General features: G+C 34.6%; 108 protein-coding genes, 2 tRNA genes, 2 other RNA genes and 7 pseudogenes (2 of these 119 running past the window's edge). 67 read left to right on the top strand and 52 right to left on the bottom strand.

Annotated features, from left to right (window positions below; all coding sequences use genetic code 11):
- Positions 1–616 carry the 5' portion of a complex I NDUFA9 subunit family protein gene (locus R0F62_RS01780; protein ID WP_010082395.1) on the bottom strand. 335 nt of this gene lie to the left of the window's left edge, so 616 of the gene's 951 nt are visible here — the first part of the coding sequence; it begins with the start codon at positions 614–616; its stop codon lies beyond the left edge, outside the window.
- A 50-nt stretch (positions 617–666) separates the two neighbouring features.
- Positions 667–2,196 (bottom strand): UDP-N-acetylmuramoyl-tripeptide--D-alanyl-D-alanine ligase, encoded by a 1,530-nt coding sequence (locus R0F62_RS01785; RefSeq protein WP_022626416.1) that lies wholly within the window; start codon positions 2,194–2,196, stop codon positions 667–669.
- Between the two features lie 183 nt (positions 2,197–2,379).
- On the opposite strand from R0F62_RS01785, the gene R0F62_RS01790 reads away from it, so the two are divergent.
- Genes R0F62_RS01790 through mdh form a run of 7 tightly spaced genes read left to right on the top strand, consistent with a single transcriptional unit; the run spans position 2,380 to position 6,194 of the window.
- On the top strand, positions 2,380–3,147 hold the full coding sequence (locus R0F62_RS01790; protein ID WP_274979138.1) for a hypothetical protein: 768 nt from the start codon (positions 2,380–2,382) through the stop codon (positions 3,145–3,147).
- 16 nt (positions 3,148–3,163) lie between these two features.
- Positions 3,164–3,421, top strand: a complete 258-nt coding sequence (locus tag R0F62_RS01795) for a hypothetical protein (protein ID WP_010082357.1) — start codon at positions 3,164–3,166, stop codon at positions 3,419–3,421.
- A gap of 3 nt (positions 3,422–3,424) precedes the next feature.
- Positions 3,425–3,793: an HIT domain-containing protein gene (locus R0F62_RS01800; RefSeq protein ID WP_274979137.1), complete on the top strand. Its 369-nt coding sequence runs from the start codon at positions 3,425–3,427 to the stop codon at positions 3,791–3,793.
- 18 nt (positions 3,794–3,811) lie between these two features.
- Entirely contained in the window at positions 3,812–4,165 is a 354-nt protein-coding gene (locus R0F62_RS01805; RefSeq protein ID WP_006279576.1) for an NADH-quinone oxidoreductase subunit A, read from the top strand.
- 3 nt (positions 4,166–4,168) lie between these two features.
- Entirely contained in the window at positions 4,169–4,675 is a 507-nt protein-coding gene (locus R0F62_RS01810; protein WP_006279574.1) for a NuoB/complex I 20 kDa subunit family protein, read from the top strand.
- A complete protein-coding gene (locus tag R0F62_RS01815; protein WP_006279573.1) occupies positions 4,668–5,240 on the top strand; it encodes an NADH-quinone oxidoreductase subunit C in 573 nt (190 codons plus the stop codon). Before R0F62_RS01810 ends, R0F62_RS01815 begins: the two co-directional genes overlap by 8 nt.
- A gap of 3 nt (positions 5,241–5,243) precedes the next feature.
- Positions 5,244–6,194 carry a malate dehydrogenase gene (mdh, locus tag R0F62_RS01820; protein ID WP_007548577.1) on the top strand — a complete coding sequence of 317 codons (951 nt, stop codon included), beginning with the start codon at positions 5,244–5,246 and terminating at the stop codon, positions 6,192–6,194.
- A gap of 27 nt (positions 6,195–6,221) precedes the next feature.
- On the opposite strand, the gene R0F62_RS01825 is transcribed toward mdh, so the two are convergent.
- Genes R0F62_RS01825 through R0F62_RS01835 form a run of 3 tightly spaced genes read right to left on the bottom strand, consistent with a single transcriptional unit; the run spans position 6,222 to position 8,084 of the window.
- Positions 6,222–6,989 carry a TatD family hydrolase gene (locus tag R0F62_RS01825; RefSeq protein WP_010082353.1) on the bottom strand — a complete coding sequence of 256 codons (768 nt, stop codon included), beginning with the start codon at positions 6,987–6,989 and terminating at the stop codon, positions 6,222–6,224.
- On the bottom strand, positions 6,986–7,432 hold the full coding sequence (locus tag R0F62_RS01830) for an RNA pyrophosphohydrolase (protein ID WP_007548581.1): 447 nt from the start codon (positions 7,430–7,432) through the stop codon (positions 6,986–6,988). The genes R0F62_RS01825 and R0F62_RS01830 overlap by 4 nt, the downstream gene beginning before the upstream one ends.
- A 34-nt stretch (positions 7,433–7,466) precedes the next feature.
- A complete protein-coding gene (locus R0F62_RS01835) occupies positions 7,467–8,084 on the bottom strand; it encodes an AAA family ATPase (protein ID WP_022626414.1) in 618 nt (205 codons plus the stop codon).
- 179 nt (positions 8,085–8,263) lie between these two features.
- On the opposite strand from R0F62_RS01835, the gene rsfS reads away from it, so the two are divergent.
- The 3 genes from rsfS to tyrS are packed head-to-tail and all read left to right on the top strand — an operon-like array spanning position 8,264 to position 10,063.
- Complete coding sequence (gene rsfS, locus R0F62_RS01840; protein WP_006279567.1) at positions 8,264–8,581, top strand: ribosome silencing factor; 318 nt, start codon at positions 8,264–8,266, stop codon at positions 8,579–8,581.
- The gene (locus R0F62_RS01845) at positions 8,572–8,811 is read left to right on the top strand and encodes a hypothetical protein (protein ID WP_274979136.1); all 240 of its coding nucleotides are present in this window, start codon (positions 8,572–8,574) and stop codon (positions 8,809–8,811) included. The genes rsfS and R0F62_RS01845 overlap by 10 nt, the downstream gene beginning before the upstream one ends.
- A gap of 1 nt (position 8,812) precedes the next feature.
- Positions 8,813–10,063 (top strand): tyrosine--tRNA ligase, encoded by a 1,251-nt coding sequence (gene tyrS, locus R0F62_RS01850; RefSeq protein WP_007548582.1) that lies wholly within the window; start codon positions 8,813–8,815, stop codon positions 10,061–10,063.
- Positions 10,064–10,243: 180 nt separating this feature from the next.
- Here the strand turns inward: tyrS and R0F62_RS01855 are convergent, their stop codons facing one another.
- Positions 10,244–10,420: a hypothetical protein gene (locus tag R0F62_RS01855; protein WP_215409487.1), complete on the bottom strand. Its 177-nt coding sequence runs from the start codon at positions 10,418–10,420 to the stop codon at positions 10,244–10,246.
- Between the two features lie 41 nt (positions 10,421–10,461).
- On the opposite strand from R0F62_RS01855, the pseudogene R0F62_RS06740 reads away from it, so the two are divergent.
- The 5 genes and pseudogenes from R0F62_RS06740 to R0F62_RS01890 all read left to right on the top strand — a co-directional run bounded on the left by R0F62_RS06740 (position 10,462) and on the right by R0F62_RS01890 (position 15,438).
- Positions 10,462–11,402 (top strand): annotated as a pseudogene (locus R0F62_RS06740) (IS5 family transposase).
- Positions 11,403–12,294: 892 nt separating this feature from the next.
- Positions 12,295–12,867 (top strand): Holliday junction branch migration protein RuvA, encoded by a 573-nt coding sequence (gene ruvA / locus R0F62_RS01875; protein WP_010082382.1) that lies wholly within the window; start codon positions 12,295–12,297, stop codon positions 12,865–12,867.
- The gene (gene ruvB, locus R0F62_RS01880; protein WP_274978992.1) at positions 12,864–13,844 is read left to right on the top strand and encodes a Holliday junction branch migration DNA helicase RuvB; all 981 of its coding nucleotides are present in this window, start codon (positions 12,864–12,866) and stop codon (positions 13,842–13,844) included. The genes ruvA and ruvB overlap by 4 nt, the downstream gene beginning before the upstream one ends.
- Positions 13,845–13,921: 77 nt before the next feature.
- The gene (locus R0F62_RS01885; protein WP_274978991.1) at positions 13,922–14,755 is read left to right on the top strand and encodes a hypothetical protein; all 834 of its coding nucleotides are present in this window, start codon (positions 13,922–13,924) and stop codon (positions 14,753–14,755) included.
- A gap of 143 nt (positions 14,756–14,898) precedes the next feature.
- Positions 14,899–15,438, top strand: coding sequence for a DNA-3-methyladenine glycosylase (locus tag R0F62_RS01890; protein WP_038199418.1), 540 nt, complete (start codon positions 14,899–14,901; stop codon positions 15,436–15,438).
- Here the strand turns inward: R0F62_RS01890 and purF are convergent.
- Genes purF through R0F62_RS01905 form a run of 3 tightly spaced genes read right to left on the bottom strand, consistent with a single transcriptional unit; the run spans position 15,420 to position 19,454 of the window.
- Complete coding sequence (purF, locus tag R0F62_RS01895; protein WP_010082377.1) at positions 15,420–16,805, bottom strand: amidophosphoribosyltransferase; 1,386 nt, start codon at positions 16,803–16,805, stop codon at positions 15,420–15,422. The two genes, R0F62_RS01890 and purF, sit on opposite strands and share 19 nt — an antisense overlap.
- A gap of 25 nt (positions 16,806–16,830) precedes the next feature.
- Positions 16,831–17,934, bottom strand: a complete 1,104-nt coding sequence (gene rodA / locus R0F62_RS01900; RefSeq protein ID WP_274978990.1) for a rod shape-determining protein RodA — start codon at positions 17,932–17,934, stop codon at positions 16,831–16,833.
- A gap of 53 nt (positions 17,935–17,987) precedes the next feature.
- Positions 17,988–19,454 (bottom strand): proton-conducting transporter transmembrane domain-containing protein, encoded by a 1,467-nt coding sequence (locus R0F62_RS01905; RefSeq protein ID WP_274978989.1) that lies wholly within the window; start codon positions 19,452–19,454, stop codon positions 17,988–17,990.
- 64 nt (positions 19,455–19,518) lie between these two features.
- Here R0F62_RS01905 and R0F62_RS01910 point away from each other — a divergent pair, with 64 nt between their 5' ends.
- The 3 genes from R0F62_RS01910 (at position 19,519) to virB9 (ending at position 21,259) form a co-directional block, all read left to right on the top strand.
- Positions 19,519–19,833, top strand: coding sequence for an NADH-ubiquinone oxidoreductase subunit NDUFA12 family protein (locus R0F62_RS01910; RefSeq protein WP_007548590.1), 315 nt, complete (start codon positions 19,519–19,521; stop codon positions 19,831–19,833).
- Between the two features lie 2 nt (positions 19,834–19,835).
- Positions 19,836–20,291, top strand: a complete 456-nt coding sequence (mlaD, locus tag R0F62_RS01915; protein WP_010082331.1) for an outer membrane lipid asymmetry maintenance protein MlaD — start codon at positions 19,836–19,838, stop codon at positions 20,289–20,291.
- Positions 20,292–20,476: 185 nt separating this feature from the next.
- A complete protein-coding gene (virB9, locus tag R0F62_RS01920; RefSeq protein WP_010082330.1) occupies positions 20,477–21,259 on the top strand; it encodes a P-type conjugative transfer protein VirB9 in 783 nt (260 codons plus the stop codon).
- A gap of 3 nt (positions 21,260–21,262) precedes the next feature.
- Here the strand turns inward: virB9 and R0F62_RS01925 are convergent, their stop codons facing one another.
- From R0F62_RS01925 to der, 5 genes are all read right to left on the bottom strand, one after another.
- On the bottom strand, positions 21,263–21,859 hold the full coding sequence (locus tag R0F62_RS01925; RefSeq protein ID WP_010082329.1) for a ribonuclease HII: 597 nt from the start codon (positions 21,857–21,859) through the stop codon (positions 21,263–21,265).
- Positions 21,860–21,865: 6 nt separating this feature from the next.
- Positions 21,866–22,846 carry a phospho-N-acetylmuramoyl-pentapeptide-transferase gene (gene mraY / locus R0F62_RS01930; protein ID WP_274978988.1) on the bottom strand — a complete coding sequence of 327 codons (981 nt, stop codon included), beginning with the start codon at positions 22,844–22,846 and terminating at the stop codon, positions 21,866–21,868.
- A gap of 580 nt (positions 22,847–23,426) precedes the next feature.
- On the bottom strand, positions 23,427–23,969 hold the full coding sequence (locus tag R0F62_RS01935) for a demethoxyubiquinone hydroxylase family protein (protein ID WP_006279362.1): 543 nt from the start codon (positions 23,967–23,969) through the stop codon (positions 23,427–23,429).
- Positions 23,944–24,465, bottom strand: a complete 522-nt coding sequence (locus R0F62_RS01940; protein ID WP_010963042.1) for a disulfide bond formation protein B — start codon at positions 24,463–24,465, stop codon at positions 23,944–23,946. The genes R0F62_RS01935 and R0F62_RS01940 overlap by 26 nt, the downstream gene beginning before the upstream one ends.
- Positions 24,462–25,787 (bottom strand): ribosome biogenesis GTPase Der, encoded by a 1,326-nt coding sequence (gene der, locus R0F62_RS01945; RefSeq protein WP_274978987.1) that lies wholly within the window; start codon positions 25,785–25,787, stop codon positions 24,462–24,464. Before der ends, R0F62_RS01940 begins: the two co-directional genes overlap by 4 nt.
- A gap of 131 nt (positions 25,788–25,918) precedes the next feature.
- On the opposite strand from der, the gene R0F62_RS01950 reads away from it, so the two are divergent.
- Positions 25,919–26,128, top strand: coding sequence for a hypothetical protein (locus tag R0F62_RS01950; RefSeq protein WP_010081834.1), 210 nt, complete (start codon positions 25,919–25,921; stop codon positions 26,126–26,128).
- A 9-nt stretch (positions 26,129–26,137) separates the two neighbouring features.
- On the opposite strand, the pseudogene R0F62_RS01955 reads toward R0F62_RS01950, so the two are convergent.
- Together R0F62_RS01955 and R0F62_RS01960 are read right to left on the bottom strand one after the other, a co-directional pair.
- Positions 26,138–27,290: pseudogene (locus tag R0F62_RS01955) on the bottom strand (transposase).
- Positions 27,291–27,586: 296 nt separating this feature from the next.
- Positions 27,587–27,979: a TraR/DksA family transcriptional regulator gene (locus R0F62_RS01960; RefSeq protein WP_010963040.1), complete on the bottom strand. Its 393-nt coding sequence runs from the start codon at positions 27,977–27,979 to the stop codon at positions 27,587–27,589.
- Positions 27,980–28,085: 106 nt separating this feature from the next.
- Between R0F62_RS01960 and R0F62_RS01965 the strand changes: the two genes are divergently transcribed.
- The gene (locus tag R0F62_RS01965; RefSeq protein WP_010963039.1) at positions 28,086–28,733 is read left to right on the top strand and encodes a heme exporter protein CcmB; all 648 of its coding nucleotides are present in this window, start codon (positions 28,086–28,088) and stop codon (positions 28,731–28,733) included.
- Positions 28,734–29,209: 476 nt separating this feature from the next.
- Here the strand turns inward: R0F62_RS01965 and trmB are convergent, their stop codons facing one another.
- Positions 29,210–29,875, bottom strand: a complete 666-nt coding sequence (gene trmB, locus R0F62_RS01970; protein ID WP_274979322.1) for a tRNA (guanosine(46)-N7)-methyltransferase TrmB — start codon at positions 29,873–29,875, stop codon at positions 29,210–29,212.
- 139 nt (positions 29,876–30,014) lie between these two features.
- Between trmB and R0F62_RS01975 the strand changes: the two genes are divergently transcribed.
- From R0F62_RS01975 to R0F62_RS01985, 3 genes are all read left to right on the top strand, one after another.
- Positions 30,015–31,667: a 30S ribosomal protein S1 gene (locus R0F62_RS01975; protein WP_274979323.1), complete on the top strand. Its 1,653-nt coding sequence runs from the start codon at positions 30,015–30,017 to the stop codon at positions 31,665–31,667.
- 29 nt (positions 31,668–31,696) lie between these two features.
- Positions 31,697–31,975, top strand: coding sequence for an HU family DNA-binding protein (locus R0F62_RS01980; RefSeq protein ID WP_010963035.1), 279 nt, complete (start codon positions 31,697–31,699; stop codon positions 31,973–31,975).
- A 72-nt stretch (positions 31,976–32,047) separates the two neighbouring features.
- Complete coding sequence (locus R0F62_RS01985) at positions 32,048–32,374, top strand: cell division protein ZapA (protein ID WP_010082086.1); 327 nt, start codon at positions 32,048–32,050, stop codon at positions 32,372–32,374.
- On the opposite strand, the gene R0F62_RS01990 is transcribed toward R0F62_RS01985, so the two are convergent.
- A complete protein-coding gene (locus R0F62_RS01990) occupies positions 32,349–32,627 on the bottom strand; it encodes an FAD assembly factor SdhE (protein ID WP_006279484.1) in 279 nt (92 codons plus the stop codon). The two genes, R0F62_RS01985 and R0F62_RS01990, sit on opposite strands and share 26 nt — an antisense overlap.
- A 99-nt stretch (positions 32,628–32,726) precedes the next feature.
- Here R0F62_RS01990 and rseP point away from each other — a divergent pair, with 99 nt between their 5' ends.
- From rseP to surE, 8 genes are all read left to right on the top strand, one after another.
- Complete coding sequence (rseP, locus tag R0F62_RS01995) at positions 32,727–33,845, top strand: RIP metalloprotease RseP (RefSeq protein WP_010082085.1); 1,119 nt, start codon at positions 32,727–32,729, stop codon at positions 33,843–33,845.
- Positions 33,846–33,853: 8 nt separating this feature from the next.
- Positions 33,854–36,190, top strand: a complete 2,337-nt coding sequence (bamA, locus tag R0F62_RS02000; protein ID WP_274979324.1) for an outer membrane protein assembly factor BamA — start codon at positions 33,854–33,856, stop codon at positions 36,188–36,190.
- Positions 36,191–36,742, top strand: a complete 552-nt coding sequence (locus R0F62_RS02005) for an OmpH family outer membrane protein (RefSeq protein WP_274979325.1) — start codon at positions 36,191–36,193, stop codon at positions 36,740–36,742.
- 4 nt (positions 36,743–36,746) lie between these two features.
- Positions 36,747–37,178 carry a 3-hydroxyacyl-ACP dehydratase FabZ gene (gene fabZ, locus R0F62_RS02010; RefSeq protein WP_010082082.1) on the top strand — a complete coding sequence of 144 codons (432 nt, stop codon included), beginning with the start codon at positions 36,747–36,749 and terminating at the stop codon, positions 37,176–37,178.
- A 45-nt stretch (positions 37,179–37,223) separates the two neighbouring features.
- The gene (locus tag R0F62_RS02015) at positions 37,224–40,106 is read left to right on the top strand and encodes an FAD-dependent oxidoreductase (RefSeq protein WP_317051397.1); all 2,883 of its coding nucleotides are present in this window, start codon (positions 37,224–37,226) and stop codon (positions 40,104–40,106) included.
- A 303-nt stretch (positions 40,107–40,409) separates the two neighbouring features.
- Complete coding sequence (locus tag R0F62_RS02020; RefSeq protein WP_038228212.1) at positions 40,410–41,969, top strand: proton-conducting transporter transmembrane domain-containing protein; 1,560 nt, start codon at positions 40,410–40,412, stop codon at positions 41,967–41,969.
- On the top strand, positions 41,954–43,297 hold the full coding sequence (gene ffh, locus R0F62_RS02025; protein WP_274979326.1) for a signal recognition particle protein: 1,344 nt from the start codon (positions 41,954–41,956) through the stop codon (positions 43,295–43,297). Before R0F62_RS02020 ends, ffh begins: the two co-directional genes overlap by 16 nt.
- A 1,622-nt stretch (positions 43,298–44,919) precedes the next feature.
- On the top strand, positions 44,920–45,672 hold the full coding sequence (gene surE, locus R0F62_RS02030) for a 5'/3'-nucleotidase SurE (RefSeq protein WP_010081939.1): 753 nt from the start codon (positions 44,920–44,922) through the stop codon (positions 45,670–45,672).
- 20 nt (positions 45,673–45,692) lie between these two features.
- Here the strand turns inward: surE and hisS are convergent, their stop codons facing one another.
- Entirely contained in the window at positions 45,693–46,919 is a 1,227-nt protein-coding gene (gene hisS / locus R0F62_RS02035) for a histidine--tRNA ligase (protein WP_010963026.1), read from the bottom strand.
- Positions 46,916–47,479: a NifU family protein gene (locus R0F62_RS02040; protein WP_022626407.1), complete on the bottom strand. Its 564-nt coding sequence runs from the start codon at positions 47,477–47,479 to the stop codon at positions 46,916–46,918. Before R0F62_RS02040 ends, hisS begins: the two co-directional genes overlap by 4 nt.
- A gap of 160 nt (positions 47,480–47,639) precedes the next feature.
- Between R0F62_RS02040 and R0F62_RS02045 the strand changes: the two genes are divergently transcribed.
- On the top strand, positions 47,640–47,900 hold the full coding sequence (locus R0F62_RS02045; RefSeq protein ID WP_227738613.1) for a J domain-containing protein: 261 nt from the start codon (positions 47,640–47,642) through the stop codon (positions 47,898–47,900).
- A 19-nt stretch (positions 47,901–47,919) separates the two neighbouring features.
- Here the strand turns inward: R0F62_RS02045 and R0F62_RS02050 are convergent, their stop codons facing one another.
- Entirely contained in the window at positions 47,920–49,449 is a 1,530-nt protein-coding gene (locus R0F62_RS02050) for an N-acetylmuramoyl-L-alanine amidase (RefSeq protein WP_317051398.1), read from the bottom strand.
- A 68-nt stretch (positions 49,450–49,517) separates the two neighbouring features.
- Between R0F62_RS02050 and R0F62_RS02055 the strand changes: the two genes are divergently transcribed.
- The 3 genes from R0F62_RS02055 (at position 49,518) to R0F62_RS02065 (ending at position 52,149) form a co-directional block, all read left to right on the top strand.
- On the top strand, positions 49,518–49,634 hold the full coding sequence (locus R0F62_RS02055; protein WP_274978961.1) for a J domain-containing protein: 117 nt from the start codon (positions 49,518–49,520) through the stop codon (positions 49,632–49,634).
- A gap of 158 nt (positions 49,635–49,792) precedes the next feature.
- On the top strand, positions 49,793–51,022 hold the full coding sequence (locus R0F62_RS02060; RefSeq protein WP_274978960.1) for a cytochrome b: 1,230 nt from the start codon (positions 49,793–49,795) through the stop codon (positions 51,020–51,022).
- A gap of 368 nt (positions 51,023–51,390) precedes the next feature.
- Positions 51,391–52,149, top strand: a complete 759-nt coding sequence (locus R0F62_RS02065; protein WP_010963022.1) for a cytochrome c1 — start codon at positions 51,391–51,393, stop codon at positions 52,147–52,149.
- Positions 52,150–52,400: 251 nt separating this feature from the next.
- On the opposite strand, the gene R0F62_RS02070 is transcribed toward R0F62_RS02065, so the two are convergent.
- A protein-coding gene (locus R0F62_RS02070; protein ID WP_394356546.1) for an IS5 family transposase occupies positions 52,401–53,232 on the bottom strand; the annotation gives its coding sequence in 2 pieces (ribosomal slippage) (positions 52,401–52,890 and positions 52,889–53,232; 834 coding nt in all).
- 119 nt (positions 53,233–53,351) lie between these two features.
- Between R0F62_RS02070 and R0F62_RS02075 the strand changes: the two are divergent.
- Both R0F62_RS02075 and truA read left to right on the top strand, forming a co-directional pair.
- Positions 53,352–53,474, top strand: a pseudogene (locus R0F62_RS02075) (IS630 transposase-related protein); the annotation flags it as partial.
- Positions 53,475–53,545: 71 nt separating this feature from the next.
- Entirely contained in the window at positions 53,546–54,283 is a 738-nt protein-coding gene (gene truA / locus R0F62_RS02080) for a tRNA pseudouridine(38-40) synthase TruA (protein WP_274979061.1), read from the top strand.
- A 79-nt stretch (positions 54,284–54,362) separates the two neighbouring features.
- Here the strand turns inward: truA and dnaN are convergent, their stop codons facing one another.
- The 7 genes from dnaN to ffs form a co-directional block, all read right to left on the bottom strand.
- Entirely contained in the window at positions 54,363–55,520 is a 1,158-nt protein-coding gene (gene dnaN, locus R0F62_RS02085) for a DNA polymerase III subunit beta (RefSeq protein ID WP_317051399.1), read from the bottom strand.
- 123 nt (positions 55,521–55,643) lie between these two features.
- Entirely contained in the window at positions 55,644–56,141 is a 498-nt protein-coding gene (locus tag R0F62_RS02090) for an invasion associated locus B family protein (RefSeq protein ID WP_006279310.1), read from the bottom strand.
- Positions 56,134–57,027, bottom strand: coding sequence for an RNA polymerase factor sigma-32 (locus tag R0F62_RS02095; RefSeq protein WP_038199346.1), 894 nt, complete (start codon positions 57,025–57,027; stop codon positions 56,134–56,136). Before R0F62_RS02095 ends, R0F62_RS02090 begins: the two co-directional genes overlap by 8 nt.
- A 318-nt stretch (positions 57,028–57,345) precedes the next feature.
- Complete coding sequence (locus R0F62_RS02100) at positions 57,346–58,053, bottom strand: P44/Msp2 family outer membrane protein (RefSeq protein WP_274979062.1); 708 nt, start codon at positions 58,051–58,053, stop codon at positions 57,346–57,348.
- Positions 58,054–58,642: 589 nt separating this feature from the next.
- Entirely contained in the window at positions 58,643–58,975 is a 333-nt protein-coding gene (locus R0F62_RS02105) for a YbaB/EbfC family nucleoid-associated protein (RefSeq protein WP_010963017.1), read from the bottom strand.
- A gap of 3 nt (positions 58,976–58,978) precedes the next feature.
- Complete coding sequence (dnaX, locus tag R0F62_RS02110; protein ID WP_274979063.1) at positions 58,979–60,580, bottom strand: DNA polymerase III subunit gamma/tau; 1,602 nt, start codon at positions 60,578–60,580, stop codon at positions 58,979–58,981.
- Positions 60,581–60,595: 15 nt separating this feature from the next.
- Positions 60,596–60,695: signal recognition particle sRNA small type (gene ffs, locus R0F62_RS02115), an RNA gene on the bottom strand.
- A 232-nt stretch (positions 60,696–60,927) separates the two neighbouring features.
- Between ffs and R0F62_RS06565 the strand changes: the two are divergent.
- Positions 60,928–61,044, top strand: a pseudogene (locus tag R0F62_RS06565) (WPE palindromic element domain-containing protein); the annotation flags it as partial.
- A gap of 107 nt (positions 61,045–61,151) precedes the next feature.
- Positions 61,152–61,805 carry a glutathione S-transferase family protein gene (locus tag R0F62_RS02125; RefSeq protein ID WP_010081992.1) on the top strand — a complete coding sequence of 218 codons (654 nt, stop codon included), beginning with the start codon at positions 61,152–61,154 and terminating at the stop codon, positions 61,803–61,805.
- A gap of 1 nt (position 61,806) precedes the next feature.
- Here the strand turns inward: R0F62_RS02125 and R0F62_RS02130 are convergent, their stop codons facing one another.
- The gene (locus tag R0F62_RS02130) at positions 61,807–62,454 is read right to left on the bottom strand and encodes an O-methyltransferase (protein WP_274979064.1); all 648 of its coding nucleotides are present in this window, start codon (positions 62,452–62,454) and stop codon (positions 61,807–61,809) included.
- 250 nt (positions 62,455–62,704) lie between these two features.
- On the opposite strand from R0F62_RS02130, the gene R0F62_RS02135 reads away from it, so the two are divergent.
- Positions 62,705–62,983 (top strand): DUF2671 domain-containing protein, encoded by a 279-nt coding sequence (locus R0F62_RS02135; protein ID WP_274979065.1) that lies wholly within the window; start codon positions 62,705–62,707, stop codon positions 62,981–62,983.
- A 29-nt stretch (positions 62,984–63,012) separates the two neighbouring features.
- On the opposite strand, the gene R0F62_RS02140 is transcribed toward R0F62_RS02135, so the two are convergent.
- The 3 genes from R0F62_RS02140 to ssrS form a co-directional block, all read right to left on the bottom strand.
- Complete coding sequence (locus R0F62_RS02140) at positions 63,013–63,717, bottom strand: DsbA family protein (RefSeq protein WP_274979066.1); 705 nt, start codon at positions 63,715–63,717, stop codon at positions 63,013–63,015.
- 54 nt (positions 63,718–63,771) lie between these two features.
- Entirely contained in the window at positions 63,772–64,233 is a 462-nt protein-coding gene (locus R0F62_RS02145; RefSeq protein WP_274979067.1) for a type II toxin-antitoxin system RatA family toxin, read from the bottom strand.
- A 19-nt stretch (positions 64,234–64,252) separates the two neighbouring features.
- Positions 64,253–64,413, bottom strand: a non-coding RNA gene (gene ssrS, locus R0F62_RS02150) — 6S RNA.
- A 116-nt stretch (positions 64,414–64,529) separates the two neighbouring features.
- On the opposite strand from ssrS, the gene R0F62_RS02155 reads away from it, so the two are divergent.
- Positions 64,530–65,120 (top strand): MlaC/ttg2D family ABC transporter substrate-binding protein, encoded by a 591-nt coding sequence (locus R0F62_RS02155; protein WP_010963011.1) that lies wholly within the window; start codon positions 64,530–64,532, stop codon positions 65,118–65,120.
- Positions 65,117–66,406 carry a bifunctional folylpolyglutamate synthase/dihydrofolate synthase gene (locus R0F62_RS02160; protein ID WP_274979068.1) on the top strand — a complete coding sequence of 430 codons (1,290 nt, stop codon included), beginning with the start codon at positions 65,117–65,119 and terminating at the stop codon, positions 66,404–66,406. Before R0F62_RS02155 ends, R0F62_RS02160 begins: the two co-directional genes overlap by 4 nt.
- On the opposite strand, the gene R0F62_RS02165 is transcribed toward R0F62_RS02160, so the two are convergent.
- Positions 66,374–67,417, bottom strand: coding sequence for a DnaJ domain-containing protein (locus R0F62_RS02165; RefSeq protein WP_274979069.1), 1,044 nt, complete (start codon positions 67,415–67,417; stop codon positions 66,374–66,376). The two genes, R0F62_RS02160 and R0F62_RS02165, sit on opposite strands and share 33 nt — an antisense overlap.
- Positions 67,418–67,960: 543 nt before the next feature.
- Here R0F62_RS02165 and recA point away from each other — a divergent pair.
- The 6 genes from recA (at position 67,961) to plsY (ending at position 74,100) form a co-directional block, all read left to right on the top strand.
- Positions 67,961–69,028 carry a recombinase RecA gene (gene recA, locus R0F62_RS02170; protein ID WP_010963008.1) on the top strand — a complete coding sequence of 356 codons (1,068 nt, stop codon included), beginning with the start codon at positions 67,961–67,963 and terminating at the stop codon, positions 69,026–69,028.
- A 187-nt stretch (positions 69,029–69,215) separates the two neighbouring features.
- Positions 69,216–69,908, top strand: a complete 693-nt coding sequence (locus tag R0F62_RS02175) for a phosphatidylserine decarboxylase (protein ID WP_007548750.1) — start codon at positions 69,216–69,218, stop codon at positions 69,906–69,908.
- On the top strand, positions 69,905–70,675 hold the full coding sequence (locus tag R0F62_RS02180; protein WP_010963007.1) for a CDP-alcohol phosphatidyltransferase family protein: 771 nt from the start codon (positions 69,905–69,907) through the stop codon (positions 70,673–70,675). The genes R0F62_RS02175 and R0F62_RS02180 overlap by 4 nt, the downstream gene beginning before the upstream one ends.
- Before the next feature lie 22 nt (positions 70,676–70,697).
- Positions 70,698–72,041, top strand: coding sequence for an alanine/glycine:cation symporter family protein (locus R0F62_RS02185; RefSeq protein WP_038199325.1), 1,344 nt, complete (start codon positions 70,698–70,700; stop codon positions 72,039–72,041).
- 1 nt (position 72,042) lies between these two features.
- Positions 72,043–73,509, top strand: a complete 1,467-nt coding sequence (locus R0F62_RS02190) for an alanine/glycine:cation symporter family protein (RefSeq protein WP_070356966.1) — start codon at positions 72,043–72,045, stop codon at positions 73,507–73,509.
- Between the two features lie 12 nt (positions 73,510–73,521).
- Positions 73,522–74,100 carry a glycerol-3-phosphate 1-O-acyltransferase PlsY gene (gene plsY / locus R0F62_RS02195; protein ID WP_010963004.1) on the top strand — a complete coding sequence of 193 codons (579 nt, stop codon included), beginning with the start codon at positions 73,522–73,524 and terminating at the stop codon, positions 74,098–74,100.
- On the opposite strand, the pseudogene R0F62_RS02205 reads toward plsY, so the two are convergent.
- From R0F62_RS02205 to R0F62_RS02215, 3 genes and pseudogenes are all read right to left on the bottom strand, one after another.
- Positions 74,091–75,945: pseudogene (locus tag R0F62_RS02205) on the bottom strand (hypothetical protein). The gene plsY and the pseudogene R0F62_RS02205 sit on opposite strands and share 10 nt — an antisense overlap.
- A gap of 52 nt (positions 75,946–75,997) precedes the next feature.
- Entirely contained in the window at positions 75,998–76,894 is an 897-nt protein-coding gene (locus tag R0F62_RS02210; RefSeq protein ID WP_317051402.1) for a cation diffusion facilitator family transporter, read from the bottom strand.
- 26 nt (positions 76,895–76,920) lie between these two features.
- A tRNA-Val gene (locus R0F62_RS02215) sits at positions 76,921–76,993 on the bottom strand.
- A gap of 249 nt (positions 76,994–77,242) precedes the next feature.
- Between R0F62_RS02215 and R0F62_RS02220 the strand changes: the two genes are divergently transcribed.
- The 4 genes and pseudogenes from R0F62_RS02220 to R0F62_RS02235 all read left to right on the top strand — a co-directional run bounded on the left by R0F62_RS02220 (position 77,243) and on the right by R0F62_RS02235 (position 83,794).
- Positions 77,243–80,464 carry a peptidase M2 gene (locus tag R0F62_RS02220; protein ID WP_246484122.1) on the top strand — a complete coding sequence of 1,074 codons (3,222 nt, stop codon included), beginning with the start codon at positions 77,243–77,245 and terminating at the stop codon, positions 80,462–80,464.
- 27 nt (positions 80,465–80,491) lie between these two features.
- Positions 80,492–81,324, top strand: a pseudogene (locus R0F62_RS02225) (IS5 family transposase).
- Between the two features lie 241 nt (positions 81,325–81,565).
- On the top strand, positions 81,566–81,721 hold the full coding sequence (locus R0F62_RS02230) for a hypothetical protein (RefSeq protein ID WP_155975178.1): 156 nt from the start codon (positions 81,566–81,568) through the stop codon (positions 81,719–81,721).
- A gap of 513 nt (positions 81,722–82,234) precedes the next feature.
- Positions 82,235–83,794, top strand: a complete 1,560-nt coding sequence (locus R0F62_RS02235) for a collagen-like triple helix repeat-containing protein (RefSeq protein ID WP_317051403.1) — start codon at positions 82,235–82,237, stop codon at positions 83,792–83,794.
- Positions 83,795–84,311: 517 nt separating this feature from the next.
- Here the strand turns inward: R0F62_RS02235 and R0F62_RS02240 are convergent.
- The 5 genes and pseudogenes from R0F62_RS02240 to R0F62_RS02260 form a co-directional block, all read right to left on the bottom strand.
- Positions 84,312–84,437 (bottom strand): hypothetical protein, encoded by a 126-nt coding sequence (locus tag R0F62_RS02240; protein ID WP_010962996.1) that lies wholly within the window; start codon positions 84,435–84,437, stop codon positions 84,312–84,314.
- Positions 84,438–84,873: 436 nt separating this feature from the next.
- Positions 84,874–86,151: a serine hydroxymethyltransferase gene (gene glyA, locus R0F62_RS02245; protein ID WP_010962995.1), complete on the bottom strand. Its 1,278-nt coding sequence runs from the start codon at positions 86,149–86,151 to the stop codon at positions 84,874–84,876.
- A 40-nt stretch (positions 86,152–86,191) separates the two neighbouring features.
- The gene (locus R0F62_RS02250) at positions 86,192–87,412 is read right to left on the bottom strand and encodes an MFS transporter (RefSeq protein ID WP_010081954.1); all 1,221 of its coding nucleotides are present in this window, start codon (positions 87,410–87,412) and stop codon (positions 86,192–86,194) included.
- Positions 87,413–87,547: 135 nt separating this feature from the next.
- Positions 87,548–88,777, bottom strand: a complete 1,230-nt coding sequence (locus R0F62_RS02255; RefSeq protein WP_274979237.1) for an MFS transporter — start codon at positions 88,775–88,777, stop codon at positions 87,548–87,550.
- Positions 88,778–88,852: 75 nt separating this feature from the next.
- A pseudogene (locus R0F62_RS02260) lies at positions 88,853–90,066 on the bottom strand (MFS transporter).
- 488 nt (positions 90,067–90,554) lie between these two features.
- Between R0F62_RS02260 and R0F62_RS02265 the strand changes: the two are divergent.
- Complete coding sequence (locus R0F62_RS02265) at positions 90,555–91,043, top strand: hypothetical protein (RefSeq protein WP_006280043.1); 489 nt, start codon at positions 90,555–90,557, stop codon at positions 91,041–91,043.
- 45 nt (positions 91,044–91,088) lie between these two features.
- Here the strand turns inward: R0F62_RS02265 and R0F62_RS02270 are convergent, their stop codons facing one another.
- Together R0F62_RS02270 and hemE are read right to left on the bottom strand one after the other, a co-directional pair.
- Positions 91,089–92,282, bottom strand: a complete 1,194-nt coding sequence (locus tag R0F62_RS02270; protein ID WP_274979238.1) for a pyridoxal phosphate-dependent aminotransferase — start codon at positions 92,280–92,282, stop codon at positions 91,089–91,091.
- Positions 92,283–92,350: 68 nt separating this feature from the next.
- A complete protein-coding gene (hemE, locus tag R0F62_RS02275; RefSeq protein ID WP_010082013.1) occupies positions 92,351–93,367 on the bottom strand; it encodes a uroporphyrinogen decarboxylase in 1,017 nt (338 codons plus the stop codon).
- A gap of 402 nt (positions 93,368–93,769) precedes the next feature.
- On the opposite strand from hemE, the gene R0F62_RS02280 reads away from it, so the two are divergent.
- On the top strand, positions 93,770–94,588 hold the full coding sequence (locus R0F62_RS02280) for a transporter associated domain-containing protein (RefSeq protein WP_007549273.1): 819 nt from the start codon (positions 93,770–93,772) through the stop codon (positions 94,586–94,588).
- Positions 94,589–94,654: 66 nt separating this feature from the next.
- Here the strand turns inward: R0F62_RS02280 and R0F62_RS02285 are convergent, their stop codons facing one another.
- On the bottom strand, positions 94,655–95,029 hold the full coding sequence (locus tag R0F62_RS02285; RefSeq protein ID WP_158246746.1) for a histidine phosphotransferase family protein: 375 nt from the start codon (positions 95,027–95,029) through the stop codon (positions 94,655–94,657).
- Positions 95,014–95,307, bottom strand: a complete 294-nt coding sequence (locus tag R0F62_RS02290) for a hypothetical protein (RefSeq protein ID WP_006280049.1) — start codon at positions 95,305–95,307, stop codon at positions 95,014–95,016. The genes R0F62_RS02285 and R0F62_RS02290 overlap by 16 nt, the downstream gene beginning before the upstream one ends.
- A 133-nt stretch (positions 95,308–95,440) precedes the next feature.
- Between R0F62_RS02290 and purM the strand changes: the two genes are divergently transcribed.
- Positions 95,441–96,478 carry a phosphoribosylformylglycinamidine cyclo-ligase gene (gene purM, locus R0F62_RS02295; RefSeq protein WP_274979239.1) on the top strand — a complete coding sequence of 346 codons (1,038 nt, stop codon included), beginning with the start codon at positions 95,441–95,443 and terminating at the stop codon, positions 96,476–96,478.
- Here purM and purC read toward each other — a convergent pair.
- Positions 96,475–97,197, bottom strand: coding sequence for a phosphoribosylaminoimidazolesuccinocarboxamide synthase (purC, locus tag R0F62_RS02300; RefSeq protein WP_010081959.1), 723 nt, complete (start codon positions 97,195–97,197; stop codon positions 96,475–96,477). The two genes, purM and purC, sit on opposite strands and share 4 nt — an antisense overlap.
- Before the next feature lie 74 nt (positions 97,198–97,271).
- Here purC and trmD point away from each other — a divergent pair, with 74 nt between their 5' ends.
- Positions 97,272–97,982, top strand: a complete 711-nt coding sequence (gene trmD, locus R0F62_RS02305) for a tRNA (guanosine(37)-N1)-methyltransferase TrmD (protein WP_274979240.1) — start codon at positions 97,272–97,274, stop codon at positions 97,980–97,982.
- Positions 97,966–98,343: a 50S ribosomal protein L19 gene (rplS, locus tag R0F62_RS02310; RefSeq protein WP_006279489.1), complete on the top strand. Its 378-nt coding sequence runs from the start codon at positions 97,966–97,968 to the stop codon at positions 98,341–98,343. Before trmD ends, rplS begins: the two co-directional genes overlap by 17 nt.
- 48 nt (positions 98,344–98,391) lie before the next feature.
- Here the strand turns inward: rplS and R0F62_RS02315 are convergent, their stop codons facing one another.
- Complete coding sequence (locus tag R0F62_RS02315) at positions 98,392–98,574, bottom strand: hypothetical protein (RefSeq protein WP_010962989.1); 183 nt, start codon at positions 98,572–98,574, stop codon at positions 98,392–98,394.
- 48 nt (positions 98,575–98,622) lie between these two features.
- Here R0F62_RS02315 and pstA point away from each other — a divergent pair, with 48 nt between their 5' ends.
- The 3 genes from pstA to terL all read left to right on the top strand — a co-directional run bounded on the left by pstA (position 98,623) and on the right by terL (position 102,943).
- Entirely contained in the window at positions 98,623–99,873 is a 1,251-nt protein-coding gene (gene pstA, locus R0F62_RS02320) for a phosphate ABC transporter permease PstA (protein ID WP_316660040.1), read from the top strand.
- A gap of 6 nt (positions 99,874–99,879) precedes the next feature.
- Positions 99,880–100,677 carry a phosphoribosylformylglycinamidine synthase subunit PurQ gene (locus tag R0F62_RS02325; protein ID WP_274979242.1) on the top strand — a complete coding sequence of 266 codons (798 nt, stop codon included), beginning with the start codon at positions 99,880–99,882 and terminating at the stop codon, positions 100,675–100,677.
- Positions 100,678–101,479: 802 nt separating this feature from the next.
- Entirely contained in the window at positions 101,480–102,943 is a 1,464-nt protein-coding gene (gene terL / locus R0F62_RS02330; RefSeq protein WP_274979243.1) for a phage terminase large subunit, read from the top strand.
- 353 nt (positions 102,944–103,296) lie between these two features.
- On the opposite strand, the gene R0F62_RS02335 is transcribed toward terL, so the two are convergent.
- On the bottom strand, positions 103,297–104,274 hold the full coding sequence (locus R0F62_RS02335; RefSeq protein ID WP_010081984.1) for an LD-carboxypeptidase: 978 nt from the start codon (positions 104,272–104,274) through the stop codon (positions 103,297–103,299).
- The gene (lipB, locus tag R0F62_RS02340; protein WP_010081985.1) at positions 104,274–104,891 is read right to left on the bottom strand and encodes a lipoyl(octanoyl) transferase LipB; all 618 of its coding nucleotides are present in this window, start codon (positions 104,889–104,891) and stop codon (positions 104,274–104,276) included. The genes R0F62_RS02335 and lipB overlap by 1 nt, the downstream gene beginning before the upstream one ends.
- A gap of 251 nt (positions 104,892–105,142) precedes the next feature.
- On the opposite strand from lipB, the gene R0F62_RS02345 reads away from it, so the two are divergent.
- The 3 genes from R0F62_RS02345 (at position 105,143) to R0F62_RS02355 (ending at position 107,044) form a co-directional block, all read left to right on the top strand.
- Complete coding sequence (locus R0F62_RS02345) at positions 105,143–105,376, top strand: DUF6290 family protein (protein ID WP_010081986.1); 234 nt, start codon at positions 105,143–105,145, stop codon at positions 105,374–105,376.
- Positions 105,377–105,441: 65 nt separating this feature from the next.
- Entirely contained in the window at positions 105,442–105,615 is a 174-nt protein-coding gene (locus tag R0F62_RS02350; protein ID WP_231115917.1) for a type II toxin-antitoxin system RelE family toxin, read from the top strand.
- Positions 105,616–105,850: 235 nt separating this feature from the next.
- Positions 105,851–107,044, top strand: coding sequence for a phage portal protein (locus R0F62_RS02355; RefSeq protein ID WP_010962986.1), 1,194 nt, complete (start codon positions 105,851–105,853; stop codon positions 107,042–107,044).
- Between the two features lie 54 nt (positions 107,045–107,098).
- Here the strand turns inward: R0F62_RS02355 and R0F62_RS02360 are convergent, their stop codons facing one another.
- Together R0F62_RS02360 and murJ are read right to left on the bottom strand one after the other, a co-directional pair.
- Positions 107,099–109,642: an AsmA family protein gene (locus R0F62_RS02360; RefSeq protein WP_274979244.1), complete on the bottom strand. Its 2,544-nt coding sequence runs from the start codon at positions 109,640–109,642 to the stop codon at positions 107,099–107,101.
- 3 nt (positions 109,643–109,645) lie between these two features.
- On the bottom strand, positions 109,646–111,133 hold the full coding sequence (gene murJ, locus R0F62_RS02365) for a murein biosynthesis integral membrane protein MurJ (protein WP_010962984.1): 1,488 nt from the start codon (positions 111,131–111,133) through the stop codon (positions 109,646–109,648).
- A 150-nt stretch (positions 111,134–111,283) separates the two neighbouring features.
- On the opposite strand from murJ, the gene R0F62_RS02370 reads away from it, so the two are divergent.
- The 4 genes from R0F62_RS02370 to R0F62_RS02385 form a co-directional block, all read left to right on the top strand.
- Positions 111,284–111,359 (top strand) — tRNA-His (locus tag R0F62_RS02370).
- Positions 111,360–111,546: 187 nt separating this feature from the next.
- Positions 111,547–113,481, top strand: coding sequence for a tRNA uridine-5-carboxymethylaminomethyl(34) synthesis enzyme MnmG (mnmG, locus tag R0F62_RS02375; RefSeq protein WP_010962983.1), 1,935 nt, complete (start codon positions 111,547–111,549; stop codon positions 113,479–113,481).
- Positions 113,482–113,489: 8 nt separating this feature from the next.
- Positions 113,490–115,157: an aminopeptidase P family protein gene (locus R0F62_RS02380; protein ID WP_274979246.1), complete on the top strand. Its 1,668-nt coding sequence runs from the start codon at positions 113,490–113,492 to the stop codon at positions 115,155–115,157.
- Positions 115,158–115,277: 120 nt separating this feature from the next.
- Positions 115,278–115,343 carry the start of a hypothetical protein gene (locus R0F62_RS02385; RefSeq protein WP_274979247.1) on the top strand. Its footprint extends 300 nt past the window's final position, so the window shows 66 of its 366 coding nt (coding positions 1–66); the start codon lies at positions 115,278–115,280; its stop codon lies off the right edge, out of view.

Raw genomic sequence — 115,343 nt, forward strand, 5'->3', positions numbered from 1 at the left:
GCTTATTAAAACTGATAATACGATATACCACTTCAGCTAAGTCTGTTACACATATTGGCTGAAATTTAGTTGTTCCATTGCCAATTAGTGGTAAGAAAGGAAGAATAGTTGCTAATCTTGCAAATTTATTAAAGAAGTTGTCTTCTTTACCAAATACAAGGCTTGGCCTAATTATTATTGCTTTTTGAAATGCTGAAGTTACAGCTTTTTCACCTTCCAATTTACTTTTGGCATATTTTGACAACTTGCTATTTTCTATTCCCATAGCAGAAAAATGTATCATCATAGGTACATTTTTCATTTTTGCAGCTTTTGCTATCCTTTCAGCTATTTTAACGTGAACAGCGTAAAAATCGTGCTTTTTTGCTTCATATAATATTCCCACTAAGTTTATAGCTACATCACATTCTTCCATACCATCCAGAACTGATTTTTCATCAAAAAAATCGCCTTTAAATATTGATATTTGTCCTAAATTGCCACACAATTTTAAACAAGCAGCTTTTTCCTGATTACGAGTGAATATCTTTATTAAATATCCTTCTGCTGCCAAGCGTCTTACGATGTGTTTCCCTATAAACCCCGTTCCACCAAAAATAATTACACGTTTTGTCACAATTAAAGTTCCTAATAATTTGTTACTGTAAATTAATACAATGATTTCGCTTAATATTTTATTACGAATTCCCGTACAATAAGATCCATTTTCATTCCTCGTGAGCCTTTAACTAGAATTGCGTCATTATTCTGAATAATGTTAGCTAAATCACTTTTCAATTGATTAGAATCATTAAAATGCGTGCCTCTTATATTATCTGGCAAAAGCTCATGCAATTCTAACATAAATTTACCAACTGTATAAACTTTATCTATATTATTTTCTGTGATAATCTTAACCAAATCTGTATGAAACTCTATGCTTTCATCACCAAGTTCCAACATATCACCAAGCAAAGCTACTTTTCTCTGATTAGAATATGTACTCAAAGTTTTTATTGCAGTTTTCATCGAAGCAGGGCTGGCGTTATAGGAGTCATCAATTAAATGTATATATTTTTTATTGCATTTGACCTTATGAATATTGCCTCTACCTTTCGCTACACTAAAATTCTTAAGTGCAAGTGGTAATTTTGATAAATCAAGTCCGAGGCTTTGCACAACTGCTGCAACAGCAAGTAGCGAATAAGCAAAATGCTCACCTTGTACACGTAAATTACAGTTTATAATTTGATTATCACTCAGCCTGATTTTTAAACTTAATCTATTAGCAACTCGGTTTGATGTCATTCCAGCGCGTGACGCTGGAATCCAGTCTTTATTATACAACCGTCTGATATGCTCATTTGCAATTGAACTTCCTGGATCCAAGTAGTCAAGCACTGGAATGACAGAAGATAGTGCTGAAATGACAGAAGATTCATCGTTTCTTATTAAGTTTAGTAAACAAACTTCAGCATTTTTATCTTTACCGAAGCTTATTACATTTCTATTGGCGTGTGATGAGAGATAATCATAATATTTATTATCTCTGCTTAAAACCAAAGTACCGTTATTTTTCATACCATACAGAATTTCTAACTTCGCTTGTGCAACGTCAAATAGTGATGAAAAATTTTCAGTATGTGCAGGTTCGATGTTGGTAATAACTGCAATATTCGGATTACTAATTTTTGATAATTCTTTTATTTCACCAGCTTTATTCATTCCCATTTCAAGAATTAAGTACTGGCAGTTTTTTGGAGCTTTCAGAATTGTCAAAGGCAATCCTATATTATTATTTAAGTTACCTTCGTTTGCATGGGACACTCCATATTGCGATAAAACAGTGTGTAGCATATCCTTTGTAGTGGTTTTTCCGACACTGCCTGTAACTGCAATAACTTTAGCATCAATAAGAACATTTCTAATGTAATATGATGCCATATCGTGCAAAGCTTTCAGGGTATCTTGTACAATAATGAGAGGGAAACTTTTATATTTACCCTCACTCACTATTGCAGCGATAGCCCCTTTTAAAAACGCTTCATGCAAAAAATTATGGCCATCAAAATTCTTTCCCTTGAGGGCAATAAATAAATCACCTTTTTTTATGCTTCTTGTGTCCGTTGAAATATTTGAGCTATGTATCCAATTACAACCATTTACGTCTCTTCCGCCAGTTGCATCAATGATATTATTTGTGTTCCATTTAAACATAATTTAGAGTATTCTTTATAATAAATTGAACAATAAAAGTAGCGAAAATACTACATGTTTTAGACAATGTGCAAATAATGGTTGCAATCCCTATAATTCTATCTTATAATGGATATAGAAGTTTAAATTTTTTCGTCTATAATTAAAATGTATTTAGTTGTAGAAAGTACCTTGGAGGTATGTATGTTCACAGGAAAAAATGAAAAATCTACTTCTATACTAGCTAAAGTTGGTAATGCAGCTTCGGGAGTAGGAAGTTTTCTGGGTAGAGGTGTAAAAGTTCTAGTCAAGGGTGCAGTGTACCCTATATGGCCAAAGAATTGGTTTAAGTCCTGGGATGAAATGCGGCACGACATAAAAAATGGCGGACGTTCTATTATTGGCAACCCACTTGAAGAATATGATCCACCTATAGAAACCACACAAGCTAGTGAGGATCTTGGTGTCCAAATAATGGAGCAAAAGAAAGGAACAGGAAAGGTAACTTTTTTAGCATCAAGGACTCTGACAGGGGATATACCCTATTTGACGCCAGAACGATTAGGTAAAATAAAGCAAAACCTGCCAAATGTAACTATCTTTAAAGAAGAAAATAAAATTGTAATTGAAGTTGATGTTAAAAAAATAATTGAAGACATTAAATATAAAGGAAAGAGTCCAGAGGAGATAAAAAAGCTTGCTATTGAAGAAATTAAACAAAAAGTTGACGGTAACCTTAAAGATCTAGCAAAAATTACTGGTGGAGAATTTAAAGTTCACACAGACTTAAAATTGCTGTATGGTATTGCAGAAAAATTGTATAAGGAATATGATAATCAAAAGCAGTCATCAGACAAAGTTGTGAAGTCTGATGTTGGTCAGCCTTCAGAAACTATAGCTTCAGGTGAGAAAAAATGGGCGCAAGAAGCTATAAAAGCAGGTAAGTCGCAAAGTTGTGGAATGCAAAAATAAGTTATAGGGGAGTATTATGAGTGAAGCTAAAAAAATAGAGGAAAGACATCATAGTCTAACTGTTCCTGGGGATATGTATCACTTACAACCAGGAGTTATTACTGGAAAAAGGGTAAGTGGAATAGAACCCTTTTTGAAAGAACAGCAGGACATGGTAAAAGTAAGGGAACTTGTAAGCTCTTTAAATCTTGAAGATGCTTCTGGTGATGCGATAAAACCACTATCTACACCTAATGTAGAGAAAAACGAAGAAAGAGGGAAAGGTCGCTCTTAAAATATGAGCAATGAAGTTTATGATAGCGGTAACATCTTTGCTCAAATATTAAGAGGTGAGTTACCTTGTGAGAAGGTACATAAAAATGAAAATGTACTAGCTTTTCATGATAAGTACCCTGACGCACCAGTTCATATTTTAGTTATATCAAAAAATCAATATATTTCATATGATGATTTCATTCTAAAAGCTCCTGAAGAGGAAATAGTGGATTTCTTCAAAACTGTAAGAGAGATAGCACACAAATATAATCTAGAAAAAACAGGATATAGATTAGTCACTAACTACGGTGAAAATGGAGAGCAGGTTGTACCACACTTTCACGTGCATATTTTAGGTGGTAAAAAGTTAGGAAAGCATGTAAACTCATAGTGTTATATGTTTTGTTAAATGAGCGAATATTTAACCATAGTAATCTTTATCTGCGTATCAATTGTAGTATCTTTTGCTTTAGGTATATTGCCTATGTTTCTTGCAGTGAGTAAGCCAGATGGTGAAAAGCTTTCCACATATGAGTGTGGCTTCAATCCACTATCCAGTGCAAGGAAAAATTTTGACATTAAATTTTACCTAGTTTCAATATTATTTATAATATTTGACTTAGAAATTGCTTTTCTTTTTCCTTGGGCTGTTTCTTTATCTAAGATAAGCTATGGTGGATTTTGGTCTATGATGGTATTTCTTGCAATACTCACTATAGGTTTTATCTATGAATGGTGTAAAGGTGCATTAGAGTGGGAGTAGTTTATGACAAATCAAATTCTATCTAATGATGACTGGGGTCGTTATAAAAAAGAAGGGTTTCTTGTCACTAAATTTGGTGATTTAACAGATTATGTAATGAATTGGGCAAGGTCTGGTTCATTGTGGCCAATGACATTTGGTCTTGCATGTTGCGCAGTTGAGATGATGCATACTGCATCCAGCCGTTATGATCTTGATAGATATGGTATAATGTTTCGTGCAAGCCCACGTCAATCAGATGTGATGATTGTTGCTGGCACACTAACTAATAAAATGGCAGCAGCATTGCGCAAGGTTTATGATCAAATGGCAGACCCGAAGTATGTTATTTCCATGGGAAGTTGTGCAAATGGTGGTGGTTATTACCATTACTCTTATTCAGTAGTCCGAGGCTGTGATAGAATTGTGCCAGTTGACGTGTATGTCCCTGGATGCCCACCAACCGCTGAGGCGTTGCTATATGGAATGCTATGCCTACAAAACAAAATAAAACGGACTCGGAATGGATAAAACTGCAAAGTATATACAAAAAAAGACCAAATGCGAGTGCATTCAAAAAGATGATGGCATTATTGTAATATATTCAACTTTAGATGAAATTGAAAAGTACCTATTCTTTCTACGTGATGATGAAAAGTGTAGGTTTGAACTATTAGTTGATATTTTTGGGGTTGACTATCCAAATAGAGAGAAGCGTTTCGAGCTAATATACAATCTACTCAGCATTGTGCATAATATTAGAGTACACATAAAGCTTCAGTTATGTGAAAGCGACATGCCTCCAAGTGTAGCGAAGATATTTAGTACGGCTTTGTGGTTTGAGCGTGAAGTGTTTGATATGTATGGAATAGAGTTTTCTGATCACCCTGATTTGCGTAGGATTCTAACAGACTATGGATTCAAAGGTCATCCAATGTTAAAAGATTTCCCTCTCACTGGTTATGAGGAAGTAAGATATGATATAGAGACAAAAAAGGTTGTGTATAATCCTATAGATTTACCGCAAGATTTTCGTATGTTTGATAGCTTATCGCCTTGGGAAGGTAAAACCATAAAAGTAAATACAAAGGAGTAGAAAATGACAGTACAAAGAAAAAAAATATCTTTAATCGGTGCAGGAAATATCGGTGGAACTCTCACCCATATGATTGCACTAAGGGAACTCGGTGATGTTGTTTTACTTGATATTAGTGATGGAATACCACAAGGTAAAGCACTCGACATAGCAGAATCATCCCCTATTGATGGATTTAATGTCAATATTACTGGCACAAATAGGTATGAAGATATAAAAAACTCCGATGCAATTATAATAACCGCTGGCATCGCTAGAAAACCTGGAATGAGCAGGGATGACCTCCTGCAAACCAATGCTAAAGTAATGAAGGAGGTTGGCGAAAATATTAAAAAATATTCTCCAAACGCGTTTGTAATAGTGGTTACCAACCCTTTGGATGCCATGGTTTCAGTGGTGCATAAATTTTCAAACCTTCCAACTAATATGATTGTTGGCATGGCAGGAGTGCTTGATTCTTCCCGTTTTCGTTACTTTCTTGCAAGTGAGTTAAATATCTCAGTTGAAGATATATCTGCTTTTGTGCTTGGAGGACATGGCGACACTATGGTACCACTAATCAATTGTGCTTCAGTTGCTGGAGTTCCACTTACTCAAATTATCGATATGGGTCTTATCACACAGAAAAAAGTCGATGAAATAGTTGAACGCACTCGCAATGGCGGTAAAGAAATAGTTGATCTGCTTAAGTCTGGATCTGCATACTACGCTCCTGCATCTTCAGCTATATGCATGTTAGAATCATATTTAAAAGATAAGAGGCGCATATTACCATGTGCTGCTTACCTTAATGGTGAATATGGTGTAGAAGAGTTGTTTATTGGTGTTCCTGTAATTATTGGAAAAAACGGAATTGAAAAGATCCTAGAAGTTAAAATGAATGATAGTGAACAAGAAATGTTTAATAAGTCTGTAAACTCGGTGAGAGAGCTGGTGAAATCTTTAGGTTCATAAGCAAATTAATGGTTTTATAGAGCTTCTTTATAGCTCAAACAGCCTAAAAAAGTTGCTTGTGGTTACCTTCGCTACTTGTTCTGGTGACTCATTCCACAACTCTGCCAAACAATCAACAACGTATTTCACCATTGCTGGTTCATTCTTTTTTCCCCTATAAGGCTCAGGTGATAGATATGGTGCATCAGTTTCGACTAAAACACGCTCGCGTGGTACATTTTGTGCAATTTCTCTGAGTAAGCTCGCATTTTTAAAAGTAATAATTCCAGAAAATGAAATATATAACCCTAAATCTATAGATTGATAAGCAAGTTCTTTAGAGGAAGCAAAGCAGTGCATTACTCCACTAAAAGCACCGGCTTTCATTTCTGACCTTAACATATCGATCATCTCATTATCAGCGCTTCTTGTGTGAATAACTAAAGGTAGTCCAGTTATTCTTGACGCTTCTATATGTAATGCAAAACTTTTTTTCTGATTGTCTTTGTTGTCAGATTTATAAAAATCTAACCCGGTTTCACCGATACTAATTACCTTTTGGTTCTTGGTAAATTCAACTAATTCATCAACATGTATACACTCACCGTTTTCTATAGCAGCATCAAGCGGATGTATACCAACAGAGGAGTAGACCTGATCATAGGATGAAGAAATTTTTAATAACTTAGGAACATCGTCAATGCTTACGCATATGTTATGCAAAACCTTTACACCATTTTGCTCTGCCCTTGAAATTACTTTTGGTATTTCATCGTCAGAAAAATAAATCAAGTGGCAATGAGAATCTACTATCATGAGCTTATTGTTGAGGCTTTTATTATAGAAGAAAACTCTTCTATCACTGTTTTATAAACTTCTTTTTTAAATGATATAGCACTGGCTACTAAACTATCTATACCTTGCCAACGCCACTCTTTGAACTCTGGATGACCAGTATAATTAATATCAATGTCCTCATCCTCTCCGCAAAACTTCATTAAGAACCACCTTTGCTTTTGACCAGAATATTTTCCATTCCAGCATATTGGTATAACTTCTTCAGGCAAGTTGTAGTATATCCAATCCTTGCTTTTAGTTATAACCTTTACTTTATTAGTACCAACCTCCTCTAGCAACTCACGTAACGCTGCTTGTTCCAGTTCCTCACCATCATCAACACCTCCTTGTGGCATCTGCCAGTAAGAATCGCTATCAAAGCGTTTTCCAATAAAGGCATGTCCTTGTCTGTTAAATAGCATTATGCCAACACAAGGACGGTACTTATCTTTCTGCTCAACCACGAGTACGCTCTGTTTTTAAATGATTTGTTACAGAAGTTTTAATTAATTTTCCATTTTTTTCTTTCTTCATCTCTTCAACAATTTTCTTTGCAACTTCCTTTGCACTCAAGTTCGAGTTATCAATTTCAAGCGAACCCTCAGGTATAAATAGCCTTTTCCCTTCAATTTTCTTTATAGCAAAATCCGGATCAGTAATTTTATTTTCCTGATATCTCTCTTCTGATTGGACACGTCTTACTAGTTTTTCATTATTACAATGTAATACTACAGAAAAAATTTCCATGTCCATTTTTTTACTTAAATTTACCACTGAGTTATATAATCTTTGGTCATAGGGATCACCCTCTATCAATTCATTTGTAAATATATAATGTTTTGATTTTACGTAGTGTTTTTCCAGTATTGCTAATACATTTTCCCTAACTGCAAAAATTTTTTCCCATAGGTCATCTGGAACTTCAGCGTTTTGTAATTTAACAATATCAAATATAATATTATTGAATAGATTATTGCTTACTATTACTGCACCAATGATTTTACACAGTTCCTTTGCAGTAGTAAACTTACCACTGCCTGGAAAGCCGATTAAGTAGATGAGAGTCTTGCCCATAATGAATACTAGTAAAAAGCTATTTTCAATTATATAAAAAGTATATACATTGTACATGCTAAAAACATGATGATAAAATAGATGCAGGTAATACCTTTAACAAGTAGTTGCGTTGAAAATAGTTCATATTTAGAAATTTTGAGTATATAATTATAAATGAATCATATAACCTGTAAACAATGCTTAGCGATATGGAATCGATAAGAAGTACAATTGAAGAGATAATAGATCAAAATAAAGGTCATGATATAGTAACTTTTGATGTGCAGAATAAAACCGTTATTGCAAAATATATGATTATTGCATCTGGTGATTCAAGCCGTCACGTTAAAGCTTTAGCTGAGCACGTAATAAAAAGCCTCAAGCCACATGATAAAATAGATGTAGAAGGTATGGATGAAGGCAATTGGGTAGTTTTGAATTTTCAAGGCATAATGGTTCACATATTCAGGCCGGAAGTAAGGGAGTATTATAAAATAGAAGAGTTATGGAACTGATTGCCTGGATAGCTGGTGCACAACTGCACAAACGTTGTAATTTTGAAGGCAACTCCTGCACAGGTAGTGGTGTCATGAAAGTAGCTGACACTGGAATCCAGTTTTTCATGCAATTTCATCGGAAACGTTGTATAGTGTGCTTGTTTATAATTAAGTTCCAGTGTCTGAGCACTGGCTTCTCTATTAGGGTTACCTTCGGCATTAATGACAGGATAGACTGGGGTTTATAAAATGAAACACGCATCTGAATTTTTAAATTTCATCCAAGAAAGAGGGTACCTATACCAATGCACAAACATTGAAGGACTAGATCAATTATTATTGCAGAGCAATTATATAGTTGCATACATTGGGTTTGATTGCACAGCACCAAGTCTTCATGCTGGTCACCTAATTCAGATTATGATGCTCTGTCACCTACAAAAATTTGGTTATAAGCCGATAGTCTTACTTGGAGGTGGCACAACAAAAATTGGTGACCCATCCTTCAAAGATAAAGCAAGAAGCATCTTGCCTGTAGAGAACATCAATCAAAATACATCCAGTATAAGGAGAATATTAGAGAAAATGGTGTCTTTTAATGACAGCAAGACTGGTGCAATGATAGTAAATAACGCAGATTGGTTGGATAACATAAAATACATAGATTTTTTGCGTGATATAGGAGCTTATTTTTCTGTAAATCGTATGCTAAGTTTTGATAGTGTGAAAACCAGGCTGGATAGAGAGCAAACCTTAAGCTTTCTAGAATTTAATTACATGCTATTGCAAGCTTACGACTTTATTGAATTAAACAAAAAATATGATTGTCGTCTGCAGATTGGAGGGTCAGACCAGTGGGGAAATATAGTAAACGGAATTGAACTTGGAAAAAAGTTGAATTTACCTGAGCTATTTGGCCTTACCATGCCTCTTTTATTAAATGCACAAGGAAAAAAAATGGGCAAAACTGAAAGTGGAGCAGTGTGGCTTGATGATAATATGCTAAAGCCTTACGACTACTGGCAATATTTTCGCAACGTTGATGATCAAGATGTTGGACGTTTTTTAAGATTGCTCACTGATGTGCCAATTGATGAGATTAGAAAATTAGAGTCTTTAAAGGATCAAGAAATAAATGAAGCAAAAAAGGTCTTGGCAACAGAAGTGACAAAAATATGTCATGGTGACAAAGAAGCGGAACTTGCACAATTTGCTGCAATTTCTGCTTTTGAGAATGAAGATAGCTCACTACTTCCTGATTACATCATAAAAAAAGAACAAGTTGCAAGCGGCATATCCTTAGTAGACCTACTACATGACACCGGTTTTGAACCTTCAAAAGGCGCTGCAAAGCGTTTAATACAGGGCAACGGATGCAAGATTAATGATAATGTTGTAAACAATATTGATCATGTAATAAATTTCGAAAGCTTTAAAGATCAGCCATTTATAAAATTATCTGCAGGAAAGAAACGCCATATAAAAGTTGTGGTAGATTAGGTCTCGAAGTAAGAAAACAAATTTTATACAAGTGAGAAATTAGATATGGAGCAAATTTTCAAAATTCGAGAATTATGTATAAAACAACTGGAAAGATAGTAGAAAGCGAAATTCTATTATATATAGCTAAAGTGGCTTAGGTTTACCTACAATTTGAAAAACAACAAATTCGTCATTCCGCTACTCATTAGCGGAATCTATACCGCGAATGAATCCATAACTGTACGGACATTGCAATTTGGGCCTACCAGGAGGGCAATGCCTCTTATCCAAGTACCCTCTTCTTGTCATCCAAGTAGCCGACACTGGGATGGCTTTGTTGCATAGCAACTGAAAAAATCTGGTGGCTACTGACAAAATTCATTATAAAATAGCCATTTAACCTTGAAAGAAAAAATATGCCACAAAAAATGAGGGTCAGTAACCATAGCGAATATAACAAATTTCTAGAAAAAAGAGGAAATATTTTTCATTATATCAACGAAGCCATAGAAAAGTGGTACGAGAATGGTCCAAAAATACCAGGTGGCAACAATATTTATAGCGATAAAGTTGTAATTTTGGTGCACATAATAACTTGTTTATTTAGAATAGGCCTGAGGCAAACAGTTGGGTTTATAGCAGGATACCTTGAGCAAATTGGGAAAAATTTGCAAGTTATCAGCTATTCACAATCATCAAGAAGGTTTAAGAAACTCAATATTAAGATCAATGATTGCAGAAAATAATATGGAAGATATCGAAATTGCTATAGACAGTACAGGAATTAGTATATACAACAACACTCCTGGTCATAGCAAAGAAAATAGCGAAGATAGAAAGTATCGCAGCTATGAACAGACAAGAAAATTGCATGTAATGTTGAATACAAACAGCAAAAAAGCCATAGCTGTAAAATACAGTAACGGCTGATCACTATGGAGCTTGTGATTTGCTAAAAGAAGTCGATTTTCAGTATGTCATAAAAGTACTATATGCAGATAGGGCATATGACAGAGAAAAGCTCTATAAGCTGTGTAATCAATATGGTATAAAAACGAAAATTCCTCCGAAAAACAACGCAGCAGAGCATCCAAAGTTAGACTATATGGCTGAGAGAAATTCTGCAGTCAAGCTCATAAAGTCATATGATGAAGATGGTATAAAGAAGTGGAAAAAAGAGATGAGTTATGGAAAAAGATCTTATATAGAAAGTTTTTTCTCGCGACTGAAACAAACATTCGGGTTTAGTTTTAGGAATAAATCTGAGACAAATAGAGAGAAGGAACTACTTGTTAAATGCTATTTGCTCAATAAGTTCACTGATATTGGTATGGCTAAATTTGAGATAGCTTCATAAATTTATTGTGCGTTACCTACTATCCGAAGAGCGATGCAACAAAGCCCACGCACTGGGATGACAGCAGTCCTACGTCATACCGCGATTCATTCGCGGTATCTCGGCCGCTAACAAGAGATCCCGCTAACACGTAGCGGGATGACGAGCTTATCGTCACGCTGCCACGAACCGTCATACCGCCGCGGCGCTAACAAGAGATCCCGCTAACACGTAGCGGGATGACGAATTACTATCTACACCGTCATACCGCGATTCATTCGCGGTATCTCTTAACATAGATCCCTTACTTAACCGTCATACCTTAACATAGATCCCGCTAACAAGCAGCGGGATGACGGTTGTCGTTTAGCTACAAACATTAAGAAATTTACCAAATAAAAAAAAGGCAAAAGAAGCCCCGTGGTTGGCTAATTATTTACATTATACTTTCAAGTATGGCGTTTTTTTATTCTAAACGCTTAATAACCACGACTCAGCTGCTTTTAAGCTGCAACTAATCTAAATTATAAACATTAAGAAATTTACTAAACAGAAAAAAAGGCAAAAGAAACCCTAGGGTAGCTAATTATTCACTATCCATTTTTTAAGTTGGCGTTTTTTAATGTTTTAAATGCTTTATAAGCGTATTTCAGCTTGTGTAGGTAAAAACCCAGAAATTTGATAAAGACATAGAGTGCACATAGTGCAAAAAATTAAACATGAGACGCCAGATACGTGAGTTTTTTGTCATTTAATCTGTACAGAGAAGATAAATAAATAGCTTCAGTGTTTATGATAAGGGGGCTGGCGGAGTTTGTCAAGTGGTTTTTTAGCCACGTTTCCCTGTTATAATGTTCGTTTGCTTGACCTCAGATCCAGGAGTATTTAAACTGAACTCTATATAGTGTTAAAAATGATAGGAAATCTAAGCGGAATAGTTGATGAAGTGCGCAGTGATCACATAATCCTGAATGTGAATGATGTTGGCTATATGGTGTATCTTTCAGCCAAAACTTTAAATGCATGTTCCATCGGAAGTAGAGTTAAATTACTTATCGAAACCTATGCAAATAACAGAGAAAATGTCGCTCAGCTATATGGTTTTATAAGCAAAGAAGAACAGCAGTGCTTGAGGTTGCTTGTCAAAGTAAGCGGCGTTAGCTATAAAACTGCAATGTCAATTTTGGGCAAATTAACTCCAGAACAGCTATTTTTGGCAATTATGAATGAAGATAAAGTAGCACTCAAGATGAGCGGACTTGGCCTGAAACTCATAAATCGAATCATCACTGAATTGAGTGGCAAAGTGAGTAAACTAGAAATAAATAACAATAATTTTCATCCAATTAATGAAGATGCCCTTTCAGCATTGATCAATCTTGGGTATGAAAAAATGAAAGCTTATGATACGATAAAAAAATACAGGCCAAATCTGGACACTAAGGATATTATTCGCATGGCGCTTAAGGAGCTTTCAATACTATGAAATCAATATCGTGCGGTAAAGAATATACTGAAGATGTGCGCAATATCCACATCAGGCCTGAACAACTTGATGATTTTGTCGGGCAAAAAGACTTAATACAAAATTTAAAAGTGTTTATAAACGCTGCACAGACGAGAACTGAAGCTTTAGATCACGTTTTATTATATGGTCCTCCAGGGCTTGGCAAAACAACTTTAGCACAAATTGTTTCTAAAGAATTAAGAGTTAGCTTTCGCGCAACTTCTGGTCCTTTACTTAGTAAAGCTGGAGATTTGGCCGCAGTGCTTACCACTTTAAATGCAAAAGATGTTCTATTTATCGACGAAATTCATAGATTAAATCGCAGCATCGAAGAAGTTTTATATACTGCTATGGAAGATTTTTGCCTGGACATATTAGTAGGTGAAGGTCCATCTACTCGCACTTTAAGGATAGATCTACCACCATTTACGCTAATTGGAGCAACAACACGGCTTGGATTACTTTCTGCGCCACTCAGAGATCGTTTTGGCATTCCTTTGCATCTTGAGTTTTATTCCTTTGAGGAGCTGGTTAATATTATAAAAAGAGGCGCAAGAGTTCTTTCTGCTGAAATTGAAGAGGATGCAGCACGGGAAATTGCCTGCCGTGCGCGCGGCACTCCAAGAATTGCTTTGAGGTTACTCAGAAGAATAAGGGATTTTGTTGAAGTGAAAGATGATAAAAAAATTACTTATGAAGTCGCTGATTCTGTATTACTAAAATTGGGTGTAGATAAAATGGGACTCAATAAACTTGATATGAATTATCTAAGATTTTTATTCAACACTTCAGGCCCTGTTGGAATTGACACCATATCTATTGCGCTATCCGAAGATGTTGGCAATATTGAAGAAACAGTAGAACCTTATTTAATCAAAATTAGTTTTGTAAAGCGCACACCAAGAGGGCGCGTTCTAACCGATCAAGCAAAGGAGTATTTGAGCTTTCAACATTAAACATCATAATTTATATTGACTAATTGGCATGGTATCTATATGCTAACATTTATATATTAAAAATAATGGAGGCATATATGTTAACTAATAGCACTGAAACTGTATCTTTAATTGAAACTTCTTCTAATCTAAATATCAGTCCTTCTGATAATAATTCGATTTCGGATACTAAAAATGTACCTAAATCAACACTAGATGAGAACGTACCTAAATACGTCACTCTTAATAATGCAGAAGAATGGAATGAGTTCTTTATAATGCAGAACAACACTTCTACTAATACCACTAATAAAAAGAAACCAAAACCTTATATTCATAAGGATAGTAATGGTATATGTACATATACTGCTCGGGATGAGAATAAATATGGTGGTAAGAACATTATAGGCAAAATTGCTGAACAAATTAAAGAAGAGATATCTAAAAATATAGAAAATAATGATATAGAATTTATAAAACTTAAAGAAAGCAAAAATGAAGATAATATTATTGAGCCTGCCGTAAGAATTGCGATAGGTAGTAATACAAAAGAAATAAGCATGAGTGACATTCTAAATAACGATTTGTGTAAACAATATGGCGTGAAAGCAATTACATTATTGCTACCTCAAAGTAAAGCAAGGGGGCTACTTTGCCGGGTTGATGAACATGGAACAAGAATTTATGAAGTAGCTAATGGGTCATATCAAATGACTTTAAAGTGGAATGCTCAAGGAAAAGAATGTAATATTAAAATTAATATTCATGATAATGGCTCCGTAGAACTTATTGAGGGTAATGGTGTTACTATGGAGCAATTAGCTGCACATAAAGAAGTAAAAGTAGGAAGGCAATATGAAGCAAAGCCTTTACATGAAGTGTTAGCATCACAATTGCCACAAACACAATTACAAAAAGCTCTGAAGAAGTAAAATTTTTGGAGCAGCATTCAACAAATGTAGAAGACTTGAGCGGCGCATCACAAAAGCATCAAGCTCCTGCTGCTTCAAAATAGGTAAAGTAGTAAAAATTCAGTATAAGTTGCTTGCATCTGCAAGTAACTTATACTTTTATGATGAGCAACACAATACTACCAAGAAATTTCTACGAGCGGCCAACTTTGGTTGTAGCCGGGGAGTTACTAGGAAAGATGCTGAAATTTTCTAACTTTAGTGGAATAATAACCGAAGTTGAAGCCTATATAGGAATGAGTGACCCAGCTTGTCATGCAGCTAAGGGTTATACTAACCGAACCTCAGTAATGTTTGGTATGCCGGGGTTTTCATATGTGTACTTTATATATGGAATGTATTACTGTTTAAATATTGTAACAGAAGCAGAAGGGTTCCCAGCAGCAGTGTTAATACGGGGATTAAAGCTCATTGAACCGCTTGAGGCAAATTTAGGTGGGCCAGGAATATTGTGTAAAAGATTAAATATTACAAAAGAACATAACAAACAGGACCTTACTATAAGCCACGAATTTTGTGTTTATGAATCTCACCTCAAACCAGATTATGTGTGCACTCCGAGAATCGGAATTAGTAAAGGCCAAGAGAAATTTTGGCGGTTTAAAAACTTAAGATCTTGCGTAGACTATTTGCCAATTGGATAATCACCAGTGAAACAAGCATCACAATATTGTGGTGTAGCATTGTTACGCACTTCTCCTTTAACAGCCTGATATAATCCATCAATACTCAAGAAGGCTAGGCTATCTACTCCTATAACTTCCTTAATTTCCTCTACAGATTTATTTGCAGCAATTAAATCTTTGCACTCTGGCGTATCTATTCCATAAAAACAAGAATGCTTAATTGGTGGGCTTGAAATTTTGAGGTGAATCTCTTTTACTCCTGCATCCTTTAGCATAACTATTATATTTGTTAACGTACTACCACGCACTATACTATCATCTATTAAAATTATGTTTTTACCTTTCAAAGTGTGCTTATTAGCATTGAATTTTAATTTTATTCTAACTTTACGTACTTCAGCGGTTGGTTGTATAAAAGTTCTTCCTATGTAATGATTACGAATTATTCCCAGTTCCATAGGTAATCCTGAATGCTTTGCATATCCAATAGCTGCAGGTATTCCAGAATCAGGTATTGGTACAACCATATCTACATTGTTTTTTGGTGGGCTCTCTTCTGCAAGTATTCTTCCTATTTCTTTTCTTGTATCGTATATAGACCTATTCTCCATTATGCTGTCTGGTCTTGAAAAATAAACGTATTCAAAAATACAAAAACTTGATTTTTGCTGTGGGAAAGGAAACATTGAGGCTAGCTTACTACCCGAACTGATGGTAACTAATTCGCCTGGTTCTATTTCTCTAACAAACTCTGCATTTATTATATCAAGAGCACAAGTTTCAGATGCAAGAACGTAAGAACCGTTTAACTTTCCTAAAACAAGAGGCCTGATTCCAGATGAATCACGTACTCCAATAACTACTTCTTGATTGATTGCAACAAAAGAATAAGCACCTTGTATTTGCTTTAATGCATATATAAAACTCTCTAAAAAGCTATCTTTTTCACCGCTTGCTGTCAGATGCACTACTACTTCTGTATCAATATCTGACTGAAAAACGCACTCTTGTTTAATCAATTGTTCGCGTATCGGAGAAATATTAATTAAATTACCATTATGTGCTATGGCGAAATCCCCAAATTTGCCACTTTTGCTAAACATGGGCTGCACTCCAAACTTATTACCACTTGTTGAGTATCGAACATGACCTATTGCACAATCTCCAGGTAAGGATTTCTTTATTTCATCTATATCATCAAATACGCTGCTCACTTGACCTTGAAAGTGATAAGAGTGCAGCTTATCGTTGTTACTGGTTACTACGCCAAAAGACTCTTGACCTCTATGCTGCAAAGCGTGGAGAGCAAGTATAGAGTTAAAAGCAGCACTTTGGTTGCAACTTATGCCAAATACCCCACATTCCTCACGCATTTCATCTAGCATAAAAACTATTAAGTAAAATTTAATTTTACTTTAGCATAGGTAAAATACAAGCATTTTGTTGTTCATCTGCTTTTATTGCCAGCAATAATCCTATGCATATTAAGCTTGCAGCAGTTGTACTTCCTCCATAGGACAGAAATGGCAATGGGTCGCCTATCACAGGTAAGAGGCCCATTGTCATTCCGATGTTTATAAAGAAATGAGCACTAAAAAAGGCGAAAATGCCGATAGATATCGACTTAGAAAAATAATTTTTCGACCTATAAGCGATAGAGAAAATTATGCCAAGTAATGAGGTATAAAGCAAAATTAAAGCCATGCTACCTAAAAATCCCCATTCCTCACTCAGCACTGCAAAAGCAAAATCTGTACGTTTCTCCGGCAAAAATCCAAGTTGAGTTTGACTTCCGTTAACAAAGCCCTTACCAAGCAAACCTCCTAAACCAATAGCTATCTGAGATTGCTGCGCATTATAACCTATTCCAAGTGGATCCACTGATGAATCCAAAAACGACAATATCCTTTGCTTGTGATAAGGACGTAAAAAAGGCCAAATAGCCGGTACTGCAAAAATGCCAAGCGTTCCACATATTACCGAATGAGATCTTTTTATTATTGCTGTGAATATAATTGATATCCCTATAAATAACATTATCACAGCTGTGCCTAAATTAGGTTGCTTTAACACCAAGAACACGGGTAAGAAAATAATTATAAGTGCCTTAAGCAATCTTTTAAATTCCATCATTTTATATACACTCTGCTTATCAAAATAGCGAGCAAGCGCAAGTATTAAGCCTACTTTTGCAAATTCTGATGGTTGCAAACTAATTGATCCAATTCTTATCCACCTTGTTGCACCCATTATGTGTGAGCCAAAAAAATTCACTACTAATAGCGAAATCACTGCTGCTACATAAAAAAAGTAGGCGTGCTTCAAATAAAAATCTAGCTCTATGAATGACATAGCTATAGCAAGTAGGAAAAAGAAGGAGAATATGACCAGTTGGTGAATCGCAAATGGCACCCACTTTCCTCCAGCAGAAGAGTATTGAACAACAATGCCAACGCAAAACAGCGCTATCACGTTAATGACTAACAACCAATGAATCTTCTTCAGTCTATCCACAATAAAGACCTTATAACCTTAAAGTATAGTAAAATATGAAACAAAGATAAAAATCAAAAAACCAACTTCTCAACTACTAACCGAATTGGAGTGCTATATATTCCAGTTACTACTGTTAAAACTGCCATAAACAATAGACAGAAAAGCATAGGAAATGGCACATCATTAATTTTGTCCGGTGTCATTCCAGTGCGTGACGTTGCATCATTTTCAAAATACATTTTCTCTACCATCTTCCACATATATATCAATGCAAGGAAAGAGCCAGCAGCAAATGTTACAAGGGAAATCCACGCATGAGATTCGATAATTGCTTTCATTATATACCACTTGCTTACAAAGCCATTTGTTAAAGGCACACCGATTAATGCTAAACTGAGTAGAGTGAACGCAAGTGCTGTATAAGGCATTGATTTCTTGAGTCCCGATAAATTCTCTATTTTTGTTGTATCAAATTTGTAAGAAATACATCCTGCAGCCATAAATAAAGATGTTTTTATTATGCTGTGGTTTACTATGTGAAGAATTGCTGCAAATACACCTGTTTTTGAGTTAAAACTCAGTGCTAAAATTATATAACCAATTTGGCTAATACTAGAGTGAGCAAGCAGTCTTTTTATGTCTTTTGCGGTTATTGCAAATATCGACCCAAATATAACAGCGCAAAGTGCGAGGATAATTATCACTTTGCTTAGTGATGGTTTAAATAAGAAGAAATTTTGATGAAAAACAGTATAAAAGATTCTGATGAAAACATATATCATCACTTTTGTCACTGTGCCTGAAAAGAATATGCTAATGAAACTTGGCGCCTCACTATATGCATTAACCAGCCACCTGCTTAATGGAAACAGTGCCATTTTGATTGAGAGACCAATAAAAATGAACAACGTGCCAAGTTTTATGATGTTGTTATCGTGTAATGGAACTATTCTTTCAGCCATGTCAGACATATTGAGCGTTCCAGTCATTGAATACAAGAGCCCGATGCCAAATAAATAAAATGTTGCGCCTATTGTTCCACTAATTAGATATTCAAATGCTGCAACCAAGGCTTTTTTATCCCTTCCCATTGAAACTAATACATAAGAAGAAAGAGATGAAATTTCCAAGAAAACGTAAAGGTTAAATATGTCGTTTGTTACTAGAATCCCGAGCAGTCCGCTTAAGCACAGTAGAAATAGAGAGTAAAAACCAGTGATTTTGTTTTTGCTAATTTCTTTTTCGTTAATATAAAAGCTATAAAGCACGCTAATCAGCGCTATAAAATTCACCAAAGTTAGAATCAAGGAGTTTAACACGTCGATTCTTAACTCTATTCCATACGGAGGAGCCCAATTTCCAAGGTGATAAGTTATAATTTCACCTTTATATGTTTTAATGAGTAGTATTGATGAAATGATAAGAGTGATTGTTGTTGCAATAAAAGAAATAAACCAAGATACCTTGTGTTTCTTGGCAAGAAAGCAAAACATTGATGCAATTATTGGTATAATAACTTGTAAGATTGGTAATTGCATTAAATTGTTGTTAATATATCGTTAAAGTATTAGTATATATAATACTTTTTGTTTTAATACCCTTATGTTATCTAAAATTTGTAACGCAATAAAACGCCTATTACGAAGAGAAGATAAATTTGTAGGAAGAGATGAAAATGGAAATTCTTACTATGAATCAAGTAAAGGAAAAAGGTGGGTTATGTATAGCAGTGTCTCTGAGCCTACAACAGTGCCTCCGGAATGGCATATATGGCTTCACTATACTGATAATGTAGTACCAGTTAATAATAAAAAAAGAAAAGTAAAACATACTCCTAATTTAACGGGTACAAAAGATGCATACTATCCAAACCAAAAAGTGAAAAATTACTATAAAAGCTGGAGTCCTGATAACTAAAGATGCGAAGGTCAAATATACTTGAAATAACCGCTGGATTATTTGTATTAATTTTCACTATTTTTCTGATTTTCTTTGCTATTGATAAGCTATCTTACATAAAGAAAAACTATAAGGATTGCAATAAAATATATGGTCTTTTTGCTAACGCTAACGGTATAGGAGTTGGTGATAGTGTCAAGATCTCTGGTGTAGATGTTGGAAGCATAACTGGTGTATCACTTGACAAAGCTACCTACGTAGCACGAATCGATATGTGTATAAGCAAAGACATAAAATTGCCAATTGATAGTTCAGCTCTGATCACTAGCAGTGGAGTTGTTGGCAGTAAATTTGTTAATATATCACCTGGATCAGATATTAAACTAATCTTGCATGGTGGTAAAATAGAGTATACTCAAGCTGAAGCAAATATGGGTGGAATAATGGACAGAATTCTTGGTATGTTTACAAAGTGAAAATGGCAGGATTCCAAGTATATCCGTTCAGGTAAAGCCTCCTGTAGTTCTAAAGTATTTAAGGAGTTTGCCTTATTTCTTGCCTTTTCTACCGCTTGCTTTGGGGTTTATAGTATAGAAAGTGCCTTAATAGTTGCAGTGCATGTCTATCAATGATAAAATGAAAATTAATTTATTTTGATATTATGATTGGTTTACTGTTTGCCGTACTGTTGTTCCTCTGTGGTAGTGATGCACTTGCAAAACAGGAGCCACGTTCAATAGCTGGAGATAATCACATAAAGGTGATAAATTATAACCCACAAGCTATACATAAGTATACGGGTTTTTATGGTTATCAGTCCAGTATATTGTTTGAACCAGGGGAGGTAATACAAAACCTTTCAATGGGTGATTCAACTGGTTGGCAACTCCTTCCTCAAGGTAATAGATTGTTTATTAAGCCTATAGATGATATTGCCGATACTAATGCAACTATAATTACCAATAAAAGAGTTTATTACTTTGAACTTCATGCTGAAGAAGCAACTGGACTAGATGATCCAAGATTAGCATATGAAGTAAGGTTTCTTTATCCACTATTTAGCAGTGATGAGATTTACACAACAAATAACGGTGATATCTTCGAACAAGCTAGTCATACCATTATTCCTGATATCAATGATATTGAAGTTGTAAAGAAGGGATTAAATTTTAATTATTCCATCTCGCACGTCAAAGGTAGTCAGTCAATAATACCAATTAAGGTTTTTGATGACGGAAAATTTACATATCTACAATTCAATAAAATAAACTCTGATTTTCCGGCAGTTTTTATGGTTGATTCTGCAGGATATGAGTCTTTAGTAAATTTCCGTACAGTTGATAACTACCTGATAATCGAAAGGGTAAGTTCAGTGTTTACCTTAAGGAATGGATCGAGTACAGTTTGCCTATTTAATGAAACCATACCTTTCAAAAAAGGGTAAAGGCTATAATGCCCGAGATATGGGTGCAAAATTTTTTCTATGATGTTCTGTAATTCCATAAAGGCCAATAGCGTTAAGGTGCTCTTTTGTCCCATATCCTTTATTTTTATACCAATTATATTCAGGATGCTTATTATGCAATTCTTGCATAAGCCGATCTCTCGTAACTTTTGCAACGATTGAAGCTGCTGCAATTGATGTACTCAAATTATCACCATTTACTATGGATTTCACTTGCCATTTCACTTCAGGTGGTTGATTACCATCAACTAGTACATAATCTAATTCTAGGTCCAAGTCTATCAACGCACGTTTCATTGAAAGCTTTGTTGCTTGCAAGATATTGTATGAATTTATTTCTTCTACGCTTGCCATTCCTATACCAAATTTTGCAACGGATGTTATTTTTTCATATAGGACTTGCCTACATTGAGGAGTCAACTTTTTCGAGTCGTTGATTCCATCAATAATTGTATTTCTATCAATAAACACTACGGCTGCGGATATTACTGGACCAGCTAGCGGACCTCTTCCAACTTCATCCACTCCTGCTATCACTCCTGATAATTTATTTTCTAATGTAAAGTCTGGGTATTTCATAGGTTTTTATAATAAGAAAGTTATAGTAAAAACTGAACAGACAATAGAAATTATCCAAAATTTCATAACGATTACATTTTCTGACCATCTCTTCTTCTCAAAGTGATGATGTATTGGTGCCATAAGAAAAACTCTTTTTCCTTCTCCATATTTAAACTTTGTATATTTAAAATATGATATCTGAATAATAACAGATAGAGTCTCTATTACAAAGATTATTCCAATAATGGCAAAAAGCATTTCTCTTTTAATTAGGACACTAGTTAACCCTAAAGCCGCACCTACCGACAAGCTACCAACATCACCCATAAATATTTTTGCTGGATGTGTGTTAAACCACAAGAAACTTAGAATAGCTCCTATAAATGCAATGCAGAATAAAGTAATATTCATATCTGCCTGAGTTATATATGCAATTAGCCCCAAAAAAGCAAAGGAAGTGATAACTTGAGTTGCAGCAAGGCCATCCAAACCATCTGTGAGATTCACAGCATTAGAAGAGCCGACAATTACAAACGCAGCAAACGGAACATATAGATAGCCAAAATCTATTATTACTCCTTTAAATAGGGACGTTTTTGTAAAACATTCAGCAGAGTATAGCTTAAGTATAAACACACCAACCAGAGCAACAATAAACTGAATAAGTATTTTGGTTTTTGCACTTAAACCTCGATAGTGATTTGTCTTCAATTTTAAATAATCATCAATAAATCCAAGTAGAGCAAAAAATAGAGTTATCAATATCAGCAGCAAAATTTCTGGTGTTAACTGAGCCCAGAGTAAAATTGGTAATAAAGAAGAAATCAGTATTATTATTCCGCCCATAGGTGGTACATTCTTTTTTGTTATTAAATGACTTTCTGGTCCACATGATCTAATTGGTTGCCCATCTTTGCTTATTTTTTTTAGAAGCTTTATAAAATAGGGAAAAAGAATAAACCCAAAAACAAATGAGGTAAAAAATACTTTTGTAGCTAAGATCATCTGCTTACTTAAATTGACTAAGTGTCATACCACCTATAGCTAATAAAGTCAACTTCTGTCATCCTATAGCCTGACCCACAACTGTACGAACATTGTGATTTGGGCCCATCAGTAGGGTGTCATCCCAGTCTGGAATCCACAACTGTACGAACGTTGTAGTTTGGACCACCAGTGGGGTGTCATCCCAGTGCCCAGACACTGGTTCTATGCAACTTAATTAAAAACGTTTGTTTTAGTGTAAGACAATTACCTTTAGCTTATCAGCTCAGTTATAAGCAAAATTTCTGGATTCCAGACTGGAATGACACCATTTGCTGTGCAATTTACCTTCAAAAATGAATGTTCGTACAGTTGTGAACCTGTGGCAGGTATTACATAAGAGCATTTCCCTCTTCTAAATTAAAACGCACTTTTGCCTCCTTTGCAGTCTATACTTTAGATGTATTTAATTTACAAATACTAATTATTTATTAATAATGGTGATATGTAAATATAGTTATAAAATAATTGTTACACTTGAATTCCTTCCTGGTTTCTGTTGTTATCAGAACATTTAAAACACTTTAAGAAAGCTGCTTAGTTAAATTAACTTAGACAAGTAAATAGCAGTTTTGCAGCCTGTTTTTATGAATGATGATAAAATGTTGTAGCCAAATGCGCTTTCAGCATTGTGCTGAATTGCAATATCTTTGTGCTCTAACTCCTCGTCGCGAAATTTACTTATAGTTTCTCTTAATTCCCCATCTTCTAAATGTGAAACTTGCTCTTTGTAGTGCTCCCCGATAACTTCTTCAACTGCAGCAGTGCAAGCCATAGCAGCTTTTTTGCCCATAATGGCAGTTGCAACGCCAAGCGACACTCCTAAAACACGCCAAACAGGCAACAAAACAGTAGGACGAACTTTTTGCTCTTTGATTTTCTCATTAAAATAGTGAAAATGCTTTTTTTCCTGCTCTTCCATTTCAATTATTTCATTGATTATAGAAGATTTCTTAAGAATAAATTTTTGACCAGAATAAATGCAAATAGCTCCATATTCTCCAGCGTGATCTACTCTAATTGCCTGTTGCAAGAACTGATTGTTGCTGTACCTTAAATTATTTAGATTTCTTTCTTTCTCCACAATACACCTTACCTGATACGAACAGAGCTACTATGAGATAAATTAGATTCCATGTTGCTAAGGAAACACCTAGAACGTAATGAGGTCTGTCACAAGATGGAGAGTAATTAGGATTTAGTAGATTATTTCTGAGCTCTTCTATACTAACGTTACTACTTGCTTGCTCTGTACAACCTAAAACATCATGAAATAAGTGAAGTTCAAGACCTATATGATAAAAAGATATTACTGCACCTATGAGGTAGCTGCAAAACATTGCATAGATTAGAATTTTGTTGTCTTTAAGCATGCACGCTACTGCAAGTAATCCAGCGATATAGTAAACTATTCGCTCGTATGTACATAACTTGCATGGCAGCATGTTGAAAAAATATTCTAGCACATATGCAAAAATTAGAGCAGCGGCACTCGACAGCAGAAAGATTGCAGGAATTCTGGAATTATTACACATAACTTTAAGTAAATTATCCCTGAAAGTATAAAGCAGAGTATTCATTTTACATAGGGATTTTTATTTTTTTTCAAAAGCAATCTAACTGGCACACCGTCTGCAAAGAAATTTTTTCTGAGATCGTTAATTAAATAGCGTTTGTAACTTTCATCAACACTTTCAGGTATGTTACATATCAAAGAAAAAGCTGGAGGTTTAGTACCAATTTGAGCGATATACTTCATTTTAACTGCTTTGCCTTTTACAAGAGGGTGAGAATGTTTTCCTACAGCATCTATGAGCCACTTATTCAGTTTTGCAGTGCTGATCTTCTTGTTCAAGGATTCACTCACTTCAAGACACTTATCTATCACATCACCGCAGCGCATGCCTTTTAACGCAGAAATTGTTATAGTTGGCACTTCCAAGAATAACCTGGTTACTTCCTGTTGTTTGACAAATTTTATTAACCTGCTTCTGTCATCCTTACCTATTAAATCCCACTTATTTAAAACAACAATAATCCCTTTCCCTCCCTTAATTGCAGCTTCACCAATTGATAAATCCTGCTGCTCAATACCAACTAGGGAGTCTAGCATTAAAACTACCACATGAGAGCGCTTGATTGATTCCATGCTTTTCTCAACAAATCTTGATTCTAAGCCATCTACAACATTCGCCTTTCTGCGGATTCCGGCAGTGTCAATTAGAGTAATTAACTCTCCATCATGATCATATGTAATATCCACAGAATCACGTGTGGTACCTGGCTCTGAACTTGTTATTAGTCTGTTTTCTGCAAGTAAACCATTTAAAAAAGTTGATTTTCCAACATTCGGACGGCCGATGATCGCGATCCTCAGCCTACTCAGTTCATTGTTAGGTAACTCAGTGTTCTCGTTAAAATTTTCAATAACACCAGCTAATGCATCATAAAGATCAACCATGCCAAGATTATGCTCGGCAGAGATATACACCGGGCCAAGAAAATCAAAAAACTGCAAATAATCAACATTGTCGGATTTATGACTCTCGCATTTATTTGCTACTAGTATTACAGGTTTATTTATTTTTCTCTTCAGCCACTTTGCAAACTCTTCATTTCGCTCATTTTGCACTTTTGCATCAACAAGAAAGAAAATTATGTTTGAATTGGATAAAGAAAATTCGATTTGTTCAATAACTTGTAGTGAAAAATTAGTTTGGTCGTTCCATCCTCCTGTATCTATAACTTTAAACTCCAAATCGCTAATTCTCCCCATTCCCTCTCGCCTATCCCTTGTCACTCCTGGAATGTTACTCACTACTGCTGCTTTTCTTCCTACTAATCTGTTGAATAGGGTCGATTTTCCAGCATTTGGTAGGCCTACTATGGCGATTTTTAGCATAATTCAAGGGCATGTTCTATATGAAGTAAATTATAACCGAAACTTTTCAATTTAACTATTGACTTCGTAGATTATATAAGCATACTACAGTTAGAATTTTTTTATTTCGTTATGTAAAATATGGGGTAGTTATGCTAGTGTCAGAGCAAATAGAGAGTGTAGATAGAGAAGAATTAAAGCAACAAAATCATATACATAAAGATACAGAGTATTCGGAAGAGACGACAATATATGGGCATATTAATCAACATATGGAAAAAAACATCTCAAATACATTGCATGAAATATATGATGCTCTTATGTCATATAACGAATCGGAACAGCCAATGGCGTCAACTTAAGAACTTTCATTAGCAAACTCTCCTAAAGACATGATGGCGTTTAGGCTTATCTACTTTATTGCGGCTGTCCCGGTCGGATTTTAACTTTAGCGCGTATACTTAAAAAGGGCTTGAAAGTTTTTTGGCGCAATAAGTACCTGATAGAGTTTCTGTCTCATTACACTAAATAAAACTGAAAAATTTAAACGATACTCAGTAATTTGATCTGGGTTCCAAGGCCCTTGTGCATCACATATATGAAGCGATAATATATTGCACATGACCAAGTTTGCCCAAAATTCTTGTAATACAGCCTCTCCAGAAAAATTCTCTAACTCTGCTCCTACTTTGAGTCGTTTATAGCACTCCTCTATGTGCCACCTTAACACATAAGCTTTGCTCCAAAGTCTCGGTCAAAAACTCTGTTTCTCAGTTGGCTAATGTCAGCACTATAACTCTTACTTTCTGTCCTTTCATTTTATTTTTTAGCTTTTCATTTTCTAATATAAAATCAAAATCTAATTCGCCAGCGTTCCCATAGCTTACTATAATTTCTTTAATTTCTTTTTTGCAAGCGAAAAATAAAATCTACTTCCAAATTATAATGCTGCTGAATGAATTTTACTGAAGACGATCATAGATAAATAATAATTTCTCTTGATTTAATAAACGCATTTGAGTGATAACTTCGGGTAATTGCTCTGCCGCCAACGTTTGTTCACCTATATTCCAAGCTGCAAGACGAGCACTGCAAATCAGCGAAGTACACAAATCAACAAACAAATTGCCAATGGTGCCTGTTGTTCCATTTGGTTCAAACTCGGATACAATTTCCCCAGAGCTGGGTAATCTCATACCAGAACCATCTGCTGCAATAAGTCTATAGCCTCTCCAACTCAGGTTCATCCTGATAGGCTCTTTGGATGCTTAAATTCTTGAAAGCCTGTATGGCAAATCTTATATCTTGCTTTAGAAAAAGCTTGCTTTGAGGGTACATGTCAATGGCTCCATAAGTTCACATTCTATTCCCAAACTTTTTTTAACTAACTTTAAAATCATAGAAAATACTGTCGAAAAAGGAAGTTTTCTTGTTCGTGTAAAACTCAACACAATGGATTTTCTGAAAAGTTTTCGAGTATATTATATTTTTAATTTGTAGAATAAGGTTTTTTCCTTTTTGCATATTTCACCTAAAAAGGACACATTTTAGACTTCTTTGTTGAAATAAAACAGAAACAAAAGTGCTGTCCCTTGCACTCTTTGGATAATTTAATGATAAAAAATTTGGAGAGAAATTTTATACACTATCGCTGATATTTTTCCTTAAGTTGACGCCATTGCCTGAACGGATACAACTTAATTTTTAATCTGCAGGAGTCAAGTTGAGAATGTCCAATTTTCCACTTTCTTTATAGCATAACATACTTCAGCGCCTCTTGCTCCTCTTGAAGTCCAATGGGCTCACCACTTATGTGTAAATTAATCGTTAATGTTGTACACGTTCTTTTCTTTTTCTACTCTCTCTTGCTCTTCAATACAATATATAGCAAGCGGATTAGCTTTAAGTCTTTCGACTCCTATTTCTTCTCCTGTTCCATCGCAGTAACCATAAGTGCCTAATTTTATTTTTTCTAACGCCTCCTTAATTTTTTCTTTTCTATCTTTTCGACGCTTGATTAATTCCTCGTTTCCACTATCTTCATCAGAATAGTATGTATCAATACTATTATCTTCTAGTTCTTGTTTCTCTAACTCAGCGAGTATTGATTGTAACTTTAAGCTGAAGTATTCCAGTTGTTTTACGCTCATATATTCTTCATCTTCTGAAGGAGTGTAATCTTCTGGTGACTTTATTTTTGGTAACTTTTCCATAATTGCATTATCAAAAAAATAATAAAACCTATATAATTTATGAACAAAAAATTATACTACCTCAAAGTAAACACTATAATTTATAATAAACATTTAAAAGCCTAGTATGATCGACTCAGTAAAAAAATTAGTAATAGATGATAAGAACTTTACCTATATAGTATGTATTTTTATCATAATGTTAAGTTTATCTTCATTTACACTTAAAAACAACAATAAACAAGAAGTTATGTTAACATTAACATGGATATGTGCTACATTTGTTTTGCAGATTTCTACAAATAATTTGTTTACATCTGATTATCATGATGGAATATTAGAGCAAATCTTTGTACAGCCACTCTCTTCTAGGCTTATAGTTGCTTATAAAATTTTCGCTCACTGGTTATTATTTGGGTTACCGATTTCAGTAATTTCTTCCATATTCAGCTTTGCAATTCTAGGCAATAGTATTGAACACTCAATAGCAGTTGGAGTGTCTTTATTATTTAATACGCTGATAATCACTAATATTTCAGCTACTGGAAATGCATTGATGATTGGTCAAAACAACTTAGCATCAGGAGTATCGCAAATTCTTGTTTTGCCAATGATAATGCCAACCTTTGTGTATTTTAAAATGCTAACTCAATTTGAAAATTTATCCTTGAATATTTATACACTACTAATCACCATCTTAGTTTTTGTTATTTTGATTGTTAACAGCACCATAACTACTCACATGGCACTAAAATTTGCTGTGGAACAGGATTGAAAAATCTTACTGTTATTCAGTAGACTTCTTGCATAACCTAGAAAAAAGGCAAATAGTTATTATAGATTTAGGTTTATCGACAATTTGAAAAACCTTCATTCCAGCATCCTTCCCTGTCATCCAAGTAGCCCTTCGTTGTCATCCCAGTGTCAAAAACTGGGATAACAGCTAACCTGACAACCGTCATCCCGCTACTTGTTAGCGGCTAAGAGATACCGTGACGGTATGACGGTTCGCGGTGGCATGACGATAAGCCTCATCATCCCGCTACGTGTTAGCGCCGCGGCGGTATGACGATTCGCAGCGGCATGACGAGAAAGGGGCTACTTGGATGATACCTTTTTTCTACTTAGTTTGGGTTATGCAAGAAGTCTATTCCTTCATAAGGAGAAGTAGTTAAAGGAATTTACTCTATTTCTCCCTCTTTTTTTATTATTTTTAATCTATAGTTAACGTAAAAGAGATATGCAAAAACTCTATTGATCCATAGTCTGCAAATTATTAATAACACTTACTTTAAAGAACCTCACTTTACGCTGATCTTTGAGCGCTCTTCTGTGGTATTTTGTAAGAGTATAACTTGCGAAATCGTCTTCCCTATAGATTAAAGAGTTACACTGCTTTATATGTGATGCTATCCACTCTGCATAGTCCTGATGATCGGTTGCAATGAATATTTCCCCTGTTATAAGTATTTTTTTTGCTAATAAATTTAAAAATTCCGTATTAATTAATCGTCTTTTATTGTGACTTCTTTTTGGCCATGGATCTGGAAAGAGAATAAAGAATCTTTCAACACTGTTATCAGGAAAATTTGCAATCAATTCTCTTGCATCTTCTGTCCACATTAAAATATTTTTTATGTTCTGTATTTCTATGTTTGTTAGCAAGCGAGAAACCCCCTTTAAGTAGGGCTCACATCCTATAAATAATAGATCAGGTTCATTGAGCACCTGGTAAAGCATATTTTCACCGTTGCCAAAGCCTATTTCTACCCATATTCTTTTTTGTGAATTTACAATTTTCTCTATAGATTCCTTGCTGTTTTGAATAGAATATTTTTCCAATATTTCATCAACATCAGGTTTTAGCCTGGACCTTCTGGAGAACGATCTAATCCACTTGCTATTCTTAAATAGCATATTCTTGATACATATATAATTTTCTCACTATATTTTATATAGCTTAAACAATTCTCGAAATGAGTTAATGAAAAATTACTTGTCAATAATTGTTAATATTATATAATATATGAGTTCTAATAAAGTTTAAGTTAAAGGTATGAATAATAATAATCCAGTCGTAAATCTACCGGTTACTATCAGAAAGCTATCATCAAACAAATTTATAGAAGAGATATGTCAAGGCCAATTTGAGGATCAAGATAATACCTTGTTTGAAGATTCTTTTGTTAACAAAATTAAAGAAGGAGATGTGGTAGAAGGTGTAATTACAAGAATAAACCCTAACGACGTTGTGGTTGATATTGGTTTAAAATCTGACGGGAGAGTTCTGATCAAGGAACTCGGTTGTAATGATGAGGTCATTATTGGCTCGAAAATCAGAGTTTATGTGGAAAGAATTGAAGATTATCATGGTAATGTTGTTCTTAGTCGTGAAAAAGCAATTAGGGACGAAAAATGGAATAAGTTGGAAGAAGATACAGTTACAAGGGCTGAAGTAAGCGGAGTTATTAAACGCTCAATTAAATGTGGCTTTATTGTTGATCTTGGTGACGGAATAAGCGCTTTTTTACCGCTGAGTCATGTGGATTTGAAGCAAGTAAAAGATGCGAAGCACCTTATTGAAACTGAACAAAAGTTCATCGTGCTTAAAATGGATAAGAAGCAGGGCAATATTGTAGTATCAAGAAAGCTGGTGTTAGAAAAATTGCACGCTGGTGAAAAAATTAAATTTTTAGAATCTTTAAATGAAGGCGATATAATAGAAGGGAAAATAAAAAGTATCACTCATTACGGTGTATTTGTCGGTATTCATGAATCAGATGTAGTGGGAGTTATAGATGGATTGTTACATATTACAGATATCTCTTGGAGTAGGGTAAGTCATCCGTCTGCAGTTTTTACTTGTGGTCAGACTATAAAAGTTAAAATTATAAAAATAGATAAGGAAAATGCTAAAATTTCCTTGGGTGTGAAGCAGCTAGAAGATAGCCCTTGGCAAGATGCAGAGTCAAAATATCCAGTTGATAGTGTGCATAAGGGTTATGTAACAAGCATAGAAGATTATGGATTATTTGTTGAGCTTAGACCTGGAATTGAAGGTTTAGTGCACTCGTCAGAAATAACTTGGGTTAAGAGTAATTTACCAGTTAGTAGTCTCGTAACAAGGGGACAAGAAGTATATGTAAAAATTCTCAGTATTGACATTGCTAAGAGTAGGATGAGTTTAAGCATGAAAAGGTGTGTAGACAACCCTTGGCAAGTATTTATCAATAAATATCCTCCTGGTTCTATTGTTTCTGGTGAAGTGAAGAATAATACCGGCTCATATGTATCTGTTGCTTTCGGTGATTCTGAAATAGATGAGAACGTAGAAGGGACAATATATGTGAAAGATTTTAGTTGGTCTAAAAATGGTTCAGATGAGATAAAGAAGTATAATGTAGGTGATAAAATAGAAGCAAAAGTAATAAGGGCTAACGTGAATCGGGCAAGAATTTATCTTGGAATAAAACAAATAGAGTATGATCCTCTTGAAGAACTGATAAAGAAAGTTAAGGTAGGTGATAAAATACAGGTTATTGTAGATAAGAGAGAAGATAATGGACTAGTCGTTGAAGTTGAGAACGATGTAACCCTTCTAATAGATCAAGAGCATTTACCAGAGAATAAAAAATTCTCTATATCAGAAAAAATAGAAGTTGAAGTATTGGGTGTTGAAGAATATAACATAGCATTATCTGCTAAGTGATAAGGTTTACTTATTTTGGCTTCATATAAATGGCAACAAAGTCTGATATAATAGCGAGGGTAGCAAAAAGACATCCTTTTTTAGATAAGATTGTTATAGCAGCTATAGTTGATAGATTTTTTGGGATACTTTCAAGCACATTGAAACATCATAATAGAGTTGAAATTAGGGGGTTTGGTTCTTTTTCAGTTAGAAGTTATAACTTGAAAGAAACAAGCCATTTAATGTTACAGAAGTTTACAAAGAATCAATACTTTAAAACATATTTTCGTAGCAGTAAAAAATTATCTGATTTGATAAATGAATAAAAATTTATACCATAAATAAGATGAAAGTAGGGGTTTGAGTTTATACTGTACGATAGAAATTTTTAGCACCATATGCAAGTAGTAGAAATAGTTATACGTAATAACACATATAAAATATCTTGCGAAAGTGGGAAGGGGAATCATTTATTACGCCTTGCTAATAGTTTTGACAAGTTAGTTAGTTCTGTATCTCAAAAAACTGGAGGTAAGGGTTCGGATGCATTAAATTTCTTACTTGCAGCACTAATTCTTGAGGATAAAATTTTAGAATTAACAAAGCGATTAGATGAAGTAAATCAAGAGCGCGAAAAGTATAGAAACGAGAAAAGAATAGAATATACTGAGGTACTAGATAAGGTAAATAAGATTATCACTAATCTTGAGTGCATAAAGGATTAGCTTCAATAAAGCAAGCAATTAAATTGACTATCTGACTATTCAAGCCAGGAGGGAGGTTTGTCTTACGAGTTATGTAACAATATAATTCGTAATCATCAAGATCAACTATTTTTTCGTATTCGATTAGTTCGCTTAAGGAAAATTTATCAAGATATTTCAATGCGAAATGCCCTAAAAGTATATCGGTTTCTTTGCAACCCCTATGCCAGCTTCTATATATTAATTTTCTTCTGAGTAGTGAGGTATCTGTCATTACAATTAAACTTTTTTTAATTTAAAAGTTAAACTAAATACTTGTCAAGCGAGGCGCATTTTAATATACTTAACATTTTGTTAAGATCTAAATATACAGGTGGAATTAATTTCTAATCTTATCCATCAATTTAGCGATGGAATATATTATTTTTTATCATTTTCTTTAATAATTTCTGTCATAGTATTCGTGCATGAATATGGGCATTATGTTGTTGCCAAAGCATGCAAAGTTAAAGTTGAATCTTTTTCCATAGGTTTTGGTCCTGAAATTTTTGGTTTTAACGATAAGTCTGGAACTAGATGGAAATTAAGCGTTGTTCCATTGGGTGGTTATGTTAAAATGCTAGGAGATACTAATGCAGCGAGTGTCCCAGCTGATCAACAAGAATTAACGGAAGAAGAAAAATTGTATTCATTTCATACAAAACCGCGTCATAAAAAAGCAGCAGTAGTTTTTGCAGGGCCTTTTGCAAACATGGTATTTGCTGTTATAGCTTTTACAATATTTTTTAGCATAGCAGGTTATTATCGCACTCCACCGGTGATTGAAAATGTAATCGAAGGTAGTGCAGCTAAGCAAGCTGGTTTGTTGCCAGGTGACACTATTACACAAATCAATGAGCATAAAATAAAATACTTTGAAGATATTTCACGTGTGATAATGTCGAATCCTAAAACAAGAATGGAGATTGAGTATAGCAGAAATAATGAGAAGCACAGGACCAGTTTAACTCCATTAATAATCAAGGACAAAGACGTTTTTGGCAACACAATAGAAAGAGAAACTATAGGGATTATTTCAGTCAATACATTAAAGCAGTCGTCTTTTCTTGGGGCTGTGAGCTTATCAGTAAGTGAAACTTACCACACTATGTGCTTAACGATTAAAGCTATCTTTCAAATTATTGTTGGTAAGAGGAGTGCAAGTGAAATAGGTGGACCAATAAAAATCGCAAAATATTCAGGACAATCAGCTAAAAAGGGATTTATTATGGTTCTATATTTTATGGCAATCATTTCAGCTAATTTAGCTGCAATTAACTTGCTGCCAATACCACTGCTAGATGGTGGGCATTTATTTCATTATATCATAGAAGCGGTTATACGTAGGGATTTAAGCTTGAAATGTCAAAAATATGCAGCTATTTTTGGTGCTTTAGTGTTGTTTTTGCTTATGGCAACTGGAATGTCAAATGATATTAGGGATCTTTTTTGAAATAAAATATGAAAAAGCTATTTTATATACTGGTAGTGGTTTTTATTTCTTTTCCTGCCCTGCTTGTTGCTTTAGGAACTGCGGAAAAAGTGCAGGTGAAAGATGTCAAATGTATTGGTAATGAGAGGGTAAGCAACCAGACAATAGGGTTCTATATAAAACTAAAATCTGGTGATTATATAAACGACGATGATATAGACTCAATTATAAAAGATCTATATAAAACAAAGTTATTTGCTAGTGTTAATGCTTACATAGATGATAAAAAAAATTTAGTAATAAAAATTCAAGAAAATCCACTGATTAACAAGGTAGTGTTAAAAGGCAATAAGTTATTTAACAGCAAAGAGCTGCTAAGTAATGTGATTCAATCAAAGTCGCTAACTATTTTAACTGAAACAAAATTGCAAAACGATTTAGTGAATTTAGTCACTACTTATAGAAATAACGGTAAGATTGGTGTTAAAATTGAATATGACCTGAATAAGCTTGATGGCAATAGAGTCAATCTAATTTTTAAAATAAAAGAAGGCAAAACCTCTAAAATTAAGGATATAAGATTTATAGGCAACAAAAACTTTTCTGAAAATGAGCTAGAGCAAGTTATCAAAAGACATAGTAATGACATATTTAGTAAGTTATTTAGAGCTATTTTTAAAGGCGGAAATCATTATTCACCGCAATATCTATTGATTAACACAGAATTGCTCGATCATTTTTATTCATCTAAAGGATATATTCAAAATAATATTCAACCAATTGTTGAGGTTGATAATAACAATCAAACAGAGTTAACTTTTTTGATTGACGAAGGACAGCAGTATTTATTTGGAAATAATGAGGTTAATATTGAAACTGAAATTCAGGATTTGAGCCTAAAAGAAGAAATATTGGATTTTATAACAGAGGAAAACGATAAGATATTTAATAGAGTTAAAATTAATAATGCAGTAGAAAAAATAAACAAATATTTAAATGAGAAAGGATATATATTTGCAAAAGTTAATCCAGAGTATGCACAACGTGACAATGTTGTAGATGTAACCTACAGAGTGCTGCCGGGTAAAAAGATTTATATAAATCAAATTACAATTGATGGTAACGATCGCACTTTAGATAAAGTGATCAGAAGTAAGCTAAGTGTAGCAGAAGGTGATGCGTACAATATATCTGAGATTCAAAAGTCACGTAAAAAACTAATGAGTAGTGATTTTTTTGAAACAGTGAAAGTAAATAGTTATGCAGTTAATGATAATGCAGTAAATCTTGACTTAAGTGTTAAAGAAAAAAACACTACTTCGTTGTATTTGGGAGGAGGTGTGTCTCTTCCTGGTGGAGCATTGATTAAAATTGACCTCAAAGACCGTAATTTATTTGGTACTGGAAAAGAGCTCTCTTTTGCTCTTGAAAAAAGTCAATACGTATTTTCTACTGATTCAGAGTTTGTTGAAAATAATTTTAACGATTCTGATACGTCACTAGGCATGGGTGTATTTTATGAAAAACAAGATAAACCAAACACTACTTTTGATAGTTGCGATATGGGATTTTTTACAAAGTTATCATATAAAGTCACAGAGAACTTAACTAATTCCCTTCGCTATTCTTATAAGTATAATCATATACACATGGATAATAAGGGTGGACAAGACACCGATATCTCTGAAATAATACTGGACCGAAAAGGTAAACATCAGATTTCATCAGTGGGATACACGTTGGCATATAATAAACTGGATAACCTCTATACTCCAAAAGAAGGGTATTTACTGCGCTTAAGTCAGGATATTTCAGGATTGGGAGGAAACGTGAATTTCCTGAAATCTGAATTCTTATCTTTTTATACGCACCCTATATTAAGCAAAATTGACGATGATATAACGCTACGCTTTAAGATGGCGGCAGGTCATATTTTTTCTTATACTGATGAAAATCTAAACATTGGCCAGCACTTTTTTCAAGGGGGTAATGAGATTAGAGGGTTTGACCTTTCCGGTATTGGACCAAGAGCAGAAGACAAAAATAAAAGCTCATTAGGAGGCAAAACTTATTTTAATCTAACACAGCAAGTGGATTTTCCTCTACCAAAACTATATGACTATGCTGGTATCAAAGGCTCACTATTTGTTGACTATGCAACACTTTTTGGCTTAGATGATAAAAATAAGAAGTATGAAGGGAAATACTATGATAGCAAGCTTGTGAGAGTGTCACCAGGTTTTGGCTTTTCAATGCTTTCTCCTTTTGGTAGACTTAGATTGGATTTCGGGTTTCCTTTAGTAAAGGAATCTTATGATATAATACCATCACCAAATGTTAAATTTTCTATTGAAGCGGGGATTTGAATGAAATATATACAGTTATTTATATCAGTTATTGCCTTAATTATTTCCTTATTTGTGGGGTATAAGTTTGTAGGATATCAACCTCAGAACACAAAGGCTGCAATTATCGATAGTGAAAAAGTCATCAATGAATCTCTTGCTCTGCAAAATATACAACAACAAATAAAGGAGCAGAATTCTAGATTACAACAAGAATTTGAAAATGAGTTAGAAAAACTTAAGCCATCAAAAGAAGAATTTGACCTTTTGTCAGAAGAAGCAAAAAAGGAAAAGACAGGACAATTTAATAAGCACACTGTAAATGTTAGAGATAATTATGCTAAAAAAATGTTACATTTAGAAGAAAGCTATAGAGAAGCAGTAGAGAGTGTTTTTAACAAGATAAAAGAAGTCGCTAAAAAAACGGCAGAAAAAAACAACATAGATTTGGTACTATTTATTTCAAAAAAGAACCAAGTTTTATACTCCATGGATGAAATTGATTTATCAGATGTGGTATTAAACAATATAAACAAGGAAATACCTGAATTTGCTTTAAAAGGCATTGAATAGACTTATGCAATTTAATATCAGTGATATTATAAAAACACTACCACATTCTTATCCGTTTCTCTTAGTAGATAGAGTTATAGAGTGTGATCCTGGTAAAAGTATAAAAGCAATCAAAAATGTGACTTTCAATGAGCCATTTTTTATTGGCCACTTCCCTGGTCATCCGATAATGCCAGGAGTCTTGATAATTGAATCTCTAGCTCAGGCATCTGCTATATGTGTTCTAGGTAAAGAAACAATAGAAAATAAAGTTGTTTACTTGAGATCCATTGAAAATGCAAAATTCAGAAAGCTAGTTACTCCAGGGGACACATTGATTCTTCAAGCTAACATTCAAAGTGTGTGTTTAGGTGTATACAAATTTAGGTGTATTGCATCTGTTAGCGAAGAAAAAGTTGCAGAAGCAACAATCTCAGCAGTATTGCAAAATAAATAAAATCTTCATCTGTAAGAAACAGCATGTACACTTTATAGTATAGCAATGAAGCTGAATTTCAAAATCTCATTTTCGAATCTATATACTCGCAATGGATTAACAAAATTAGATGAGACATTTTTGAATTATATTAAATCATGTGATGAGAGCTTGTTTTGTTCATTAATTGAAGCAAGAGAAAAAGCAGCTTCTTCTTCGATGTCATCCCAGTGTCACCTCCCATCATCCCAGTGTCACCCCCCGTCATCCCAGTGCTTGACACTGGGATCTAGAAAACAAGAAGAACGGTCAGCTACTTGGATGACAGATAGCCAGCTCATTATAGACCTCTCATATTTACTTGATGAATTTATTGCAAAACTTTTTAATGTTGAAAAAGAAATAGAGGAGCTAAAGAAAAAGCACAACGACTTTGCTGTAATATATAAGTGCAAAAGATTATTTGTCCAACGCTATGCATTGAAGAAATACACTAATGTGGCGAATATAGATATTACTAACAAACTAAGTCATTTTCTCACTTTGCCAACAACAGAAAAAAATTTTGCTGAGCAGGTGATGCATTGGTTTGAAGATAAAGAAAATCACAAAGAGGAAATAGAACTTGCGGCACAATATGCAGTGTGGAGAGTAAAAAATAAACAGAGTATATTATTTAGCATACATAAAAAAATTGACCACGAAAACCTCATACCATTTTCTAAAAAAGAAGTAGACAAAGTTGAAGTGCTGTATTCAAATGAAGTAAAAAGACGATACGGTTTTGACCTAACAAGTGAAAAGGCTAGTTTAGATAAAGCATTGGATAATGCTCACTACTGCATATTTTGTCATAAGCAAAGTAAGGATAGCTGCTCAAAGGGGCTAATTAATGATGACAATACTTTCAAAAAGTCTCCACTTAGAGTTGAACTGCACGGCTGCCCACTAGAGCAGAAAATATCAGAAATGAATCTGGTGAAAAGCGAAGGGTACAGCATAGCAAGTCTTGCAATTGTGATGATAGATAACCCATTATGCGCGGCTACTGGACACAGAATATGCAATGACTGCATGAATTCGTGCATATATCAAAAACAAGAACCCGTAAATGTGCCAGCAATTGAAACAAGGATTCTGGATGATGTGCTCAGTTTACCGTACGGATTTGAAATATATTCTCTGCTCAGCCGTTGGAATCCTTTAAATTTTCAGCGTTCATTGCCAAGAGAAAACACCGGAAAAAACGTTCTAGTTGTAGGCCTTGGTCCTGCTGGTTTTAATTTAGCTCATCATTTGTTGAATGATGGGCATAACGTTATCACCATTGATGGACTAAAGATTGAACCTTTGATCGATAATTTCCAGCTAATTAAAGATTTCAAACACGAAAAATTGAGTGAACGCACGGCAGGAGGGTTTGGTGGGGTGGCAGAATATGGCATTACTTCTCGGTGGGATAAGAATTACTTAAAGATTATTAGATTACTGCTGGAAAGACGTGAGAATTTCGTACTTTATGGAGGCATTCGTTTTGGTGGCACGATTAATGCTGATGACGCGTTCAACTTGGGTTTTGATCACATCGCCCTAGCACTTGGCTCTGGTAAGCCACGAATGATCAAAATAAAAAACATACTAGCTCGTGGAGTACGCATGGCATCTGATTTTCTGATGTCGTTACAACTGACTGGCGCTCTTAAATTTGATTCTATAGCAAATCTGCAAGTTCGTATGCCGATAGTTGTCATAGGGGCGGGGCTTACTGCGATTGACACTGCCACTGAAGCTTTAGCGTATTATCCAATTCAAGTAGAAAAATTTCTTCTTCGTTATGAGATATTAGTTGATAAGTATGGAAAGGACTGTGTTGAAAAAGATTGGACAGAAGAAGAGCGCAAAATTGCGAATGAGTTTATATCGCACGCACAATTGATCCGAGAAAAGCAAAAGTTAGCAAAAAAAGAGAATAGAGAAATAAAAATATTAGAGTTAATGCAGAGCCTCGGGGGAGTGAAAGTTATATATAGAAAAGAGCTAAAAGATTCACCAAGTTATCGATTAAATAGCGAAGAGGTGCAAAATGCACTGTCAGAAGGAATTTACTTTATTGAAAACTTAGAGCCAGTTGAAGTTGTGACGGATAAATATAACCATGCTGAATTAATAAAACTGATAGACACAAAATCCGGCGAAATCAAACGTATAAAAGCACGTTCTATTTTTATAGCAGCAGGTACTGAGCCAAATACAGTTATTGCAACAGAAGATAAAAAGCATTTTAAATTAAGTAATGGGTATTTTACTCATTTGAATTCATCAGGAAAAGAAATAGACCCAATATTTTCTCCTAAAATGCAAAATAAAGATAGAATATTAGTGTATAAGCAAGGCAATAAAACAATCAGCTTTTTTGGTGATCTTCACCCTTCGTATAGTGGCAGCGTCGTGAAAGCTATGGCAAGTGCTAAAAACGGCTACCCTATTATTTCTCAGCTTTTGAGTGGAGTTAATAGCTTCGTTTCTGTCATTCCAGTGTGTGATGTTGTGGGCCAGAAAAAAAATGCGTGGTCAAGTGTTGAAGACCTGGCTAATAAAGAATTATTTAATAGAATCAAAGAGCAATTCACTGCAAAGGTTATAAAAGTTCAATATTTAACAGACAAAGTTGTGGAAATAGTGATCAAAGCACCACTTGCGGCAAAGAATTTTAAGCCTGGGCAATTCTTTAGATTGCAAAATTTTGAAACCAATGGCAGAAAAGCCAATAATACAAACCTTGCTATGGAAGGTATAGCTGTAACCGGCACTGAAGTAGACAAAAAAAAAGGAATTATTTCCACTATTGTGCTGGAAATCGGCGGCTCCACTAATTTATGCAGACACTTAAGAGAAGGCGAGCAAATAATTCTTATGGGCCCAACTGGCAGACCTACTGAGGTTTACTAAGTCTCAATATTAAAGTGATGCCAAATTTTATTTCAAAAAGTAAATAATTTACTAACGCTCGTGCACAAATTAAAAATAAATTATGCACGAGTGTAGCGTTATGAATTAGGAGTGCTATATTAAAGCTTACCTCACTATTAAAGCTATCGGTCAGATTAGATTAAAAACCTAATCTGACCGGTTTCTCTATAACCCTCTAAACTCTGATATAATTATATGATAATTAGTTTAATTAGTGGTTAATATGCAAATTGATTTTATTCATATATTGAGATAGCATAAACCATATTGGTTTCAATTATTGTGCAACTTTATAAATCGTCACTGTTACTTCTACTGACTGTATTAATAGTTATAGTCCTAAAATTACCTGAAAATTTGAGCATTGCAGTAAATTGGTCTCTCCCAATTCTAGATTTTGATTTATCTTTTCGTACCATACTAATATCTTTTTTATCAGTTGCATTTTTAGCTGTTCTACCAGCACAAAATTTGACTTTTTCAGAGATGCTATCTTTTGCTGCTTACACTATTAGTTCACTTTATGCAGTTTTATCTGAACATATGATATTGGTTATAATATTCTGTGAATTAATGACCATCAGTGCATTTTTTATTATCGCAGCTAGCTGTAGAGATAGTGGACCTGCAATAAGGTACGCTTGTGTACACTTTTTCGTTGGAGTTATATTAATAGCAGGATTGGCACTTCAAAGCACTAACCTGATAATTTTGGGTTTATTGATAAACTGCGCTTGTTTTCCTTTTTCATTTTGGGTTGTTGATGCATATCCTGCTGCATCGCTACATGGCACCACATATCTCTCTTTATTTACCACTAAAGTCTCTTTTTTAGTGATGCTTTTACACACTTATAACCTATGGCAAGATTGTACTGAAATATTAGCGCTTGTAGGCGCCATCACTGCAATTTACAGCATTATATTTGCTTCTCTTGAGCAAAATATTCGCAGATTTTTATGCTATAACGTTGTAGGACAAATGGGCTTGCTGATTATTGCAGGAAGTTTGCTCAGTCCTTCGGAAAAAGCAATACCAATTTTGATACTGCATATAATCTTCTCTCTTGTTTATCAATCATTATTGTTTGTGGTCAGTAATTCGATTATTTCACAAACAAAAACAATTAGTTTTAATGGAGTGGGTAAACTGATGTCAGTGGAAGGCATGTGTGCTATAATCGCAATACTTACAATGGCTGCATTTCCTGGAACCGTTGGATTTATCAGTAAATCATATATCACAGCTGAAATTGAAATGAACACTGTTGCCTTAAAAGGGTATAAAAATTTATATAAGCTTCTAAATTTGCTGCTTCATTTAAGCGTGGGGCTAAAGTTTCTTTATTACTTATTTATTGCAAAAAGTAAGTCAAAACCTTTAGCAGAGAGAGGAAGCAAAATGACTATGATTATTTTAGCATTTATATGCGTAATCGCTGGCAATCCTTACTTACCTATTTACAATAAACCTTCGATTTTCGATTTTGTGTACAACACAAAAAATATTTGGTCGCAATTTAATTTATTACTATGTACCACTTTATTGTTTATTCCTTTACGCAAGTTATTTTACCCGAGAGTAAATTTTAAAATGGATGTTGATTGGATTTTTAGAGCTTTCATACCCTATATTATCTTGCTGTTCAATCAGTTAGTCTCTAAAACTAGAGAAATGTTTGCCAGCGTAGTGCAAAACTTGACTAATCCACTTGTTGGTTTATACTTTAATAATATTACTAAACTTAAAGAAGTGCTGAGTTATAACTCAGTGAGTTTTGTTTCAGCTTCTTCTCTCTTTTTAATGAGTATTCTACTAATGCTATTATGTTTAAATCGTTAACTGAAAGTTTAAATTCTGTATTTAGTAAACTGAGAGGAAAATCAATCATTTCTGAAGATGATTTTAATCTTGCCATGCGTGAAATACGCATAGCCTTAATTGAAGCTGACGTTTCACTTGAAGTTGCAAAAAAATTCATCAACGACATTAAAGATAAAGTGATTGGGGAAAAAGTCATAAAAAGTGTTTCTCCAGCACAAATGATAATTAAAATTGTACAGGATAATTTAGTTGCAGTTCTCGGATCAGAGAAAAGTGACTTAAATCTAGCAGTTCAACCCCCTGCTGTGATTATGATGGTGGGCTTACAAGGTGCAGGTAAAACAACTACCTCAGGAAAGCTTGCTTTAAAACTAAAAAAGCAAAAGAAAAAAGTGATGCTTGCCTCTTTAGACATTTATAGGCCTGCTGCCCAGAAACAACTTGAAGTGCTAGGTAAACAAATAGATGTGCAAACTTTACCTGTAGTAATAGATGAGAAGCCCATTACAATTACAAAAAGGGCAATAGCAATAGCAAAGAACGATAATTATGATGTATTAATACTAGACACTGCAGGCAGGCTTCATATTGACAATAATATGATGAATGAGTTGAAAGCCGTAAAGGAAATAGCTTCACCTGCAGAAGTTATTTTAGTAGCCGACGCAATGATAGGCCAGGATGCGGTCAACATTGCCAAATCATTCAATGAGGTAATAGGTGTAACCGGCATTATTCTCACCCGTGTTGATGGTGATGCACGTGGTGGTGCTGCTCTTTCTATGAAAATGATCGCCGATTGTCCAATTAAATTTATTGCTTGTGGTGAAAAATTAAGTGACCTCGATGATTTTTATCCCGATAGAATTGCAAAAAGGATACTTAGCATGGGTGATGTTGTCTCATTGGTTGAAAAAGCTGCTGAGATTGTTGGTCAGGAAGAAATTGATAAGTTACAAAAGAAAGTGAAAAAAGGTAAATTCGACCTAAACGACCTAGTGGGAATGTTAAAAACTCTGAGTAAAATGGATGGCATTAGCAACATAATGAAATTCATTCCTAGTGCATTTACAAAAAAGCTAAGTAGCAGTCTGCCAGATGACAATAAAGTGAAAAAATATATAGCCATCATAAACTCAATGACTGAAAAAGAAAGGCAAAATCCAGATATTTTAAATGGCAAAAGAAGACTTAGAATTTCTAAGGGGTCCGGAACAACTGTCACTGACATTAATCTTCTAATTAAGCAGTATAATCAAATGAGCTCTATGGTAAATAAGTTCAGTAAAGTTGACCATAGTAAACTCAAAGAATCTGATTTGATGGATATGCTAAGCAGAAAGTAAGTCAGCAGGTAGTGGAATGAGACAAATCATCAGTAAACCTTTAGCTATATCAAAAGCGGCTTAGGTCTCGCAAAAAAATTTACAGCTTCTTGCTAGCCAAGAAATTTATTATTAATTTTAAGAAATACTATAGCTGACCCAAGCAACACGTCATACCGCCGCGGTATCTCTAGATCCCGCTAACACGTAGCGGGATGACGAGGCTTACCTTATCGGATTGTTTCAACACGTCATACCGCGATTCATTCGCGGTATCTCATCCGCTAACAAGCAGCGGGATACTATCTACACCGTCATACCGCGATTCATTCGCGGTATCTCATCCGCTAACAAGAGATCCCGCTAACAAGCAGCGGGATGACGAGTTACTATACCGCTGCGAACCGTCATACCGCCGTGGTATCTCTAGATCCCGCTAACACGTAGCGGGATGACGAGGCTTACCTTATCGGATTGTTTCAACACGTCATACCGCGATTCATTCGCGGTATCTCATCCGCTAACAAGAGATCCCGCTAACAAGCAGCGGGATGACGAGTTACTATACCGCTGCGAACCGTCATACCGCCGTGGTATCTCTAGATCCCGCTAACACGTAGTGGGATGACGATTGTCAGGGTAGCTGTCATCCCAGTAGCCTCTTTCTCTTGTCATCCTAGTGCCCTGACTACTTGGATCCAGGAAAAAGAATGGTGTCATGAAAGTAGCTGACACTGGTCTCCATCCAAAAGGGTGTCATCCGAGTAGCTTGACTACTTGGATCCAGGAAACTTAATTGCAAGTAATGCATTGGGTTTGGTGAGTATGGGTTTTGCGTTATAGAATGAAGCACTTTTTGTGAATTTGTAAAGAAAACTGGATCCAAGTAGTCAGGGCACTGGGATGACATCATCCTTTTTTTTGGATTCCAGACTGGAATGACAGCAGTCCTACGTCATACCGCGATTCATTCGCGGTATCTCTAGATCCCGCTAACAAGCAGCGGGATGACGGTTGTCGTTTAGCTATAAATATTTAAGAAATTTACTAAACAGAAAAAAAGGCAAAAGAAGCCCCGTAGTTGGCTAATTACTTACATTATACTTTCAAGTATGGCGTTTTTTTATTCTAAACGCTTAATAACCGCGACTCAGCTGCTTTTAAATGCAACTAACCTTAGCTATAAATGTTTAAGAAATTTACTAAACAGAAAAAAAGGCAAAAGAAACCCTAGGGTAGCTAGTTATTCACTATCCATTTTTTAAGTTGGCGTTTTTTTATGTTTTAAACGCTTTATAAGCGCGTTTCAGCTTATGTAGGTAGAAGTTTGATAAAGACATAAGGTGCACATAGTGCAAAAAATTAAACATGAGACGCCAGATACGTGAGTTTTTTTGTCATTTAATCTGTACAGAGAAGATAAATAAATAGCTTCAGTTTCATGATAAGGGGGCTGGCGGAGTTTGTCAAGTAAGTTTTTTCGTTTCTATTGTAATGACAGTTATGGCCTGTGCAAGAAATCTATTGATTTACAGCAGGTTCTTTGTTACAGTCCACAGTTATGCAAAGAAACTTAAAGCCTCATGAGTTTATTTACAGCCAGTGGTTTACATAATTTGGAGCTGTATAGCTGAGTATTGTATATGATAATATTGATAACAAACGATGATGGCTTTGGAAGTGAAGGAATAAAATTACTCAAAGAGGTTGCACGGAATTTTGCGTCAGAAATATGGATAGTGGCACCAGATACTGATAGAAGCGGAGCTGCAAGATCTCTTGATTATCCAGTGAAACAATCTATTGGAATAAAACAACATAGTGAAAGGGAATTTAGTGTGTCTGGTACTCCTGCAGATTGTGTCATTATTGCGCTAAATAAAGTTATGAATAAAAAACCAGACTTAATATTGTCCGGAGTAAATATTGGATCAAATGTCGGGGACGATATTTGTTATTCAGGAACAATTGGTGCTGTAATGGAAGGTGCTGCAAGGTCTATACCTTCTATTGCGCTGAGCCAAGTTTATCATGATAAAATAGACTGGCACAATACAAAGGTTTTTGCACCAAAGGTTATTGCCAAGCTAGTTAAGGTTGGTTGGCCTAAAAACATAGTGATGAGTGTAAATTTTCCTGCTACGGAAAAAGTAAAAGGAGTAGAATTTGCTGAACAAGGTGAATATAACATTGATGGGGATTTAACTTTTACTGAAAATTCGAATGGCTCTTTTAGCTTAAATTGGTCTCGAGAGCACTCAGGCAGTGGTAGTATAAATAAAATAAAAGAAGGATTTATTACTATTACACCGGTAAAATTAGATTTTACAGATTATGATACTTTGAATACTATGAAAAATTCTTGTGCAGACGAATTTTCTTCTATAGCTGACTGAGAAAAACATTTGCATTGCTCCTAATAGATATTTTCTATTGTGTTATCGCGAGCAATTATTTTTTCTTCACCTGTATCCATGTTTTTAATCTTTAAAGTTTTACTACTCAATTCTTCATCGCCAAAGATTAAAGCAGCTTTAGCATTTGCTTGATTTGCTTTTTTCATTCGGGTTCTGAGCGTTCCGCTATATTCATAGATTACATATAAACCATTTCTGCGCAATTCATTTGCAAGTGTTAAAGCATGTTTTTCAGCCTCTCTACCGATTGGAATTAGGTAAATAGGTCGCTCTTCTTTCGGAGAATAATTGATTAACTCCATTATGCGCTCAATACCCCCTGCAAATCCTATTGCTGGAGTGTGTTTTCCACCTACTGAAGATACTAAATTATCGTATCTTCCACCGGCAAAAACTGCCCCTTGTGCACCTAAATCCTCTGTAACAAACTCAAACACTGTGTGGCAATAATAATCCAAACCTCGAACTAGTTTATTGTTTACGGTATAAGGTATATCAAGAATTGTTAATCCATTTAGTATTTGTTCAAAGAAATCTGAGGACTCTTTCGTATAATAATTGCTGATTTTAGGCGCATCAGAAATTATTGATTTATCTTTCTCATCCTTGGAATCCAGTATTCTGAGTGGATTTTTGATCAACCTATTTTTGCTATCTTCTGATAGATCATTTTGATACTTTGTAAAGTATAAGATCAAAGCTTCTCTATATTTAGTTATTGTTTCACCATCACCTAAAGAGTTGATTTCCAGCTTTACATTTTTATTGATGCCAAATTCAGTTAGTAAGTGCTGAGCGAGTGATATCAATTCAATATCAGCTTTTGGATCTTCTATGCCAAAAACCTCAAAATTTATCTGATGAAATTGCCTTTGTCTTCCCTTTTGCGGTCTTTCATAGCGAAATGCAGGTCCTGTTGAGAATAATTTTATCGGTGTTTGCAGTTTTTTTTCAATGAGTAGCCTGACAATCGCTGCAGTGAACTCAGGACGTAAAGTTATGCTCTTTCCCCCTTTATCATTGAAGCTATACATCTCTTTAGTGATGATGTCTGAGCTATCACCTAAGGTTTTTGTAAAAACCTCCGTGCACTCAAATATTGGAGTTTGGGCGGGCAAAAAGCCGTATAAACTTGAGATTCTGTTTGCTGTTTGCTCTATGTATTTAAACTTGTACCATTCATCAAACAGGAGATCTTTTGTTCCTCTAACCGTTTGATTAGTCATAGTGTGGTCTCTATACCTGCAATCTCTGGTATGTGGTAGCTCAGCATATTTTGCACTCCTTGCTTTAAAGTAATTGCAGCACTTGGGCATCCAGAGCAAGCTCCTTGCAACTCAACATAAACTATTCCATCTTTATAGCCACGAAATTTGATATCGCCACCATCTTGAGCAACTGCAGGTTTGATATGACTTTCCATCAATTCTTTTATTCTATTTACAATTTCTATATCATTTTTATCAAAAAATTCTTCATCTGGATCATTCACTTCTTCTTTATCTAGTGCTTTTCCACCAGAAGTAAAGTGATTCATGATTGTAGTTAAAACTTCTACTTTTAATATATCCCAATTAATTCCATCCAATTTTGTTACTGAAATAAAATCATGACCGAAAAATACTCTTACCACATGCTCTATTTGAAAAAGATTTGCTGCTAGTTTAGAATTTTTTATCTCATTCGCATTTGAAAAATCAGCAGTTTCTCCTTCGTTTAAAATTTCAAATCCAGGAAGGAATTTTAGCGTATTTGGGTTTGGTGTTTCTTCAATCTGGATGAACATGTTATTTACCATGACAATTATAATTGTTACTATTTAATCATAAAATGATAAAAAAATATACATGTCATTCATCTTTTTTCTTTTTTTAGTATTCATAGTAATTACATTTGTCTTGCCTAGCGTTGTTATATTTTTTCTTTTCCTGACAAAAAAAAATAATATGAGTTTCATGATGAACTCTATATTGAGTAAGTTTTTGAACGAATTTAGTAGCAGTAGAAGTTATACTGAAAATTACACTGGTGATAACATGTCCAAGGATGAAGCATTAAAGATACTGGGGCTGAATCCTGAGGCAAGTCAAAATGAAATCAATAAAGCATATCAAAATTTAATGAAATTAGTTCACCCAGATAAGGGAGGCTCGGAATATTTTGCGCAAAAGCTAAATGCGGCACGTGATAAATTGTTAAAAAAGTGATCTTAAAAAAAGTTTTCGTTTAACGAATTTCTTCCTTTGCTTTTTCTAAATACTCCAATATTGCTTCATGTAGTGCAGTCCATGTTATCTGTTCTTCCAGGGAAGGTATAAATTCTTGTCTCCAAGCATTCTTAAACTCCTGAAACCACTGTTTTTCAAAACCCTGAAATTCTAAAGAAATATCTACTTTAAAGCTATCAATTAAACTGGAAACTTCTGCAGCTTTAGAGCTATCTAGTGATTTTAAAGATAACACTCCACTCTTTAAAATCTCTAACTCTTCCAATACATTAAGCTTAAATGGTTTATAGAGTGAAGACCATATGCGATATCTTAAATAAGAATCATAGTATAACTTAATTTTGTACATTAAAGTGGTAGATGCATCAGGAGAAATGTTATTCTCATATTGTGCAAGAGAAGATAATAAATTCTCATAATCTACTTTGCTTAAACATGGTTGTAGAATCGATTTAATTTTTTCACTAAAGGTTAGATAACTAGAAGAAATGCCATGACTATATTCACTAAAGAATTCAGGAAATATATCTGCTTGTTCTAGTTTAAGAGGTAGATCTTTTCTAATTTCTCTTGGTAAATTATGTATTGAAAACTGATAAATAACCCATACAAAATTCTCATCAAACTCATCTGAGTAATCAGCATTATTATCAGGAAAAATTACATTACCTTTCTTATCATTCCAAGGTTCTATCTTATAGAAAAATCTGTTCAGCCTTTGTTTTAATTTCAAAATACCTTCATTTCTATCACCTGCTTTATACAATGTTTTGCCCATTTTGTGTTTAGCATCTTTAGGGTTTATTCTGTCACTTATGTGCAATCCAATTTCATTTTTCTCTAATAACTCCCAATCAAACAATTTGTGTGGATCTGGTTTATGCATTGTATAGCCAAGCTCTGGATCATACACTATAGTTCCTATTTCAGAATGACTAAATATCATATCCCTTTTAATTTTAAAACGCTCCATAAGGTATAAAATCAGCTCTTTAACAGATCTCATTTGCTCTTCCGGAAAAGGCTCAAGTCCTGTGTTTACAATTTCAATACCTACAGAATAGTTGTTAAGCTTCCGTAACTCTTCAAGCTTACTATCTACCTTAACTCTTGCATAACTAATACCAGCATGCCATGCTTCTTTCTCTAATGGAACCATTAAGGTGATGCTGCCATCCCTATCGACAATAAAATGAACTGACAATCCTCTAGCATTCAGCGTATCTTTTGTACCTTTTAGTGTTGATGTTTCAGTATGGTGAACTATAACCATTAACACTTTTTTACCTGCCCTATCACCATAATTTAAAGCTGAAGCTGGATCTAAAAATAACAAATCCTGATCTTTCAATAATGGTAATTTTTCTTGTAAATCTTGAAAATCATTCTCGATATTGCTTGAACTGGATACTTGCCCAGATATGAGAAATGCTGAGACAGTAATCAGTAAAACTAATAAATATTTGTTGACTTTAGATAGTTGGATTTTCATACCATCTTCATAAACACTTTGTAGATAATTTTTCATTATATAGTTAGAATAGGGTTGTTGAATAAATTTACAAGACAAAATCATACTAGTCTGGTAGTAGTAACATGTTCAGAGATGGAGCATTTAAAGTGCTAGGAATAGATTCTGGAGCGAACCACAATGAAATCAATAAAGCATATCAAAATTTAATGAAATTAGTTCACCCAGATAAAGGAGGCTAGGAATATTTTGCACAAAAATTAAACGCAGCACGTGACAGGTTGCTGAAGAGGTAATTAATATTGCTTTAAAGTTTTTATTTGTGCGTAAAGGATAAGTTGCTACAATAAAAAAATAAGATAAAAGTAGCAATGGACATGTGTTCAGAAAGGTTTAAGTTATGCAGGAAGATAACAAAAAAGAAACAATAAAAGAAGAAAAAGGCATATTAGGATGGATAGAATATAGATTGCCTATATTTTCTTTTCTAAGACACACTGCTTCTTACCAAGTGCCAAAAAACTTAAATTATGCTTGGAACTTTGGCTCTTTGGCTGGTATAGCGCTGATTTTACAAATAATAACAGGTATATTTCTTGCTATGCACTACACTCTGCATGTTGATTATGCGTTTAATAGTGTAGAGCGCATAATGCGAGATGTGAATTACGGGTGGTTAATACGCTACACTCACGCTGTTGGAGCATCGCTCTTCTTTATGGTAGTCTATGTTCATATAATGCGTGGATTATATTACGGATCTTATAAAAGACCGAGAGAGATGGTGTGGTTTATTGGAATATTTATATTTTTTGCAATGATGGCAACTGCCTTTATGGGATATGTATTGCCTTGGGGACAAATGAGTTTCTGGGGTGCAACAGTTATAACCAACTTATTTTCTGCTATACCTTTAATTGGCAATAAAATAGTTATATGGTTATGGGGTGGTTTTTCAGTGGATAACCCAACACTTAACCGTTTTTTCGCCCTGCATTATCTTCTGCCTTTTGTTATTATTGCTTTAGCTATGCTTCATGTGATAGCTCTGCATAGGTTTGGCTCTGGTAACCCAAGTGGAGTGGAGGTAAAATCAGATAAGGATACCATCCCTCTCTATCCTTATTATGTAGTCAAGGATTGCATAACTTTTGGTCTGTTTTTTGTAGTTTTGTTCGCATTTGTTTTCTATGCTCCCAATTATCTTGGGCATCCAGACAATTATATAGAAGCTGATTCTATGGTCACTCCGGTACATATAGTGCCAGAGTGGTATTTTTTACCTTTTTATGCAATGCTACGTTCAATTCCAGATAAACTTACTGGTGTGCTTACCATGTTTGCGTCTATTTTAGTGTGGTTTTTGTTACCTTGGCTTGATAAATCAAAAGTTAAAAGTGGTGCTTATCGCCCGGTGTTTAAGAAATTTTTTTGGGTTTTTGCAATAAATTTTGTACTTCTTGCCTGGCTTGGAGGACAAGAGGTAAAAGAGCCTTACATCACTATGAGTAGGCTATCTACTCTTTATTACTTTGCATACTTTGTGATAGTTTTACCACTGCTTAGTAAGTATGAAAAGCCAAAAGAACCACCAAAAACCTTAAGTGATTCTGTGCCGGAGATGAGGTGATGTCAATTCAAAGCAGATCTCTTACAAAATTCTCTTTCATCCCAGAGCTCTCTTCTGTCATCCCAGAGCCCTCTTTTGTCATCCCAGTGCTTGACACTGGGATCCAGAAAAAAAATAAATGGATTCCAGCATCATGTACACAATTGTATGAACGTTGTATACAACACACAGTGTCATTCCACTATCTTCCGTTGTCATCCCAGTGCTTGACACTGGGATCCAGGTATAAAAATACTTACAAATCATGCAATGGACAACAGATTCTAGGAGTGCATGATAACCATAATGTCAGTGATGAAATAAGCTGGATTCCAGTATCAGCTACTTGCATGACATCAATTCGAAATTTACTAAAACAGTGGTTATGCATGGGATCTAATGTATTTGCAATCTTCTGCATGTTATTTCTATCTAGTCTTATATCTGCAGAAGAATTTAAATCATCACCAAATAAGAAAATAGACTGGAAATTTGATGGAATTGTCGGATCTTTCGATAGAGAGTCAATTCAGCGTGGCTATAAAGTGTATAAAGAAGTCTGTGCTGCTTGTCATTCAATGAATAGGGTAGCATTTCGTAATTTGCAAGATGTCGGTTTTTCTGAAGAAGATGTAAAACAAATAGCAGCTTCTTATCAAGTTAAAGATGGTCCGAATGATTTGGGTGAAATGTTTGACAGACCTGGAGTACCTTCGGATTATTTTATTGCGCCTTTTGATACAAAAGAAGCAGCTGCAGCAAGCAACAATGGTGCAGTCCCACCAGACTTATCATTAATTATTAAAGCAAGGCATGATGGTGCAAATTATGTCTATTCATTGTTAACAGGCTATCAAAACGGCGAACACGATGAAAATGATTTATATTTTAATTCGTATTTTCCAACAGGCAGATTAGCTATGGCGCCACCACTTTCTGAAGGAATGGTGGAATATGATGGTGCAAGGCAAGCCACAGTTGAAAATATGGCGTATGATGTGATAAATTTTTTACAATGGGCAGCAGAGCCAGAATTAGAGCGCCGGCATAAACTTGGATTAAAAGTAGTGGCGTATTTTATAATTTTAACAGTGTTTTTTGTATTAACTAACAACAAAGTTTGGAGCAAGCTCTATAAAAAGAAGTGATAGTCAATTTTGCCTCAAGCACAATGGTTGTCATCCAAGTAGCTAACACTGATTCCTTTATGACGGTGTCATCCGAGTAGCTGACACTGGGATGGCTTTGTCGCATCGTACCTTATACGGTAATAATTTACGATAAATTCATGTAGCCATTTCGAATTTAGCCATACCAATGTCAGTAAATTTATTAAGCAAACAGCACTTAATGAGCAGTTCTTTTTCACGATTTAGAGGTTGTCCGGAAACTAGTAAATTCAAGCATATTCCCTCTTTAACATAACCCTACTCATAGCTAGGTATATGAAATTCTCAGTGGATGTTGTGAGTAAATCATACTCCTTCGATAGCCTTCTATTCCTATTAACCCAAGCAAAAGTCCTTTCTACAACCCATCTTCTTGGCTGTACTTTAAACCCTTGTTCTCTTGTTGGTAGTAGCTCAGGTGGCGTATCTTTGTGCACCCAAAATCTACATGGAGGCCTTTTAACAATTTCAATATCTATGTCATATTCTTCCTTTATGTGATTCTTTAAATTTCTTCCTTGGTATCCCATGTCAGCCCACATTTTTTTAACTTTAGTATATTTTGTTCTCATATTGTTTAATGCTATTTTCATACCATCTCTATCATTTTCGTTAGCAGCGCCTACGTAACAACCTAGTATAAAACCCTGAGTGTCTGTAATTATATGCCTTTTTCTACCCTTTACTTTTTTACTTCCATCATAGCCTTTGATCCCCCTTTTCTGTAGTCTTTACAGATTGACTATCTACTATACAGGCACTCGGCTGCTCATTCCTTCCTATTTTTCTTCTACTATATTTTGTAATTTCATAATTCATTTTCTCAAAAATTCCCTGCTTCTTCCATTGCCTGAACTGCTCATACACAGTCTTCCATAGCGGAAAATCATTTGGTAAATACCGCCATTGACACCCTGTACGCAATACATAGAAAATTGCTTCTAATATTTCTCTTTTGCTATACTTTGGCGGCCTTCCTCCTTTCTTGTATGATACTCTGAAGTGTTTTTCTATTCTTGCCCATTCCCTTTCGCTTAGATCTGTTGGATACTTTTTTCTCATCTTTACCCCGTACTAAAATTTCAGATATTATAGCCTTTTACTTGTTTCCGGACAACCTCTTATAGCTCTTTTCATAGAAGTCCGGATGTGATAAGGATAGATAATGATAAGGAGGTTGAATGCCAGCAGCATATAGTTATGATTTAAGAAAAAAAGCAATGGAGGCGCTAGACGAAGGAGAAAGCAGAGAAGCAGTGGCAGCAAGATTTAAGATTGGACGAACTACTTTATGGGAGTGGCAGCACTGTAGGCTTGACCATAAATTATGTTAAGATAGAAAATGACTATTTTAGATAGAGCTTGATGTAATGCAGTGCGATACAAAATAACGGTAGAATATAATGGTAGTAATTTCTCTGGTTGGCAAAAACAGCAACACTCTGCTAACTCAATCCAGGAGAAGATAGAAAATGCTATATTTAATTTTAGTGGTGAGAAAGTTACTTTGTACTGTGGTGGCAGGACTGATGCAGGAGTTCATGCTTTAGGACAAGTTGCTCATTTTGATATGGAAAAGGAATTTGAGCTTTATAGAATAAGGAATGCAATAAACTATCATTTAAAATCAATTCCTATAGTCGTGCTTAATGCAGAAGTTGTAGATGATGCTTTTCACGCACGGTTTTCAGCAAAAAAAAGATATTACGAATATAGAATAGTTAATCGCTATGCTCCTGCCGCTCTGGAGACGGGTTATGTATGGCAAGTGTTTAGCCCACTTGATGTAAATATTATGCGTGAAGCTGCTAAACATCTACTTGGAAAACATGACCTTTCAAGTTTCCGTTCAAAAGATTGTCAAGCCGCAAATCCGATAAGAACAATTGATGATATCGATATAATACAAAATGAGAATCATATACACATCAAAATATCTGCTATTTCCTTTTTACATAACCAAGTGAGGATTATTGTGGGTACTTTAGTTGAATTTGGAAAAAATAGAACCAATCCGCAAGAAATGCTAAATATATTAAACCAATGCAAAAGAAGTGCCGCTGGAGTTACTGCACCACCTTTTGGCTTATATTTGGTAAAGATAGATTACTAATTTAATAAAAGCTAGTGAAATAAGTGCCATACCGCCACGGTATCTCCAGATTCCGCTAACAAGCAGCGAGATGACGAGTTTAAGTTCTCATTGGCATTACTACATATAATGCACTTGAATCGTCTTCATCAGTGATAATTGTAGCACTATTACCATCGGCTAAGCTAAACTTACATTTATTTTTTATGCAGGATAGAACATCAAGTAAATAACGCGAGTTGAACCCTATTTCTATAGGGGCTTCATTGTAGTCCACTTCTATGGATTCAGTTGCATCACTGCACTCTTGGGAGTTTGAATGCAGAGTTAGCAGCTTTTCTTGTAGTGAGAATTTAATAGATTTTACTTTATCAGATACAACAACGGAAACTCGATCTATAACGTCTGAAAGTTTTTTACTTTCAATAATCATATGCTTATCTTGAGATGCTGGAATAACTGCTTTATAATTTGGAAAAGTTCCATCTATTAATTTTGATATTAGAATATATTCACCGCATGTAAACTTGATTTTTCTGTCTGAGAGTTTTACTTTAATTTCATTACAATCGTCCAATATTTTTAACAGCTCCATAACAGTTTTACGTGGAATGATCACACCAAATTCGCCATTGATGTTCCCAGGCTTTGGCCTCTTTATACATGATAAACGATGGCCATCAGTTGCAACGCAGTACAGAAATTGCTCATCTGTATGTAGATATATTCCATTTAAATTATACCTTGTATCATCTAGTGATACAGCAAATTTTGTTTTAGTTAATAAGTCTATCAGGTCTGTATTTAGTAGAGTAAAATCATGTTTATAATTGTCTTCTTCAAGAGCAGGAAAGCTGCTTGAAACTACATTCGGTAAAAAAAAGTTTGCATTTCCGCAAGACATCAATAATTTTCCTTGGTTGTTTACTTCAAAATTGACATCCAAATCAGCGGGTAACTTCTTCACTATGTCATGTAAAGTATGCGCTGAAATTTTTACTTCTCCTTCTGTTAATACGGTTGCAGCAAGTGAGGCAAACATTGAAATGTCAAGATCAGTTGCCATTAATTTTATGCTGCCGTGTTGTGCTTTGATATTTATACACGCCAAAACATCTATTGCATTACGCCTTTCAACCACTCCACTTACTCTGGATAATGTATTTAAAAGACTTGTGCGGCTCACGCTAAAACGCATCTGCTCGCACACAGAATTTTGCTTTTTGATTTCTGTATCTACACCTGCAACCTCTGACATTGCTAACTCTCAAAAATATATTTTAAATGATATCCACATCCCATATAAAGTAAAGTGCTATTTATATTTCCATTGAAAGAGTAGTCTAGTTTATACTATAGCTGGGTATTCTGTTACAATAATTTACTTTGTATGGCATAAATCATGCATTTTTTGATACGCTTTTTGAAAACCAAGTAGGGAATAAGTATCATCAATGGTCACTGTTTTTGTTTTTCCATTAACTACCATTGATAATCCCTGCTTCATTTTTAGAATGAGATCTTGATCTATTTTTGTATGCTCTGCCCACGCAAAACTTCCCTGTATTATGGGCAGTGTATATTTAATTTTTTTGTCGATATTGAGAGCTACAGGCTCCTTATCATACTGAAAACCAGAGGTAACGCTTACCTCATCTGCTTTTTTATCAACATAACTAACCATTACATACGGCTTGCGATTGGTTGTATAATATTCGCTTTTTTTTTTAGGATAGGATACAATATAACATACTTTCTCTCCATCTTCCAATGCAGTATACACGAGCCAATCTTTATATTTTTCCTTCAATTGTACATCACTAACCGATGCAAAAGCGCCTATCGAAAAAAATATTAGAAATATAAAAAAACTACGCATGCAAACCAAATTTCAAACTTTCAGATTGTATATATTGTTTTACCTTAGCCATCGCCTGCTCAGCCAACTGCCTTATTCTTTCTCTTGAAACACAATATTTTTTACTAAGTTCATCCAGAGTTTGAATGTTTTCAGACAAATATCTACTGATAAAAATGTCTTTTGCCCTTTCGTTGAGACTCGCTAGTGCATTGTTTAAAATTGTTTCTTTTAATTCTTTTTCTTCATGATTCTGATAGGTTACTTCTTGACTGACCAAGTTACATGGGATCATATCTTGCAACTCCCTTTTAGAGTCATCACCTATTTTTATGCAATCGTTTAGCGACTGATCCTTACAAGCCATACGGTAATTCATCTGCAGAACATCTCCTTCGGATACAGAAAGCTCATTAGATATTGCTTTTATTTCTTCATTATTTAAAGTTTCCCTGTTTGTATACTGTAAAATTCTTTTTTTTATTTTACGTAAACTAAAAAACAATCTTCTTTGTGCTTGCGTTGTGCCTATTTTCACAAACGACCAAGATTTCAATATAAAGTCTTTTATTGAAGCTTCAATCCACCACACTGCATAAGTTGAAAAACGAAACCCTAAATCAGGATTAAACTTTTTCACTGCGTGCATTAAACCCATATTTCCTTCCATAACCAGGTCCATCAACAATAGCCCATAATTTTTGAATTTCATTGCAATTTTCACTACCAAATTCAAATGGCTGGTAATCAATTTATGAGCAGAAGAAACATCCTTATATTGGTTCCAATTTTTTGCTAATCGTACCTCTTCCTCTTGAGACAGCATAGGAAATTTTTGCACCCTAGCAATATATTGCATGAGATTGGTTCTGCTATCGACACATAAGTTTGCCATTGAGGTCAACATAACAACTTAAATCAAAACTTCATGCATATAATATATTGATTTTCCAGCAAAAATTCAAGCTTTGATTTGAAAAAAGTACAAATTTTCCATCTAATTTCTTGGAGACAGTAGGCCGCAGTGTTAGCTAATTGGATAACATTATGTAACCTTAGATGATATTCTACCAGTACAATGGTAAACGTTATAGCTTAAACACATAGCAAATAGTGTTATTCCAGTGCCTTGACACTGGAATCCACATTTCTTTTTTCTAGATCCCAGTGTCATGCCACTTAGATGGCAAGAAAAAACTCACTGGGATAACAAGACTGAGATAGACTAGAAATTAAACGCTACTCCAGCTTCTGCACCAACAGTGCTGTAAAGAACTTTGTATGCGCCTGCATCAGTAACCTGTCTGTTCTGAGAATCTACTTTTTTTCCATCAAAATTAGCACCATAAGAACCGAAATAACGAGCTCCAGCATAAAGTTTGACTTCTGGAGTTACATCATAACTAACACCAGCTTTTACTTGACCAGCAAAACCAAATTTACTTTTTTGATCATTCACAGCGGGTTCCAAAGGAGTGCTAATATACGCTGCACCAACACCAACACCAATGTATGGAGTGATAGGCATATCTTCAATTGCTATATCGTAATACACGTTCACTAATCCTGAAATTGCTGTTACACTGTCTGCAATAGTATTTGCTGGGTCAAATGTTACATCTTTAACATCATTTTTGTTTAGGTATGAATAAACTCCTTCAACATCAACCCTGATGTCGTCCATTTTGTAACCAAATGCACCACCACCAGCTATAAAAGATGGTTTTAATGGACTGTAATCACTCTTGTCTTTCTTATAGGTAATACCATCAATTTTTGTGAAAAGAGGTAAAAATTCACCGTTGTATTGCAAACGAACGTAGTAGCTAGTTTCTTCATCACTTATTGGACCAACAGGATCTGAAAAAGCAGAGTTTGATAAACTTAGCAACGTTGCTAAAGCGGCTGCTGAAAAAAACTTTTTATAATGCATAATTGTCCTCGTAAAAAAATTAAAATTCCACTTTAGCAGTCTAAGTAACAACTAAAGTTAAGTCAAGTGCTAACTTAATAACACAAAATATTCTACATTTTAACTAATTTTTAGGAGAAGACAAAGATTTTATTAATGAATAAATACGACTTTTGATTTTTTGGTATAGCTAACACAGGTAAGATTTACTATCGAAAGACCTCGTCATTCCGCTGCTTGTTAGCGGATGAGAAATCCACAACTGTACGAACATTGCAATTTGGGCCTACCAGGAGGGCAATGCCTCTTATCCAAGTACCATCTTCTTGTCATCCCAGTCTGGGATCCAGGAATTTTATTAAGTTGGTAAGCATAAAAGTAGCCGTTTTATGTTAAAACACAATGTTCTTGATGAGATTACGGCAAGGCTGGATTCCAGACTGGAATGACATCGTTTACTATGTGCCATATTGCAATGTTTGTACAGTTGTGGAATGAATCACGGTATGACGTAGGGCTATGCTAGTATAGGTACATTATATGAAGAAGTACTAGCGTTGGGAATATTAGAAAAAAAATACTTACACTAAAAGAAACTTCAGTAGTAAATTCAAAAAGGAAGTTTAAACCCAGATGGTAAACCCATCATACCTGCAAGATCAGAAGTTGCATTCGCCATATCTTCTTCTGCTTTTTTAACGGCATCATTAAACGCTGCTGTTACTAAATCCTCTACTATATCTTTTTCCTCATTTCTCATAAGTTCTAAGTCTATGTTCACCTTTTTAGCTTTATAGCTACCTATTTTTATGACTTCCACTAATACAGAAACTTTGCCACCACCAGAAATACCTTGAAACTCTTTTCCAACATATTTTTCTTGAGCTTCTGCAAGCTTTTTTTGCATCTCTTGCGCTTGTTTCATTATTTGACTAAAATCCACAACTTACTCCTTATTTTCTATATTAACTACTTTTGCACCTTTAAACGTGTCAAGGATATCCTTAACTGCAGGTGCATAATTTAAATTACTCACTTCCCTGTTTATATAACCTGTATCAACTGCAACAACCCACTCTTGCTGAGTCACCTGGTTTAAGTAATTTTTTAAATCATTGCAAAAATTACTATCCAACTTAGATACAGCTTTTAATTTTAAATATCCAGGTTTACAATCTATTAATTGTAGATTATTACACAGTTGTTTGTAAAGATAAATTTGGTTACTTCGCCTTAATAGTTGCAAAATCTTATCAAAATCGTAATTTTGTTGTTTATTTTCCACATGGATCCCAGTGTCACGCACTGGGATGACAGAGTGGGGTTGTTGTTTACTTTCCACATATTTTTTTGGATCCGAGTAGTCAGCTACTTGGATGACAGAGGGGGAAGGTGCAACAGGTCTGCCCTGTCTATTTCCTTGCTCTACATTCTGCGAAAGAACTTTTTTGATCACCTGTTCCGGAGAAGGCAGATCAGAAAGATAACAGAGGCTAATTAACATCATTTCAGCAGCAACATCGTTGCATGTTGAAGTTTTTATATCTTGAATACCTTTAAGCAACATCTTCCACAATCTCGAAAAAAATATTAAAGATCTCTTTATACTTAAATCTTTTATCCTATTCTTTTCATGCTCTGTAACTGCATTATCAATCTCTTTTGTAATCAAAAAACGGCATACTAACTGAATTGTTTGCAATAGACCTTCAAAAATACTAAGTGGGTTTGCTGTTTTTACCGCCTTGTCAAACACTGATAGAGCTTTCTGTAAATCACCTTCTAATATTGCCCCTAATAGATCGAATATAATATCTTTATCCACTAGGCCAAGTATGTCTGTCACATTTTTAGTGGATATTGCACCATCTTTGCTATATAGCACTGCTTGATTCATCAAAAACAAGGCGTTACGCATTGAATTTCCAGAGTGTCGTGCAATTAATTCTAATGCTCCCTTTTCAATGGAATAACTCTCTTTTTGTGCAACATCATTTAAACGTTCCACTATTTTAGCTACAGGAATGTTGTGTAAATCAAATCTTTGACAACGTGCAATAATAGTTATTGGTATCTTTTTTATTTCCGTAGTTGCTAAAATGAACTTTACACTAGATGGTGGCTCTTCTAGGGTTTTAAGTAATGCGTTAAATGCACTGCTAGATAGCATGTGTACTTCATCTATAATGTAGACTTTGAATTTAGAGCTTATAGGTGAATAGCAAATATCTCCCAGGATTACTTTAATATCGTCAATGCTAGTGTGACTTGCTGCATCGATTTCAATTACATCTGGATGGCTTGAATTTTTTATTGCTAGACAATTTTCACATGATCCGCAAGGTTTAAAAATTGGCCCCAGGGAACAATTCAAACATAAAGCTATTATCCTTGCAGTGGTGGTTTTACCAACTCCACTACTACCAGAGAGCAGTATAGATTGTGGGATTTTGTTTAAAATAAAAGCATTTTCTAATACACGCACTAATATATCTTGACCTACTAGATCTTTGAAGCTACTAGGACGATGTTTTAATGCTATATTCATAGCCTCGGATAAAACAAATAATGAAATAGGTATGCAACCCAAAAAGGTTCTGATATGGCTGCTTCATTTCTGATCTGACCAAATTACAGAGTTTTTGCCTGCATACCTTATAAAATATTATACTTTTTTTTTTATTTAGCAAGGTATATCCTATATTAGCTCTATAATTTGATATGTTAAATTTTTTACAGTGCTATTTTGAAGTAAACAAAAAGTTAGTTGTCATGCAAGTCACTACAAGATTGTCACTCCAATGTTTATTTATGTCATTTCAGCGCTTATTTATGTCATCCCAGTGCCTAGGCATACAGCTGTATGAATGTTGTGATATAAGAGCAATTTTTACCGAAAAGGATGTCATCCCAGTGCTTGACTACTTGGATCCAGAAAACTTAACTGTAAATGAGCGCACTAGGCAATTGTATAACAAGAACTGGATTCCAGTGTCAGCTACTTGCATGACACTACCTGCTACGCAAACTTCTGTGGACTACAAAGAAAGTTCGTACAGTTGTAGGTCAAGCCATAGAGTAACAAAAAAAGGATATTGGTATAACAAAAGAGGAACATTATGATTTTATATCATTTTCCTCTTTGTCCATTTTCACGAAAAGTTAGAGCTTTTCTAAAAGAAAAAAAATTAGGCTGTGATCTAGTGTATGAAAATCCGTGGGAAAAGCGGAATGAATTTATGGAGATCAATCCAACCGGGCAAGTACCAGTGTTAATAGATAATAACTTTGTAATAGCGGATAGTAATGCCATTTGTGAATATATAGAAGAGACTTACAATAGCGACGTCAAATTACTTGGTTCATCCACTATTATTAAGTCTAAAATACGCGCTCTAATCAATTGGTTCGATAACAAATTTTACAATGAAGTTACTAAGTATATTATGAATGAAAAAGTAATTACTAACCGCAGCCCTGACTCTAGATTTCTTCATGCAGCTCAGCATAACCTGCCTTGCCATATGGAATACACCGAACACTTAATTAACAAGAACGTTTGGCTTGCAACTGATAAGTTCACTTTAGCTGATATTACTTTAGCATCGCATATTTCCGTAATGGATTATGTAAGTAGTTTTCCATGGGAAAAAAGTAAAATTTTAAAAGAATGGTACTCCATTGTTAAATCAAAGCCTTGTTTTCGTGAGATATTATTAGAGAGGATTTCTGGTTTAATCCCTCCTAAACATTATGCTGACCTTGATTTTTAACTTATGTTAGCTTTAAAGCTACAGTCATTCCTTCATCAGTGGGAATCAATATAGAGAAATATTTTTTTTCATCTGATAATCTATTATTAAACTCCCTCATGGCATGCCATGATTTTTCTGATACTCCTTTTGGAGGCGATTCTAAAAATACTGTGTTAAACAGTAGAGTGTTATCTGCAACGATTAGCCCATCTTGTTTAATGTATGACTCTGCCCAATCTAAATACTTAGGATAACTACTTTTGTCAGCATCAATAAATATCATGTCAAATGGTGCTTTTGCTGATAATTCATTAATTTTTTCCAGTGCATCGCCTTCTATTAGAGTAATTTTATCACTTAGATTAAAAGCACTAAAATTTTTTTTTGCTATTCTTGAGTGTTGAGGATTATTTTCTATTGTATATATATGACCGTCTTTTAGTAGAGCTTTTGCCATGCAAATCGACGAGTAACCGTATAACGTGCCAATCTCAACAATACTTTTGATTTTTTGGATTTTTATAAATAAACTTAATAGCTTTCCTTCTTCAGGGCCAATTTGAATATGTTGCTTTTTTTCAAGAATACAATATTCTTCTATTTTTTTATATTCTTTTGCAAATAGATTTCTTATGTATGACAATTTTATACTAAAATTATTACGCATATATTATAAATTAGGGAGACTTAATTCATACACAATTTATAAATATAATAATATAGTTTAAAATAATAAAAACATTTATTTTAAGTTATTATTTCATAGTATAAAATTTTAAGTGACAAAAATTATTATATATCGTACTATAGTTAACTAGTATAATAAACAGTCGATTATTATGCTAGAATTAAAGGGATTGTTTATGCGCATTTCTTTTTTTAAAATATAATTTTTATAATCAATTAGAGGGGGTTATATGTCTTATACTATTGCTGGTGAAATTGAAACGTTAAACAAAAAATCTAACAAGAATGAAGGGGCTATGTTACTACATAATCCAGCTTATCGTGAAAAGTATAAAGAACGTTTTGATGAAGCTCAGAGAAAAGTTATGGATATGGTTCAGTTTTATGATGGGACAATAGTATTAATAGAGAATAAAATCGCTATGTATTACTACACTTGGCACAGTAAAAAAAGAGAGTTTGAGCGTAAAAAACAACAAACAGTAGTGAAAAACAATGACTCAGCATAGAGTCTTTTATATGGTAAGCTACAGTGGTATTACTTCACTATAGCTTTTCCATATAATTTATCTATCACATTAGTGAAATATTTCAGCTCTTTATACCCTCCATGTTTAACTTTATTATGCTCTATATATGATTTATCATCGTTAAGCTTGATGAAAAATATTGGAGTGGCTGTGATACCAAGTTTATTAATTGCCAGTGATTTATCATTTACGATTTTATTCATTATTTTCTTATCATTAATGCATTGGTTAAATGCATCTTGCTTTAAGTTGCTTAGTGCAGCAATTCTTTGTAGTAAAGTCAAATCACTTAAATTGTAGTAATTCCACGAATCTATTGAGTTAAAAACAGCTTTGTTAAAATTAAAGTAGTCTTCTTGTTTTTCGTAGCAATGACTTAGCATTGCAGCCTTTAGCCCTCTGTAATCCAAAGGAAAATGACGAAATATATATAACATCTTACCTGTGTCTATATATTTCTCTTTAATTTTAGGAAAAACATTCCTATGAAAAAGAGAGCAGTGATAACAAGTTAATGAAGCATATTCTATCATTAGAATTGGTGCTTTTGGATCTCCTAATAATTTATCATTAGGTAATGGCGATAATAGCTCATTTGATGTTATTTCATTGGGTTTTTTTTGAATGTATTGGTTATCGGATAAATCTTGCTTAACAACTGCATAAGAATTAACACTTATGAAAATTAATAAAAACAATAGTCTAAAAATCATTACAATATAAACACTTCACTTACTAAAAAAAATTATACATTTATATTAATAATGTCAAGATAACTTTTGTTTAGCAAGGCTTTCAGCCCTATCTTTAAATGCAGCAATTATTTTACTTTGTGTATACTTATATACTGAGTTTAATAAAGTGGAAAATGAGTTGGACTTAAACTTAAACTCTATATAAAACTTTACCATAGTTTTATTTTCATCTATGGGAATGAATTGCCATTCATTGTATAGATGTTTAAATATTCCATTTGATGATACAGCTTTTATCCAACCTTCATTTGTTCCACTTGGAGAAAGAGAAGTAACTTCTGATGTATATCTACCTTTAACTCCATGAAAAGCTGCGAGGAGATCCACAACCATTTGGTTGTTAATTTTTTCTTTTATATAAACGGCTTTGCACCAAGGAACAAAATCAGGATACCTTTCAACATCAATTACAATTTGGAATACTTCATTAGGCAAACATAGGAAAACACCCTGTTCTTTGTATTGATGAAGCATAAATGTTAAACCAATCAAAATAGGATCCGTATCTACCGTCAGCCTTAGTAGATTCCTGAGACTAAAGTTAAGGTGGGCATCGCGTATCAATTTCAACGAAATTAACAGAGGCAATTCCCTTGACTAGAAATTATCGCTCGGGAAATTTAACTTAACTCATAACGCATAGAACAGACCCTTAATTAATTGTAGATGATTTATACAAGGTGTGTCTATAGATATATTAAAGCTAGCGATTATTATTTAATCTTTATTAAACTTTGCATTCTAAGTATCATAGCTAATAAATATATCTTATGAACATTACTAAAGTTTTAACTATCATTGTTTTTATTGTAATTTCTTCAAGTGCTTACACTAATTGTACAGATCACAAAATTTTTGTGCATACTATGAAGCAACAAGTGGATGGTATATCTACAAAGGAGAATAAAAAAAACCGGGAATGTGTGCAAAAAAAGCTTCAGGAGGTCATTCAAAACAATGTTAACCTCAAAGGAATATCGCAATTCGTCATAGGAAAACATTGGGCTTTAGTTAAACAAAAAGAAAAAGAAGATTTTTTAAGAGAGTATGAAGTGTATCTTACGCGTTTGTGCGTTAAAATTTTATATAAATACATGCATGATAGTGAAATGATCATAATGAGTACAAAAGCAGTTGACGATGAAACTTGCTTAATTGGTACAAGATTTTCTTACGGTGATGAAGAATTTACAAATATTGATTTTAAAGTTACTAAAAATAACAGTTCTTTCTTGATAAGTGATGTTGTAATGAGTGGAATAAGTATTGCTATTAATCAACGTTATCAATTTAGTGAAAAAATCGACACGCATGGCATAGCAAGCGTTATAGCTGAATTAAAATGCAATAACAATCCATGATATATATGCCTCATTGGCCTAAGCCACTTGGTAGCAGGCCGAATGATTTTTCTCTTGATCGCATAAAAGGCTTTCTTAGCAAACTAGATAACCCCGAGAAAAAAGTGCCTCCCGTAATTCATATAGCTGGAACTAATGGGAAAGGCTCAACACTAGCATTTATAAGATATATAATGCAAGCAGCAGGGTATAGGGTACACGCATACACTTCTCCACATTTAGTGAGTTTTAATGAGAGGATAGTGATAGCCGGCAGCTATATCGACGATAATGAATTATATAGCTTATTAGAAGAATGTCGTGCAGTAATTGCAGAACAACCTATCACTCTGTTTGAAGCTGCAACTATTGCAGCTTTTTTAGCTTTTTCTCGTCATAAAGCCGATATAACTTTAGTTGAAGTGGGTATGGGTGGAAGGCTTGATGCAACAAATGTTATAGATAATCCGATTTTAACAATAATTACTTCCATTGCACTTGATCATACGGAATATCTTGGCCCTACTGTAGAAATTATAGCAGGTGAAAAGGCTGGAATAATGAAACCTAATGTTCCTTGCGTAATAGCACCGCAAGAAAAATCTATAGTGAACACGCTAGAACACCACGCAATAAATAAGAAATCTCCCTTGTATAGAGGAGGTCTTGAATGGAATTGCAAAAAAAAGAACAACAAAATGGTTTTTCAATCAGCTATTCAATCAATAGAATTTCCTTTGCCATCTTTAAAGGGTGATCATCAGGTGATTAATGCAGGCAATGCTATTGCAGCATGTAGTATTTTAAGTGGAAAGTATGAATTTGATATTGGAGAAGAGGATATCACTTCAGGTTTACAGTGCACTTATTGGCCTGCACGGCTAGAGTCTATAAAAGAAGGTAATTTAATTTTCCTACTACCGAAAGATTGGCAATTATTTTTAGATGGTGCACACAATAATGATGGTGCTAGAGTACTATCTCAGTGGGTAAAAGATAATTTTGCTGAAGGTATTTATATGGTTTTTGGTGTTACTAGTAACAGAAATGTGGAAGAGTTCTTAGAGCACTTAAAGCCATATATCAAGCTACTATGTGCGGTTTGTGTTAAGTCTGAACCTAAAGCAACAAATACAAATTTGATTAGGGAAAAAGCCAATAACATAGGAATAAAAGCAGTTGAATGTGAATCAATTGGCGATGCAATATCAAATCACATATTAAAAGCCTCTACCCAAAACGTCAAAACCATACTAATCTGTGGCTCATTGTTCCTAGCTAGAGACTTCGCTATGGAGAATAGCTAACTTTGATGATATTAACTGATCGATGGGGAAATAACTTTGATTGCTCATAGTACTGCTTGGCTTTTCGTTATCGACTTCTATAAACTGATCATCACCTTTAAATTGCTCCTCAATTGAATTTATAGCTGTCTTTTTGAGAATATAATTACTTGCAGCATTTAAAATAGGTGAAGTAACAATTAAAAGCGTGAATGGTAATGAAAGTAATAAGCCGGATAACATCATAGAGTTAGTTATACCAAAGCCGTTGGCAACTAAATCTAATCCCATACCGAAAAACATTAAAGATGTACAGATTGTGTTGCTCAAAATAACTGAATTTTTTAGCCACTTTAATTTAGTCCTATCACTCTTTGAAAAATTTTCGCATTCTTGGTCAAAGTTAAACAATAATAAAATATTAGTCTGATGATTAAACTCTTTCCCATTTCTAGTATAAATGCTCTTAACAGCTAGATTTAAAATAGATCCTGCTAACAAGGGAGCAAGAAAATCTACTGCTATTGGTACATTAGAAGAAATACCATTAATTATTAAAAATGCAATTGATGTGAAGGATACTAAAAGAACTCCTAAGAGATTTGAATAAGAAGAATATTTTACATAAGCAGTTACATTATTGTTAATTGACTGCTGCTTATTATAGAGTTTATTTCTGCACTTATCATCTAAGTATTTTTGCAATTCTTCATAACTGCGACTCCACAACTTACCGCGTAATTCTTTTATTAAATTATTTCTTTTATTGAGACCTTTCTCCAATGGCTCTATTATAAATTCTTCAAAAAATGGCTTATTTAATGCAATAACCTTAAATTTCTCCTCCGCTTCTTTATTGTTTGGGTTTTGATCTGAGTGATATTTTAACGATAATTTACGGTATTGTTGACTAAGCTTTTTCTTAATATTCTTAATGTCAGAATTTACCACATCCTCCTTTTGAATATTAAATGTTAAAAACAACTGCTTTAAAGCGTGGTACTCATTTTCATTCAAAACATTTCTAGCCACATTACACCTACAAATTAACTAACTATTAATGTTCTATAATATACATATTTCCAAACTATGTCAATTATTTCATAAATATCTTTGGTAAAAATTATTTCTGTTATGACTAGCATGATAAGTGTATGAAGCGACTAAAATTGTCATTACAGCGCTTAGTGTACGACAGTGCTCCAACATTTAGGGTTGCAGTTTTCATGGCAGATCTGAGTAGCTGACCCATCTAAGAGGTGTCATTCAAGTAGCTGACACTGGAATGGCTTTGTTGCATCGCACCTTATACGGTAGTAATTTACAATAAATTCATGTAGCCATTTCGAATTTAGTCATTTCAGTGTTGGCTACTTGGATGACACCACCTGCTATGCTGCAAATTGCAACGTTCGTACACTAAAGTATAGTGTGTTACTAACGAAGGCAAACAAATATCTGCTTTATGAAAACGTTAATATTTTTTATTGAAATAATACATAAATACTAGAAAAACCTTGGCAGGTTATTCGCGTTTGATTATCATAGAGAATTATATAAATTAATAAATGATCTATGGCAAGTAACCCAGAAGAAAGAAATAGTGATAAACAAAAAGCGCTAGATAACGCAATAAGCCAGATTGAAAAAGCATTCGGTAAAGGTGCAATAATGAAGTTGAAGCAAAACCCTGTAGAAAAAATAGACACAATATCCACAGGATCAATTGCGCTTGATTCGGCTCTAGGTGTTGGAGGTCTGCCAAAAGGGCGTATAATTGAAATATTTGGCCCCGAGAGTTCTGGTAAAACCACTCTTGCCTTGCACGTGATTGCTGAAGCACAAAAAAAAGGAGGATCATGCGCATTTATCGATGCAGAACATGCATTGGATGTCTTATATGCTCGTAAACTTGGGGTAAGCACTGATGATTTAGTGATTTCACAACCAGACACTGGAGAGCAGGCGTTGCATATTGTTGAGTATTTAGTGTGTTCTGGTGCGGTTGATGTGATAGTTATTGACTCTGTCGCAGCATTAACTCCAAGAGCTGAAATTGAAGGTGATATGGGTGATCAACATATGGGGCTGCAAGCAAGGCTTCTAAGTCATGGGCTACGGAAACTAACCTCTGCCGTTTCAAAAGCGAACTGTATATTGATATTTATTAATCAAATTCGTATGAAAATAGGAGTAGTGTATGGAAATCCTGAAACTACCACGGGTGGAAATGCATTAAAATTCTATACTTCTGTAAGGCTTGATATAAGAAAAGTTGGTGTAATAAAAGACAAAGAAAATATTACAGGTAATGAAACAAGAGTTAAAGTTGTAAAAAATAAAGTTGCTCCTCCATTTAGAGAAGCGAAATTTGATATAATGTACAATGAAGGTATATCAAAACTCGGAGAAATAATAGATATGGGAGCAAAGCTTGGTGTGCTTGAAAAAGCAGGCGCTTACTATTCATATAACAACACACGTCTTGGACAAGGAAGAGAGAATGTAAAAACTTACCTAAAAACAAACAAAGAAGTCGCAAATGAAATAGAAACGAAAATCAGAGATTTACTCAGAAATCATGATAATTCTATCATAATAGACGAGGATAGTGAGCAACTTTTAGAAGAATCAGTTTTCTGATCTAAACTTAGGCATTAGATTTTGTGTTGGACGGGTTGTTACAGTATGACGGTAATTCTATGTGCTAATATAACAATCTGTAATGTTACCTTGTATCAAAAAGACTTTGCTGAAGCAGTTAAAAAAAGCTTTTCATGAGAAATTATAAATGATAAATTGTTAACAATAGGTTATTGTTAATAAGATTATGTGTTTTGGTTTACCTAATATAAACAGGGAAGGTTATTCATTTATAGTAGTTTCCTTTATAGTAACGTGTATAGCATTCTCTATATCTTGGGGGTTTGGCGTTACGTGCTTGTTTCCGACATTATTGTGTACTTATTTCTTTCGTGATCCAGCAAGAGCTGTGCCAAACAATAAGAATCTTATATTAAGTCCTGCTGATGGTGTGATTTCAAAAATTGAAGAAGTTAATTATCCTTTATCAGCAGAAAACGGAGAGGAGAAGAAGTTTACGCTTGTTAGCATATTTTTAAGTGTTTTGAACGTCCATGTGAACCGTATACCAATATCTGGTACGATAAAGGAAATGAGTTATAAAAAAGGCAAGTTTGTATCCGCAATGAGCAATAGGTCTAGTAATGAAAATGAAAAGCAGGTTATTGTAATTGAATACGAAAAGGGGAAAGAAATTATTGTGGAGCAAATAGCTGGATTAATTGCACGTCGTATCGTTTGTAATTTAGGAATATCCCAGAACGTAAAAGCAGGTGAAAGGTTTGGAATTATAAGGTTTGGCAGTAGAGTGAATATCTATGTTCCTGCTGATACAGAAGTCAGAGTTTCAGAAGGGCAAACTGTTATTGGTGGTGAAACAATTATAGCAAACTTAAATAAGGAAAACGTTCAAGAGAAGCTTACTTTTGACGTTATATGAATAACGAGGGAAGTAACAGTAGATTCTTACCTATTACTAAATTATTCCCAAACTTTATAACTTTATTGGGTTTATGTTCTGGTCTCACTTCACTTAAATTTACATTTAATGAACAATGGGAATTCTCAGTAATTTTTATCATCATTGCAGCAATAATAGATGGAATGGATGGCAGAATAGCTAGAATTCTAAAATCAACTAGCGATTTTGGAGCCCAGCTTGATTCTTTTGCAGATTTTCTAAATTTTGGTGCAGCGCCTGCATTTCTTTTGTATTTTTGGAAGCTAAACGAAATCAAAGTCATAGGTTGGATTTTAGTAATGATATACGTAATCTGCATATCAATAAGACTTGCAAGATTTAATGTTTCGCTACACTCAGAACAACCATACTGGGAAAAATTTTTCTTTTCTGGTGTTCCAGCTCCAGTGTGTGCTTTACTTTCTTTGTTACCAATAATTATTACCTTTCAATCTCATGAGAGTGAATACTTACTTCTCATAGAGCGATTTTTTAACACAAGAAACGTAGCTTGTTACTTTCTGGCCATTTCATTTTTTTCGATAAGTCACATTCCAACTTTCTCTGCAAAATATATTTATATTCCCAAAAGCCTATCCTATATATTTGTGTCATTTTTTGGAGTACTTATTGTATTTTTCATCAGTAAGCCCTGGATGACTCTACCAATTTTAGGTATAGTGTATACACTTACTATTCCAATAAGCATCGGGTTTTACATATATTTTACATATAAAACTCGTTAGCTAACAAAAAATAGAAAACTGCATGATTTTGAAGATAAGTGAACTATTAAATTCATTTCTGTATATAAAGATATTCAACATTCCATTTATAATTATTTGGGTAATTGCAACTGGAATCTTTTGTACTGCCCAGTTCAAATTCATTAACTTTAGGTTACTTAAATATGGAATACAGACGCTATTCAATCTAAAGTGTAATAACAGCAACAATGGCATAATCACTCATATTCAAGCGTTTGCAACAGTAATTTCAGGAACAGTTGGTCTTGGAACAATATCAGGAGTTGCAATAGCTATCACAATAGGGGGCCCAAGTGCAGTTTTTTGGATGGTAATTACCGGAATACTTGGTATGTCGATAAAGTTTGCCGAGGTGGTGCTTGCATTTACTTATCGCTCTGAAAATACAACTGGCGGGGCTTTTTATTACATGAAGTACGGGCTTGCAAAAATTGGATTTGCAAAAACTGGTAGATTTCTTGCCTTCACTTATGCGATTATGCTACTTATTGCAATGATTTTGGGCGGTATACCATTTCAAGCAAATCAAATAGCAGCACTATCAAATAACCTCCTAGAATACAACGCATCCATTATTATATCCCTGCTTGTCTTTATTGTAATATTGGGAGGAATAAAGCGCATTGCTTTCGTTTCAACGAGCTTAGCACCAATTATGATAGTGCTATATGTGGGTATGTGTATATATTTAATTTATGTAAACGGAAGTAATTTGCTGAATGCTCTATCCATAATATTCCAAGATATCTTCAATAAATCAGCTATAGGAAGCGGAGTATTGAGCGGATTAATAGCCGGAGTGAGAAGATCAGTGTTTGCTAACGAAGCAGGTACCGGAACAGCAGCTATAGCACATTCAGCTGTAAAAGAAGAAGATCCAATTAAAGTTGGGTGCGTTGCAATGATTGCACCACTTATAGACACAATATTAATCTCATTTTTGACTGGTATTGTGATAATTATCACTGGTATGCATAGCACTGATAACGTGGGTGATATTACACTAATTAGTTCGATATTTTCAACAGCTTTGCCCTTGTTCAGCAAGTTAGTTTTTCCGCTAATGATGTTTTCCTTTGCATTTTCCACAATAATAGCTTATTGTTACTACTGTGAAGTTGCTTTGCTGTATTTATTTGGTAGTAAAAAAATACTGATACCGTTCCAAATTCTTATAGTGGTTTCAGTGTATATCAGCTGTATGTCAAAGAATATAGAATTTATATCTTATCTAGGTGACAGTTTGTTTATGTGCCTTATGATTCCAAATGCTGTTGCAATATATCTACTAAGAAGGGAAGTTTTGAATACAATAGATTCTTATTACAATTCTAAAGGGTATTAACATGATTTATAGATTGCTTTGTATGGTGTTATTTTGCCTATTGTTTAATGATGTGTACGCTGCTTCAGGTTTTTACGAAAGTTATGACGCTGTGTTGAATGGAATAAATAACTTCATGAATGAAGTACTGTTTTTCAAGATCCTTTACGTGCCATTTATAATCCTTCTACTAGTTTTTGGTTATGTGTTTCTAACATTACGTTTTGGATTTCTCAACATAAGAATGTTTAAGCATGCGTTTGCTATTTTATGTGGAAAATATGACACGAATCACCATGATGGTCATATTACGCATTTTCAGGCATTTATGACTGCACTTTCAAGCACAGTAGGCCTTGGAACTGTTGCTGGAGTCGCAATTGCAGTTTCAATGGGTGGACCAGGAGCGGTGCCTTGGATGATGATTACAGGTTTTTTTGGTATGTCAGCAAAATTTGCTGAGGTAACGTTGGCGTTTAGACATAGAACAGAAGATCAGGACCAATTGTTTAGTGGTCCCTTTCAGTATATAAGGAATGGTCTGGAGGAATTTGGATTTAAAAAACTTGGTATTGTGCTGGCTGCCATGTATGCAGTATTCTTTGTATTATCAGGTCTTGGTGGAAGTGTAGCGTTTCAAACCAACCAAATGGTTTCAATATTATCTGGCTATTCAAGTTGGGTAGATGGTCACTCTTGGTTTCTTTCTTCCATAATTTCTGCGCTGCTTGCTCTAGTGATTATTGGCGGAATTAAAAGGATAGCTAGAGTATCTTCTGCACTAGTGCCTATTATGTCACTTATATATATCTTGAGTTGTATTATTATTATTGCATTTAATATTCATAACCTTGGTTATACGTTGAAAATATTATTTTCCACTATGATAGATTTCAATGCTGTTGGCGGAGGGATGGTAGGAGCATTTGTTGCTGGAATTCAAAGGGCAATCTTTGCCAGCGAAGCAGGTGTTGGTTCTGCTTCAATTACTCATGCAACAACTAAAGATGAAGAACCAGTAAGAACTGGACTAGTCGCTATGATAGAACCATGCTTTGACACAATGTTAATTTGCTGTTTAACAGGAATAACAATAGTAATAACAGGTGCATACCAAACAGGTGTTGGTGAGGGAATATTAATTACTCACAAAGCATTTGAGACAGTTTCTCCATGGTTTCCTATCCTTCTAACAGTAGCTGCTCCTTTGTTTGCATTTTCTTCAGTAATTTCGTTTGTATATTGTTGTGAAATGGGGTGGCTATATTTATTCGGTGCAAAAAGTATAGTGATATACCGCATAGCGGTAATAATTGTGGCGTTTTTCTCTGGTCTTTCTAAAGATATAATGGCTATTGCCAATATCGGTGGAACTTTATTCTCTTGTTTAGCTCTCATCAACATGACAGCGCTTATACTGTTTAGTAATCAGATTAACGATGAAGTTCAGTGCTACCTAAAAAGGCTGAGGAATAATAAAATTAATTAGGTTCTTGGTATAATGGAAAAGTATGTAGTCCTTATACTGTCCTACATACTCGGTTCAATACCGTTTAGCTTAATCATTACAAGAATAAAAGGGATAAACTTAAGAGAAGTAGGTTCAGGAAACATTGGTGCTACAAACGTTGCAAGGACGGGAAATAAATTTCTTGCTGCTTTGGCATTATTTCTGGATTCCTTTAAGGGATTTATTGCCGTTTATATAGCACAACAATTTTGTGATAATAACGATTTTTATATATATGTATCTGCAATTTTAGCAGTTTTAGGACACATGTTTCCTATTTGGCTAAAATTCAGTGGAGGAAAGGGCGTTGCAACCACTCTAGGGATACTGATAGCATTTAACATCGATATTACTTTAGTATTCGTAATAATTTGGATAATAGTCTTTCTTGCCTTTAGATACTCTTCCCTTGCTTCACTCAGTGCTACTTCAACGGCTGTAGCATGGTCCTTTTTTTTTCAGAGGAATTTGTTCTTAACATTACTAATTATAGGAGCACTGGTCTTCCTAAAACACCACAGAAATATTGTGAATCTTCTGCAAGGTAAAGAGTATAAATTTTATAGATAATGTACTGCCAAATTATTGACACTTAAACTACGAGACAAATTGCTTGACGGTATGATTTTGTCCTCTTTGTTTAAGTCTATGATTTTTGCTTTTGTTATATTCTCTACTTCTTGAGGTGTTAAAAGACCATCTTCAATGAATTCCTTTTTTGTTTCTCTTATTTTTTCATAAAGTTGAGTAACGTGATCTTTATTTCCTTCATATACACTTTCAATTTCTAACTCTAGCTTATGTGAAGCTCCTTTTTTTAACATTTCATCCATTGCTGCTTTTGTTACTTTTAACCTTTCTTGCAAAATTTTCGTTATTTTTACTGAGTTCTACATATACCCTATAACATCTTTTTTCTCTTGGGAGCATTCTTAACCCATCTAACATGCTAATTATCTGACCTTCAATAGTCTTCTCAGCCTTTAATTTAAATTCTGCCACTTCTTCTTCTATTATCTTATTAGCTATTCTCTTAGCTCCATCCAAAGATGAATCCTTGAGAGAAAAATCTGTCTCGAGTAGATCTCGATTTAATAGCTCTAAGAATACTTTTTTTCCGATGTTTTCGAGTAAACTTTCTTGGTCATCTAAATCATGCTCCTGCAGTTTATTTCTCATGTGCTGAACCAGCTCACAACATTGTAATTTATTTAACTTTATAGAGCTAATATTTTTCATTAACGTCAGCACAATTTGTTCACTATATTGAGAAGTAATACTCAATAATTTTCTCATTAAAGGAATACTTACTTCTGAAATAAAATCATCAACTATTTTTTGACTTTCATCGTCTTCATAACCATTTTGAACGTCATACCAAGCCTTAAGAATTTCTTTATTGTTTTTCTTGTTTTTTAACCTGTCTAACATAAACTCACGTGCTTCATTTTGTGCTTCTGAGAGCAACATTTCCCTTGGGGGAGTAAATCTAATTGCTGGATCAGGATGAATACCCTCTAGCGTGCTTAACATTCTATAGATAATACCGGTGAAGCAAGTGTTAGGAATTTGCTCTTTTCTAGAGAAAGTTTGGCTATCAATTAAATTAGAAATCAATGCATCCTTTTTACTCTTAACGGCTTCTCCGTCTCCATCATTGCAAGCCCTTAAAACTAAAAGCAGAACCTGCCCACCTGTAAAGCCGGAGCTATGCTTTCGATCATCTTTGCAAAAGTCATCTAAAAATGCAATTACTCTTCCTTTATCCTCATCACTAAACTCATATGAATTGTTTATATATCCAATGAATTGAATATATTCATCATTTTTGATTACGTCTTCAGGTACTTGTTCACTATACTTACCTTTTAATTTATCAATATTTTTAATGATATCATCATTTAATTGATGGGGCAGTAAATGTTCAAGATGAACATCAAAACTATTAACCATACCACGTAAATTCTCTTTTATACCTTCCAAAAAGAAATTTATAGAAGCTTTAAGCAGCGTAAATGGGTTAAAATCTTTTGGCCTTAGTTCACTCTGCAATAAAATTAATAGCATTGTAAGTGGTATAGTTCCCAGTAACGAAATAAGCAAGAAAGTGGTAGTGAAAGTTAGATATGTTATGAAAGCAGAAAACAAGAGGAAGGCTGCTACCTTGATTGTATTGTTTTTAAAAAATATTTCCCAATATTCCCTTTTGCTCATTTTTTGCTGTTTTGCCGTTTTTATTTCTTTGTAGATATAAAGAGTTTTAATTTCAGACCTGAAGAACATAGTACCAAGAGCAAAAAGAACATGAACAGGATTAGTGATAATGCTTAACGAGACAAAAGCTCCAAAGTAGCTAACAAATTTTAGCGTACTAGAATCCTTTGAAGGAAATTGTATTTGAGAAATACCTATCATAGCTTACCTTTAACATCATTACACTCTAGTAATAGCATAATAATTTAAAATGTCAATGTTTAAGTATCTTATTATCCGCACACTCATCGTATTCGATCTCGACTGTAGAGTGTGCTATCTCGAACTTATCTAGCAATATTTTTTTTATTTCATATAAAACATTGGTGTGCTGCACATTTTGCTTTATTTTAGCATGCATGGTAATTATAAAATAATTATCAGACAGCGACCATGTATGTATGTGGTGCACATCTATCACTTCAGGTAATTCTGATGTGATCTTACTTTTTATCTCTTCAGCAGATATACCCTCAGGCGTACCTTCAAGGAGTATATGGCAAGAATTTTTGAGAATTTTATAGCCGCTATTTAGAATTATCACACTAACAAATACTGATAAGATTGGATCTACTATTTGCCATCCAGTAAGCATGATAATTATAGATGCAAGTATAGCAGCTACAGAACCTAAAATATCTCCTATAACGTGTAGTACAGCACTTTTTATGTTTATATTGCTCTCGCATTTACTATGTAATATAAAAAAGACTATTATGTTAGAGACAAGACCGAGTGTAGCAATTATTAACATTACTTTCCACTCAACATTGACTGGAAAAATAAACCTCTTTATTGACTCAATTATAATGATTACTGCAATGAGGAATAGAGTTAAACCATTAACAAATGCTGCAATTATCTGCAACCGATGATATCCGTATGATCTCTGCAAATCGGATTTCTTAGCTGAAAACCTATGTGCTAACCAGCTTAAAACCAAGGCAAAGAGGTCAGCGAGCATATGCCCTGCATCTGATAATAGAGCAAGCGAATGTGAAATTATTCCACCTACTATTTCCATAAACATTGTTATCGCAACTATTATTATGGAATAGATTAAGCGCTTGGACTGCGCTGCTGAGTGTTTACCGTTATGCACTGCTGTCATATAAAATCTTTTCATAAACAAAAACGTGGGTAACACTGGGTTCGAACCAGCGACCGCTTGCACGTCAAGCAAGTGCTCTACCAACTGAGCTAATTACCCATCGTGGTTTTAGTATAGTGCTTTGGTGGAATGAAAGTCAATAAACCACTTTGCTTTTGTCCTTGTCCAATGTGATTCCGGAATATAGCTGTATAGAATTTCAGCCATATTCTAAATTTTACATATTAAGTTAACTGTCTATACTTTATTTATTAAGATATAAATCATATTAATACAAGGATTTACGTTTTTTTTAGGGAAATTACTTTATGCTTGATATTGAAAGATCAGCAAATTAGAGGTAAAATTATGACAATTAGTCAACAAGTAAATAAAAATATAACTAAAGCAGAATATTTCAACAATAACGGCAAAGGGTTTAATTCGCCACATGTTATAGAAGTTGAAGATTTAAATATTAAAGTAGAGGTTTATTCTCACAATTTAAGAGCAAGTAAAGTTGCTAACATTGAAAGTGAGATAAGAGAAACAGCTACTAATTTTAAAAACGCATTCGAGTTAGAACGCGGCAGTTCAGAACAAACATTTAAAATTTACATGTTTGATGACAAGGATGATTACACTCACCTTGGCGGAAGCGAGCGTTTCGGTTCTTACCTTGGAGACGAAGGTGGTAAATGTTACTACAAAGGGAAAGCTGACGTTTTTGCTGAAATGTACGTCTACCAGCAAGGTGGCATTCATAACCTTCAGCATGAATTTGCACATGGTTTAACTTACTTGGCTACAGGAGGCAAATCTTTACCTACAGTATTAATGGAAGGAATTGCAGACTACTTTGAGCATCATTCAGATCATAAATTCAATTCTCAAGGATCAAGTATCGACAAAACTGAAGCTGCAAATTTGGATTTAGATAAAATTTTAAGTTTAGAATACTCAAAGGACAGCGAAGCAAATAGCTTGGTTTATAAAACAGGTCATGCGTTGATAATGTACTTACAGGAAAAAGATCCTAGTTTATTAAGAGACTACCTAGATGCTTTACGTCAAGGTAACTCAGATGAGTCAAAAAGTTTCTTGAAAGACATAAAAGGACACGATACTGACTTCAAAAGTTGGCTTGCTGAGAATGATACAGAAACTGCAATGGAACATCTCAACGCTTTGCAAGTTACAAAAGGAGATTTCATAGCAATTGGTCAAGAAATAGTGGGTGGAGAAATTAAAAACGTATCCTACTATAAAGCAAATATAGAAAAAATGGATGGAGAAAACGTTGGAAGTTTTTCTCCTGTAGAACACGTTGCATTTTATGATGTTGCTCGTGCTATAAATAGGGCAACAAATGATACACTTGATATATCAAAGGAATATCATTTCCTCAAGGTAGTAAAAACTTCCGATGGACAGGATAAACTAACTTACTCTGACCAACAAGGTAATGAGTACCGAAACAGTCTAGAGTATAAAAATCAGGCTTTTAGAATGCTATCAAAGTATGATGAAAATTTAAAGAAAGCTTATGATGATGCATTAAAAAATCTGGATGAGCAGAGGCAAATGGAATATCCCAAGATAAATAAAGAATATAGCGAAGGGAAGATTTCTTACGAAGAGTATTCAGACAAATATTATTCAATTCCCTCCAAATATGAGGAATTAAAAAGTACCTTACTTGATAAAACCATAAACACTGGCTTAGAACAAGTAAAAGCGACTAAGAACATCGACGTAGAAAAGATGTTAGGAGAGATGATCAACATCGATTCAAACTTGATAAGAGGTACAAATCATATTGATCTACAAGAAGGTAAGATTTTTTCTATGCAAGCTCATGGTCAAGGAGATATGGGTGCACTGTCTATATATGACGGAAATACAAAGCTTGGAGAATTATTGAGCGAATCAGGATTTTTTAAGCAAGTTGAAGGCCAAACTAAAGAAACTTTCGTTTTTGAGGATATATTGCACAACTTAAATGTTTCATACGAAGGCGGTGCTTACATGGCAGTTACAAAAGAAAATGGTCATTATAAAGCTTCCCTAATAGATGGCAGAACAGTTGAACGCGATGAATACTTTGATGAAGCGCATTTACATGAAAATGAATTGTTGCATCCTAGCACTGGACACATCCAAAAAGATTTAGATTCTCTGCTTCTTAGAGGTACCAAAATTTTGAATCATCAGGATTCAGAACATGCACAATATTCTGATGAGCAAAAGGCAAATGGAGTAATCGTGGAAAAAGGAAAATTACTGGATAATAAGGGAACAGATAGGACAGACGATGATGTATATGAAGCTGTCGTAAAGCAAGGAGACGAGCGCTTACATGAATTTAAAAATATGGGCTTTTATATTACCGAGAAAGGTGATCTATTTATTCATGACCATGGAGCAAACGTAAGGTTTCAACTACCACAAAGTATTACTCACCTAAAATTAGTGGAAAAAGATGGAGCATATAAGCTTGTTCCGGTGACGAAAGATGGGAATGAACATCCAGTAGGTATGCCAAATATATCAGACGAATATAGATATATAGATCCAATATTTGCACATGAATATGAAAAGAGAGATTATTCCCATAAACATGTAAATGTGGGCCTTATAAACTTAGAGAAATATGGCTCTGGCAAACTTTTTGCTATAAAGTACGACCCAAATGATTATCACATACAAAGAAACTCCAGCGGTGAAATAGTTAGAATAAAAGATCAAACATATTTCACTAAAGTAAAATTGTTTGATGGTGATGAAGAAATTGGAATGTTGTCTAATAACTTTCACAATTTCAAAGGGAAAATATTCTTTTCTGCTGACTACAACTACAGTTATAACGATTTCCTAGCATCTGTTTCTCCTCAAGTTGAAATTGAAGATATGGGAAATGGAAGTAAAAAAATAACTTTTGATCAAGGCAGTGGCGATATCGGTGATACTAATAGAGGCTACACGGACTATCAGAGAATATTTACAAAAGAGAAACAAACCGAAAGTCCAAAAGGGCAAGTAAGTGAAACTAAGACAGAAGTTCATAGTACTACTAATGTTGTTGCACAAGCTGCTGAAGAGAAAACTGCATCAAACGACAATAGTGAAATGCAGTCTGATCAGCCACAAATTCCAACAAGGGCAAAAAGGTCAGCTTCAGTGGAGGAGAAAGAGCAAGAACAGGTAGTATTAAAAGACACAATTCTCAAAATAGAAAAGAGCTACGAGCAGGACTCAGAAGGGAAGCATAAGGCAAATGTAACGATAAATTATAATGATGTGAAAGCCTTGTATGATAGAGCGGAAGGAGCAGAAAAGCAATCTGTGTTAGATTTTTGGAACAAACTGCACACATCAGATTATAAGGTTGGTGCTTTGCCGGAAGACAAATACTATTTTGAAAAAGGCAAATTCGTAATCCACGATAGTGGCACAAAGAAGCTTATAGTGTTACCTGAAGATAAGGTGTCCATCAAGATAATGAAGGATGGTGATAGTTATAGTTTAGCTATATCAAGTGGTAATGGCAAAGTAATAAGAGGTTGTCCGGAAACAAGTAAAAGGCTATAATATCTGAAATTTTAGTACGGGGTAAAGATGAGAAAAAAGTATCCAACAGATCTAAGCGAAAGGGAATGGGCAAGAATAGAAAAACACTTCAGAGTATCATACAAGAAAGGAGGAAGGCCGCCAAAGTATAGCAAAAGAGAAATATTAGAAGCAATTTTCTATGTATTGCGTACAGGGTGTCAATGGCGGTATTTACCAAATGATTTTCCGCTATGGAAGACTGTGTATGAGCAGTTCAGGCAATGGAAGAAGCAGGGAATTTTTGAGAAAATGAATTATGAAATTACAAAATATAGTAGAAGAAAAATAGGAAGGAATGAGCAGCCGAGTGCCTGTATAGTAGATAGTCAATCTGTAAAGACTACAGAAAAGGGGGGATCAAAGGCTATGATGGAAGTAAAAAAGTAAAGGGTAGAAAAAGGCATATAATTACAGACACTCAGGGTTTTATACTAGGTTGTTACGTAGGCGCTGCTAACGAAAATGATAGAGATGGTATGAAAATAGCATTAAACAATATGAGAACAAAATATACTAAAGTTAAAAAAATGTGGGCTGACATGGGATACCAAGGAAGAAATTTAAAGAATCACATAAAGGAAGAATATGACATAGATATTGAAATTGTTAAAAGGCCTCCATGTAGATTTTGGGTGCACAAAGATACGCCACCTGAGCTACTACCAACAAGAGAACAAGGGTTTAAAGTACAGCCAAGAAGATGGGTTGTAGAAAGGACTTTTGCTTGGGTTAATAGGAATAGAAGGCTATCGAAGGAGTATGATTTACTCACAACATCCACTGAGAATTTCATATACCTAGCTATGAGTAGGGTTATGTTAAAGAGGGAATATGCTTGAATTTACTAGTTTCCGGACAACCTCTAAACAGCATTAGTAAAATAGATAATCCAAATTACGAATTGCTGTCAGATTCAAGTCATTTCAATTCAGGGGAGCAAGATAATATTGTATTATCAGATCAACATCACGAATATAATCTTTATCTAGAGAATGGTTTTGTGAAAATGTTCGATTGCGCAAGCGATCACATTTATCACGACCACAACTCGGCCTATATCTAATACATACAAGGAGGGCAGTGCCCTCTTCTTGTCATTCCAGTGTCAAGCACTGCCGTCTTGGATGGAAACCAGCGTCACGCCATGGAATGACAGGGTTTGTCATCCGAGTAGCCCCTTCGGTGTCATCCCAGTGCCCAGACACTGGGATGGCTTTGTTGCATCGCTACTTATGAAAGGCTAACTATAATTAGGATTATAAGCAACCTATTGAAAATCTTGTTTTTTTGCAATCAATCTGATCAAATTTAAGAATAGTAATTTATTATTTATATTAATAAATTTAATTCTATTGAAAATAGCTAAAGCATTGAAATTCTTGAATTTTAGCCGGATTAGTGAGTGGTAGTGAAATTTCTTTTACTCAAATTTAGGTATTCACTGACCGTTCTTGTTATAAATACCAGAATAATAAGCTACTGATATTCTCCACCTTTTTTATCTTTAATCCATCATAGCTAGCGATGCAACAAAGCCCACTGGGATCCAGAAAACTTAACTTTAAATAAGTGGCTGCATAATAAAGGCTGGATTCCAGACTGGAATGACATCATCTGCTACACACTTGAATGACAAGAGAAGAATTCTGAAACAACAAGTTTCAAGGAAATCTTATGTAAAATCTAACATTAACGAAAATTATACTATTTTCATGCATGCTATGGTTTTTGTAATTAATGGAGGGTGATATGGCGTTGAGTGAAAAATTGAGTACAATAGATACAATAGAAACCCTTGCAACTAACAAAAATTTTTTAGGAAAATTGATAGTGGAACTCAATAAAGGTGCTAATGATAAAGGTATATATACTAAAAAAGGTGTGGATGATGAGTTGAGAAAGAAAGCTAATACTGCAGATGTTTACACTAAAAGAAATGTAAATGATGAGTTGGCAAAAAAAGCTGACAAGAATTACGTCGATGCTGAGCTAGGAGAGAAAGCTGGTGCAGCTGATCTAGCCAACAAAGCTAATACTGCAGATGTTTACACTAAAACTGATGCAGACACTGCTTTTGTCAAAGCTACAGAGCTTAAAACAAAAGCTGCAGCGAAAGATGTCGTGGATGCTATAATTGCTTCTACTGATTTTACCGATAAAGTATACACTAAAAATGATGCAGATACTGCGTTTGTTAAAACTGCAGATCTTGCAACAAAAGTTGCAAAAAAAGCTGTTGTGGATGCTTTAATACCAGAATTAGCAAAAGGTGATGATGATAATGGTATCTATACTAAAAAAGGTGTTGATGACACGTTTCTTAAAACTGCAGATCTTGGAACAAAAGTTGCAGAAAAAGCTGTTGTGGATGCTTTAATACCAGAATTAGCAAAAGGTGCTGATGATAATGGTATCTATACCAAAAAAGGTGTTGATGATGCATTTGTTAAAACTTTAGGACTTACAGATACGCTAAAAACAGAAGTAGTAAAACAGCCTGTTGTGGATGCTTTAATACCAGAATTAGCAAAAGGTGATGATGATAATGGTATCTATACTAAAAAAGGTGTTGATGACACGTTTCTTAAAACTGCAGATCTTGGAACAAAAGTTGCAGAAAAAGCTGTTGTGGATGCTTTAATACCAGAATTAGCAAAAGGTGCTGATGATAATGGTATCTATACCAAAAAAGGTGTTGATGATGCATTTGTTAAAACTTTAGGACTTACAGATACGCTAAAAACAGAAGTAGTAAAACAGCCTGTTGTGGATGCTATAACTGCTTCTCCTGATTTTACAAATAAGGTATATATTAAAGCTGCTCCAGCCGATGAAGTTTACGCTAAAACTGCTGCAGAGACTGCTTTTGTTAAAGCTACAGAGCTTAAAACAAAAGCTGCAGCGAAAGATGTCGTGAATGCTATATTTGATGCAAAAGACGGCGACAAATCAATTTTAGTGGATAAATTAGGAGGATTTCTTGATGCTACTGACACAGCGTATGGTGACAAAAATGATCAAACAGCAAAGGTGTTCTTAGGAGGTAAAGGGCTAAAAGGGGAGACAGGAGCCACTGGTCCTAAAGGAGCAGATGGTAAAGATGGAGCTCAAGGCCCACAAGGGGAGACAGGAGCAGATGGTAAAAGTCCAACAGCTGCTGAAATAGCTACTGAGAAAGCCTTACAAGAGCATGCAACAAAGATAAGCATACAAAGTCCAGAATTTAAAAGAGCTGTGCAAGAGGAAATGTCACAACCGTATTTTGAGCCTCCAACAAGTGATGATGCTGCACTTAATTGGACTTGGTAATACAGCTTAGATCCAAGTAGTCACGCTACTTGGATGACGTCATATGGTCCTCTGATGACGGAAAAAGGACTCGGATAACACCCTACAATGTCATTCCAGCGCGTGACGCTGGAATGGCTTTGTTGCATCGCTACTTATGAAAGGCTAACTATAGTTAGAATTATAAGCAACCTATTGAAAATCTTGTTTTTTTGCAATCAATCTGATCAAATTTAAGAATAGTAATTTATTATTTATATTAATAAATTTAATTCTATTGAAAATAGCTAAAGCATTGAAATTCTTGAATTTTAGCCAGATTAGTGAGTGGTAGTGAAATTTCTTTTACTCAAATTTAGGTATTCACTGACCGTTCTTATTATAAATACCAGAATAATAAGCTACTGATATTCTCCATCTTTTTTATCTTTAATCCATCATAGCTAGCGATGCAACAAAGCCCGCTGGAATCCAGCCTTTTCATAATCATTAAAATGTTGTATTTTAACATAAAACGGCTACTTTTATGCTTACTAACTTAATAAAATTCCTGGATCCCAGTGTCTGGGCACTGGGATGACACCCTACTAGCAGAAGTTACTCTCAAATGTTTGTTCATGTTAGCTACAAACATTAAGAAATTTACCAAACGAAAAAAAGGCAAAAGAAGCCCCAGTCATTGTCTATTTTCAGTATTGGCGTTTTTTAAGTCTTAAACACTGCAATTTAGCTGCTTTTAAATGCAACTCATCTTAGTTTAAATGTTTAAGAAATTTACTAAGCAGAAAAAAAGGCAAAAGAAATCCCGTATTAGCTAGTTGTCATTCTCTAATCCTGCAAATTGGCGCGCTATACTGTCTTAAACGCTTTATAAGCGCGTTTCAGCTTATATAGGTAAAAACCCAGAAATGTTGTGAAGACGTAGGGTGCGCATAGTGCAAAAAATTAAAAATAAGACGCCAATTACGTAATACTGTTGTCGTTTAATCTGCACAGATTGAAGATAAATGAATACCTTCAGTTTCATGATAAGAGGGCTGGCGAAGGGTGTCAAGTAAGTTTTTTCGTTTCTACCAGCTACTTGGATGACACCACATAAATTAATAAATAGGAAAATTACTACAAATCCTTTCAACTTTAGCTTTTACTGCTTTTTCGACACTTGAGCTATTTCCGCTGATTAATCCTTGAATTACTTCATTTATTAGACCAGCTATCTCTTTAAAATTTTCTGCCTCAAGTCCGCGTGTTGTCTCAGCAGCGGTGCCAAAACGGAGCCCTGAAGTGATGGTCGGCTTTGCTGTATCAAATGGTACAGAGTTTTTATTACAGGTAATACCGGCTCTCTCAAGGCTATCTACAACGTCTTTTCCAGTTAATTTCTGCGATCTTAAGTCAACTAGCACTATATGAGAGTCAGTGCCACCGGTTATAATGTCAAGTCCATGCTTTTGCAATTCTTGAGCCAGCACTTTCGCATTTTCCACGACTTTCTTGCTATAAGTCTTAAACTCTGGTGCTAATGCTTCTTTAAATGCAACAGCTTTTGCAGCTATCACATGCATAAGTGGCCCGCCCTGCAATCCTGGAAAAACTGCGGATTGAATTTTTTTGTGTAATGCTTCATCATTGGTCATCACTATTCCACCACGAGGACCACGCAAAGTTTTGTGAGTCGTGGAAGTCATAACATGTGCATATTCAGCAGGGGATGGATATTCGCCCGCTGCAATAAGCCCTGCATAGTGAGCAATGTCTGCAAGCAAATAAGCACCAACTTTATCTGCAATCTCGCGAAAGCGTTTGAAGTCCATTTTTCTTGGATAAGCAGAAGCACCAGCTATGATCAATTTCGGTTTATGCTCCAGCGCCAGCTTTTCTATCTCATCCATATTGAGCAGATAAGTGTCTTTATTCACTGTATATTGAATTGACTTAAACCATTTACCAGAAAGGCTTGGTGCCGCACCATGAGTTAGATGCCCACCGCAACTCAGTGATAATCCAAGTATTGTATCGCCTGGAGTAAGCAGTGAAGCAAATACCGCCTGGTTTGCCTGAGAACCAGAATGAGGTTGAACGTTTGCAAATTTAACACCAAACAACTTACAAAGTCTTTCTATAGCCAGACTTTCAATTTTGTCCACATGCTCACAACCACAGTAATATCTTTTACCTGGATAACCTTCTGCGTATTTATTAGTCAGAAAAGAGCCTTGTGCCTCCATTACCGCTTTGCTTGCAAAATTTTCTGATGCAATTAATTGCAATTGTGATTTTTGGCGTTGTAATTCTTTTTCTATAGACTGATAAACCTCGTTATCAAAAGACTTTAAACTATTTTTAGAGCCACAGATTTTTTTTAAAACACTCATCATAGATCAAACCTCGCTTTAATTTTAAGATGCACAAGCAATTTTAAGACTGCTTATCCTGCTTTTTTAACCATAAGAGCCCAAAAACAGCTATCAGCAAACATACAGGAATAATAGATGTTGCTTTTATCAGCAATTCAGCACTATACACAGGATTTCCTTGTATCACTGTCCTATCCCAACACAAATCTATTATTTTTGCGATCCCAGTGTGAAAAAAATAGCCAAAAACCATGACTATCATATTTGACACAGCTGTAGTTAATCCTATTAAGTTATTATTTACATAACTTAATGCTTTGTACAGTGTTACTATTTGATATCCAGAAGCGAAACCTATAACAAGAAGTGCAGGCAATACAATATACAATCCACCAGCCTGTGTAAAAAGTAAAAGGAAACTAGCAATCATTGCAAAGGAACAGACAATAATAACTTCATAATGTCTATTTGGATATTTTTCTAATATGTGAGCAAAAGAGAGCAATCCAGCTGCAAATCCTACATATATAACAGAAGAAATTGAAGACGCTAGATCACCGGCCATTTGATATACCTCACATAAAAAAGCTTTTGTCCAAGCATCAGCAAAACCTTCTAGTGGACCTACCATTAAGCCACCAAAAAAACTAATTAGAATGATATATTTATTGAAAAGCACAGTTTTTAGATCCTTCATGCTAATTTTTTCTTTTCGAAAGTCGTAAGCATTGTAAGGAATAACTAAAAATAAAGATAAAGCGAGTAAGAAACCAAACCCTGAAAGAATATAAATTACGTAATTCCAACCAAACTCATCAAGCAAAAGTTCTATTGGTAGACCACCATATATTGCCCCTAATAGCCCTATAATAACAGATATGCTTGCCATTTTTGCTGATTTTTCTCGCGGAAAATACATACTGGCAACTTTAAATACTCCTATTACTGACGCAGACGAGCCAATCCCAACAATTATTCTACCTAATACTGAATAATACCACTCATCAAAGCACACAAGAGGTAATGTTCCAATAGATACCAAGACAGCACAAATAGGTAAAACAATTTTTGGACCGAATCTATCAAAACAAAGACCAACAGGGATATGAACTAGTGTAAATCCCACATAGTAGAGACCATTAAATTGCCCTAAATCTGCAATGCTTATATTAAATTTTGTTATTAATACAGGCGCAATTATGTTTGGCATGACACGTAACACATACTGGTATGCATAGAAAAGAGATACTATCAACCATACAAAAAAATTACTTTTCGACATACCTACCACCTAATAAAACCCAATTACAATTAAAACAAAAATATCAAAGTAAAATAAAGTATTATATTTCATAATAACAAGAGCCTTAAATTAGTACATCTAACGATTTTATCATACGAGCCTTCGATAAATTATCTACTTATTACAATCAACTTCTCTAAAATCTTTATTTTTTAACCATAAGAGCCCAAAAACAGCCACCAGCAAACATACAGGAATAACTGATGTTGCTTTTATCAGCAATTCAGCACCATACACAGGATTTCCTTGTATTATTGTTCTATCCCAACACAAATCTACTATTTTTGCGATCCCAGTGTGAAAAAAATAGCCAAAAACCATAACTATCATGTTTGACACAGCTGTAGCCAGGCCTACTAAGTTATTATTTACATAACTTATCGCTTTGTAAATGGTAACCACCTGATATCCAGATGCGAAGCCAATAATAAAAAGCGTAGGTAATACAACATACAAGCCACCAATCTGAGTAAAAAGCAAAAGAAAACTAGCGATCATTGCAAATGAGCATGCAATTATTACTTCATAATGCTTATTTTTATATTTTTCCAATAAATAAGCCAAAGAGAATGATCCTGTTAACATTCCTATCAATATTACGGAAGAGAGAGAAGATGCCAAGTCTTCATTCATTTTATATACTTCAAAAAAGAATGCTTTCACCCAACCATCGGCAAAACCTTGCATTGGACCGACCATGAGTCCACCAAAAAAGCTAATTAGAATAATATGCTTGTTGAAAAGTATGTTTTTTAAGTCTCTAATGCTAACTTTTTCCTGTTGAGCATTGCTTTCAGGCGTTACTAAGAACAGCAACAGAGCAAGTAAACACCCAAATGCTGAGAATGTATAGATAACATAATTCCAGCCAAATTTATCGAGTAAGAAGTCTAAAGGTAACCCGCCACATATCCCTCCCAAAATTCCTATAATTATAGATAAGCTGGCCATTCTTGCTGATTTTTCTTGCGCAAAATACATGCTTGCAACTTTAAAGATTCCAATTGCCGAAGCGGATGACCCAATTCCCACAATTATTCTTCCAATTATTGAATAACTCCACTCATCAAAGCATATAAGCGGTAGTGTTCCGGTAAATGTCAAAACGGTACAAGCAGGTAAAACAAACTTTGGTCCAAATCTATCAAGGAAAAGACCAATAGGTATATGAGCTAGCGTATAGCCTACATAGTATAACCCACCAAACTGGCCAACATCTGCAATACTTATGTTAAATTTTGTTATTAATTCAGGCGCAATTATGTTTGGAATTACGCGTAATATATATTGGTATGCATAAAACAGTGACGTCAACAACCAGATTAAAAAATTCCTCTGCAACATGAATCTCAGCTAAAATTTAGGATTATAGATACTTTAGTTATAAAAAACAATACTATATTAATCATCTAAATCTGCTTAGCTCTTTTTACAGCTTATAACTTTAAGTAACCAAAAGCCTATCATTCCTATTAGTAGGCATATAGGTATTATTAACATAGACTTAACCATTACATCAGTTCCATAAAATGGCTTTCCATCGATAATTTCACCGTTCCAATAAAAATTCATTATATTTGCAATAATGACGTGAAAAAAATAACCAAAACTCATAACTATGGAATTACCTACAGATCCTGCACTTGCTACTGCTTCGTTTTTTACACAACTTACAACTTTAGCAGTAAAAACAATTTGGTATGCAGAAGCAAGACCAATAATGAATAGTAATATACATGCCAGGAGTTCACTAATATTGCATATAAAAAGTAATAAGAACACAATTATCATGGCCATAGCACAAGAAATTATTATTTCATAGTGCTTGGTTGGATTTTTTGCTAATATGTAAGGAAGTAATAAATGCCCAAAGCCAAAGCCTATTAGTATCCATTTTGAAATGCTATATGCAATGTGTCTATCTATAGCGTAATCTCATGCAAGAATGTTGCGGACCACGCATCTGCAAAGCCTTCTAATGGTCCAACCATAAAACCGCCAAACAAACCTATCAATAAAATATCTTTATTAAATATAACTTTGCTTAAATTTTTAATATTTAATTCTTCGTCTGAGGTGCCAACTTTAGGTATAGATATAAAGGTAGTTAAAGCAAGCAATAATCCAAGCATTATACACACAGTAAATAAATAATCCCACCCAAACTTATCAAGTAAGACATGTAATGGTTTGGTGGCAAATACACCACCTGAAATGCCAATAATAACCGATATGCTGAACATCATGGCAAATTTTTCTCTATGGTAATAGATTCTTATTATTTTAAAGAGTCCAAGTACTGAAGCAGAGGATCCAATACCAGTAATTATTCTTCCAATAATAGAATAACTCCAATCATTAGAACTGACTAAAGGTAAAGCACCTAAAGATGTTAATGCAATACAAATCGGTATAACAACTTTAGAACCAAATCTATCTAAAAGAATACCTACAGGAATATGTGCTAACACATAACCTACATAATACAGTCCACAAAATTGTCCTATTTCTGTTGTTCCTATATTAAAACTTACTACCAATTCAGGAATTATAATATTTGGAATTACGCGTAATATATATTGGTATGCATAAAACAGTGACGCCAACAACCAGATTAAAAAATTCCTCTGCAATACTTTACCCCAAAGCTGGCATTATAGATACTCTGTTTATAGAAAACAATATTTTTATGAATACTTATTTTAATTTACCGGAATTTTATACAGTTGAACTCATAGCCAACATAAGTAGTTTATGCATTAACTAAATTTTCCAGGTTCAAGTTTGGATGATGGAAAAAGTTCACTTTTTCTATTTTTAAAAGAGACCTTTTATTTTACTTATAATTTTTTCTACCATATCTACAACTGGCTCATGAATAAGGTATATGAAAAAAATTACACCACAAATGATAAGTATATTTATGATTTTACCCTTATTCATCTTTATCTTGAGCTTCACTTTTGTTACAAGATCCATTTTATTTATGTTTTTATTTCATGCTGACAATTATATCTTAAATACCATAATTTTCAGTAAAATTTGACTTCAGAAGTATTCTATTAATTCAATATTAACCTTTTTATGTGTAAAATAGTTAATATAATATTAAAGCAGGCTGATGAATATAAGCACGATAGATAATACGCTGCAAAATTACATAACAAAATACATTGAACAAACATTCGCTACACACGTGCTAGGCAATAGATACGACAAATTGTATAGGAAACTTCTAAGTGGTATAGAAGAGATAATAAAGCTTGCTGTAAATGAAGCAAAACACTACGATGAAAATTTAGAAGATCTATATAACGATTCAAGATTTAATAAGAAATTTATTCAAGCTGTTGCTAAACATCAGGTGTCGGAATTTTTAAATACTTATCCGAAAAGAAAAGAAATTGTTGCAGAATTTTACAATGAACATCACATTAACGAAAGTGATTTAAAGACTCTGGAAAAGGGGAAAGATTTAGTAAATAAAATAAATAACATTAACTTACTGCAACAAAATGAAAAAAATGAGGAATTCAATATTAGAAAGACACTTGCTCAATCAATAAAAATGCCTTCCATAGAAAAACACAAGTTAGAACATTCAAAATAACCTTGGCGAAGTATGGCAAAATATACAACTTATGGATAGTCTATTTCATTTTAACTCCTGGCACGCTTTAGTAATACTATCACATCCAATTTCTAATTGTTCCTGAGAGGTTGCATAAGAAATTCTGATAAAATTTTCTAGACCAAATGCAATTCCTGGAACCACAGCAACCAAATGATCTCCCAGTAAGTATTCAGTAAAATCTAAATCATTATTTATTATCTTACCACTTTTTGTGCTTTTACTGAGCAATCCTTCACATGAGACAAATAAATAAAATGCACCTTGTGGAACAGACGCTGATAATCCCGGGGCAGAATTTAGCTCTTTCACCATAAAATCTCTACGACTCTTAAAAATCGTTGTTCTTTCTTTCAAAAAACTATGATCACCGTTTAATGCTGCTGCTGCTGCTGCTTGTGCTATCGAATTTGGATTAGAAGTGCTTTGAGACTGCAGCGTAGAGATAGCTTTTACCACATCACTTCTACCTGCAATATACCCTATTCTCCAGCCTGTCATTGCATAGGCTTTTGATACTCCATTGACTACAAAAACTCTATCATAAAGCTTCGGCTCAACCTGAGCGATAGTAAAAAACTTTTCGTCGTATATTATATGCTCATAAATATCATCTGTAACGACATTCATATGTGGATATTCAAGCAATATTTGTGCTATGTCTTTCAATTCATCACATGTGTACACAGCTCCTGCAGGGTTGTTCGGTGAGTTAAGAATTAACCATTTAGTTTTTTTAGTTATCCTGCTTTTCAATAATTCCGCTGTCAGTTTAAAATTTTGTTTGCATTCTACTACAACTGGCAAGCCGCCAAAAAGACTTACCATATCAACATATGAAACCCAATAAGGAGCTGGAATAATAACTTCATCTCCAGAGTTAATTGTTGCCATGAACAAATTGAATAACACCTGCTTAGCACCTGTACCAACACAGATTTGGTTAAGCGTGTACTCGAGGTTATTATCCTTTCTTAACTTATTAATTATTGCTTCTTTCAGCTCACGCGTTCCATCAACAGCAGTATATTTAGTCTTACCTTCACTTATTGCTTGAATAGCTGCTTTTTTTATATGATCTGGAGTATCAAAATCCGGTTCTCCTGCGGCTAAAACACAGATCTTTTTTCCTTCATTTTTCAACTTATTTGCCTTATCAGTTACAGCAATCGTAGGGGATGGTTTTATTAGGGACATTCTTTTTGCAAGGTCTGACATATCTTACTGAAGCTAAATTCAAATGATAAACCCCGTACAACAAAAAAGCTAGAATTTTGTGTATTGTATTAGTAGCTTTTTACCAGGTTTACCAATGCAGCAATATTTTCAACTGGAGTATCAGGGAGTACTCCATGTCCGAGATTAAATATGAAGGGTAAATCTCTAAAGCAATCTATTATACGTTTTGCTTCTTTGATTGCTTCCGTTTTATTATAGGCTAAAAGATTAGGATCAAGGTTTCCTTGTAGAGGGATGTTTAGATTCGCTTTCGCCCATTTTATTGGAACATTATAATCTATACTTACTGCAGATACACCTGTTTGTTCGCAGTAATCTTTATAAAGATTTCCAGCAGACCTTGGAAAACCTATTATTGGAAAATCAGAAAATCTATCCTTTATTGCCAAGATAATTCTCTTTGTTGGTTCGATAACATATTCTTTAAACAATGGTTCCGATAACGCACCAGCATTACTGTCAAATAGCTGAATAACATCTGCTCCAAATTCTATCTGTTTAATTAGATAAATAATCGTTACTTCCGTTATTCGTTCAATTATTTCCTTCAAACACGAAGGATAAAAATTTAATACTTTGGAAAAAGTTTTGCTGCTCCTACCTTCTATGATGTATGAGGCTACTGTCCATGGTCCACCAGCAAATCCTATGAGAGATTTTTCTTTTGGTAATTGGCTTCTGACTTTTTTTATAGCGTTTAGAATTGGTAAGGTTTTAGTTTCAATTTCTTGTGGACCCTTCAATTCCTTAGGACTTTCCACGGGTTTTATTATTGGACCTACACCGCGTACGAAATTCACGTCACAACCCAAAACATCAGCTATTATTAAAATGTCTGAAAAAATTATCGCCGCATCCATGTCAAATCTTGTCACCGGCTGTAACGTCAATTCTGTCACTAAATCTGTGTTGTAGCATATCTCCATAAAATTATTCATATTTTCTACTGCTTTGCGGTACTCAGGAAGAGACCTGCCAGCCTGACGCATTAGCCAGATAGGCACTCTTCCACCCGGCTCATTTCTCTTAATAATTTTCGCTATTGTTGTTTTGCCGCTTTCCAATCTATTCTATTTATTCTTTTGTATATTAAAGTATAGTAACAATAATAGTTCTATCAATAACTTGTTACTAACTTAAAATTCAGTAAAAATTGGCGTTGTTCAACTTGTGGATAAATATGTGAGTAACTTTCGTATATTATTGATTTTCTGTTATGATTTATGTGTATAAGCAAGGTGTTTAGAGTGTTAGTAATTTTCTTTTATGGAAAATACTTTACCATCATGCATTGTTACACAACTATGTATATGTTGTTGAAAAAGTTGTTGATCAATTGTTGGTATTTTATATCAACAAATAATTCACAAATTAATTTGACATTATTCACATGCTTATTAAACATTTAATAACAGTTTTCTTGATAAATCTAATCTGAAAACGTTTTTGCCATTACAGGGAATAAATTGAGTAAAAAAAGAACCTTAGTAGAAAAAATAGCATATAGAATTTTTCTCTTCCTTTTCAAAAAAGCTTCTGTGTTGAAAAAGTGTGCGACTGAGGCATTAATGAAAGATCTGCCAGACCTTAATATATTTAATGGTCTATTAAAATTCCGCGATTGTGGTATAATGGATATAATGACTCCACGTACAGAGATATGCGCAGTAGACATTGAGTCAAGCGAGCGTGAAATCATAAAGAAGATAAAAAACACTTGCCACACTAAAATACCAATTTATAAAAATAACTTTGATAACGTAATAGGCTTTTTTTATGTAAAAGATGTTATTTTTAATAGGGATAAAAATTTTAATCTGAAACATATTATACAAAGCGTAATATTTGTTCCACCCTCGATGAAGACAACTAATCTTTTTGTTAGGATGAACTCTTCTAAATCATGCTTAGCTATCGTATTGGATGAATATGGTGGAACTGATGGTTTAATTTCAATGACTGATCTTATAGAGGAACTAATACCAAACATTGATAGTGAAAACGAAATAAATTCAGAATATACCATTACTGAATTGTCTCAAAATAAGTTTGAAGTATCAGCAAGGGCTCTTATAAAAGATATAGAAGAGGATCTAAAAATAGAATTACGTGACCCTGAAGAAGACTATGTTACACTTGGTGGTTTGATTCTTTCGATTGCTGGTAAAGTGCCTTCTGTAGATGAAGTCATTAAATATAAAAATGGTATGAAGTTTATCATCAAAGATGCAAATGAGCGCTACATTAATAAAATAGTACTAGACTTAAGTGATTACAAAAATTAGATTTGGTACCCCTTGTCGGGGAATGCCTTGACACGAAGAAAAAGTTGTAATAACCAAATATGCAACTCAAGTTATAGTTAAACCTATTTCCAGCAAATTATTTTCGCAAGTATAATGCATTTCAGTGTTATAGTACTCTAATAATAAAGAGGTCATATAGATATTAATATCTTTTGTATTTAAATTAGTGTCATTTTTTTTGATTAATTTGTCTACTAATGATTTGCTTATTGGTTTGTGTTCATTTAGAATTTTTATAGTTAATAGCATTTTATCTTCTGTTTGACTCAGTAAAACAGATACTAGTTCAACTTCCGCCACTGCACTGGCTATAGTTAGCACCATATTAGAAATTATCTTATTTATCTTTTCAATTAAATCTTCCTTATTTTTTGCAGAGTATGCGTCTATTTTCCACGTAAGCTTTACTTTTTTTTTAATAAATAATTTTCGATATTAGATTTGGTCTTATCAAAGCTATAATTATCCATTGAAGAAGAATATGCCTGCTTCATAACTTTATGTTTATATATTAAATCATCGGAGCTTTCTTTAAGAAACAACAACGCTTCCTTCTGCGCATCAGCATCATTCTTATCTATTACTTCAAGCTCTTCTACGCCAAACGTTATTCCATTCATAGAGTTAGCAAAGTCATGAAGCAGCCGTCCTGATAGCAGTTCCGTTATTAACAGTATGTTTTTGGTATTTTCGTTCATTGGATAATTATAAATGATTTAAGTTACCCTATATTGGTAAGTATATAATAGTCAATTAAGAGAAAGTTTCGTTGCACTTTTTATATCAAGGCATTAATATAGTATTAACAATTTTAAAATTTATAAAAGGATTATGAATACTTATACCAGATCAGGAATAGATATTGAACTATATAATAAGTTAGTAAAAGAAGTCAAGCCTATTGCTCAAGAAACTACTAGAGAAGAAGTAATCAGCGAAATAGGTTCATTTTCTGCGTTATTTGATTTTGCTGCACTAAGTAAGAAGTATGACCATCCAGTACTCGTTTCCTCAACTGATGGAGTAGGTACGAAACTGTTGATAGCTCAAGAAGTGAATAAACATGATACTATAGGTATAGATTTAGTTGCAATGTGTGTAAATGACTTACTTGCACAAGGAGCAACGCCTTTGTTTTTCCTTGATTACTTTGCAACAGGCGTTTTGACCAAAGATGTTTTATTATCTGTGGTTAAGGGCATTGCAGAGGGGTGCAAGCAAGCTAAAATAGCATTGGTTGGTGGGGAAACTGCAGAAATGCCTGGAATGTATGGTAATAATCACTATGACCTTGCAGGGTTTGTGGTTGGTGTAGTTGATCGAAAGCAAATTCTTCCAAACTGTAGTATGATGAAAGCAGGTGATTATATAGTTGGCTTAGAGTCAAGTGGAATTCACTCAAATGGGTTTTCTTTAGTGCGCCATGTTTTCAAAAGCTTAGGTATAAATTATAACGATACATCTCTATGGAATAATAAATCTTGGAGTGAAATACTACTTGAACCAACAAAAATATATGTTGATTCTTTGCTGCCTATCATGTCACAAGTAAAAGGTATTGCGCACATCACGGGTGGTGGTTTGGTAGACAATATTCCGCGAATTCTTCCAAAAAACTTATTTGCAAACATAGACATTAATTCCTGGAAATGGCCAGATATATTTTTATGGCTAACAAAGGAGGGTAAAATAGAGAAGAAAGAAATGCTAAAAACATTTAATTGTGGTATTGGTATGGTATTGATCGTAAGTTCTGAGAATATGCAAAACGTGAAAAATCATTTCCAAAAACGTGGAGAAAAAATTGAAATTATTGGAAAACTTGATGAGGCATGTAACCCTCCACTTGATAGAGTAGTATTTAGTTAACCTAACTTTACTGACAGTCTTTTTGCAACTTCTAGGTATGCTTCCTTTAAATCTCCTAAATTCAAACGAAAGACATCTTTATCTAGCTTTTTATAAGTATTTTTATCCCATAATCTGCAGTTATCAGGGCTAATTTCATCAGCTAAAACGATTTTAGTACTGTCATTTATTAATCTGCCAAATTCTAACTTGAGATCAACTAAATATATACTTGCATTTGAAAATAGGTGAACTAATATTTCGTTGATTTTTAAAGTTGTAGTTTTAACTTCATCCATTTCTTTGCTAGATAGCCAATCAAAATACAGTATGTGATTTTCACTTACCATTGGGTCGGCTAGGTCATCATTTTTGTAAAAAAAATCGATTATAGGAGATGCAAGCCTCTCACCTTCTTTGATATTAAAACGTTTGCAAAAGCTGCCAGCTGCGACATTTCTAACTACTACCTCAAGAGGTATTATCTTGAGTTTTTTGACTAGCTGTTCTCTTTCGTTTAGAGTTTTTATAAAGTGTGTGCTAATTTCTGCTTTCTCAAGCTTTTCCATGATAAAAGCACTAATATGATTATTAATTATTCCTTTACCATCGATTATTTCATATTTTTCCTTATTGAATGCTGTAACATCATCTTTAAAGTGCTGTATGACAATTGATAAGTCTTCAGTTTCAATAATGGCTTTCGCTTTACCTTCGTATATCGTTTTATTCAGTGACATGTTTAATTTAACTATATATTATATCAATTTACTATTCTTAGAGTATAGCCCCAAATAACTTAAAATAAACCTTAATGGCATTCAATGTTACAATATTAACCATATTCCCAGAAATGTTCCCGGGGTTTTTGAACTATTCTCTTGCCGGAAAAGCGTTAGAAAAAAAAATATGGAACCTTGAAGTAATAAATATTCGTTCTTTTGCGAAAGATAAACATTCAACTGTGGATGATGTTCCATATGGAGGTGGAGCAGGAATGGTTATGCGTTCTGATGTAGTTGGTGATGCAGTAGATAGTATGCTCTCTGTTCATAAAAACACTAAGTTTATTTACATGACTCCATCTGGAACTAAGTTTAATCAGAATATTGCCAGAGAATTATTAAAGTTTCCTCATATAACAATATTGTGTGGTCGATTTGAAGGTATTGACCAAAGGATAATTGATGCGTATACTCCTTATGAGTTAAGTATTGGAGATTATATACTTTCAGGAGGTGAGCCAGCTGCAATGGTGGTTCTTGATGCATGCATTAGACTTCTTCCAGGTGTAGTAAATAATACCGATAGTATTACTGAAGAAAGTTTTAATTATGGTGGTGGTGTACTTGAATATCCTCAATATACTAGACCTGAGCAGTGGAAGGGATATAAAGTACCTGAGGTTTTGTTATCTGGCAATCACAAAAAAATAAGTGATTGGAGGCAGAAGCAGTCTCATGTTATAACAAAAAAGCGTAGGCCTGAATTATTGAGTGGAGAGATAAATGACAAATTTACTTAAAAAATTTAACGAACAGCAAATGCAAGTGTTAGCTAAAGAAATACCAGAATTTCGTCCTGGCGATGATTTGAAGGTCACTTTTAAAGTAGTTGACGGTACAAGTGAACGTATACAGATATTTGAAGGTGTATGTATATCAAAAAGGAACCGCGGGTTACATTCTTCTTTTGCAGTCAGAAAAGTGAGCCATGGAGAAAGTATAGTGTCTCAGTTTTTTGTTTATTCTCCTGCACTGGTTTCAGTGCAAGTGACAAGAAAAGGAAAGGTTCGTAGAGCAAAACTGTATTATCTGTGCAAACTATTTGGAAAAGCTGCAAGGATCAAAGAGCGTACTACTTATGTTAAAAAGAAATCTAAGTAGATACAATAGGGAGTGATGTCAATTGTGTCATCTCAGAACTCTCTCTTGTCATCCCAGTGCGTGACACACAACTGTACGAACATTGTGTTTGCCTCCCGCTGTGGTGTCATCCCAGTGCTCCGACACTGGGATCCAGCATTCATTATTCTCCTTTTGGTTTGTGCTTTCATGGAAAATGTAAAAATTATTTGCAGGCAAAGCCTGCTGGATCCCAGTGTCAGCTACTTGCATGACAAAAAAGGGGAAAGTTTTTTCAAATCCTCGTGTAAAGAAAAGTAAATGAGTATAAAGAAAAAATTCCTTAAATTACTTCAGTCAAGGCGTGTACATGCTCGTATAAAAAGGAAAAATAAAAAGAACAGAGCGCTACGCTTTTGTTCTTTCACGGCACTAGTTATCTCACTTGGCTGTCCTGTGTGTATATTGCTCAGTATATTGGTTAACTCTTACAGTGCCTTAACAGTAACGAAAATTTTATTGCCAGTTGAAATAAATGCTGATCTTGCTTTGGCGAGTAATCCTAGTGATTTGCGGTATAAGTCCATTGGCTTACTCAACGATTCTTTACGTAAGGTGTTTGGAGGAACTGATTTTAAAGACGGTGACGAAATTTTAAGTCGTAATTCTTACAAAGAACTAGAGAAATTTTTTCGTAAGAAAGTAAAAGGTAGTGGTGAATATGAGATCTGGTTTACCGCGTCAAGTATAATTAATTCAATAAATAAAGATAAATATTTGAATGATCGTTATGCTAAATTACTTGATTGGCTAAAAGAAAAGAGGAGAGTGAAAAAATTTTTTAATAAGTCTTTATTCCTTAAATCTGACTCTCGTGAACCTGAAAATGCAGGGATTTTAGGAGCGTTTATCGGTTCATTAATGACAATTATAGTGTGCCTAGCATTAGCATTACCAATAGGAATTATGTCGGGCATCTGTCTTTACGAATTTATGCCTAAAAATAGGCTAATGACTAATATTGTAGAAATTAGCATAAATAATCTTGCTGCAGTGCCTTCAATAATATTTGGTGTAGTGGGCTTAACTCTCTATCTTGGCATATTTGGGCTACCACGCTCTTCACCACTTGTTGGTGGAATGACTCTTTCATTTATGATGTTACCTAATATTATAATTGCAACAAAAAATGCCTTTGCGAATGTTCCTATTACGATAAAAGATGCAGCGTTTGCGCTCGGTGCACCTCACATCAAGGTGATATTAGATCACTCTTTACCGATTGCGTTACCAAGAATAATACATGGTACTGTGCTTGCAATTGCAAGGATTTTAGGTGAATCTTCTCCTTTACTTATGATGGGTATGGTGGCATTTATTGCTGATACACCTACGTCCTTTTTCGATCCGGCGACTGTTCTACCTGTGCAAATATACATATGGTCAAGCAATCCTGAAATTGCATTTGTTGAACTTGCTGCTATCGCAATTATAGCTTTATTATTGGTGTTATTTGCGTTAAATTTAGTAGCAAATTTTGTAAAAAGGAAATTCGAATTTTTTAATTTTTAGCAATTCATGAAAATCACAGTCCTATCTGGTTATGGCTTAAATTGCGAAAAAGAAACTGCATTTGCATTTATGGAATGCAGCAGAAAACTTGGTATTGGTAATATTGAAGTAAAAATCGTTCACATTAACGATATCATAGATAATCCAGGTGAACTGAAATTAACCAATATACTTGCAATTCCAGGGGGTTTTTCCTATGGTGATGACACTGGTGCTGGTAATGCGTTTGCTTTACGTATTAAAAACAACTTGTTGGATGAGTTTCAAGAGTTTTTATCTCAGGACAAGCTGATTATAGGAATATGTAATGGTTGTCAGATATTAGTAAAATTAATTCCAGAATTCTCTAGTCTAGCTTTAATCCATAATGATATAGGCAATTATCAATGCCGTTGGATTAGAGTGAGAGTTAATTCAAAGAGTAATTCTGTTTGGCTACGGGGTCTGAGTGAACTATATCTCCCTATTGCTCATGGGGAAGGCAAATTTTTTATGGATCAAGATATTTTGAACCAATTGATTGAGAGCAATTCCACCGCATTACGTTACATTGATAAAAATGGCAACTATGCTAACCTACAATTTCCTTACAATCCGAATGGATCTACATACGACCTAGCAGCTTTATCAGATAAAAGTGGAAGAGTGCTAGCTTTAATGCCCCATCCAGAAAGGGGAATATTTTTTACCCAGCAAGATAATTGGCCCCTTGAAAAAGAAAAGAGCAAGCGTTTAGGTGTTGCTGTGCCAAAATATGGCGATGGAATGCTTATATTTGAAAATGCACTAAAGTATTTTTGTTAAAATTTATTGATAGGGATTTATGGTCGAAATTATCCCCTGATATTGCAAAAAACTTGCTTGACAAGCCTTGCCAGTCCCCTTATCATGAAACTGAAGCTATTTATTTATCTTCTCTGTACAGATTAAATGACAAAAAAACTCACGTATCTGGCGTCCCATGTTTAATTTTTTGCACTATGTGCATCTTATGTCTTTATAAAATTTCTAGGTTTTTACCTAATATAAGCTGAAATGCGCTTATAAAGCATTTAAAATATCAAAAAACGCCAACTTAAAAAATGGATAGTGAATAATTAGCTACCCTAGGGTTTCTTTTGCCTTTTTTTCTGTTTAGTAAATTTCTTAAACATTTATGACTAAAGGTTAGTTGCATTAAAAAGCAGCTAAATCGCGGTTATTAAGCGTTTAGAATAAAAAAACGCCATACTTGAAAGTATAATGTAAGTAATTAGCCAACCACGGGGCTTCTTTTGCCTTTTTTTTATTTGGTAAATTTCTTAATATTTATAGCTAAACGACAACCGTCATCCCGCTACTTGTTAGCGGGATCTATGCTTTGAGATACCGCGAATGAATCGCGGTATGACGGTGTAATGATGGTTAAGTAATTCGTCATTCCGCTACTTGTTAGCGGCTGAGATACCGCGAATGAATCGCGGTATGACGGTGTAATGATGGTTAAGTAATTCGTCATCCCGCTGCTTGTTAGCGGGATCTAGAGATACCGCAACGTCTCACCTATAGCCTTCAATGCTCCTTTTTTTGTCATCCCAGCGTCACGCGTTGGTTTCAACATTATATCATGAACTTTCTAAAATTCATTGAACTGTGTTTTCAAACGGTAGTGCCGGGGTGTGAGTATAATGATTATCAGTATATAAAAGTCATAGCAGACAGACTTGAAGCGGCAAATGTTGGCAAAATGAGGCGAATAATATTCAATATGCCTCCGCGTTCAATGAAGTCCCTGTGCGCTAGTGTTGCGTGGCCCGCATGGATACTGGGAAATCAGCCAACTGCAAGAATAATAGTTGCAAGCTACTCTCGGCTGCTTAGCGAAAAGCACTCGCTCGATACAAGATGCATAATGCAGTCTAGTTGGTATAGAGAGCTGTTTCCAGAGGTAGAACTATCCAAAGATCAGAATACCAAATACAAATTTCAAACAGTGCAGAGAGGATACAGAATCGCAACGTCAGTTGGAGGGACGTTAACAGGTGAAGGTGGTGATTTCATCATCGTGGATGATCCACTGAGTCCCGCCCAAGCTTTGAGTGAAACGTTTAGAAAGCGTGCTACAAATTGGTTTGACCAGACTTTAGTAGCCAGGCTCAACAATAGAAAAAAAGGAGTAATTGTTCTTGTGATGCATAGGCTACATCAAGAAGATTTAACCGGGCACCTTCTCTCCAAACCGAAAAACATATGGAACCATACTTGTTTACCGATGATATCTGAAAATAAGGAGATTATCTATTCAATCAAAAAGCCGGCGCCTCCTTTTCTTGTTCCTGTCACCCGAGTAACTACAAATGAGTACAAAAGCTGGATTACAGCATCAAGTGCTAGAATGACACCACCCGTAATATTATACTCAAGAGAAGAAGGTCAGTTGCTATATCCCCTCGATGGAGGAAAAGAAGAAGTTGAGATGATAAAGGTTGAACTTGGAAGTTACGCTTTTGCTGCACAATATCAACAAAACCCTCTGCCACTTTCAAGTGGTATAATTAAACGAGAGTGGCTGAAGCGCTATAGAAATTTTTCTGATAGTCTCTCATATGTCACTCAGAGCTGGGACACTGCAGTTTCAACAAGCAGCATGAGCAACTTTAGCGTCTGCACCACCTGGACAAAAGTGGGCAATACATTCTATTTACTCGATGTATATCGCGCAAAGCTTGAGTATCCAAAGCTTAAAGAGCAAGTTCTGTCACTAGCTGCAAGATGGACACCGCACGCAATTTTAATCGAAGCAAAAACAAGTGGTCAGCAATTGGTGCAAGAGCTAAAGACAAACAGTGATTTACCAATTATCGAAATAGTACCACATGATGACAAACTCACTCGATTTTATCAAATTGTTCCGATTATAGAGTCTGGCAAGGTTTTTCTGCCGCACCAAGCAGTATGGCTGAACGATTTTGAGTATGAGATTTTAATGTTTCCTGAAACTCGACACGATGATCAAGTGGATAGTACCGTGCAATATTTGCAGTGGGTGAGAGATAGTAGCTCTAGGGTCGCAGCTTTACGGGCATTGTGATTTAAGCCTACCAGATCCAAGTAGTCAGCTACTTGCATGACACCCTGACAACCGTCATCCCGCTACGTGTTAGCGGGATCTAGAGATACCGCGAATGAATCGCGGTATGACGGTTCGTGGTGGTATGACAGTTCGTGGCGGTATGACGGTTCGCGGCAGCATGACGATAAGCTCGTTATCCCGCTACGTGTTAGCGGGATCTATGCTAAAAGATACCACGGCGGTATGACGTAGAACTGCTGCTTGTTAGCGGATGAGATACCGCGAATGAATCGCGGTATGACGGTTAAGTACGTGTTAGCGGCTAAGAGATACTGCGGCGGTATGACGTAGAGCTCGCGTTAGCTATAAGATTAGCTAACATTCTGCACGTCCATAAAAAACAAACCTTCTTTTTCGTCTTGAACGCTAATAATAGCGTGAGTGTTAAAAGGTAAAGGATCATTTGTATGTCCATGGCCTACCCCTTTCATAGTAAATACAGGAAAGTTAACACTTTTTGCAAACCTTTCTTTTACAACTTCAACAAGGTTATCGTTATAGCAGTTAACGAAATCCCCAAAGATTACTGCATGTACTCCATCAAAGATGTGAGCTTGTTTTAGGTGATCTAAACTGCGCTCTATTGCGTATGGGTAGACTCTTATGTCCTCTAAAAATAGAATTTTACCTTTCGCATTTATTTGCCAAACAGTTCCTATACTGTTTTCAACTAAAGTCATATTACCACCGATGATTTTAGACTTTAATCTGCCATCTTTTAGTCTAATGCCATTATTTATCATCTTTAGCTTATCAAATCTGATAGAATCCCGCTTGTTAAGAATTAACTCTTTCAATTTTTCAACAGAGCTTTCAGAAACGGAGTTATTTACTATCATTTCCAACATGGTGCCGTGAAGAGTTTGCCAATCATATTTAGCTTGTAGATGGATGTGCAAGGCAGTTATATCGCTATAGCCTATGAGGATCTTTTTGTTTTGAGCAATCCTTTCTTTTTTATCATTGGGTAACTTTTCTAGATAGGGAATTAACCGAGAAGCCCCTTCTCCTCCTCTGATACACCAGATTATTTTACTATCACCGGTTAGTGCACTAACCAAATCATTTGCTCTGAATTCATCAGAGTTGGAATAAAATGGGTTATCATTACTATATATTTTCTCCGAAATATGGGGATTAAAATCCAAAGCTTCTACATATTCTTTTATAGTAGTCAGATCTGATTCTTTTCCCTTGGAGGAAGGAGCAATAATATCAACTTGGTCCATTGCATGAATACCTGTGTTAGCACATAAAGTGAGAATGAAATATAAAAGGTAAACAATCATTAAAATATCTTATAAAACTCTTTTTTTAGTATATCATCCAATTCAGAGAGTGGAACTTTCACTCCTAGTTCTTCCATTGACGTGACGCCATAACCTTGCAACCCACAAGGAATAATACCCTTATAGTGAGAGAGGTCTGGAAAGACGTTAAGCGCTATGCCATGATAAGTTACCCATTTTCTTAAGCGAATACCAAAAGCTGCAATTTTTTTTTCTACTCCGTTATGGTTTACCCAAATGCCTATTCTATCTTCTCTAAACTCTCCAAGTATATTAAATTGCTTTAAAACATTTATGATCCACTTACTTAGATCTCTAATATATAGCTTTATATCGCATTTGTTTCTTTTTTTAAGGTTTAACATTAAATATATAATGCGCTGTCCTGGACCATGATATGTGTGTTTACCACCCCTTCCTGTTTTATATATGGGAAATAGTTTTTCAACAATATCATCAGCTGTTGCACTGATTCCTGCAGTATAAAGTGGAGGGTGCTGGAGTAGCCATACCAATTCGTCTGCTGAATTATTGTGAATTTGTTGAATTTTCTCTTCCATGGATTTTACAGCACAGTTATAATCAATAAGCTGATTAGATATTAGCCATTCTGTCATATTCTATTTCTTTTTTTTTAGTATAGCAGTTCGTTTTTTCCTGTTATTCCAGTGTGTGACACTGGGCGCAGCCTTTCTTATTCCTAATATACTTAATACTAACTTCTGTGCTATTTCTCCTTAACAAACATAGTACATGACAAATGTTTAATTATTTGTCAACACAGGTCCTCTTTACGTATAGGCAACTTTTTTTATTGAAAAATTCAGAAAAATGTTGTATAATTATTAGTAGATTTTAGGTAAAATATATGGCAAACTCAAAATTTAGCATAACTTTCAACAACGAAATTTCAGAGTGTCTTGCTGGACTGGCTAAAATAAGAAATAAGTCCATTAAAGAACTAACAGAGAAGCTAATACAAGAAGCAATTGAAAATGAGGAAGATAAAATACTAATTGAGCGTGCTGCTAAACGTAATGTTTCAGGTGTAAAGAAAATTAGAAGTGAGGATGTAGACTGGAATACAATATTATCTTCATAGAAAGCGTTCTTGAGAAAGACCTTCCAGCTCTTCCAAAAACAATAAGATTAAGGATCATAAATGCGATAAATAAGCGCCTTACAGTTGATCCCATTAACCTTGGTGAGCCATTATATTACAGATTTAAAGGACAAAGAAGATTAAGGGTAGGTGATTATCGCGTTATCTATTCCGTAAATATTATAAAATATGAAGTGGTTATCACAGAGATAGGACACAGAAAAGATATTTATAAGTAAGTACATCATATAAATATTAAATATATTTTTACTCCTTCCTGATTCATTTTCTACCTTAGGTGGCTTCGCTCAGCTCAAAAAAAAAGCTCATTCTTTTTGCTACCCCTTATTGTGCCTGCCATTTAACTACTGTGTAGAGATTGCTCTCAAACATAATGTTCGTACGTTAGTATATCCTTCCTGTGACACCAATTGATATAATTCTACCACAAATTCAATTTTTTAGGAGGCATATATGAATCTCAATATTTTTCAAAGAAAAAAAAGCGCAGTATTTACTAAATATTCTGCTTTGCAGCTAATGATGGAGCCAAGTTGGAGTAAGCGTGATTATGTAAGTTTTGCTGAGGAAGGTTACATAAAAAATGTTATTGCCTTTCGAGCAATTAATATGATTGCAAGTGCTGCATCTTCGGTACCTTTTACTCTCTGCCAGCTTACTGAACAGGGAAAATCGCAATTAAAAGCCCATCCATTACTGAAATTACTTTATTCTCCTAATCCAATGACATCAAAATCGGAATTTATTGAGGGGATTGTAACTTATCGGTTAGTTAACGGCAATTCTTATATATTGATGGTTGAGTCACAGAATAGTAGAAAACCACCAACAGAGCTTTATCTTCTGCGCCCCGATAGGGTTGAAATTGTTCCAGGGAGAAATAACGTTCCTTATATCTATCGTTATACCATAAATAACAACAGTTATGACTTTAAAGTTGATAAACTAACTGGATGTTCAGCAGTGTTGCACTTAAAGACCTTTAATCCTTTGAATGATTGGTATGGGTTATCACCAATTGAGGCAGCTGCATATAGCATAGATCAACATAATCAGGCGGGTGCTTGGAATCAAGCGATGTTGCAAAATGGGGCAAGACCAAGTGGTGCAATAGTTGTAAAATCAGCAAAAGATGGAAGTGGTGGAAGTTTAAGTCAAGAGCAGTACCAACGCTTAAAAGCGCAGATAAATGATCATTATTCAGGTTCTATAAACGCTGGAAGACCGATATTGCTTGAAGGAGGCTTAGAGTGGAAAGAAATGAGCTTATCGCCAAGGGATATGGATTTTATTGAGTCCAAACACAGCTCAGCTCGTGATATTGCGCTAGCTTTTGGCGTTCCACCGCAATTGCTTGGCATACCGGGTGATAACACTTATAGCAATTTAGTCGAAGCACGCTTATCCCTCTGGGAGCAGACGGTTTTACCAACGCTAGAAAATATTATCTGTCACCTGAATTCTTGGCTGACACCAAGATTTGGTGAAGATCTGTGCTTATCGTATGACAAAGATGCAATAGAAATTCTCATGGAAAAAAGACAAAAGTTGTGGAAATACGTAGAAAACGCAAGCTTCATGACGCTCAACGAAAAGAGAGAAGCATTTGGCTTGCCACCACTGCCAGGTGGTGATGAGTTAGGTTAAGTTTGTATCCGTTCAGATGAGTTTATTGTCCCCTAAACCGTACACCTAAGTAAATTAACTATTTTTCTTGCCAACCAGAGCGATGAAGATTTGGTCTACATCAAAACTCATCTTAGGACGCCAAATAGGGCCATCCAAATGCATATCGATATAGATTGGATTACTATAATTTGGTGGTATGAAAAAGAACCTGAATATAGAAGCTAAAGCGAAGTTAGATAAGGTTAAATTAGAAGAGATCGATCCTGATGCTTGATCAATCCCGAACTGTAAACTAGTTGAACATATACCACTCTTAATACTTGCTTTTCCGCTAATATTTTCAAAAAATGTCTTGCCATTATATATATCAACATAAGCAAGTGTGGAAATTTCAGATTTATTCTTACTGCTTAACAAATTAGTGATAAATGAATTGAAATCTACATTAGTAACTTCTATTCCTTGCGCTTGTAAGTTTACATCTCCTGATAAGTTACTAGCCCAATCATGAAAACTTTTTCCTTGAGTTTTGATTTCACCATTTAAGCTTACCTGACCATTTACATTGTCAATTCCTATAACCTTACCAATCTTTTTAGTGTCCAAATTTACAATAGAAAATCTTGTATTTATTGAGTCTGATCTTAAATAACCCTGAAAAAACACTTGCCCGCGTTCTAATACGTAACTTGCCTGCCTGATAGTGATAGCGTTGTTTCTCATTACCGCATCCAAATTAAAATCTTTTAAAACATTCTGCTCGGTTTTAAATTCTGCAGTATTGATTTGCACATTTGCATCAAAGCCTTCTTTATCATCCAAAAAATCAAGCTGCTTTGTTGACCATTGAATTTGATCTATCTCATTTCTTGAATTTCTTTTCGTCTCTACTAAATTTGGTAATGTAATAATTTTTCCATTAAATTTACTGCCCGTAAGGTTAACATCTAATAAAGGTTTGGCGTATTTTTGATCTGCTAATATTTTTGCATTACCGGTAATATCGAAATCTTCTCCAGATAGTTTTATTTTATCTGCAACTAGCTTACCTTTTTCCATTTTCAGCAAAAAATCCAAATTTTTAATTTTCGTATCATTCAATGTAAGGTTATTAACACGGGCCTTTATATTTGTATCATACTGAAAATTTTTCAGCCATTGCATTTTAGGTAAACTGCTAAATAATGAATGATCATATTTATCTGCATCAAGATTATGCATGCTAAATTCACCATCGATCACACTGCGTTTTTTTGTGTGGCTTACTCTAATTGATCCTTGCAAGGATTCCTTATTATTTAGCAGTCTAATGTCTGAGATAGATAATATTCTTGGTGCAAGGTGCAGTTTAGAACTTAGTGTAAATTGATTTTTCTGGTTTTCTTTCATCTTTATAGAAGGGAAAAAACATGAAATGAATGACTCAAAATCATTTCCTTCGACTAATAAATCACCGTTGAATTCAGATAGGACATTATTGTTTGAGATCTCTCCTGATAAGTAAGATATATTATTGATTCCAGGAAATTTAAGAAGCGTATTAACTTTTACTTTGCCATCAGTGGATTTTAGTACAGCACGGAAATTGTCCAATATTTTGTTTTGATATTGAATGTTAGAAGCTTCCATATTAAAATTTAAGCTCAAGTTCTTTGGCACAACTGCTCTAAAACATTCCAGAAGATCCTTCATATTCATTGTTCTTTGTGAATCATTTTGTATGGAATCTAAATCAACTTTACTGAAGCTAATATTGAAATTAGTGTGATTGCCTTTTCTATCATTTTGTATTGTACCGCTGGCTTGCATGCTTTTGGAATCAATTTTTAAGTCAGTTGCCGTAAACTCACTTTCATTAAGACTTATATTGGATGATATCTTGATATTTTCGCTAGGAATAACACAAGAGAGAAAGCTAAGATTAATGATTTTTGCTAAATCACTCACAGAACCGGAACTGTTATTAATTGTTAATGTTAAATTACCCTGGAGTTCTTCTTGATTTCTATTACCTGTAAATAGCAAATTTACAAAATTTGATTCAACACTAATGTGTACATTCCTTTTTGTGATATTAACCTTTCCTGAAAAATCGTAATTATTATCACCTACCTTTACTTTACCAAAAAACTGCTTATTTTTTTTTACAGCAACTTCCTTTATGTTAACAATATCAGCGAAATCATTCTTGAAACTTACTTGGCTGTCTTTTATTACTATATCGACTGTGTTACCACTGGCGTTTGTATTTGTAATATTAAGTAAATTTTCTTTGTTGCTTTTCATGCCAAACAATGTGATTGACTTTGGTTGCAACGAAAATAAAAACAACGATAGGAATGATGGCCTTATTTCAATTTTTCTTACACTAATTAAATCTGACAACTTTTGCTCTTTATTTTCGTTGTATTGTACGTATACATTATAAATAGTGAGCTTTGGGGTAATCAACGAAACTTTAATTTTTCCCCCAATATGCACTTTAGCATCATACGTCTTCTCTAACTCTTTTATGATATATTTCCTGTAGCCACTCCAATCCTTAAAAGTTGCAGCAACATGCATGAGAATTAATAGCAGTGAGATTGATAATATAGCATATAAAGAAAGTCTCATAATTTACACATGCTTAAAGTTTCCCTTAAATATTAAATAGAGAATACCAAAATAAACAATAACACTCAAAGCTATTAAAGTCGTTAAATAAACAATACGAGCCAACATTTTATCAAAAAATAATCCTGCCAACAAAGAATTAAAAATATAAAGGGCTATTGACATGACTGCCGTTGCTACAAAAATTTTCATGACATTTAACAATAACGCTTGGCTAACCTTATACATTTTATTTATTGTTAAATAACTAATTAATAGAATAGAGTTTATCCAAGTGGAAACGGAAGTAGCAATAGCAATCCCCGTATGCTGATACTCGTTCATTAACAAAAGGTTTAGCACTACATTAATTCCAAGACACATTAGCGAAAATATGGTTGGTATTTTCAGATTGCCTTTAGCAAAAAATGTAGGTAGCAATACTTTATTTATAATAAATGCAGGTAAAGAAAGAGAAAATGCTATTAAAGTGGGAACAGTTTGCTGCACTGCATAATGATCAAACCGGCCGTAAGAAAAAAGCGTAAGTAAAATTATGTCGGGAATAATGATAAAGGCAGCAGTTGTTGGCATAATTAACATTAATCCTATGTTGAGAGCCTTGTTCTGTATTTTGACTATATTTTCAGTATTATCCACCTGTTTTGAAATTAAAGGAAGAAGCACTGTACCAATTGCAGTACCGATTATTCCCTGCGGTAGTTGATTTAGTCTATCGGCATAATATATATAGGACACCGCATTTGGTATAAAACTCGCCATGATTGTATCAATCCATAAGCTTATTTGAGTTACACAATTGTTGATAATTGCAGGTATCACACGCTTAAAAAATAACCTTACTTCATTGCTTAATTCAAGGCTAAAAGAAAAAGCTGCCTTTAACTTGTATGCACTAAATAGTATCAAAAGTAGCTGGAAAATTCCTCCTATAAGGACAGCTATAGAAAGGTTGTGCGCTGGAGTTTTTACGTAAGGCACAAACAAACTGATGATTAAACAGAGATTCAAAACGATTGGTGCAATAGCTGTTGAAGCAAAATGCTGCTTTACTTGCAGCATTCCACCAATAAGTGATGCAATTGAAACAAAGATTATGTAGGGCATCATAATTCTTGATAAAGTAACAGTAAGGGTAAACTTACTTTGGTCAAATCCAGGAGCAAAAATTTGAATCATATAAGGGGAGAAAGTTTGCATGATAAGGCAAAAAATTACTAAGATAATAAACGTAATGGATATTACACTACTTGCAAAATTAAATGCCTTTTTATTATCATATGATTCTGTCGAATATAATGGTATGAATGAGGTAGTGAACGCTCCTTCTGCAAAAAATGCTCGAAATAGATTGGCAAAACGAAACGAAGAAAAAAATATGTCTGCAAGAGAGTTCGCACCAATAACCGTAGCAATCAATACATCTCTTATTAACCCTGAGATCCTTGAAATAGCCGTAAAAAAACTAAATGTGAAAATACTTTTAAACATACCACTACTTCATTAGTGTCAATACAATTAACTATAATGGTAAAAGTATCAATGAAAATATTTATTGGCTAAACTTAAAACCCTCTGCAAAAGGAGAGTTAAATAATCAATTGACTATTTGCGCTCTTATGTTAGAAATTTTATATCTTGGCGGGCGTAGCTCAGTTGGTAGAGCGTCAGTTTGTGGTACTGAATGTCGCCAGTTCGATCCTGGTCGCTCGCCCCACTAAAACCCGATAATTTGAAAAACCGTCATCCCGCTGCTTGTTAGCGGGATCTAGAGATACCGTGACGGTATGACGTGAGTTAGCTATACATTGGCCACTGATGATTGAAATAGTTAATTACTGTAAAATTTGACATTAACCGCTAATAGTTAGAATATTAGTAGAGTAAGAATTACTCAAGAAGGCATGCATAAATATGATGTAGTAGTAGTAGGTGGTGGTCATGCAGGGTGCGAAGCTGCTGCTGCTGCAGCTCGCCTTGGTGCAAACACGCTGCTTATAACTCATAAAATTTCAACTATAGGGGAAATGTCCTGCAATCCAGCAATCGGAGGAGTTGCAAAGGGCGTTGTAGTCAGGGAAGTTGACGCTCTTGATGGAATAATGGGAAGAGCAATCGATCAAGCAAGTATACACTCAGTCATTTTAAATAGCAGCAGAGGTGCAGCAGTATGGGGCCCGCGTGCACAGGCAGACCGAAAATTATACAAGCAAGCAATACAGGAAATTATTCTAAATTATAATAATTTGACGGTAAAAGAAGAGTCGGTTGACGATTTTCTTATAGAGAGTAATAACAATGGAGAATTGTGCATTAAAGCTGTAATAACAAGCTCAGGGGAGCATATACTGACAAGTAAAGTCGTTCTAACTACAGGGACTTTTCTGCGGGGTGTGATTCATATAGGAGAGCAGGTAACTCCTTCAGGGAGAATGGGAGATAAGCCTGCAGTAGAACTTGCAAATACGTTGAAGAAATATAATTTTAAATTAGGTAGATTGCGTACTGGAACTCCACCGAGGCTTGATCGTGGCACTATAAACTGGTCAATATTGCAAGAACAAGTGGGTGATAATCCACCTGTGCCGTTTTCTTATCTCACAGAAAAAATTAACCAACCTCAGGTATCATGCTTTATTACCCATACTAATGAAAACACGCATAAAATAATTAGAGAGAATCTGCACAGGTCAGCTTCTTCGTATTTGGATGATATTATAGCACCAAGATACTGCCCATCAATTGAAGTTAAAGTTAATAAATTTGCAGAAAAAAGTAGTCATCAAATATTTCTAGAGCCAGAAGGCCTGGATGATGATACTGTATACCCGAACGGAATTTCAAATTCATTGCCTATTGAAGTGCAGCGTGAAATGATAAAGAGTATCAAAGGACTTGAAAACGCAGAAATACTAAGGCCTGGATATGCAGTTGAGTATGACTATATTGACCCACGAGAGCTGTTTCATACTCTTGAAACTAAGAAAATTAAAGGCCTATATTTTGCTGGCCAAATTAATGGCACCACTGGATATGAAGAAGCAGCAGGGCAAGGAATTATTGCCGGGATCAATGCAGCACTTTCTGCATCTGAAAAAAAAGAAAGCTTTGTTCTTCATCGCACAGACTCATATATCGGCGTAATGATAGATGATCTAGTCATCAAAGGGGTGATCGAACCTTATAGATTATTTACCTCGCGTGCAGAATATAGGCTAGCTATCAGGTCAGACAATGCAGATAGAAGATTAACACAAAAAGGTTATGATATTTCCCTTGTTTCGCATGAGAGATACTCTGTTTTACAGAATAAACTTGAATCCATTAAGCAGCTTGAAGAGAAGTTAGGGAGTCTGACGATTACTCCTGAGCAGCTTAGGTCTTATGGTATCAAAATATCTTATGATGGGATAAGAAAAACGGCACTAGATTTACTTAGCTATCCAAACATCGACTGGAATAAATTACAAGAAATATGGCCGGAGTTAAGCAGCGTCACGCGCTGGAATGGCAAAATGGGACACACCAAAGCGGATAATAGAGCTAAGAATGAAATATGCGAAGCGGTTGAAATTGAAGCAAAATATAAACCCTACCTAATAAGACAAGAAGCAGATATGAAGTTTTTACGAGAGGAAATTAACACTCAAATTCCAATCAACTTCAACTATTCACAAGTTAAAGGCTTGTCAAGTGAGGTAATAGAAAAGCTACAAACAATAAAACCAGCGACGATTGGCATTGCAAAGCAAATACAAGGCATCACTCCCGCAGCGATAGTGAGCATATTAGTGTATTTGAGAAACAGGAAAACGAAAGTAGCTGCTAGTTTTGCGTGAGGCATTCCATGTCAAAAATCAAAGAATTTCGTTCTTTTATGCACGAAATAAACGTTGATGCATTTGTGTTACATACTAAAGACGAATATTTAAATGAGTATTCAGAGGAGCTAACAAAGCTGTGTGGCTTCACAGGAACAAATGGGCTGCTTATTGTCACAAAAAACAACAAGTGCCAATTTTTTACAGATGGACGCTATATCACACAAGCTCACAATCAGCTCGATCAGGGCAATTTTCAAGTATATAATATACAAGAAGAGGATCCATGCGAATGGATAAAAGCAAACTTAACATCGACTGCCTCACTAGGTTATTATTTGCAATATTTTACCATGGAAGATATAAGAAAGTATGAGAATATCTGTAAATTAATACCCTGTTTAGCTGGAAAAAAAAGTGACTATCGAAAACAAGCAGTGGTTTTACATTCTATTAAATATGCTGGTGAAAGTAGTAAGGACAAATGTGAAAAAGTCGCTAAAAGTATAGATAAAGAAGCTGAAGCAGTGCTTTTAACTGATCCAAATTCAATTTCATGGTTATTAAATTTAAGAAACGAAAATGCTAAATATACTCCATGTATATTGGGTCGTGCTATATTGTATAAAAGCGGTAATGTTGATTTGTTTATTCAAGATAAAGAACATTCAACTATAGAAGCAAATTTAGGCAATCATATAAATATTTTTGATATCAGTGAGCTAGAAAATTCGCTGCACAAGCTAAATTCAATAGTTATAGATCCAAACACAACTCCAATGAGTATCATGGCTGTAATAAAAGATAAACAGGTAGCTGAAAGAGAGGATCCTTGTTTAATTTATAAAGCAGTAAAAAATCAAACTGAAATAGCTGGGGCTATAAATGCGCACATCAGAGATGGAGTGGCAGTTACAAATTTTCTACATTGGCTTGAAAGTAATGTTGGTACAGAGCTTGAAGCTGAAGAAAGGATTTTAGAATACAGAAAAGAGCAGAATTTGCTTAAACAATTGAGCTTTCCAACAATTTCTGCATTTAATGAGAATGGGGCAATAATTCACTATCGTGCAAGCAGTAAGACGAATAAAGTAATTCAGAAAGATGGACTGTATTTGATTGACTCTGGTGGCCAGTACCTTGACGGCACAACTGATGTGACAAGAACTGTAGTAGTTGGTAATCCGACCAATGAGCAAATAACCCACTATACAATAGTACTCAAAGCTCACATTGCTATAGCAAGTGTCGTCTTTCCCCCCGGCACTACTGGTGGAGAATTGGATATATTGGCACGTACGCATTTATGGAAATTTGGAATGGACTATATGCATGGTACAGGGCATGGAGTAGGAAGTTACCTATCAGTACACGAAGGACCACAAGCAATATCAAAAAGTAATAAAGTGAAACTCACGCCAGGGATGATACTTTCCAACGAACCTGGCTATTACATTCCGGGAGAGTATGGAATAAGGATTGAAAATCTGATGTATGTCAACAGACAAGAAAACGGCTTCTTAAACTTTAAACAACTGACCTCTATTCCATATGATAGAAGACTAATAAATGTGCAAATGCTTACTAAGGATGAAATTGAATGGATAAATGGCTACCATCAATTTGTCTATAAAAACTTAGAAAATAGCGTCAAAGATAAGGAGTGGTTAAAGAAAGTATGTGACCCTTTATAAGCAAAGGAGCATTTTTTATTATTTAAAAAGTATTAATGCAATTGTGATGAGTATTTTGTATTGTTTTTAATTTAAAAACAATATATAATAAAGAATCGATATTTTCAAGTAGGTGTAATTATGACAGGTAAAGTGCAAGAAGATGAATTTATGAAGCAGTATATGGATACTTGCAAAGAGCAAATA

It is taken from the genome of Wolbachia endosymbiont of Drosophila aff. chauvacae BK-2020, assembly GCF_032848195.1.
Classification (GTDB): domain Bacteria; phylum Pseudomonadota; class Alphaproteobacteria; order Rickettsiales; family Anaplasmataceae; genus Wolbachia; species Wolbachia pipientis.

What these genes read in the sequence shown, in the direction of transcription:
- purF (WP_010082377.1), bottom strand. Translation starts at nt 16,805, where the DNA reads ATGCTAGATGAAATGCGTGAGGAATGTGGGGTATTTGGCATAAGTTGC.
- R0F62_RS02335 (WP_010081984.1), bottom strand. Translation starts at nt 104,274, where the DNA reads ATGATTGTTTACCTTTTATATTTCATTCTCACTTTATGTGCTAACACA.
- R0F62_RS01805 (WP_006279576.1), top strand. Translation starts at nt 3,812, where the DNA reads ATGAGCGAATATTTAACCATAGTAATCTTTATCTGCGTATCAATTGTA.
- R0F62_RS02235 (WP_317051403.1), top strand. Translation starts at nt 82,235, where the DNA reads ATGGCGTTGAGTGAAAAATTGAGTACAATAGATACAATAGAAACCCTT.
- R0F62_RS01905 (WP_274978989.1), bottom strand. Translation starts at nt 19,454, where the DNA reads ATGCAATTACCAATCTTACAAGTTATTATACCAATAATTGCATCAATG.
- ffh (WP_274979326.1), top strand. Translation starts at nt 41,954, where the DNA reads ATGTTTAAATCGTTAACTGAAAGTTTAAATTCTGTATTTAGTAAACTG.
- R0F62_RS02160 (WP_274979068.1), top strand. Translation starts at nt 65,117, where the DNA reads ATGATATATATGCCTCATTGGCCTAAGCCACTTGGTAGCAGGCCGAAT.
- R0F62_RS02210 (WP_317051402.1), bottom strand. Translation starts at nt 76,894, where the DNA reads ATGACAGCAGTGCATAACGGTAAACACTCAGCAGCGCAGTCCAAGCGC.
- purC (WP_010081959.1), bottom strand. Translation starts at nt 97,197, where the DNA reads ATGTCACTGAATAAAACGATATACGAAGGTAAAGCGAAAGCCATTATT.
- mdh (WP_007548577.1), top strand. Translation starts at nt 5,244, where the DNA reads ATGACAGTACAAAGAAAAAAAATATCTTTAATCGGTGCAGGAAATATC.
- lipB (WP_010081985.1), bottom strand. Translation starts at nt 104,891, where the DNA reads ATGACAGAATGGCTAATATCTAATCAGCTTATTGATTATAACTGTGCT.
- R0F62_RS01835 (WP_022626414.1), bottom strand. Translation starts at nt 8,084, where the DNA reads ATGGGCAAGACTCTCATCTACTTAATCGGCTTTCCAGGCAGTGGTAAG.
- surE (WP_010081939.1), top strand. Translation starts at nt 44,920, where the DNA reads ATGATAATATTGATAACAAACGATGATGGCTTTGGAAGTGAAGGAATA.
- R0F62_RS02190 (WP_070356966.1), top strand. Translation starts at nt 72,043, where the DNA reads ATGATTTATAGATTGCTTTGTATGGTGTTATTTTGCCTATTGTTTAAT.
- R0F62_RS01810 (WP_006279574.1), top strand. Translation starts at nt 4,169, where the DNA reads ATGACAAATCAAATTCTATCTAATGATGACTGGGGTCGTTATAAAAAA.
- R0F62_RS02360 (WP_274979244.1), bottom strand. Translation starts at nt 109,642, where the DNA reads ATGAGACTTTCTTTATATGCTATATTATCAATCTCACTGCTATTAATT.
- trmB (WP_274979322.1), bottom strand. Translation starts at nt 29,875, where the DNA reads ATGCTATTTAAGAATAGCAAGTGGATTAGATCGTTCTCCAGAAGGTCC.
- pstA (WP_316660040.1), top strand. Translation starts at nt 98,623, where the DNA reads ATGAGTATAAAGAAAAAATTCCTTAAATTACTTCAGTCAAGGCGTGTA.
- R0F62_RS01950 (WP_010081834.1), top strand. Translation starts at nt 25,919, where the DNA reads ATGCTAGTGTCAGAGCAAATAGAGAGTGTAGATAGAGAAGAATTAAAG.
- R0F62_RS02175 (WP_007548750.1), top strand. Translation starts at nt 69,216, where the DNA reads ATGTGTTTTGGTTTACCTAATATAAACAGGGAAGGTTATTCATTTATA.
- R0F62_RS02185 (WP_038199325.1), top strand. Translation starts at nt 70,698, where the DNA reads ATGATTTTGAAGATAAGTGAACTATTAAATTCATTTCTGTATATAAAG.
- murJ (WP_010962984.1), bottom strand. Translation starts at nt 111,133, where the DNA reads ATGTTTAAAAGTATTTTCACATTTAGTTTTTTTACGGCTATTTCAAGG.
- ruvB (WP_274978992.1), top strand. Translation starts at nt 12,864, where the DNA reads ATGAAATCAATATCGTGCGGTAAAGAATATACTGAAGATGTGCGCAAT.
- virB9 (WP_010082330.1), top strand. Translation starts at nt 20,477, where the DNA reads ATGATTGGTTTACTGTTTGCCGTACTGTTGTTCCTCTGTGGTAGTGAT.
- dnaX (WP_274979063.1), bottom strand. Translation starts at nt 60,580, where the DNA reads ATGAATATAGCATTAAAACATCGTCCTAGTAGCTTCAAAGATCTAGTA.
- R0F62_RS02325 (WP_274979242.1), top strand. Translation starts at nt 99,880, where the DNA reads ATGAAAATCACAGTCCTATCTGGTTATGGCTTAAATTGCGAAAAAGAA.
- purM (WP_274979239.1), top strand. Translation starts at nt 95,441, where the DNA reads ATGAATACTTATACCAGATCAGGAATAGATATTGAACTATATAATAAG.
- R0F62_RS01940 (WP_010963042.1), bottom strand. Translation starts at nt 24,465, where the DNA reads ATGAATACTCTGCTTTATACTTTCAGGGATAATTTACTTAAAGTTATG.
- fabZ (WP_010082082.1), top strand. Translation starts at nt 36,747, where the DNA reads ATGCAATTTAATATCAGTGATATTATAAAAACACTACCACATTCTTAT.
- R0F62_RS02015 (WP_317051397.1), top strand. Translation starts at nt 37,224, where the DNA reads ATGAAGCTGAATTTCAAAATCTCATTTTCGAATCTATATACTCGCAAT.
- mraY (WP_274978988.1), bottom strand. Translation starts at nt 22,846, where the DNA reads ATGATCTTAGCTACAAAAGTATTTTTTACCTCATTTGTTTTTGGGTTT.
- R0F62_RS02100 (WP_274979062.1), bottom strand. Translation starts at nt 58,053, where the DNA reads ATGCATTATAAAAAGTTTTTTTCAGCAGCCGCTTTAGCAACGTTGCTA.
- R0F62_RS02270 (WP_274979238.1), bottom strand. Translation starts at nt 92,282, where the DNA reads ATGTCAGACCTTGCAAAAAGAATGTCCCTAATAAAACCATCCCCTACG.
- R0F62_RS02045 (WP_227738613.1), top strand. Translation starts at nt 47,640, where the DNA reads ATGAGTTTCATGATGAACTCTATATTGAGTAAGTTTTTGAACGAATTT.
- R0F62_RS01925 (WP_010082329.1), bottom strand. Translation starts at nt 21,859, where the DNA reads ATGAAATACCCAGACTTTACATTAGAAAATAAATTATCAGGAGTGATA.
- R0F62_RS02255 (WP_274979237.1), bottom strand. Translation starts at nt 88,777, where the DNA reads ATGTTGCAGAGGAATTTTTTAATCTGGTTGTTGACGTCACTGTTTTAT.
- R0F62_RS02135 (WP_274979065.1), top strand. Translation starts at nt 62,705, where the DNA reads ATGTCTTATACTATTGCTGGTGAAATTGAAACGTTAAACAAAAAATCT.
- R0F62_RS02125 (WP_010081992.1), top strand. Translation starts at nt 61,152, where the DNA reads ATGATTTTATATCATTTTCCTCTTTGTCCATTTTCACGAAAAGTTAGA.
- R0F62_RS01830 (WP_007548581.1), bottom strand. Translation starts at nt 7,432, where the DNA reads ATGCTATTTAACAGACAAGGACATGCCTTTATTGGAAAACGCTTTGAT.
- R0F62_RS01825 (WP_010082353.1), bottom strand. Translation starts at nt 6,989, where the DNA reads ATGATAGTAGATTCTCATTGCCACTTGATTTATTTTTCTGACGATGAA.
- R0F62_RS01815 (WP_006279573.1), top strand. Translation starts at nt 4,668, where the DNA reads ATGGATAAAACTGCAAAGTATATACAAAAAAAGACCAAATGCGAGTGC.
- R0F62_RS02155 (WP_010963011.1), top strand. Translation starts at nt 64,530, where the DNA reads ATGAACATTACTAAAGTTTTAACTATCATTGTTTTTATTGTAATTTCT.
- R0F62_RS02055 (WP_274978961.1), top strand. Translation starts at nt 49,518, where the DNA reads ATGTTCAGAGATGGAGCATTTAAAGTGCTAGGAATAGATTCTGGAGCG.
- R0F62_RS01965 (WP_010963039.1), top strand. Translation starts at nt 28,086, where the DNA reads ATGATCGACTCAGTAAAAAAATTAGTAATAGATGATAAGAACTTTACC.
- R0F62_RS02220 (WP_246484122.1), top strand. Translation starts at nt 77,243, where the DNA reads ATGACAATTAGTCAACAAGTAAATAAAAATATAACTAAAGCAGAATAT.
- dnaN (WP_317051399.1), bottom strand. Translation starts at nt 55,520, where the DNA reads ATGTCAGAGGTTGCAGGTGTAGATACAGAAATCAAAAAGCAAAATTCT.
- R0F62_RS02050 (WP_317051398.1), bottom strand. Translation starts at nt 49,449, where the DNA reads ATGAAAAATTATCTACAAAGTGTTTATGAAGATGGTATGAAAATCCAA.
- R0F62_RS02380 (WP_274979246.1), top strand. Translation starts at nt 113,490, where the DNA reads ATGTCAAAAATCAAAGAATTTCGTTCTTTTATGCACGAAATAAACGTT.
- recA (WP_010963008.1), top strand. Translation starts at nt 67,961, where the DNA reads ATGGCAAGTAACCCAGAAGAAAGAAATAGTGATAAACAAAAAGCGCTA.
- R0F62_RS01910 (WP_007548590.1), top strand. Translation starts at nt 19,519, where the DNA reads ATGTTATCTAAAATTTGTAACGCAATAAAACGCCTATTACGAAGAGAA.
- R0F62_RS01885 (WP_274978991.1), top strand. Translation starts at nt 13,922, where the DNA reads ATGTTAACTAATAGCACTGAAACTGTATCTTTAATTGAAACTTCTTCT.
- R0F62_RS02290 (WP_006280049.1), bottom strand. Translation starts at nt 95,307, where the DNA reads ATGAACGAAAATACCAAAAACATACTGTTAATAACGGAACTGCTATCA.
- R0F62_RS02265 (WP_006280043.1), top strand. Translation starts at nt 90,555, where the DNA reads ATGAATATAAGCACGATAGATAATACGCTGCAAAATTACATAACAAAA.
- R0F62_RS02090 (WP_006279310.1), bottom strand. Translation starts at nt 56,141, where the DNA reads ATGCGTAGTTTTTTTATATTTCTAATATTTTTTTCGATAGGCGCTTTT.
- R0F62_RS02145 (WP_274979067.1), bottom strand. Translation starts at nt 64,233, where the DNA reads ATGCTTCATCAATACAAAGAACAGGGTGTTTTCCTATGTTTGCCTAAT.
- R0F62_RS01990 (WP_006279484.1), bottom strand. Translation starts at nt 32,627, where the DNA reads ATGACAGATACCTCACTACTCAGAAGAAAATTAATATATAGAAGCTGG.
- R0F62_RS02040 (WP_022626407.1), bottom strand. Translation starts at nt 47,479, where the DNA reads ATGTTCATCCAGATTGAAGAAACACCAAACCCAAATACGCTAAAATTC.
- ruvA (WP_010082382.1), top strand. Translation starts at nt 12,295, where the DNA reads ATGATAGGAAATCTAAGCGGAATAGTTGATGAAGTGCGCAGTGATCAC.
- hisS (WP_010963026.1), bottom strand. Translation starts at nt 46,919, where the DNA reads ATGACTAATCAAACGGTTAGAGGAACAAAAGATCTCCTGTTTGATGAA.
- glyA (WP_010962995.1), bottom strand. Translation starts at nt 86,151, where the DNA reads ATGATGAGTGTTTTAAAAAAAATCTGTGGCTCTAAAAATAGTTTAAAG.
- R0F62_RS01985 (WP_010082086.1), top strand. Translation starts at nt 32,048, where the DNA reads ATGCAAGTAGTAGAAATAGTTATACGTAATAACACATATAAAATATCT.
- mnmG (WP_010962983.1), top strand. Translation starts at nt 111,547, where the DNA reads ATGCATAAATATGATGTAGTAGTAGTAGGTGGTGGTCATGCAGGGTGC.
- R0F62_RS02060 (WP_274978960.1), top strand. Translation starts at nt 49,793, where the DNA reads ATGCAGGAAGATAACAAAAAAGAAACAATAAAAGAAGAAAAAGGCATA.
- R0F62_RS01960 (WP_010963040.1), bottom strand. Translation starts at nt 27,979, where the DNA reads ATGGAAAAGTTACCAAAAATAAAGTCACCAGAAGATTACACTCCTTCA.
- R0F62_RS01975 (WP_274979323.1), top strand. Translation starts at nt 30,015, where the DNA reads ATGAATAATAATAATCCAGTCGTAAATCTACCGGTTACTATCAGAAAG.
- R0F62_RS01890 (WP_038199418.1), top strand. Translation starts at nt 14,899, where the DNA reads ATGAGCAACACAATACTACCAAGAAATTTCTACGAGCGGCCAACTTTG.
- bamA (WP_274979324.1), top strand. Translation starts at nt 33,854, where the DNA reads ATGAAAAAGCTATTTTATATACTGGTAGTGGTTTTTATTTCTTTTCCT.
- trmD (WP_274979240.1), top strand. Translation starts at nt 97,272, where the DNA reads ATGGCATTCAATGTTACAATATTAACCATATTCCCAGAAATGTTCCCG.
- terL (WP_274979243.1), top strand. Translation starts at nt 101,480, where the DNA reads ATGAACTTTCTAAAATTCATTGAACTGTGTTTTCAAACGGTAGTGCCG.
- plsY (WP_010963004.1), top strand. Translation starts at nt 73,522, where the DNA reads ATGGAAAAGTATGTAGTCCTTATACTGTCCTACATACTCGGTTCAATA.
- R0F62_RS02345 (WP_010081986.1), top strand. Translation starts at nt 105,143, where the DNA reads ATGGCAAACTCAAAATTTAGCATAACTTTCAACAACGAAATTTCAGAG.
- R0F62_RS01785 (WP_022626416.1), bottom strand. Translation starts at nt 2,196, where the DNA reads ATGTTTAAATGGAACACAAATAATATCATTGATGCAACTGGCGGAAGA.
- R0F62_RS02180 (WP_010963007.1), top strand. Translation starts at nt 69,905, where the DNA reads ATGAATAACGAGGGAAGTAACAGTAGATTCTTACCTATTACTAAATTA.
- R0F62_RS01790 (WP_274979138.1), top strand. Translation starts at nt 2,380, where the DNA reads ATGTTCACAGGAAAAAATGAAAAATCTACTTCTATACTAGCTAAAGTT.
- R0F62_RS02095 (WP_038199346.1), bottom strand. Translation starts at nt 57,027, where the DNA reads ATGTTGACCTCAATGGCAAACTTATGTGTCGATAGCAGAACCAATCTC.
- R0F62_RS02355 (WP_010962986.1), top strand. Translation starts at nt 105,851, where the DNA reads ATGAATCTCAATATTTTTCAAAGAAAAAAAAGCGCAGTATTTACTAAA.
- R0F62_RS01980 (WP_010963035.1), top strand. Translation starts at nt 31,697, where the DNA reads ATGGCAACAAAGTCTGATATAATAGCGAGGGTAGCAAAAAGACATCCT.
- tyrS (WP_007548582.1), top strand. Translation starts at nt 8,813, where the DNA reads ATGAAACACGCATCTGAATTTTTAAATTTCATCCAAGAAAGAGGGTAC.
- R0F62_RS01845 (WP_274979136.1), top strand. Translation starts at nt 8,572, where the DNA reads ATGGAACTGATTGCCTGGATAGCTGGTGCACAACTGCACAAACGTTGT.
- R0F62_RS02315 (WP_010962989.1), bottom strand. Translation starts at nt 98,574, where the DNA reads ATGCAAGTAGCTGACACTGGGATCCAGCAGGCTTTGCCTGCAAATAAT.
- R0F62_RS02250 (WP_010081954.1), bottom strand. Translation starts at nt 87,412, where the DNA reads ATGTCGAAAAGTAATTTTTTTGTATGGTTGATAGTATCTCTTTTCTAT.
- R0F62_RS01795 (WP_010082357.1), top strand. Translation starts at nt 3,164, where the DNA reads ATGAGTGAAGCTAAAAAAATAGAGGAAAGACATCATAGTCTAACTGTT.
- mlaD (WP_010082331.1), top strand. Translation starts at nt 19,836, where the DNA reads ATGCGAAGGTCAAATATACTTGAAATAACCGCTGGATTATTTGTATTA.
- R0F62_RS02130 (WP_274979064.1), bottom strand. Translation starts at nt 62,454, where the DNA reads ATGCGTAATAATTTTAGTATAAAATTGTCATACATAAGAAATCTATTT.
- rplS (WP_006279489.1), top strand. Translation starts at nt 97,966, where the DNA reads ATGACAAATTTACTTAAAAAATTTAACGAACAGCAAATGCAAGTGTTA.
- R0F62_RS02065 (WP_010963022.1), top strand. Translation starts at nt 51,391, where the DNA reads ATGGGATCTAATGTATTTGCAATCTTCTGCATGTTATTTCTATCTAGT.
- der (WP_274978987.1), bottom strand. Translation starts at nt 25,787, where the DNA reads ATGCTAAAAATCGCCATAGTAGGCCTACCAAATGCTGGAAAATCGACC.
- R0F62_RS02005 (WP_274979325.1), top strand. Translation starts at nt 36,191, where the DNA reads ATGAAATATATACAGTTATTTATATCAGTTATTGCCTTAATTATTTCC.
- R0F62_RS01800 (WP_274979137.1), top strand. Translation starts at nt 3,425, where the DNA reads ATGAGCAATGAAGTTTATGATAGCGGTAACATCTTTGCTCAAATATTA.
- rsfS (WP_006279567.1), top strand. Translation starts at nt 8,264, where the DNA reads ATGCTTAGCGATATGGAATCGATAAGAAGTACAATTGAAGAGATAATA.
- R0F62_RS02140 (WP_274979066.1), bottom strand. Translation starts at nt 63,717, where the DNA reads ATGATTTTTAGACTATTGTTTTTATTAATTTTCATAAGTGTTAATTCT.